This is a genomic window from Haemophilus sp. SZY H56 (assembly GCF_054332415.1).
On sequence record NZ_JBTGNX010000007.1, the window covers coordinates 1 to 115,343 of the forward strand.

Genomic DNA, 115,343 nt, shown 5'->3' on the forward strand with positions numbered 1-115,343 from the left:
ACCTATAGATCAACCATAGCTATCCACCACCGAAAAAATAAAAAAAGTGTATAGATAACTAAAAAACACTGGGCACGCTGGGCATTTGGGCACGCACCTTTAAAATCAATAACTTAAATGCGATTTTCGTGCCCAATGCACTGGGCACGGCTGGGCACAAATTGGGCACGGTGAAAGATTGATTATTTTTTGACTGGGCACGGAAGCCCTAAAATTGGGCACGGAAAGCCTATTTTTGGGCACGGAAAGGGGTAATTTGGGCACGCTATTTTTTATAAGTTATTGATATATTTATATTTTGTTGTTTTCGTGCCCAAAATGCCCAATATTTTTTAACTCATCTACACACGGAAAAAATTTTTTTGTTTTTTTTCGTTGGTGGAATAAAAAAAAGAGCAAATCAATTATGATCTGCTCTTTATTATTGATAGCCTACACCATTTCAAAATGGGCTTTTTATTCTATTTCTTCGCTTTCCTCGTCCTCGTTTAAGATTTCCAGCACATAACATCGGATAGTTTTCCCTCCGCTTATTGTTTTGGGTAAACGGTTGAGGTATTTACGACCTCTCTCTTTTCCCTGTATTAACATTCCTGCACCCAATAAGATTTCATTTGCCTGTTTTTCATTAAAGCCTTTGATAACATCTTGAATATACACTTGCGGAAATACCCAATATTTATCGCTATCTTGCTGTTCTTTGCTGTCGGCTAACTGGCGATAACCTGCCGTGTCGTTCGGTTCTTTCTGATTTGGATTGAAAGGAAAATCTAGAAATCTTGCCCCATTGCGTAAAAGCCAGCCATTCACCTGCTCAATGATTTGCTTTTCTTCTCGGGAATGTAGCCCATATTCATTTATCCATTCGTTAAATTCGTGCAGAAGTGCGGTTTTGTTTTCGCTCGTTTCCCAGCCCGTTAAATGCGTGGCCAACTGTAAAGCGGTTTCTAAAATGGCAAATCGCCCTGCCACTCGTTTTACTTGTGAGCTTGCGTCATTTGGTAGCATAGCTTGCCATTGTTCGCTTAAACGCTCATATTCAGCCGCTACCGCACTTTTATTTTCAAGTAACCATTCTATCCACGCTCTGCCCATTGTGCCGTAGTAACGCCTTGTCATTGCGTTCAAATGGTCGGCATGGGCTTTACCATTGCCAAAATGATAAAACGTGCTAGTAGGCGTGATGGGGATATTTAACAAGCGGACTAATTGCCCTGCGTTAGTTTTGATATTGTCTTGTTTTAAATAAAGCTCTAAATCTTGCTCACCCGTAGAAAATGCCAAAATCCGCCAGCGGTTTAGTTCTCTGTTTCCGCCGTCTTTTGCACCTTGTATTTTTCCCACACCATTAAATAACGCATAGGCGGTTTGCTCTACGTGCTTTTTGCTTGCCCCTTGTCCGATTTCATCAAGAGGAATAAAGCCATCATTACGCGCAGAAGCCTCGTTAATCAATCCTAGGCTTGTGCCGTTCCACGATAAACGGATTAAATCAGGCTCTCCATAAATTGAACTCGCAATATTGGCTATGGTGGTCTTTCCTGCACTGGATTTACCGAACAAATGCACACCAAAACTTTCCGCCCCAATTAAGCCAATCAACGGGGCAGATAAAGAACAAGCCACGCCTAGCATCATTGAATGATTGCCTCGTAGATATTGCCCTATTTCCCTCTGCCAGTCGCTTAACGTGCCTTTGGCTTGATAGCCTGCACTGGTGGCTGATTTGCTGTCGAAATAAATAGGGCGTTCAGGTTGCCCCAATACTTCGCCACTCGGCAGCACGTAGGCGTTAAAGTCTGATTGCCAACCCGTTTCATTCACGATTTGATAAATCGGCTTGTTCTGGGTATCTTGCAGAAAATCCGCTAAATGCGGTTTTAAGCGTTGGCTATTGGTAATTCTTAACCCGTTTTGTTTGAGTAATTGCCAGCCTGCACGCTCACCAATATCCGCCCATGGTAAAGCAATTAAAATCGGCTCGGGCTTGCCTTGTGCATGAAATGAAAGCATTGAAAAATAATCGCTCTCGGAAAGTCCAATCCCCACTACATCAACACAATCAGCCAACCATTCGCATTTATCCATCATTTCGCCCGTGTCCTTGTCTAACTTCGGCACAACCCTAAAAAGCCCCTCTACGCCGTTTTCTTTGCGTTTTTCGGTGTAGGGCTGGTGATTATCTCGGACAGGTTCACAAATTGGCTTAATTTCCCCATGATAGGTTTCACCATTGCGTAGCCGTTGAATATATCGGCTTACATCATCCAGTAATTCGCCCGCCTCATTGCAATAAATAACACTCTCTGCGCTGGTGGTCTGCACGATATTTAAATAAATTCGCTCAAGCGTTTCATTTGAGAGTGCTACGCCATTATTTGCCTGTATTAAGCGGATAGACTGGGTATTTTTAGGCGCAATGCGATAGCTTTCTATGCTGTCTAAAATCTCACTATCCACTACCACACAAGGAAATAATTTCCCTTGCTCGCCGAGTGTGTTTTCTAGCTCTATTTCTACCGCACTTTTACCCATTTCATTAAAATGCTTTGCAATGGCTTGTGCTTGCGTGCCTATGCAGATAGTCACAAGACTTTGACCTGTGGGGTCTTGCTGTTTAGCGTAAGGGGCATTGATTAATTTAGCCATTTCTTGCCCCCTTGCGCTGCATCAATCCCTAATCCAATTCCCGCACATTGCTTAAATAAAAATGCTTCCTTGAACTGAATCACTCTAATTTGTGCAGTAGGGTAGAGTGTTTTGAAAGGTGCAATCGCCTCCTCTAAACCTGCAGGTTCTCTTTTCCCCTCTGCGTGAATAAGGGGTGCGCGTGCATTGCCTAAGCTAATTTCTAGCGTGTAGTGATTTAAATTAATCTCCTTAATCTTCGTAAGTTTCCCCTGCAGGGTATAAGCGCGATGAAGAATTAAAATATCCCCTTTGCTTTCTCGCATTGCGATAACAATCGGCATAAAAGCATCCTCAAAAACGTGATGGCCAGCCGTTAAAATAAAGGCGGTTTTACTCATTGCTCACCCCCTGTAATCTCTCACTCTTAACTCGTTCAATATTGAGGCGGTTTATTTGTGTGATCACTTCTTCAAACTTATGAATCAAATAGCCGTTAGCTTGATTAAAGTCTTTTAGGGTAATTTGATTGTCTCGGCAAAATGTTATCCCTTGAGATTTAGCCAGCGCATTAAAGAGCTTGCCACCAGCTTTTAATCGGTCGATTAAGTCCACCATCTCATCACGCATTTTGAGCTTATGATGAAAATCATCGGGGTAAACCTCTAAACATTTACGGTTGCTATCATGAATCAGCTTAAATTGGCGTGTAAGCTGGGCAAATTTAAAGGCTAAGGGATTAGCCCATAGTTTCCCTTGATATTTGCTTTTAACCTCGCTACGTGCGTTTCCTTGCGTATTTTTAACCGATTCATTTTTGGTTTCGTTGTTGCTGGTGGCTTTATGGTTAGCTTTCCATTGCTCAAGCTGTGCCATTGCATTAGTTGGTTTCATTTTCTTCCCCTTTCAAAACTGTAATAACTTCTAACACTCGACCGCAAATATCGGCTTGTCCGATTTCGTGCTTACATCTAATTTTTTCCTGTAACGCCTCTCTAAGCGTGCCATATTCGCCCGCTATGAATTGGTCGCCATTGTCATAGGTAAAAACAAGGGTATAAGGGAATTTAGTGTTACTCATTATTTAAACCCCTTATATCCACCGTTAAGGTGATAGGTGGCTTCTGTTGATATATTGCGCAATGTGTTTAGAAAATATGCGTTGGCTTGAATTAATGCTCCGATATGTTTTACATTGTCATTGCTCATCGCTTGATTATCAAAATCCTGCTTAGAATCAGCAAAATGTCCTAAACGGCTTACCATATCGCCTAATTCCATTAGTCCGAACTCGATAGTTTCACAAAGCGTTTCGCTTTCTGTACGTAACTTTATAAGCTCCATTTCATCAATATCATCACGAGCAACTACGTCATTTAATGCCATTTGAATAGCGCCATAACTAAGCATGAGCCACCTCCATTGCAGCAGAGGTTGAAAGGGTAGGAAGTGCCGCTAAAGTGCGGTTGTTTTTGGGGTAGATTTTCATTGTTGGATTTCCGATAGATTTAGTTAATGTAAGAGTATCGCCCGTAAATGGGTGCGATACAGACTCAACTACCGCTATCGAACGGCTAGCCTTATTCGTGCGGATAAACTCCGCCTTATTTCGGCTTATCATCTGTACCGCAAATTCGATATAAGACAACGTGCCTAATTTTTTAGGAACGTGCAAGGAATGAATTTTAGGTAAAAAAATACCGCATTGATAAGGGTTGCGGTTGCCCTCGATAGTAGTAGTGCTTTCAATACTACCTGTATCTTCACATTTCGGCAAGCTGTGATTATTTACAGAAAGAGGAGAGCGTACCGCTAAAGTGCGGTTGTTTTGAGGATTGATTCTCGCCACCACCGCAATAAAACGATAATCAGCAGATAGGCTCAAGCGTGCCTGTTCTTCGGTGGTGGAATTAAGAGATATGACGCATAAGTTAAAATGCGATTGTGTGCGATTGACGCAAAGAAATTTGTAGATCATTTCTGCGGTGTCCTTTATTTGATTTTTAGGAACTACCGCTAGACTTTCCACGGTCGGGCGGTAGAGCGTAACAAGGTGGAAAACTGCCAATAAAGGAAGACAGCCAGTCAAAGACTGCTCATTACGCTCTACCATTGAGAGAATGATCGGATTTAGATTGAAAACAAAATCCGCATATTCTTGAGGTGTGCGAATGTTACGAACAAAAAAAGCACGGTTTTGTGGCGTGCTATCGTTCGCCTTTATTAAATTCAGCTTTCCACGGCTGGCAATCACTTTTTCTGATTGCGAGGAAATAATGCCATTTTGTGATAAGGTTGTAAAGAGGTTTCACAGAACAGGAAGAATAATTAGAATATCCTCAAGCCATAAACGATAGGGCATAGCACGTTACGGACGTTAAGCAGGTGCCAGTTGTGAACCAAGCACTATGTGAGTTTATGGCTTCTTTTTCTTTTAGAGTTTCATCATTTGATAATAAGCATCGCGTTTGCTTTGTCGTAAACTTTCTATTTCAGCTTTCGTTAAAGATCTAGTATGAATAGAGGCATTTTCCAAAAATTCTTTAGCATTAATATATTTTTCTCTTCTCGCTAAATCTTTTTCCGTGACTACTGGTAATCGCGATAAGTCCATATTATGAGACAAATCAGCAATCTTAACTAACCGTGCAATAGAATTTGCTTTTACTCTGTTCAGATATTCAGAATAAGATTCACCCTTACGTTTAGTTATTGCATCCACAGCTTTCGCCACTGATTCACCAAACAAAGAACTAATTTCATCCAGAGTTATTCCCGTATCTTCTACGCTATCGTGCAACCATCCTGTAATGATAACTTCATCAGAATTGCCTATAAGCGCATCTGTAACGGCTTTGAGGTGGTAGACATAAGGCTTTCCAGCTTTGTCTGTTTGCTCTGCGTGTAATTGAATAGCTAAACTTTTAGCCTGTTGAATTAATAGATTCATTTTAAATGCTCCAAGTTTTATGCTACTACCTAATCTTAGACAAGATAATTTAGATTTTTTGATGTTAACTGAGTTAACCAATGATGTTAACTGAGTTAACCAGTTTGTTTATTTTGTAATCAATGTTTTGGTCTATAGGTTAACTGAGTTTACCTGTCAGAGCATTTTTCTTCGTCTCATAGGTTAACTGAGTTAACACCTATATATATTATATGCCATAGGCTATGTTTTTTTATTGTGTTTTTTATCTGTAAAATTATTGAAAAAATGAACGATAAATACAGTTTGGTCTTCGACAAAAAAATTTTGGCTCACACAAATTCAATACCTCTTCCACTTATCGCTCGCTCTTTCAGTTGCTTTAATTGAAATACCTGCTTTGTTCACATCATTTAGCGGAAAGCACGTTAAGGCATAAAGCGAACATTGATTCTTGCCACCTTGTCGAGTGACCTCCAAAAAATCGGCTTCACTTAATTCATCAAGTGCTTTTTTCAATCCCGGCTTAGATAATCCAAAGGTTTCTTTAGCTTTATTCAGTGGAGCGGATAAGTCACCATTATTGATTTTGTTGTAAAGCCCTATCATCCTCATTAATACCCATCGTGCCGCAAGACTTAACTGTCCGACTTCTTTACTGTTGATCATATCATGGCGTAACATCGAGTAAGTGCTGCCATTTGTGAATCGCTTAAATTCATTTTTCTTTTTCGAACTTCTGCCTTTTCTTTCTGCGTAACTCTTCATATAATAAACTCGTTCAATTGATATTTAATCTTGCCTATGCCCATTCTTGTGAAAGCATAGGCATTTTTGTTTTATAGGGTTGATGCAAGGCTAAAAGCCACCAGCAATAAGGCGATAAAGATTAGAAATTGAATCATCTCGGTAAAGTCATTCATTGTGTTTCTCCTTTATTTCGCTCTTTCACGCTCTACCAGTTCGGATAATCTGCCTTTCCGCTCGTGATAGCTCATATCAAGATTGATTAAGGCTGTGTTCGTTGCTTGTAATGTTTTTAATAGTTTTAGTTGCGATACATCAAGCGTATCTCGAACATTGCCTACAATGCCGTGTTTAGCTTTCCATTTCCGCACATTTGAACCAATAACAAGGCTATCTAGCATTTCTTGATTTTGGCTGTAGTGATAGGCTTTAGGTTTCACGCCCGCCCGCACTAATTGAGCCTTGATTGCATCGGTCATTTCCTTGTTTCGGTCTATGCTCTCCAATCTCTCTATAGTTTTTGATAGGGTGTTTTTATATATGGCAGGTGATGAAGTTCTTAGCTGTTTTTCAGCCTCAATAAAATGCTGTCTTATTGCTCGCCCTATTTCGTTCTTTTCCATTAAACATAGGTGCTTTGCCATATCTAAAGAAACGATATAATCAATCAGCTTTTGCGGTCGTGCCATCGGTGAAAGCTGTTCATTATTTGCGCTCACCAATTCGGGGGAGCTCAAATTTTCTACAACCACAAAATCTTGATTTTCGATAAAGCCTGCTTGTTTGATTCTGGCTCTAATCCATGTGGAATAATCCCTCCCAACTTTTAAGAATCGGTGCACATCTCGGGCATTGATTCCGCTCGCGCCATTAAAACGGTTCTGCGGATTGGCTAATAGGTTGATAATTTCTGCTTTGCTTGTATCAAGCTCCGATAAATCTAGTTCAATTCTATTTTTCATTGTCTATCTCCTTACGCTGCTTTGCGCTGTTTGGTACATTGGCTGGCGTTTATTTTGTTCATTCTGATAATAGGACGGCTGGAAATTGAGCCGTCTAAAATCCTCTGAACAATCTAAGTTTTTAATCGCCTAACTCCTGTTTTCTTTTTCTCATCATCTCTAAGTGTTTTTTCGTGGTGTAAAAACTCGTTTCTAATTGCTCATTCTTCCGTAGCCCTGCTGTCATCTTCGTGAAGTTGTCTATTTCGCACTGAATCGCTACAAGGCGCTGTTCTAACACTTGAATGACCTCATCTATCGGGTATGGCTCGTTATCGCTGTATAGGCTCATAAACGTGAAGATTTGAGACGATTTTCTATAATGTTGAATGGCTTGTTTAAGCAGTAATTCATTGTTTTTTGCTATGGTGCATTTCATTAAATACTTACCCTTTTATTAGCGGATCTTTTGGTTCCTAATTAAAAAAATCATGGGGTTTTCATGGTGGATCTTTTTAACCGCTCCATCCCTTTAAACAACCCTTTCATTCCACGAGGAATAACAAAAGGGTGGGGCGGTATCTTTATCGGCTCATAGACTTCATCAGTAATTAAATCCGCCCGCCATGTTCTCCCCCTGTAATGCGGTAAGGTCTCCCCACGTTGTTGCATCTCTGCTTTTTCCTGCTCGATTTGTTCCCATACTCGGTAATGATTCAGTAGGTCACTGGCTCTTGCTCGTAGTGTGTGCGGTTTCATTCGATTAGCTCGCTCATCACCTAAAACCGCCAATAAAGCGTGCTTAGCGTTACCCATTCGGGCATAGGCTTTCGCAAATTGGCTTTGTATCTCTTTTCCGTAACTCATTTTTTAAACCTCTTATCTTTGGGTATGCCTAAATTTGGGCGCACCCTCGCGCGCGCGTACTGCTCCGAAAACTCTTGTTAATCCACCAGCGGTAAATAATTCGTATCAGCTCTATGTTCTTGATGAATAGCCAACACTTCGATTTGCCGTTTTAAGTCGTCAATATCTGATAGCACTACACTTAACCTATCTAAAACAAACTCTAAGCCGTCTTTGTGAGTGAATGGGATTTGTACTTTCTCCCCATCTTCGGTGGTGGCTGTTTTGGTAATTTTGCCATCTAATGTTGCATCTGCTATTTCGTAAGTTTCCTCAATAGCTCGGTAAATACTCCATAGCGTTGCATACTCGCGTTTTTCGGTGTTGGTCTGTTGATTTGTGTTAGTCATTTTTTTCAATCGCTCCTTGCTCGTTTAATTCAACATTCCGCCCATTTCGGTAAATGTCAGTTTTTCATCTTGGCAAAATTGTTGTTCAAGGTGCCGCATGGTTTCTTGTTTGGTATCAGTGGAAAGGATTTCAGCAAGTGGAATGAGTGCGCCATTTCCTTTTTTCATCGGGTTAAATGCAATGCCATTTTCAGAAAGTGCGGTAAGTTCTTGTTGCATTTTTTCATCAATCAGTAACGTGGCTTTTGTGCTTTGTTGAAGAAAAGCAATCATGATCAACGCCTCTTGCATCGTGTCAGCATCAATGCCTAAGGGTAGAAAATCGCCCACATCAAGCCATAAAACGGTATTTACCCCCCAATCTTCAGAAGTTACCGTTAAATGTGGAAATTGCGCCTTTGAATAAGTAATTGAAATCGGGGTATTAATTAAATCTTTGCGCCCTTGTTCTGTTGTGCAGTCTTTGCAATCGGTCATTTTTAATTTCTCCTTAGTCGTTATATTGATGATTTTGGCTTACTTCATTTTGGTGCAGTACATACACGCCCACACGGTGCGCTAATCCGCTTGAATCGGTTTCTTTGCGGTAAAAGGTATCAATATGAAAGCCTTTATCTCTGAGTTCCTTAATTCGTGCCGGTGGATAATAAATGCCCATTTGGCGTAGTTCGTTAGTGCTGTGCGGGCGCTCTCTCAGTCGTTCAATGGTGAATCGGCGTTGTTCGCCTGTGCTGGTGGTGGAAATAATCATTAACGCCCTCCTATGCTCTTGCTTCTGCCAGCTTGGCAATGTAAGAGTTAATTTCGCTTTCCAAGTAACCGACTGAATTAACCCCTAATTGAATTTTCTTTGGAAAGTCCGGGCGGTAACGTTTCGATTTAGGGTTTTGCCAATCGGCAAAGGTGGATTTGCTTACGCCTAGCATTTTCATTGTGTCAAGGCGGCGGATAATACGATCTGATTGATTCATTGTGTTTACTCCGTACTGGTTGGAATGGTTAAAGCCGTTTGGGGCTTTGTTGTGTCGGAGTGGATTGTAGAAAAGTGAAAATATTGAATCATCGCAACGAAAAAGATATTTTCGTTACGAAAAAATAGGATTGATTTTTAAGGATTTTTAGCAGATATGAAAAACGCCCTGAAATGGGCGTTAGTGGATTATGGTTTTAGTCTTTTGTTGGCGTTGGCAAAATATTCTTCGATTGTTCGTTGTTTTAAGCCTTTTGCAGAAATATTTTCATTTTGGCGGCGCTCTAAAATCTTGTCTATGATTTCACTTTGTGTCCATTTCTTTGCTCTAGTACCTATTATCTGTAAAACTTCGCCTAATAGATACATAGCATTATCTAAATCTAATTTGCTATTGGAATCTACGTCACTATCTAAACTAGCTAAAAATTGGTTTAAATGCTCTGTTTGAATAACAAAAAATGCGCCATCAATTTCTTTTATTCCAGAACAGGGATAATGAAATTTTTTGTATTTATTGACACGTTCAAGCCCATCCAGTTCTATATAAGGTATATCATCAACAACAGTTTGACGCTCTATTACAATTCCGTTATTTGTAAACACATAAAAACCCGCCAAATTATAAGTTGGGGTAAGTTTTAAGTTTCTTTCGAATTTAAATGCATTTTCAATATCAATTTTAGAATTTCCAATTAATTTAACTTCATAAATTCCAGCTTTGAGGAGGTATAATTCAGGATACACTTTTATAAATTCGTCCGAATTACATTTCTCATACTCATATATTTTGGCAACCTCTCCCTCAAGTCCGGTTATTTCCTTAAATTTTGAAGCTAATTCAACATCCGTTGTAACATGGCAAATTTTTCCATCCCAATCATGAGGAAAATTAACTGAAATTCTAAGTTGTTCATCCGATGCTAATTGGAAAATATCAGCTTTAGTTACATCTTCGCCTAACTCAATACTTAATCGATGGGCGGCTTCATCAATAGTGAGCCATTTTTTTAGTTTATAAAGTTTTTCCATCTGTTCAATCTTAATGTTTAATCTAAGGTGTTTGTAAGCAGTAAAACGCCGTCAAAAACGACCGCACTTTACCTCAGGTTTCATCAGTTTCTAAGCCACAATCTTCAAGTGAAATTGCGGCAAAGTGCCTTGTGAGGATTGTTCTACAAAATCCGCCCATGCTTGCAGTAGCTTAAATCGCTGTTCTAATTTTTCCCCTCTATCATAGGCGGTTTTTACTCGGTCTGAATTGAGGTGTGATAGTGCTACCTCAATCAAATCACTGTTAAAGCCTTGATCGTTTAAATAGGTGCTAGCGATAGCTCTCAATCCATGTGCAACTAATTTACCGTGATAACCCATGCGCTTTATTGCAGAATTTGCCGTTTGCGTATTAACGTGGGATTGTGGGTTCTTTACACTGGGGAATAGGTAAGTTTTTCCACCACTCAATTTTTTAATTTGTCCTAACAGGGCTAAGGCTTGCCGTGATAACGTGATTCTATGTTCAATGCCACGTTTCATTTGCTCCGCTGGAATCGTCCATATCCTGTTTTTCTCGTCAATATCCGCCCATTTCGCCGTAGCTGCTTCGTTCGGTCTTGTCATGGTGAGCAGTTGCCATAAAATCAAATAACGCGTCTGTAAGTGAATCTGAGCGTTTTGTAGCGTGAACATAAATTCGCTTAAATCCTCAGGCTTAAGGGTTTTAAAATGTTCAACCGTTGGGCTGTCAAATTCCTTTGCGATATTTGCCGTTGGATTAAAAGAGATTAAGTCTCGGTGTAGGGCGTAAGTCATGATCTCGTTATGCTTCTGAATCGTCCGTTTGAGCTTTTCTAAATGCCCTTCATCTTGATACTGCTTAAATGCCTTTAATGCCATTGGCGCGGTAATTTGGGAAATAGGTAAATGTCCGAAATGTGGCAATAAGCAACGATTGATCAGGCTTATAACGTCTTTTTGATAATTATCTGAAAAGTTCTTTTTGGTTTTGCGATACTCAAGCCACGCCCACGCCACCGCTTCATAGGTATTATTCAGCTCATTTTGTTTCGCTTGTTCTTGCTGTTGGCGATAGATTGCTGGATCGATATTCTGCGCAAGTAAAGATAAATACTCATCTCTAATTGCTCTTGCTTGCTGTAAAGAAATATCAGGGTATTTGCCAACGCCAATTAACGCCCTTTTCTTTGGTTGCGTGAAAGGCTTGTAATAGTTAAACCGCCATAACTTAGCCCCATTGGGCTTAACCAACAGATAAAGCCCTTTGCCATCGGATAGGGTAAATTCCTTTTTCTGCGGCTTGGCTTTGTCTATTTTCGTGCTGTTTAGCGGTGTGATTATGCGTGCCATATTGTTTCTTTCTGAGAGTTGAAAACTGTTCTAAATAACTTAGACGGCGATTCAGACTTTTAAAAATCGGGTATAGCTAAAACATCGTTAACACTTTTTTCTAACAGGTTTTGTGCGATTTTAGTTATATCGATTTTGTTATACGGCTGTCAGTATAACTAAACGTATAACTAAAATTCAAGGATTTTATAGGATTTTATAGGAATGCTTAGGATATAAAAAAGCCCTTGAGGTCAATATTTTCAAGGGCTTTTAGGATTTGATAAGTTTGCTTTGGATTGTTATTTGGTGGAGCTGGCGGGAGTTGAACCCGCGTCCGAAATTACTCTACCTTCAGTACTACACGTTTAGTCTCGTCTTTAATTTCACTTAAGCATGCGGACAGACACGCTAAACTTAAGCTAGTTTGATTCAATTTAGTGCTTCGATCCTCAAACAGCGGCTTCCACACGATCTCGTTTTGGTTTGACTCCGCTTTATCCCCGTCTTACGAGCGGAAGCTGGGGAGCGAAGGCTATGAGCAGGTTATTAAGCTGCTAAAGCGTATTGTTCGTCGTTTGCGACTATTTTTTTGCGGTTTATTTACGAGGCCTACCGCACCTCGACGTGCACCTTGGGCTTCGCTAATCCCGTCGAATCCAAAATCAGCCCCAAAATTCTTTTGTATTTTATCAAAAAATTCAAGAAAGGAAAAGATGCTATTTATTAATCAGGAAAGTCAAGGTAAAATTTTGCCACTTTTTTATAAGGAATCAAATCAATGAAAACATTAAAATCTCTGACCGCACTTTCATTAGGTGTATTATGTTTAGCATTTAACACGCAAGTTATTGCAAAAGAAGCGACACCAGCAACCCAACAAGTAGCAAAAGCGAGTGATAACATCGACAAATACCTTGCCATCAATATTGGTAACCGTGAAATGGTGGTTGATGAAAATGGTCAAGCATTAAGTGCATTCAAACATGAAATCACTAACATTGGGCAAAAGCCAATCCAAAATATTCAATGGGTAGGCGTGTATGTGAATAACCGTAAAGTTATTTACAGCCAAGATATGCAAATCAATTTACAAAGCCCATTACAACCAGGTAAATCTTTAAATATTAATTTGCAAATCCCGTTTGTTCAACTGGCTGAAGACGCACGCAAAGCCTTTATGAATCAACAAGAAAAAATTGACGTTTATACGATTGAACGTATTGTAAAATTCTCCGATAAAACTATCCTTTCTGATCGTTAATTCTTTTATCTAGCCCACGCAATGCGGGCTTTTAACAACTGTATACTTGAACAGCTATTTTCTTTTCGATATACTAAAAACACGCCTAATTTTGACCGCACTTCAACTATGAATTCCACCCGAAAAATCATTCACATTGATATGGATTGCTTTTATGCCTCTGTTGAAATCCGTGAAAATCCAACGCTACAGGGAAAACCTGTCGCGGTGGGGGGAAGTTCTCGACAACGTGGTGTACTCACTACCTGTAATTACGAAGCACGAAAATTTGGACTGCACAGTGCGATGCCGACAGCACAAGCTATCAAAAAATGCCCGAATCTAATTTTAGTGCCAGTTAATATGCCCCTTTATAAACAGGTATCCGCACATATTCATCATATCTTTCAACGCTACACTTCTATTATTGAGCCACTTTCCTTAGATGAAGCTTATTTAGATGTTACGGATTGTACACAATGTTCAGGATCCGCCACTTGGATCGCACAAGAAATTCGCCAAGCCATTTTTGATGAATTAAAGCTGACTGCCTCTGCTGGTGTGGCTCCCCTTAAATTTCTCGCCAAAATTGCTTCCGATATGAATAAACCGAATGGGCAATTTGTGATTAAACCTCATGAAGTTGAGCAGTTTGTAAAAACGTTGCCATTGAAGAAAATCCCTGGTGTGGGGAAAGTCACCTCTGAACGTTTATTGAAAATGGGGCTAGAAACTTGTGAAGATGTGCAAAAACTCGATCAATCTATTTTATTAAATATCTTCGGTAAAATGGGCAAACGAATTTGGGATTTTAGTCATGGCATTGATGATCGTGAAATCCAAGCGCATCGGGAAAGAAAATCTATCGGCGTAGAATGCACTTTATCCGAAAATATTCGTCATCTCGAACAAGGCATAGCATTGTTAGATAATCTCTATACCGAGCTTATTCGTCGCATTGAACGAAGCGCGCCGAATATTCCTTTAACCGCTTTTCGCAAAATTGGGGTGAAATTAAAATTTGAAGATTTTCAGGTGACGACCTTAGAAAAAACAGGATTGCCTTTATCACTAAAAAGCTTTCAACAATTACTGGAACAAATTTGGCAACGTAGTCAGGGAAAATCCATTCGTCTTGTAGGATTACACGTGACGTTACCAGAAGAAAGCCATTTAGAACAAATGAGCTTGTGGTAAAACACAAAAGAAAATGACCGCACTTTTATTCATTCCATCCCGAGTAGGATAATGAAAAAACAAAAGTGCGGCCATTTTTTTGATGAATTTGTTGAGTTGGTCGATAAGCCGAGTTCTGTCGTGGACAATCATTCCTCTAGGCGACAAATTACTCTGCCGCTCAAGCAACCTACCCGAACTCTGGACGGGCCACCCATTGAGTTCCTATTTGGTCTTGCTACGAGTGGAGTTTACCTTGCTGCACGTTGTTACCAACGGCACGGTGCGCTCTTACCACACCCTTTCACCCTTACCGTTTTCACGGCGGTCTGCTCTCTGTTGCACTGGTCGTCGGCTCACGCCGCCCGGACGTTATCCGGCACTCTGCCCTTTGTAGCTCGGACTTTCCTCTCGTTTACTTGTCCCACTAGGTCGTGCGAACACGGTTAAGGGCTTCAATAAACCAGCGATTGTCTAACCAACTCGCGGCGTAGTATAGGGGGAATTCAAAGAGCGGTCAAATTTTCATTCTTATTTTTAATAACTTCCGTTAGAATAGCCCCACAAAACACGGTTATTTTCAACCGCACTTTTATCATAAGGATTTCCTATGAATTATTTACAAATTGCACGAGAAACGCTTTCTGTTGAAAGCCAAGCACTCGCACAACTAAGCCTACGCTTGGATGATGCGTTTTCTCAAGTTGTCGATCTTATCCTTACTTGCGAAGGTCGTTTAGTCATCGGTGGTATTGGTAAATCGGGGCTAATTGGCAAAAAAATGGTGGCGACCTTTGCTTCTACAGGGACGCCAAGTTTCTTCCTTCACCCGACTGAAGCCTTTCATGGCGATTTAGGTATGCTAAAACCGATCGACATTGTGATGCTGATTTCTTATAGCGGTGAGACAGATGATGTAAATAAGCTCATTCCAAGTTTGAAAAACTTTGGTAATAAAATTATTGCTTTAACCAGCAATAAAAACTCTACGCTTGCTCGCCATGCGGATTATGTTTTAGATATCACGGTAGAGCGTGAAGTCTGCCCAAACAATCTCGCACCAACCACTTCTGCGTTAGTCACGTTAGCCTTAGGCGATGCTCTTGCGGTTTCATTGATTACTGCGCGTCATTTCCAACCAGCTGATTTTGCGAAATTCCATCCGGGTGGTAGCCTTGGTCGTCGTTTGTTATGCAAAGTAAAAGATCAAATGCAAACTCGCCTACCGATTACCACACCAGATACCAGCTTCACTGATTGCTTAACTATTATGAATGAAGGTCGTATGGGTGTGGCATTAGTCATGAAAAACCAACAACTTAAAGGTATTATTACCGATGGTGATGTGCGCCGAGCATTAACGGCTAACGGAGCTGACACGCTTAATAAAACCGCGAAAGAATTGATGACCTCGTCACCGAAAACTATTCATGAAAATGAATTCTTAGCAAAAGCAGAAGACTTAATGAAAGAGAAGAAAATTCACTCTCTTGTTGTGGTCAATGATGAAAATAATGTTGTGGGCTTAGTGGAGTTCTCAAGCTAATGATTAACGAAAAATTAAAGAAAATTAAATTGGTCATCACCGATGTTGATGGCGTATTAACTGACGGACTACTCCATTATGATGCAAATGGCGAAGCCATTAAAAGTTTCCATGTGCGCGATGGGCTTGGTGTCAAAATGTTGATGGATGCGGGTATTCAAGTAGCCGTATTATCGGGCAGAGATTCGGCGATTCTGCGTAAGCGAATTAGTGATCTCGGAATTAAGTTGTTCTTTTTAGGTAAGCTTGAAAAAGAAAGTGCTTGTTTAGATCTCATGAAACAAGCTGGTGTTACTGCTGAACAAACGGCCTATATTGGTGATGACAGTGTCGATCTCCCCGCTTTTGCAACCTGTGGCCTTTCTTTTGCTGTGGCAGACTCTGCACCTTATGTGCAAAATGCTGTAGATTATGTGCTTTCACTTGGCGGCGGAAAAGGTGCATTCCGTGAAATGTCTGATATGATTTTACATGCTCAGGGCAAAGATGAAGTCTATACTTCAGCCAAAGGTTTTTTAAAATCCGTCAAAAATATGGGCCAATAGCACTCCTCAAAACACCTAAAAAAATAACCGCACTTTGATTATTCAAAAGTGCGGTTATTTCTTTTTATGTTTTATTGATTTGCCGGTAAAGCACCTGAATTCCAAGTCGGTGCTTCAGCGGGTTTCTTCACTTGTAACATAAAGCGCTGATTTGCCGTTGCTTGTGGTTGAACGATCGTACCCGATGGAGTCGAGAACGAAATACCGCCTTTTAACAATTGTTGTACACTACCAGTATTAAACTCTGCGCCTTTCCAACCAAGGTTGAAATCATAACCCGATGAAACCCAGAACTCTGAATTTTTACGTACCAAATGTTGATACTTCGGTGTAATCGCAATATGTACCAACACACGATCGCCTAAAGAATTCAATTCAAACTTACGAACGGTTCCCACTTCAACACCGCGATAAAGCACTGGTGAGCCTTCCGTTAAATTCATCGCATCACTGGTTTCCAAAATAAATGGCACGCCATTGCTGTATTTATTTCGAGGTTGTGCAGTTTGTGCTAAATTAAACTGTGTTTTTGATGGACCTTTGCCTAACTCAATATCAATGTAAGGCTGTAAAAGGCTATCTAAGTTTTCAATTCCACCCGCTGAGATTTGTGGGGAAATCACTTTAAATACAGTACCCTCTTTTGCAATCATCCCCATATAACTTGGGTTAATTAATGCTTTCGCTGTGATACGGTTTGTCTTTTGATCAAGAGCAATCTGCTCGACCTCACCCACATTCATACCAAGATAACGTAAGCTCATTCCTTTACTTAAAGCCGTTGCATCATCTGTGAGTAACGTAATCACTTGCCCTGCTGATTTTGCTCGCAATTCACTTGGATAAAGCGTTTTATTTTTACCTGAACCTGTATTATCAAAGCTTATTGCACCTTTTAATGATCGCGCAACCGGTGATGCCTGGATACTAATACCTTTTGGCGTAATATCAATTTGTGCTGCACTTTCTACCCAGAATACACTTTTATCTGTCAGAAGATGTTGATAAGCCGGATAAATATACACATCAATATCAAAGTTATTGGCTTTCGGTCTTACGTTAATAATTTTACCTACTTCAAACTGACGATAAAGCACGATTGAACCTTTACTAATACTTGGTAAATTAGTCGAATGTAATACTATAGTTGGATTTACCAAATTACCCGTAATGCCCGTTTCTGCACTACTAATATCTTTATAAAGTGGATAGCTTGAATGTGGGGCACCACTTCCTTTTTTGGGTAATACTCTCACCCCACCTTGTAGCCATTTTGATGGCATTGCTGATTCAAAACGTAATCCGTCGATACCAAAACTGACATCAAAATTAGAGGCTGCCACAAATTGAGTATTTTCATGAATAAGATTGCGGTATTCCGCCGCAATTGCCGCTTCAAATTTCACACCATCAACATTTAAGTGCTGCTTCACAATTTGACCAATGGCAATATTGTTATAAAACACCGATTGCCCTTCAGCAATACCATAAGTTTCTGGTGCGGTTAAAGTTAAGACTAAAGTATTCGGTGCTTTGAGTAATAACTCATATTCTCGAATCACATCAAATTGCGTTTTGCTTTCTCCACTACCCGGAATAATTTCAAAATAATCTCCACGGAAGAATTTTTTCGGATTAGCCACATCACCCAAATCTAACTTACGATTTTTTAACACAATACGTGTATTTGTTTTTAACAGGCTAGCTTGACTTGGATCAATTAATAATGTGCCTTTTAAAATTTCTTCATTATTTTCAACCGCACTTAAAGATGAAAGAATACCTACCGGTTCATTACCATAATAAACCGAAGTCTGCTCTGCCTGTAAACCCGCTGTGACCGGAATTGTTATACTTACTTCAATCCCTCGTTTGGCTGCTTGTAAATTAGAGTAAAGTTTGTAATTACTGTCTGCAACGGCCTGTGTGCTATCTGCTGGCGAGTCAAATGATACCGCACCTTGCACCACAGAATTTAAACTTTCTATTGCCACATGCATCCCTGATGAATTAATGTTTGCGTTAATACCACTAATATTCCAAAAACGTGAATCTTTCTTCACAAAATGTGCAAAAGATTTATCAATTACCACATCAATTTCTACTTTATTCTCTTTATTGAAGCGGTAATCATAAATTTTCCCGACCGGCATTTTTTTGAAATACACGGAAGCGCCAATCGAAATTGAGCCTAAATCATCTGAAATTAAATGAATGAGCAAATCGCCAGGATTGACTTGTGCAATAGGGCCTTGCTCTTCAGCAATAAATTCATCTTCTGAATCGCCATCACCCGGTTGAAGCGTAATGTAATTTCCTGACACTAAAGAGTCTAAACCCGAAATCCCCGCAAGCGATACACTCGGTTGGACAAGCCAGAATTTGGTATTTTCCTTTAACACATCGGTGGCTTCAGAATAAACGTTAGCCTCAACTTTCACTTTTTGCATGTTGTCGGTAAAGTTAACCTTCTTCACAACACCGATTTGCAAACCCTGGTAACGTATAGGCGTTTTATCTGCAACGAGTCCTGCGCCATTGGAAAACGTGATCGTAATAGTCTTCCCTCGTTCTTGCACAATTTGGAAAAATAAAATGGCACCAATACATAATGCAATAAAAGGCAACAACCAAAACGGTGAGATGCGTTTATTCTTGCGTAATAACGCTTCTACATTGTTATATTGCTCATCAATAGATTGAGATTCTGGTTTATTGTTTTCTGTCATAAATTTTCCAAATTAATCGACTATCAAACTGAGAAGTTGAAATCATAGTTAAAAACACAGCTGCGCCAAAATAAAATGCGGCAGGGCCTACAGTAAAATTAATAATCTGTCCGCGTGTTACTAGAGACATCATCAAAGCTAACACAAAAAGATCTAACATTGACCAACGTCCTACAAAATGAACAATATGTAATAACCGCATTTGCCATTTGATCGAATGTCGCCATTTAAAATGTACACTCGCAAGCAAGTATACCATAATGAGAATTTTACTTATTGGAACAAAAACACTGGCGAAGAATACCACGAAGGCAACAAAATAGCTGCCCATACTAACAAAGGAAATAACACCAGACATTAAAGTATCTTCTGATAGACTACCTGTTAAATAAACACCTGATATAGGAAGTAAGTTTGCGGGAAAAAGCATAATAACCCCTGAGACTAATGTTGCCCAAACTCGCTGTAACTTAATACTATCGGGTATATCAATAACTGATTCACAACGAGGACAAATTGCACGATGACGGTGATCATATTCTTGATCTTCTTTTAAAAAAGTGTAATCACAAGCTGTACAAAGTACTAACGGCTTATCACTTTGAGTAACGGGTTTCTGCTCGGGATAAAAATCATGCCATAAGTCATCTAAATTAATTTTAATAAACAATAAAGTGGTTAAAAGTGCAGTAAAAACAAAAGCAATTAAATATACATCTACTTCTAACGTGGCATATTCGCGCACTTTAAACATGGTAACAGCGAGTGCAACTAAATACACGTCAAACATGACCCAAGGCTTAATATAACCCAAAAATAATAAGACATTACGAGGCTTAATTTTGAGTAATTTAGAAAGCTGCAACATAATGACTAAAATCGCAAAAGATACAGGCATTAAAACAGCACAGATAAAAATCATAAATGCAGTATAGGAATATCCCTCTACTGCCATTTTCCAAATCCCTTTCCAAACAGAAGCATCAATTTTAGTACCCAGTAAATCTAAGCTCAATAAAGGATAACCTAAAGCAAATGGCATTAAAATTAAGATAGAAAGGGCGATTAATGAACAACGTTTAAGAGACCAACGACTTCCCGATTGCAATTTATGATGGCAACGCGGACATTGCGCATACTCACCTTCTTGCGGACGACAAACAGACACCGTTGCATCACATCCGATACAACGCACGAGTTTATAAGTGGCATGAGAAAAATCAGGTGTTTTTGTCATTATGTTTTGAGAAATTATAAAAGTGGACTATTTTAGCCTGAATTAAGGGAATTTGTAAAGTTATACATTTGAGCTAGAAACGGAATTATTCTGTCCAGCCATTGTCAATTCTTATAAAAGTGCGGTAAACTGTGCAAGTTTTTATTTTTTATCCTAGGAAAACGCAGAAATGACAGATTCTCAAGTTGAAGCCCAAGTTGAAAATAGTGCTGAAGGCATTCAAAAATTAACTGATACAAAAGCGATCATTGCATATCTTGTGGAAAAATTCCCACTTTGCTTTATTGCAGAAGGTGAAGCTAAACCATTAAAAATTGGTCTTTTCCAAGATCTTGCTGAAGCATTAAAAGATGATGAACGTGTCAGCAAAACTCAATTACGTCAGGCTTTACGTCAATACACCTCTAACTGGCGCTATTTACACGGCTGTCGCGAAGGTGCTGAGCGTGTGGATTTATACGGCAATCCTGCAGGTGTCTTAGATGCAGAACATGTTTCTCATGCGGCTCAGCAATTAGCTGAGGCAAAGGCAAAATTTGCAGACAAGCGCAAAGCAGAATTAGCAGCAAAAAAAACACAACAAAAACGCCCTGCTCGTAAACCAAATACAAATCAAACAACTCGCAAACCGAAAGCACCACAAGTGAAACTAAGTGCGGTTGATTTCACGACACTTTCTACTGGCAGTAAAGTTAAAGTAAAAGTTGGTGAGCAAGCAAAAAATGCGACCGTATTAAATTTGGAAAAAGATGGCGCACGCGTAGAACTTGAAAATGGTTTAGTGATGACAGTCACCGCAGATCGTTTATTTGCCTAATAATTTATTTCTTATCGGGATAAGGTTAAATGAAATTACATACAACCAAAAGTCTTATTGCGACAGCAATTTTAGGTGCGTTATTTCTTCATTCGTCTGACACATTTGCTGTGCAGCCGAAATTAAAGCAAAATGATATTACGATTCCTTCCGCAACTGATGCAAATCAGTTGGCAACAAAGCGTGCAACAACACGTTTAACCCAATCACATTATCGCAAATTCCAGCTTGATGACGCCTTTTCCGACAAGATTTTTGATCGTTACATTAAAAGCTTAGATTACAGCCATAACACCTTTTTAAAATCAGATATTGATGATTTACGTGCTAAATATGGTTCTAAATTAGATAATCAACTTAATGAGGGTGATCTTTCAGCTGCATTTGCGATTTACGATCTGATGATGAAGCGTCGCTATGAGCGTTATGCTTATGCACTATCCTTATTAGATAAAGAACCTGATTTAAAAGGTAATGATCAAATTGAGATCGACCGTGAAAAAGCACCTTTTCCAGCAAGCGAAGAAGATGCAAACAAGCTTTGGGAACAACGAGTCAAAAATGATGTAATCAGTCTGAAGTTAAAAGATAAAAAATGGCCTGAAATTAAAGAAAAACTGACTAAACGTTACAATTTAGCCATCCGTCGATTAACTCAAACCAAGGCTGATGACATTGTTCAGATTTATATTAATGCCTTTGCTCGAGAAATCGATCCGCATACAAGCTATCTTGCGCCACGTACCGCAAAAAGCTTTAATGAAAGTATGAACCTTTCTTTAGAAGGAATTGGTGCAACATTACAATCTGAAGATGACGAAACCAGCATCAAGTCTTTAGTGCCAGGTGCGCCTGCTGAACGCAGTAAAAAATTACAAGCGGGCGATAAAATCATTGGTGTAGGTCAAGAAAAAGGTGAAATCGAAGATATTATCGGTTGGCGTTTAGAAGATATCGTTGACAAAATCAAAGGTAAAAAAGGGACAAAAGTTCGTCTTGAAATTGAACCTGCAAAGGGTGGAAAAAGCCGTATTATCACTTTAGTGCGCGATAAAGTCCGTATTGAAGATCAAGCAGCCAAACTCACTGTTTCTAAAGTTGAGGGTGAAACGGTTGGCGTCATTAAAATCCCAAGTTTCTATATTGGTCTAACTGATGATGTGAAAAAATTATTAGTGGATGCTGAGAAGAAAAAAATTGGCGCCCTAATTGTGGATCTTCGTGAAAATGGCGGCGGTGCGTTAACGGAAGCCGTCGCATTGAGTGGTTTATTCATTACTGATGGTCCGGTGGTTCAAGTTCGTGATGCTTATCAACGTATTCGTGTACACGAAGATGACGACAATGCTCAGCAATACAAAGGGCCATTGCTGGTAATGATTAATCGTTTCAGTGCATCTGCCTCTGAAATTTTTGCTGCCGCAATGCAAGATTACAACCGTGGTATCATTATTGGGCAAAATACCTTTGGTAAAGGTACAGTACAACAAAGTCGTTCATTAAACTTTGTTTATGATTTAGATCAAACACCACTTGGTGTGTTGCAATATACTATCCAAAAATTCTACCGAATTAATGGTGGTTCAACCCAATTAAAAGGTGTGGCAGCAGATATCAATTTCCCTGAAATTATCGATGCAAAAGAAATTGGTGAAGAAAAAGAAGATAACGCATTGCCTTGGGATAAAATTCCTGCAGCGACTTATTCTGAAACCAATAAAGCGCGTAAAGATGTTGAACCATTAAATGAAAAACATCTTGAGCGTATTGCAAAAGATCCTGAGTTTATTGCGTTAAATGAAGATCTTAAAATCCGTGATGAACGTCGTGAGCACAAATTCTTGTCATTGAATTTCCAAGAACGCAAAGCGGAAAATGACAAAGATGATGCAAGACGTTTAAAAGATCTCAATGATCGTTTTAAACGTGAAGGTAAAAAAGCATTAAAAGATATTGATGATTTACCGAAAGACTATGAAGCGCCAGATTTCTTCTTAAAAGAAGCGGAAAAAATGGCAGCTGATTTAGTAAAACTCAATGCTAATCAACAAAAAGTGGATGCTGAAATAAAACAAGAAGCGACAAAAGCAACAAAATAACGATTATTTTGACCGCACTTTAGCAGATAAAAAAACTGAAGTGCGGTTATTTTTATGAATATTTTTAAAGGTACAGTAATGTTAAAAGGAACAATGAAATTAAGCACATTAGTCTTATCATTATCAATGATGACGTCAGGTTGTGCGTTAGCAGACTGGGCAAAAACAGTTGGGCAACCTCAACAAGCCGAAAATAAAGGCGTTGATATGTCTAAATTAAGCCCTGAAGAGCGTGCAAAACTTGAAGCGGAAATCAAAGAAGACCAAGCTCGCCTAGCAGCTGAAAAGCAAACTATGCTAGAGATGTCATTAACCCATGAAATTGGCGAACAAAATCTGCAGTTCAAACCAATTTTGGCAAAATTATATGCCGATAATAAATATGACTTAATGTGGAAAGACAAGGCTGCAGAAAAACAATTCCTACGTGAATATGCCGCCATGGTAGCATCAGGCATTTCTAAACGTTCTGCGCAATCATTAATTAATTTACATAACGCTGAAAAAACGGGCGGGCTCACCTATGATGTATTACTAAGTGATGCTTTCCTTGATTACTTGTATTACAGCAAGAATGTAAATCAACAAGCACAACGTTGGTTATATACAACGAATGCTTACAAACCAGAATTACCAAATCAAGAAATTATTGACCAATGGCAAAGTGCGGTTAAAAACAATGCGGTTTCTGACTTTGTGAATGGATTATCCAATCATAATCGTTTATACCGTGAAACTGTACAATCGCTCCCGTCAATGATTTCATCTTCAGGTATTTCTGCAATGGGTAAAAAACTTGCTCTCAATGCGCAGCGTTTACGTGTTATTCCTGATTTTGAAAATGGTATTTTTGTCAATATTCCGAGTTATAAATTAAAATATTACCGTGATGGGAAAGCAATCTTAGAATCACGTGTTATCGTAGGAAAAAATGAACGCCGTACACCTGTTATGTATAGTCGCTTAAGCAATGTAGTGGTTAACCCGCCTTGGAATGCTCCTACACGCTTAATCAATGAGGATATTTTACCGAAACTAAAACGTGATCCTAGCTATGCAACAGCTCACAACTATTCTATTTTGGATAGCCGAGGCAATGCCATTGATCCTCACTCTATTAATTGGAGTCGTATTGGTGATAAATTTCCATATCGCATCCGTCAAGCTGCTGGTGACAGTGCATTAGGTAACTATAAATTCAATATGCCAAGTTCTGATGCAATTTATCTTCACGATACACCAAATCATAGTTTATTTAGTAAAAAAGATCGCGCATTAAGTTCTGGCTGTGTACCCGTAGAAAAATCCGACCAACTAGCCTCCCTTTTATTACAAGAAGCGGGCTGGTCAGATGATAAAAAACGCAATGTTTTAGCAAGTAAGAAAACGACTTCTGCGAATATTCGTACAAATGACCCTGTATTCTTATATTATGTCACCGCATGGGTAGAAAATGGTCAAATACAAGTTTTACCCGATATTTATAAATATGATGACGCGGCAAGTTTTAGCGGTATTGACTGGAATATCGTAAAAAAATACCTTTAGAAAACATACAAATTAGAACTTTTTCTGATAGAAATTGTCTAAAGTTAAACATTAATAAAAAAGAAACTAGCAAATGACTAAAATTGATAATAATCGTCGCAAATGGATTTCATTAGGCGGCATTGCTTTAGGCGCAAGCATGATGCCAACTTCGGTATTAGCCATGGTCTCTACACCCAAACCTCGCATTATCAGCTTTTATAATGTCAACACCAATGAACGATTAAGTGGTGAATTCTCTGCAACCACAGGGTTTAGTCGTTCACTACTTGCTAAACTTGATTATTTTATGAGAGATCGCCGTACAGACCAAGTGCGTCGTATGGATCCCAATCTCTTCATGAAGTTTTATCATCTACAAAGTGATTTGGGCTTACGTACTGCACAAATTGATGTAATTTGTGGTTATCGTAGTGCTAAAACGAATGCTGTACGCCATCGCCAAAGTCGTGGTGTAGCAAGTAATAGCTATCATATTAAAGGACAAGCGATTGATTTTAGAATACCCGCTATCCCTTTAGCTAAATTACGTCAGGCCGCTGAAAATCTCAAGAGTGGTGGCGTAGGATATTATCCCTATAGTAATTTTATTCATGTTGATACTGGACCAATAAGAGCATGGCGTGGTGCATAGAAAAATGTGATTAAAACCGCACTTCTGTGTGGTTTTTTGTTATCAACAATAAGGAAAAAAGATGAATATTGAAATTATTCCAGTTACAGCCTTTCAGCAAAATTGCTCACTTATTTGGGATGATGAAAAAAATGCAGCAATTATCGATCCTGGTGGTAATGCGGAAAAGCTTATTCAACGCATTGAAGAACTCGAATTAAACCTTAAAGCAGTCCTATTAACACATGGACATCTTGATCATGTGGGTGCCGCTGAAGCGATTCGTGATCATTTCAACATTGAAATTTGGGGTTCGCAAGAAGAAGATCGTTTTCTATTTGAAAGTCTACCACAGCAATCTCAACAATTTGGTTTACCTTATGTTTCCGCATTTACACCTGATCGCTGGTTTAATCAAGAAGGCGAAGAAATTCAAATTGGCACATTAACCTTTGAAATTTTTCGCCTTCCAGGCCATACACCAGGTCACATTGGCTTTATTGAGCATGAAAAAAATATCGCTTTTACTGGCGATGTCCTTTTTCAAAATAGCATTGGGCGTACAGACTTTCCTCGTGGGAATTTCGATACATTGATCTCATCAATTAAAAATAAATTATTTACATTAAACGACGACATGGTTATTGTTGCAGGGCATGGTCCTTACACAACTATTGGACAAGAGAAACAAAATAATCCGTTTTTGAAGTAAAGATCTGAATTTTGGCTAAAAAAAAGCTCCTAATTTCTTAGGAGCACCAAAAAGGAATTTATGAATAAAATCTCTAAAGTTTAGCTTTATCAAAGGAATCTCGATAAAACATTAACTATTATATTGTTACGCTATAACAAATGCAAGTTTTTTCTTTACATTAATTTACAAACCTTTATAATTTGTAGTATTACTTCAACCGATTTTCCCATTCCTTCTAGAGTAATTAATTCATGCTTACTATGGAAATTATAGCCACCAGTAAAAATATTTGGACAAGCTAATCCTTTTTCCGCTAAAAATGCCCCATCCGTTCCACCGCGTATTAGTTTGTGATTTGGTGTAATACCGCAAGCTTTCATTGCTGCATCCGCAAGTTTAATCGCCAGTGGAACATTTTTAACTGTGTCATACATATTTTTGTAACTGTCTTCAATGACACATTCCACGGGCTCTTTCAGGCTTTTCTCTCTATTAAATTTTTCCACTAATTGATAAATAAACGCCTTGCGTTGCTCAAAATGAGCTTGGTCAAAATCTCGAATGAGATAATGTAGCTCAACTTTCTCAATATCCCCTTTAAAATCATCTAAATGGAAAAAACCCTCTTTACCCGATGTTTTTTCAGGGACATCATCTTTTGGAAAACCTTGTTGAAATTCACAAGCTAACGTAAGCGCATTCACTAATTTGTTTTTAGCATAACCCGGATGAATGCTCCGACCTTTAAAGGTAATTTTTGCAGTCGCAGCATTAAAGTTCTCATACTCTAATTCACCCACTTCTCCACCATCAATGGTATATGCCCAATCACAAGGAAAATCGTCCAATGGAAAATAATGCATCCCTAAGCCAATTTCTTCGTCTGGTGTAAATGCAACCCTAATATTACAATGTGCTATATTTTCTCGTTGCAAGATAGAAAGTACAGTCATAATTTTTGCGATTCCAGCTTTATTATCTGCACCAAGTAGAGTCGTTCCATCTGTCACAATCAAGGTTTTACCAATAAGCTGATGTAAAAATGGATAATACACGGGACTAATAAATTCAATTCCTAAACCTAATGCAATATCTCCCCCCCGATAATTTTCAATCACTTCGGGTTGAACATTTTTACCGCTGCATTGTGGTGAGGTATCAAGGTGGGAAATAAATCCAATAGTTCGTGTTAACTCGGGATGATTTGAAGGTAAATAAGCTGTGACAACGGCATGCTTAGTCACATTGACATCTTGTAAACCAAGTTTAATTAATTCTTGCTGCAAATGTAAAGCCAACTTCATTTGCCCTACTGAACTTGGTGAATGCTTTGCAGACGATTTAGATTGCGTATCAAACGCAACATAAGTTAAAAATCGCTCCAGTAATTTATTATAATCTTGTTCTTCCATTTTGATATTCTCCTTTGTTTTACTGCTAGTCTAATCCCAAAAATCCTTGCTGTTCTTGATATATAACAAGAAAGTGAAGAGTTATAAAATTTTCTGAAAAAAGTGCGGTCAGTATTTCAATAAAATTTTTCCTAAAAACGTGATTAAATCCTTTTCATCATTAACAATTCGCTATATCATAGCTGTTCAATTTTATGTCGCCCCTGCATCATTTTTGCAGGTTCATTTCTACTCAGTACCGATTAAATTGGTGAAATTAGGGAGAAAACCAAAGCTAGTGGAAAATCTGGTTCAAAAGCCTATTATTGAGCTTCGTTCAATCAAAAAATCCTATGGTTCTAACACAATTATTAATGATTTTAATCTAACCATTAATAACGGTGAATTCGTCACAATTCTTGGCCCGTCAGGCTGTGGTAAAACTACAGTGCTACGTTTATTAGCAGGTTTAGAAGAATTAGATGAAGGTCATATTATTTTGGACGGTGAAAATATTACTAATGTTCCGGCAGAAAAACGCCACATTAACACCGTATTCCAAAGTTATGCATTATTCCCGCATATGACCATTTTTGATAACGTAGCTTTTGGTTTGCGTATGCAAAAAGTGGCAGAAAGCGAAATTAAATCTCGCGTTCTGGATGCATTGCGTATGGTGCAATTAGAAGAAATGGCAGATCGTAAGCCAACCCAACTTTCTGGTGGTCAGCAACAACGTATCGCGATTGCTCGTGCTGTTGTGAATAAACCAAAAGTGTTGCTACTTGATGAATCTTTATCTGCGCTGGATTATAAGTTACGTAAACAAATGCAAAATGAACTTAAACAATTACAGCGTCAACTTGGCATTACCTTTATTTTCGTTACTCATGATCAAGAAGAAGCAATCACCATGTCTGATCGTATCGTTTTATTACGTAAAGGTAAAATTGCACAAGATGGTTCACCTCGTGAAATCTATGAAGATCCAGCTAACCTATTCGTCGCTCGCTTCATTGGTGAAATCAACGTATTTGATGCTACTGTGATTGAACGTAAATCTGACGATGAATTACTTGCTAACGTAGAAGGTCGTGTATGTGATATTCACACCAGTATCTCTGCTGAAAAAGATCAAAAGCTACAAGTGTTGTTACGCCCAGAAGATATTGTGATTGAGGAGCTTGACGAAAATGAGCACTCAAATGCCATTATTGGTCGTATTGTAGATCGTACCTATAAAGGGATGACTCTTGAGTCTACAGTAGAATTTGATCACAACGGTAAACGCGTATTAGTGAGTGAATTCTTTAACGAAGATGACCCGCATATGGATCACAGCGTTGGTCAACGTGTAGGTATTACATGGCACGAAGGTTGGGAGGTTGTACTCAACGATGAAGATAATCAATAATAAATTCCAGAAAATTACTGTTGCAATTATCTTCAGTTGGTTAATCTTCTTTGTGCTAATTCCAAACTTATTGGTTTTAACCGTAAGTTTTTTAACCCGAGATGGTAGCGACTTTTATGCTTTGCCATTTACTTTAGATAACTACACGAACCTGTTTAATCCGCTTTATGCACAGGTTGTGTGGAATTCATTGTATATGTCTGGCATTGCGACAATTATTTGCTTACTCATTGGCTATCCATTTGCCTTTATGGTCAGCAAAATTAACCCTAAATATCGTCCATTTTTGTTATTCCTTGTGGTATTGCCATTCTGGACAAACTCACTCATTCGTATCTATGGGATGAAAGTATTCCTTGGTGTGAAAGGGGTGTTAAATACCATGTTAATGGATATGGGGATTTTGAATGAGCCTATTCGTATTTTAAATACCGAAGTAGCTGTAATCATTGGTTTAGTGTATCTTCTTTTACCATTTATGATTCTACCGCTCTACTCTGCTATTGAAAAATTAGATGGACGCTTATTAGAAGCGGCAAGAGATTTAGGGGCGAATGCAGTTCAACGTTTCTTCCGTGTTATTCTGCCATTAACCATGCCGGGTATTGTTGCAGGTTGTTTATTAGTATTACTACCAGCAATGGGGATGTTCTATGTAGCAGACTTGCTTGGTGGGGCGAAAGTATTATTAGTTGGTAACGTGATTAAGAGTGAATTCTTAATTTCCCGTAACTGGCCATTCGGTTCGGCGATCAGCATCGGTTTAACTATCTTAATGGCATTGCTGATTTTCGTTTACTATCGTGCAAATAAATTGTTGAATAAGAAAGTGGAGTTAGAATAATGAGTCGTTTACTGCGTAATATTTTTATGTTTGTGGTATACGCTTATTTGTATATCCCAATTATTATTTTGGTGACTAACTCCTTCAACGAAGACCGTTATGGTTTAAGTTGGAAAGGTTTTAGTTGGAACTGGTATGAGCGTTTATTTAATAATGATACCTTAATCCAAGCTGCATTCCACTCTGTCACGATTGCTTTCTTTGCCGCTACGTTAGCAACTATTGTGGGCGGTTTGACCGCGATTGCACTTTATCGCTATCGTTTCCGCGGAAAACAAGCCGTAAGCGGTATGTTATTTATCGTCATGATGTCACCAGATATCGTAATGGCGGTTTCTCTACTTGCCTTATTCATGGTTGTAGGAATTTCGTTAGGTTTCTGGTCATTATTATTGGCGCACGTAACGTTCTGTTTACCTTATGTTACCGTGACGATTTTCTCTCGCTTAAATGGCTTTGATGCAAGAATGCTTGAAGCAGCAAAAGATTTAGGTGCGAGTGAAGTCACGATTTTACGTAAAATTATTCTACCACTTGCCTTACCGGCTGTCGTATCTGGTTGGTTGTTAAGCTTTACTATTTCACTAGATGATGTTGTTGTATCCTCTTTCGTAAGTGGTGTAAGCTATGAAATCCTACCGTTGCGTATCTTCTCACTTGTAAAAACAGGTGTAACACCGGAAGTAAACGCATTAGCAACGATTATGATCGTGCTTTCATTAGGGTTAGTCATTTTAAGCCAATTAATTGCACGTAAAAATAATCATTAAACATTGATATAAAAAGGTTTCACAAATCTTTTAAGATCAAATAGAATACGCCTTGACGCACAATCAAGGCGTTTTTTTATACCTGCATTAATGCAGGTGGTTTTTTACCCCTCTTTTACGGAGAACAGAGAAAAATGAAAAAATTTGCAGGTTTGCTTACTGCTGGTTTAGTTGCCGCTACATTAACTGCTTGTAACGACAAAGAAGCCAAGTCTGATGCAACAAAAGCACAGGCTCCAGCAAATGATACTGTGTATTTATATACTTGGACTGAATATGTACCAGATGGTCTTTTGGATGACTTCACAAAAGAAACTGGTATCAAAGTTATTGTAGCAAGTCTTGAATCTAATGAAACGATGTATGCCAAAATGAAAACCCAAGGTGATGCGGGCGGTTATGATGTGATTGCACCATCTAACTACTTCGTATCTAAAATGGCACGAGAAGGCATGCTACAAGAATTAGATCACAGTAAATTACCTGTTATCAAAGAATTAGACCCTGATTGGCTCAACAAGCCTTATGATAAAGGCAATAAATACTCACTTCCTCAGTTGTTAGGTGCGCCAGGTATTGCATTTAATACCAATACCTATAAAGGTTCTGACTTCACTTCTTGGGGCGATTTCTGGAAACCTGAATATGCAAACAAAATCCAATTATTAGATGATGCGCGTGAAGTGTTCAATATTGCGTTATTAAAAATTGGTCAAGATCCAAACACCAAAGATCCTGCAATTATCAAGCAAGCTTATGAAGAGTTGTTAAAACTACGTCCAAACGTACTTTCTTTCAATTCTGATAACCCTGCAAACTCTTTTATCTCTGGTGAAGTGGAATTAGGTCAGTTATGGAATGGTTCTGTACGTATCGCAAAAAAAGAACAAGCGCCATTAAATATGGTGTTCCCAAAAGAAGGTCCTGTTCTTTGGGTTGATACTTTAGCGATTCCTAAAACCTCTAAAAACCCAGATGGTGCACACAAGTTAATTAACTACTTATTAGGTGCAAAAGCAGCGGAAAAATTGACTTTAGCAATTGGTTACCCAACAGCTAACCTTGAAGCGAAAAAAGTACTTCCAAAAGAAATTACAGAAGATCCATCTATTTATCCACCAGCAGAAATCCTTCAAAAAAGCTACTGGCAAGATGATGTAGGTGATGCAATTCAATACTATGAACAGTATTACCAAGAGTTAAAAGCAGCAAAATAATGCGTTTTTAAGTGATAACAAAAAGAACGGTCAGATCAATTTGACCGTTCTTTTTATATTTACTGTTTTTAAAGAAACTATTTATAGCGTTTTTTTAACGAGTTTTTATCTTGCTCTTGTAAACGCTCAAGTTTTTCTTTAATCTGAATTTCCATGCCTCGGTTAATTGGGAAATAATACTGCGTATCTTTCAGTTCCGTTGGGAAGTAATTTTCTCCAGCAGCATAAGCATTAGGTTCATCATGAGCATAACGATATTCAGCGCCATAACCTAATTCTTTCATTAAAGCCGTTGACGCATTACGTAAATGAGGCGGCACATCAAAATCAGGAAAATCTTTTGCATGTTGTTTGGCTGCATTAAATGCGTTGTAAACCGCATTACTCTTCGGCGCTACAGCCAAATAAATAATGGCTTGAGCAATAGCTCGCTCTCCTTCATAAGCGCCCACTCTCGTAAAACAATCCCAAGCCGCTAGCGCCACTTGCATTGCGCGAGGGTCCGCATTACCCACATCTTCTGAAGCAATCGCTAATAAACGTCGTGCAACATAAAGAGGATCGCCGCCTGCAGTGATAATTCGTGCATACCAATAAAGTGCTGCATCTGCTGCTGAGCCTCGAATAGATTTATGTAAAGCAGAAATCAAATCATAAAAACGATCGCCTTGTTTATCAAAACGCGCTTGTCGTTCTCCTAATACTTCTTGCAACAAAGTGCGGTCTAATTTTTTACCGTTTTCAGTTTCAGAAGCCATATCAACCATCAGTTCAAGACAATTTAAAGCCAGGCGAGCATCACCATTCACATATTCAGCTAAAACCTGTAGCAAATTCTCTTCTAAAACTAACCGCTCTTTACCTAATCCTCGCTCAGGATCAGAAATCGCTTGTTGTAGAACTTGTTCGATTTCAGCCACTGTCAATGACTTAAGGAGATACACTCTGGCACGAGAAAGCAATGCATTATTTAATTCAAAGGAAGGATTTTCCGTTGTCGCACCAATAAAAATAATCGTACCATCTTCGATATGGGGTAAAAATGCATCTTGTTGGCTTTTGTTAAAGCGATGCACTTCATCCACAAATAAAATCGTTTGTCGATCTGCAAGTCGATTTTGTTTCGCGCGCTCAATTGATTCTCGAATTTCTTTCACGCCACTTGTTACCGCTGAAATCCGTTCAACTTCTGCATTGATACGATGAGCAATAATTTCCGCCAGTGTTGTTTTACCTGTACCCGGCGGTCCCCACAAAATCATAGAATGAACATGCCCTGCTTGAATTGCTTTACGAAGCGGCTTTCCTTCCCCAATTAAATGCGTCTGTCCATAATATTGTTCCAAATTTGTTGGACGCATACGGGCTGCTAAAGGGCGAAAGTCATTTTCAGCAAAATCAAAATTAAGATTAGACATATTCTTTCCTTAATAAGCAAAAGGTGTGAAGATTATCATTCACACCTTATGGATTATTTTTTACCTTTACGTTGGTCATCCAATTCCACGCCTTTTGGTACGCTAAATTGGAATAAGCTATCAGCTAGTGTTTGATTCGTAATGTTACGCAACACATAAAGATTGGTTTGACCATCTTTTTCTGTGGTGCTGAAATTTTTTAACACACCATTTGTATCTACACGAATATCAAACTGTTTAATGTTGCTATTTTTTGCCTTTGGTTTTAGCACAAATGTATCTGCATTCTGCGTCACTGAATACTGATTCCAGTGGTTTTTATCGTTACTGGTTAAAAGGACGAAAGGGGTATTATTTACCGCATCCTTCACCCATTGAGCAGTAACTTGTTGCACGAATGGATCATAATACCAAAGGGTTTTACCATCTGCAATAATTTGTGTTTCTTGCGGTGATTTGGTATCCATACGGAAAAGATTTGGACGTTTAATTTGAAGTTTTCCACTTCCTTGTTGAACGTTTTTACCGCCAGCAGACGTCACAGTTTGTGAGAAATCAGCACTTAATACCGTTACTTGATTTAAGCGATTTTGTAGCTCATCTGCGGCATCAGCAAAGGCAAAGTTACTTGCGCTTAAAAGTGCAGTAAGTGCGGTCATTTTTAATAATGTTTTTTTCATTCTACTTTCCTTTTTGTAAAGTGAAACTTAAGAGAATTAATATTCGGAACGTCGAGCTAAAATTTCTCGTTTTCCATTTGTCATAGGACCTAAAATGCCTTGTTCTTCAAGCTGATCCATAATTCGAGCTGCTCGGTTAAACCCCACACTAAATTTACGTTGAACATAAGAGGTTGACGTATTGCCAGTACTTAATACAAACTCCACAACGTCATCAAATAACACATCAAGATCGCCACTGCTTGCCGTTGATTTCTCACCTGAGTCTTCATCATCCGCGCCGTCTAAAATTCCATCAATATAATTCGGTTTACCTCTTGCTCGCCAATCATCAGCTACTCTTGCAACCTCATCATCGCTCATAAAGGCGCCATGTACTCGAATAAGATCCGACGAACCTTGACCTGAATATAACATGTCACCACGCCCCAATAAGGCTTCAGCACCGCCTTGATCCAGAATCGTTCTAGAGTCAATTTTGCTTGCTACCGTAAAAGCAATACGACTCGGAATATTGGCTTTAATTAAACCAGTTATAACATCAACTGAAGGACGTTGCGTTGCTAAAATAAGGTGAATACCAATGGCTCGGGCTTTTTGTGCTAAGCGAGCAATTAATTCTTCAATTTGTTTACCCGCTACCATCATTAAGTCAGCAAACTCATCAACAATTAGGACTATATAACTTAATTTTTCTAATGGTGGCGGCATTTTATCCATTGTATCACCTGGCTTCCAAATTGGATTTGGAATAGGCATATTCAGTTTTTCATATTCTTCAATTTTTTCATTATAACCTTCAATATTACGCACACGTAAAGCTGATAGTAATTGGTAGCGACGTTCCATTTCATCTACACACCAACGTAGTGCATTCGCTGCTTTTTTCATATCAGTCACAACTGGAGTCAGTAAGTGAGGAATATCGTTATAAATAGAAAGCTCGACCACTTTTGGATCTATCATAATAAATTTCACTTCATCGGGTCTGACACGGAAAAGTAAACTTAAAATCATAGTATTCACTCCAACAGATTTCCCTGAACCTGTTGATCCCGCAACCAGCAAATGAGGCATTTTAGCCAAATCTACAATGACAGAATTTCCTCCAATATCTTTCCCCAAAGCCATTGAAAGTAATGATGTTGACGAGCGGAACTCATTACTATCAAGTACATCACGCAATGGTACCATTTGACGGTGCGCATTTGGCGTTTCAATACCAATATAAGGTTTGCCTGGAATCACTTCTGCCACACGGATCGCACGGAACATCAATGCACGAGCTAAATCGGTATCTATACTTGTTACTTTAGATGCTTTTACACCCGGTTGTAATTCAAGCTCATAACGAGTTACCACAGGGCCAACTAACACATCTTGTACCGTAGCTTTGACATTAAAATTCTTTAATTGTTGTTCTATGCGTGCGGATGTGTCTAAAATTTCTTTACGCGTAATATCTTGAGCCTGTGTAGGACGATGCTCAAGTAAATCTAAACTTGGTAAAGGTGTTGTCGGTTTCTCTCGTTTATTCGTTGGTTGTTGAAATGCTGGATGTATAAGCGTATCAGAATATGGCTTATAGGTTATTTCATCGGTATTCTCAGTATAAATTTCACGCGCTTTAACTGGTGAAGCTGTCGGCTCATTCAAGATCACTTTTAATGCATCTTCAGCATTTGAGGCTTTTGCTCGCACTTCCATTTCTTGCATACGAGCTTGCTCTTGCGCAGCAAACTGACGCGCTAATTCATCTTCTAAACCATCATTATCTGATTCTAAAGGTTCATCATAAGTTGGATAAAGTGCGGTCGTATTTTCAGGTGTTTTAAGTGACACTTTTGGTATGACATTTTCTTCAAAAATATCATCTGAATCATCCGCACTTTGATGATTCACTTGTGAGTTTTTCCATGTAGCTGAAAAATCTTCTTTTGTTGGTAATTCAACGGAAGAAGCGGTAGAAATAGATACATGAGGTAAATGGTCAGATCCAACCGTGAAACCTTTAAACTTATCTTCTAATTTTTCAATATCTGCAGGCTCTGAAGTACTCGGTGAGTATAACCCACTGATATTAATGAGTTGCTCAGGCTTAACAAAGGTATTTTCAGAACCCTCCTCTTTTTCATCTTCTGTAGATTCAGTTTCCAATTGAGAATCAGAGAAAGCCAGTTGTTGAGGTGCCTCAATCACAATTTGTTCAAGATCATCCACAGAAGTATGTTCTGCATGCTCCTCTTCTGCCGGCTGATTTTTCATGGTTAGCCAATGATAGAATTTCACAATTAAACGAATTAATGATGCACCGGAACAGAAAATAAAGCCTACAACTGCACAGATAAAGCCCACTAAAATACAACCAAACTTACCGAGTGTAGGATATAAATTCACCACTAAACTGCCACCAAATACGCCACCAGCTAGATAGTAGTTCGTATTTGAAAGCAGCAATGTTGCCATCATGGTTAAGCCAACGATGAGAGCAATAAAGCCAAAGAAACGTAATGTAATACGGGTTACAGAGAGAGAATGCACCGCTTTGATTTTCAGTAAATAAATCGGTACGATAAAAATGACAAACGGAATGAGATGACCTACATAGCCGAGAAAAACAAAAAACGTATCAATCATCCAAGCACCCAAAGCACCTGTCTTATTAATAGTTTCAGTCTGAAAACTTGCTGTAGACCAAGAGTTATCTAATGGCGTATAGCTTGACCATGCTACGATTAAATATAAACCTAAAAGTGCGGTCAATCCGAGTAATAATTCTGCTAAATATTGTTTCGGTGTAAATCGTTTTGTAATTCGTTTAATCATTTTTATTTTAGTACGAGATAATTAGTTTGTTTCACTTCTTCCATGACAACATAAGTTCGGGTGTCATTCACACCAGGTAAGCGCAATAATGTGGTACCCAATAATTTTCGATATGCCGCCATATCTGCTACACGTGTTTTGAGTAAATAATCGAAATCACCTGATACCAAATGACATTCGAGAATTTCATCAAGCGCTTGAATCGCCGCATTAAACTCTTCGAAAACATCCGGTTTACCACGCACGAGCGTAATTTCAACGATCACCAATAAAGGGGCATCCAATAATTCAGGATTTAATAGTGCCCGATAGCCCATAATCACACCTTGTTTTTCTAAGCGTTTTACCCTTTCTAGACAAGGTGTTGGGGATAACCCCACTTTCTTTGATAAATCGATATTAGAGATTTTACCGTTGCGTTGTAATTCATTTAAGATTTTGATATCAATGCTATCTAACGCTTTATTTAATTTCTTTTCCATAACCTTTCCTTATGTACGGCGTATATTCTATCTAATTTATCAAAAACTTTCAGTAATCAGACAGCAATAGGACAACGTTTTTTTAGAAATTATCCAAAATGGCAAGTGCATCAGCGAGTTTTTTCACCGTAAAAACTTCCATATTCTCAACCGCACTTTTCGGCTTATTGGCAAAAGGGACGATCGCGCGTTTAAAACCATGTTTTGCCGCTTCACTAATGCGTTCTTGACCGCTGGTTACCGGACGAATTTCACCGGCTAACCCTACTTCACCAAAGACAACTAAATCTTGTGGCAATGGACGATTACGAAAACTCGAAATTAATGCAAGCAATAACGCAAGATCTGCTCCAGTTTCTCCGACTTTTACCCCACCAACGACATTCACAAAAACATCTTGATCCGACATTTGTAGTCCACCATGACGATGTAATACCGCAAGCAATAAAGCTAAACGATTTTGCTCTAACCCCACCGCCACACGGCGCGGATTTGCAAGCATGGAATGATCCACTAACGCTTGAATTTCCACCAAAAGCGGACGCGTTCCTTCCCAAAGTACCATGACCGAGCTACCTGGTGTTTGTTCATCTCCACGGCTTAAGAAAATTGCCGATGGATTTTTCACTTCGCGTAGGCCTTGTTCGGTCATACCAAATACCCCTAGCTCATTCACTGCACCAAAACGGTTTTTATGACTACGTAACGTACGGAAACGGGAATCAGCCTCCCCTTCCAGCAATAATGAACAGTCAATGGCATGCTCCAATACTTTTGGCCCCGCAAGGGTACCGTCTTTGGTGACGTGGCCAACCATAATGATAGCGACCTGTCGGGTTTTCGCATAACGAGTAAGAAAAGAGGCACATTCACGCACTTGTGCCACACTTCCTGGAGAGGATTGAATATCTGAAAGATGCATAACCTGAATCGAATCCACCACAATAATTTGCGGTTTTAATTGATCCGCCAAATTACAAATTTGCTCAACTGAGGTTTCAGATAACATATTTAATTTATCTGTCGGTAGATTCAAGCGATTAGCTCGCATTGCCACTTGTTGAAGCGACTCTTCCCCTGTTACATAAAGTGCGGTCATATTTTTTGCTAATCCACACATCACTTGAAGTAGCAAGGTACTTTTCCCCGCACCAGGATGCCCACCAATTAAAATGGCACTCCCCGGCACGATCCCACCACCTAACACGCGATCTAATTCTTTAAATCCACTGGTGAAACGCGGTGTCTCTTGCAAGCTAATTTCAGAAAGCGTTTGGATTTTTGCGCGAGTTTCTCCTGCATAACCACTAAAACGATCATTTTTTGTGGAATTTGAGGCTGAAATTAACCGCACTTCGCTAATGGTATTCCAGGCTTTACAGGCAGAACACTGCCCTTGCCAGCGCGAAAATTCTGCGCCACAATCATTACATACGTAAGCGGTTTTAGGAGCTTTTGCCATTTTTATTATCCTTTCGAGAACCCGTTTTACGCCATCAACATCATTAAGCCAAGCATTCTTTCAAAATACGCACGGCGCTTTAATAAGGCTTTTAACTTCTCAATAGTTTGAACATTATCTTTTGTTTCGCTATGAAAGGTAATCAAACCTTTTATTTCATTAAGGAAAAATTGATTACTTGCTAATAATTCAGCGGATCGATTTTCTTCCAGTTTTTCAAACAAGGCTTTGTTATCATCATAATAATGATAAAGATTGAAAAATGCGCCGACACGTTCAACGGTTTTCATAAAATCGAAAGCAAACACATCCGTTGGGAATGAAAGCGTTTCCTCAATCAATTGCTGCTCCATTTTCATGACCGCACTTAATTGTTCGCGAGAATCAACCGCACTTCCCTCACGTTCTTCTTTTAAGAAATCCCGCCATTTATTTAACCAATCAATCAGAAGTGGTTTACTGCCTAGTTGATAGCCTCGTTTCGCTTTACTTGCTGAACTAAAATACACATCCTGTTCAAAAGGTAAAAGTGAGACAAAATAGAAAAGATCTGAAACAAGCCCTTCTTTTAATTCAAATTCAATTTCGCAGATAGGCTGTGTTTTCTCCCCTGATAGAATCTTCCCCTGATCAAAAGCCACTTCAATTTTTGATGCACCAAATGCAATCAACCAAAAAGTGCGGTTAAAATCTGTTGAGAAAATTGGTTGTAATGTAGCGGAAGGCAAGCTTTCAAATGGATACAATGAGGTTAATTGTGCCGATGTAGGTACGGAATTATCAGGTATAGATAAATTGTATTCTGGACGACTATGCAATCCGCCAACCACTTTTCCGTCAGTTTTTAAGGTTAGTGTGAAATCATTATTTTCTCGACGAACACGCAATCCCATTTTTTGTTTTGCCAAAAAATGATCGGGATAATCGAAATAAGTATTTCCTAGAAAGATCGTATTTTGCTCTAAAATATTGAATTGATTGAGGTGTGTTTTTAGGATGTCGAAGGCGTCAGGGGCGACAGCAAGTTTTAATTCAACTTCATTACTCATTTTATTTTTCCTTATCAATTTTAACTGTTTAAATATACAGATAATTTTATACAAATCAAGATCTTTTTCGTGTATTTCCTTATAAAATCAGGTAATATGCAACGGAAATTTTAACCCTTGTTATGGAGTACCTCCCCTATGGCAATGAATAATATTCTCGGATTATTTGCCCATTCTCCTTTGAAGCCTCTGCAAAAACACTCAAAAAAAGTAACAGAATGCTGTGACTTACTGGTTCCATTTTTCAAATATACGTTTTTAAAACAGTGGAATGATGCAGAACAAACACGTTTGGATATTTCTCAATGTGAACGTGAGGCTGATAGCTTAAAACGCGAAATTCGTTTGAAATTGCCTCGTGGTTTATTTTTACCTATTGATCGTACTGATTTGCTCGAATTAGTTACACAACAAGATAAATTAGCTAATTATGCCAAAGATATTGCTGGTCGTATGGTTGGTCGACAATTTGGTATTCCTGAGAAAATGCAGGAGGAATTTTTACATTATGTTCAGCGTAGCTTAGATTCTATTCATCAAGCACACTTGGTGATTGAGGAAATGGATAAATTACTTGAAACTGGTTTCAAAGGACGTGAGTTAACATTAGTTAACAATATGATTCAAGAGCTTGATAGCATTGAAGATGATACAGATCAAATGCAAATTAAGCTACGTAATATGCTCTATACGATTGAAAGTCATTATAATCCTATTGATGTGATGTTCCTATATAAAATCATCGAATGGGTAGGTGTATTAGCTGATCAAGCTCAACGTGTTGGCTCTCGTATTGAATTAATGCTTGCTCGTTCCTAATTTTGACGACATTAACTACAACATAGGAAATCACTATGGAAATTATTAATGCATACGGTTCGTGGTTAGTCTTAATTACCGCGGCATTCGGTTTTTTTATGGCATTTGGTATTGGGGCCAACGACGTATCAAACTCAATGGGTACCTCGGTTGGTTCTGGTACCATTACAGCCAAACAAGCAATTATTATTGCCCTTATTTTTGAATCTGCCGGGGCTTATTTAGCCGGTGGTGAAGTAACAGAAACCATCAAAAGTGGTGTGATCGACCCCACTCAATTTGTCGAAATGCCAGACGTATTGGCATTAGGAATGCTTTCTGCTCTCTTTGCATCAGGCGCTTGGTTATTTATTGCTACTAAAATGGGTTGGCCTGTTTCAGGTACTCACACCATCATTGGGGCTTTAATTGGTTTTGCTTGTATTACGATTGGTCCAAGTTCTGTTGACTGGTCTACTATCGGTGGGATCGTTGGAAGCTGGTTTATCACCCCCGTGATCGCAGGACTTTTAGCTTATACCATCTTTGCAAGTATCCAGAAACTCATTTTCGATACAGAAGAACCGCTGAAAAACGCACAAAAATACGGGCCTTACTACATGGCGATTACCGTATTCGTACTTTGTATTGTGACCATGGCAAAAGGTTTAAAACACGTTGGATTAAACCTATCAACAAATGAAACGCTCGGTATTTCATTTCTAATCAGCATCATTGGTATGATTTTCTGCCACTTCTACTTCCGTAGTAAAAGATTCACTGAAAAAGCGACAAAAGGCACATTCGGTTCAGTAGAAAAGATTTTTAGTATCTTAATGCTTTTAACCGCTTGTGCTATGGCATTCGCACATGGTTCTAATGATGTAGCCAATGCAATTGGTCCGCTTTCTTCGGTGGTATCAATCGTAGAAAATGGTGGGCAAATCCTCAGCGGTGGGAAATTAACTTGGTGGATTTTACCCTTAGGTGCATTAGGTATCGCAGTAGGTCTTATTGCGATGGGACAAAAAGTGATGGCGACAGTAGGCTCAGGTATTACCGATTTAACTCCGAGCCGTGGTTTTGCCGCACAATTTGCAACAGCGATGACCGTTGTAGTGGCATCTGGTACGGGTTTACCAATCTCCACGACACAAACCCTAGTAGGGGCAATCTTAGGTATCGGTTTCGCTCGTGGTATTGCGGCGCTTAACTTAACAGTTATCCGTAACATCATTAGTTCATGGGTTGTCACATTACCTGCTGGTGCATTCTTTGCAATTATGATTTTCTACGTTCTTCGAGCAATTTTTCACTAATATAATTATTAAAAGTGCGGTGATTTTTCATTACATTTTTTAATCGCACTTAGCTTATTTACAATTTTGGGAAGTATTATGTCAAAAATCAATAAAGTTTTATTTTCTTGCGTTGTATTGATTTCAACTATTGGAACAGTACAAGCAGAGACAAAATATGTGACAGAAAATCTGAATACATATTTACGTCGTGGTGCTGGCGATCAATTTAAGATCGCAGGCGCCATTCAATCTGGTGAAGCTGTGACAGCATTGGAACAACAGGGAAAATATACCCTGATTCGTGATAATAAAAATCGCGAGGCATGGATTTTAACCTCGGAACTGAGTTCTACCCCAAGTAGCCGTGAAGAAAATCCAAAATTAAAAGCTCAAATTCAAGAACTGACTTTAAAATTAAATCGTGTTGATTCTGATTGGCAGCAGCGCACAAGTGAAATTCAACGTCGCAATAAGCAATCTGAGCAACAAAGTGGGGAGTTACTTGAACTAAATGCACAACTTAAACGTGAATTAGACATGATAAAAAATAAAAATCGTGATTTAGAAGCAATGCTTGATGCCAATAAACGTGAAATTGCGATCCAATGGTTTATTTATGGTGGCTCGGTATTAGGCGTAGGTTTATTAATCGGTTTAATATTACCTTACCTTTTACCAAGACGTAAACGTCGTAATAGCTGGTAATGATTCATCGCAGAGGTAGGCATTCGCCTACCTTTTCTTTATATTTTAATGGGAGAGTAAAATGGACATTTATCTTGTCGGCGGTGCAGTACGTGATCAACTTTTAAGTTTGCCTGTGAAAGATCGTGACTGGGTTGTCGTGGGAGCTACACCAGAAATGTTGCTGGCTCAAGGTTATCAACAAGTTGGCAAAGACTTTCCTGTTTTTCTCAATCCTGAAAGCCATGAAGAATACGCACTTGCCCGTACAGAACGAAAATCAGGCAAAGGTTATACGGGGTTTATTTGTGATTTTTCAAATGATATTACACTTGAACAAGATTTAATTCGTCGAGATCTCACCATTAATGCCATTGCAAAAGATAAGGAAGGCAAGCTGTACGATCCTTATCATGGCGTAGAGGATATTCATCAACGTATTTTACGTCATATTTCGCCTGCTTTTGCTGAAGATCCACTTCGTGTATTACGTGTCGCTCGCTTTGCGGCTCGATTCCATCATTTAGGTTTCTCTATTGCCGAAGAAACCCTTAAATTAATGGCTGAACTTACTGAACAAGGTGAACTTGCACACTTAACGGCTGAGCGTGTTTGGATGGAAACGGAAAAAGCATTAAACGAACCGCATCCTGAAATTTATTTTGAAACACTGCATCAAGTCGGCGCACTCAAAGTGCTCTTCCCTGAGATTGCCGCCTTAGATGGCGTACCAAACCCAGCTAAATATCATCCTGAAATTGATAGCTTTGTTCATACCATGCTCGTATTACAGCAAGCCGTTAAACTGACAGAAAATACCAATTTGAATAAAAGTGCGGTCCGTTTTGCAGCAATTTGTCACGATCTTGGTAAAGTCCTTACACCCAAAGAAAATTGGCCTAGTCATCATGGACATGAAAAAGCGGGGATTAAACCGACTCGTTCATTATGTAAACGTCTTAGAGTCTCTGGCTATCTTCAAGAATTAGCTGAATTAACTTGTGAATATCACACGCATGCACACAAAGCATTAGAACTTCGTCCAGAAACGGTAGTGAAACTCTTTAACACTTTTGATGTTTGGCGCAAACCTCAGCGATTTGAGGAATTTTTATTGGTATGTTTATCTGATACTCGCGGACGAACGGGCTTTGAAAATAAAGAATATCCGCAAATTGATTACCTCAAAACACTTTATCAAGCTGCTCTAGCTGTTGATGTGCAACAAGTGATTTCCGATGGTTTTGAAAAGCAAGGTATTCGAGATGAATTAACACGTCGAAGAATTGCCGCAGTGAAAGCCGAGAAAACTCACTTAAATGCTTAATCCAGCTTTACTAAAAGTAAACTACCCCTTACAATATGCGCAATTTTTTAGTAAATATTTTGTTATGAAATTATTAAAATCTCTTCTTGCACCTGTATTTGCAAGTGTGATCTTATCCGCTTGTACCCTTGATGCAGAACGCCCAACAGATGTTCAACATATCGATAAGAACGATATTACGTGGCAACAGCACCTCAAAAAAATCAAACAAATTCAATCTTATAGCACAAAAGGACAAATTGGTTACATCAGTCCACAAGAGCGTTTTTCTAGTCGCTTTGAATGGCAATATCAAAACCCTAAAGCCTATAAGTTAAAACTTTATTCTCTGATTAGCAAAACGACGCTAACTATGGAAATGCATCCTAATGGCATGACGATTTCAGATAATAAAGGCAATCAACAATCTGATAAAAATGCCAAATTATTGTTACGCGAAATCATCGGAATGGATGTGCCATTAGAGCACTTATCTTATTGGTTAAAAGGTCAGCCAGCAGATAACGCAGATTACCAAGTTGGAACGAATCATCTTTTATCCGAATTTAGCTACCCACTTGATGGCTCAATGTGGACAGCCGATTACTTAAGTTATCATGCCGATAATTCGATGCCTGAAAATATTCTGTTAAAGAATAAAAGTACATCACAAACCCTAAAAATTCGTGTGGATGAATGGGCGTTCTAATGAAAACACATCACTTTTCGACCGCACTTTCAACTTCGCTTGGAAAGCCTAACCGCTTTCCAAGCCCCGCAAAACTCAATTTATTTCTCTATATAAACGGTAAACTGCCAAACGGCTACCACGAATTACAAACCCTTTTCCAATTTCTTGATTTCGGCGATTGGCTCACTATTGATATTTGCCAAGATAAACAAATTCGGATCACTCCTGAAATCCCTGGCTTACCTCTAGAGCAAAACTTAATCTATCGTGCAGCCACGCTCCTACAAGAAAAAACCAGCTGTACACTCGGTGCAACAATTCATTTAGATAAAATTCTGCCAATGGGCGGGGGGATTGGTGGCGGCTCATCCAATGCCGCAACGACACTGCTTGCTTTAAACTATTTATGGCAAACCCATTTATCCATTGATGAACTTGCCGAACTTGGGCTAAAACTTGGGGCTGATGTGCCTATCTTTGTTCATGGCCAAGCCGCTTTTGCTGAAGGTGTGGGTGAAAAAATTCAATACTGTGAACCGCAAGAAAAATATTATGTAGTACTGAAACCTGAAACCTCGATTTCTACTGCAGTGGTCTTTAGCGATCCCGATTTGCCACGCAATACAGAAAAAAGATCCCTTGCCGAACTGTTGAATCAACCGTTTGCAAACGATTGCGAAAAAGTCGTGCGAACTCAATATCCTGAAGTTGAAAAAGCACTACTATGGTTGCTACAATATGCACCAGCCAGATTAACAGGAACTGGGGCTTGTGTTTTTGCTGAATTTGATGATGAAAAATCAGCACAAGCTGTTTTCCAACAAAAACCGAAGGAATTTTTCGGTTTTGTTGCTAAAGGATTAAACGTTTCACCATTACATACCATGTTGAAACAACTCTCGACCAACTAATTTATCTACACTCAACCTGAGGTTATATAAAATGCCAGACATTAAACTCTTTGCTGGAAATGCTACGCCTGAGCTAGCAAAAAAGATTTCTGAACGTCTTTACATTTCATTAGGCGATGCCACCGTTGGACGCTTTAGCGACGGTGAAATCCAAGTGCAAATTAATGAAAATGTGCGTGGTGCAGACGTATTTATTATTCAATCCACCTGTGCACCAACGAATGACAACCTGATGGAATTGATTGTAATGGTTGATGCTTTACGTCGTGCATCAGCTGGTCGTATTACTGCCGTTGTTCCTTATTTCGGTTATGCTCGTCAAGATCGTCGTGTGCGTTCTGCTCGTGTTCCAATCACTGCAAAAGTGGTAGCAGATTTACTTTCAACAGTAGGAATTGACCGAGTATTAACTTGTGACTTACACGCAGAGCAAATCCAAGGCTTCTTTGATGTACCAGTTGATAACGTATTCGGTTCACCTGTTTTACTTGATGATATCTTGAAGAAAACCGATCTTGTCAATCCTATCGTTGTTTCGCCAGATATCGGCGGTGTGGTACGTGCACGTGCGGTAGCGAAATTATTAAATGATACCGAAATGGCAATTATCGACAAACGTCGTCCACGTGCAAACGTATCGCAAGTGATGCACATTATCGGGGATGTCGCAGATCGTGATTGTATCCTTGTCGATGATATGATTGATACAGGTGGTACATTATGTAAAGCCGCTGAAGCATTAAAAGAACGTGGTGCAAAACGTGTATTTGCTTACGCAACTCACGCCGTATTCTCTGGTGCAGCCGCACAACATTTAGCGAGCGATGCGATTGATGAAATTGTCGTGACAGATACTGTTCCACTTTCACCTGAAATGCAAGCGCTTGGTAAAGTTCGCGTACTGACTCTTTCTACCATGCTTGCTGAAGCAATTCGTCGTATCAGCAATGAAGAATCTATTTCAGCAATGTTTGAATAATTCTTTCGCTTAGTATTCATTTTAAAAGTGCGGTCGGAAAATCTTGTGTTTTTCGACCGCACTTTTTTATACTTTCGTTAAAAATAGACATAAAAAAAGTGCCCCATTGGGGCACTACTCGGAAAGCAAAATAGATGTCGGCTATTTAAAAATAGCACTTGTTTTTAGTGATTAAAGAATACGACAAAGTCCTTTACATTGCAAATAGCAATATTCAAATTTGTGAGCTAAATCACGATTTTTCTTCACTTTTTTATGTTTAATCGTTTTCGTATAAAAAAAGAGGAGCTGACTACTCCTCTTCTCCAGAAATAGAATTAAATTAGCCGTTAATAAATTTTTCGCCTAATTCAATATCCGCACGCAATGTTGATAACATTGCTTCTAAAGCTTCTTGTTCAAATTTGCTTAAGGTACCGATTGGTAAAATTTCTTCTACACCTTCTTTACCTAAACGTACAGGTTGAGCAAAGAAACGTGCATATTTACCGTCACCTTCAACATAAGTACATTCAACCACAGTTTCGCCGCTTAAGCCTTTCACTAATGAACGCGCAAAACGTGCTGCCGCTTGAGCCATAGAAAGTGTTGCAGAACCGCCACCTGCTTTTGCTTCAACCACTTCAGTACCTGCGTTTTGGATACGTTTAGTTAATGGTGCAATTTCCTCTTCTTTCCACTCAGCATACTGAACTTGTGAAAGTAATGGAAGAATCGTCACACCTGAGTGTCCACCAATTACCGGTACGCTTGTACGAGAAACATTTAAGCCTTTTAATTCAGATACAAATGTTTCAGAACGTAACACGTCTAAAGTGGTGACACCGAATAATTTACGTTTGTCGTAAACACCCGCTTTTTTCAATACTTCTGCAGCAATCGCAACCGTCGTGTTCACAGGATTGGTGATAATACCTACACAAGCTTTTGGACAAGTTTTTGCAACATGTTCAATTAAGTTACGCACGATACCTGCATTGATATTGAAAAGATCTGAACGATCCATGCCCGGTTTACGAGCTACCCCTGCAGAAATTAAAACGACATCCGCACCTTTAAGTGCAGGTGTTGGATCTTCTCCTGCAAAACCTTCTACTTTAACCGCTGTTGGGATATGGCTCACATCTTTAGCCACACCTGGTGTCACTGGTGCAATATCATACAGTGCTAATTCACTTTCAGCGGGTAATTGTAATTTAAGTAATAAGGCTAATGCTTGACCAATGCCGCCTGCTGCGCCTAATACTGCAACTTTCATAAAATACTCCTCATGTATTAATCAATCCTAACTAGGTAGGATTTTAAGGTTTTCATTAATAAATTACAAACAGAGAAATTCAATTATGAGATCTAGTTCAAACTTTTCAAATGACAGGTTTATTTTAATTGCCTAAAATGAATTTTTATGCAATTCTTATGCAGATTCCCCTATATGAGAATATCTATGTCAGATCAATTAACTAAAGCATTTAAAGAACTGCTCAATCAAGAACGATTTGCTTCTCAAAGTGAAATTGTTGAAGCCTTAAAAAACCAAGGATTTCAAAGCATTAACCAGTCTAAAGTTTCACGCATGCTAAGTAAATTTGGTGCAGTTCGTGCAAGAAATACGAAAATGGAAATGGTGTATTGCTTACCAAGTGAATTAAGCGTTCCCGCCACTAGCAGCCCATTAAAAAATCTGGTTTTAGATGTTGATCACAATGATTTCGTTATCGTCATTAAAACCTCTCCCGGTGCGGCACAGTTAATTGCCCGCTTATTGGATTCCATTGGTAAACCTGAAGGCATTTTGGGTACGATTGCGGGAGATGACACCATTTTTGTAACACCAACAAAAGACATAACAATCAAATCACTTCTAGAGCAAATTCAAATGCTTTTTGAAAGTAATCTATCATGAATATCTTAGTGACCGGCGGAACGGGATTCGTTGGAAAACCCTTAGTTGAAGCGCTACTTTCACGTGGCGATACCGTGACAGTATTAACTCGCTCTATTGAAAAAGCCCAATCTATTTTTCTTGAAAAAACACCTCAATTTTTGACCGCACTTTTAACACTCAAAGACTTGAATACCTTTGATGCGGTTATTAATCTTGCCGGTGAGCCAATCTTCGATAAAAAATGGACAGTTCAACAAAAAGAAAAACTGCGTCATAGCCGAATTAATTTAACACAACAGCTTGTCCAACTTATTAATCAAAGTGATAATCCACCCACCTTGATTTCGGGTTCTGCAACGGGAATTTATGGAAACTGCGGTGACGAGCAGATCACTGAAAATACAAATCCAAATACTCAATTTACCGCTCAACTTTGTATTGATTGGGAAAATGCGGCAAAGCAAGCCAACACAAGAGTCTGTTTAGTGAGAACCGGGTTAGTGCTTTCTCCAAAAGGTGGGGCTTTTGCAAAAATTCTACCGCTCTATCGCTTCGGATTAGGCGGAAAATTAGGGAATGGTGAGCAATATTGGAGTTGGATCGCGTTAGAGGATATGGTAGAAGGCCTTCTCTTTTTACTTAATCATAATAATTGTGAAGGTGCATTTAATTTTACTGCACCACATCCAGTTAAAAACAAGACCTTTAACCAATTATTAGGTCAAGCATTACATCGTCCTTGTTTTGCTCACGTGCCTCAATTTTTACTCACTTCTCTTCTCGGTGAACGTACTTGCATTCTATTAGACAGTCAGAATGCCTATCCAAAACATTTGTTAGATTGTGGATTTACATTCAAATATTCAGAATTAAGTGATTATTTCCATAATATACTTTAAAAACAAAAGGCTGACATTTTATCAGCCTTTTTACTTTGCAAACCCATTATGCTAAATATTCTAAAAATTCCCCTACGGTGTGGAAAGATCCAAATACCAGCACAATGTCATTTTTATCTGCATTTTTCACCGCACTTTGCACACCTTCAATGACAGAGTCTTCAGAAACACTTTTTGCTGATGGGTAAACTGATGTTAATTTTGCATTCAAGTCATCACCCGATTGACCACGGTAACCACCTAATGTGACACAATGCCATTGGTCAATAATGAAAGTAAGTTGGATAAACACCGACTCGGCATCTTTATCTTTTAACATACCACAAACGGCAATAATGCGACCTGAAATTTGTGTTTTAAGTGTGGTCAATTTTTCGGCTAAATATTTTGCCGCATGAGGGTTATGCCCAACATCAATGATCACTTTTGGCAACTGTGAATAGGATACATTCAAGCGATCTGCTAGCTTTTCTAACTGATTACCTTTCAATTGTTGGAAACGCCCCACCAATTCCACTTCAATTAATGAACGTTTGATAGTCTCAACAGAAATATCAAAAGGCAGCAGTTCAACAGCTGCCAAAGCTGTTGCGGCATTAGCTAATGGAATTTGGCAAAACGGCAGATTTTCTAACCGCACTTTATTACTCTGCCACATCCAAGTTTGTTCATTAGCTTTAAACGACCAAGTAACATCTCGGCGTGAAACATGACAATGTAATTTCTCAGCTTGTTCTAACATAGGCTGCGGAACATTAGGTTCGCCAATCACAACCGGTTTATTCGTACGGAAAATACCCGCTTTTTCAAAGCCAATTTCTTCGCGAGTTGAACCTAGAAAATCTGTATGATCAATATCAATACTGGTGATAACCGCCAGATCATTATCCACAATATTGGTTGCATCTAAGCGTCCACCAAGCCCCACTTCTAAAATGACGACATCAAGCTTCGCTTGTTTGAATAAATGCAACGCTGATAAAGTGCTAAATTCAAAATAAGTGAGGGACTGCGTTTTATGCTTTTCGATGAAATCAAAAGAAGCAGTATGCATTTTATCCGGCAAGTCTTGATTTTGAATACGAACACGTTCGTTATAACGCAATAAATGAGGTGAGGAATACACACCCACACGCAAGCCGTGATTTAACAGAATAGTTTCAAGCAAACGACAAGTCGTGCCTTTGCCATTTGTCCCCCCTACCGTGATCACATAAGGTGCGGGATTCAAGAGATCCAATTCTTCTGCCACGGATTTTATGCGCTCTAGCCCTAAATCAATAGCTTTAAAGTGACTGTTTTCCAAATAAGAAAGCCACTCAGCGAGTGGCGAAGTGGCTTTTAAATTCATTATATTACTCATGTTCAACAACTTCTACTTCAACAAAAGGTGAAGGTTGATTGGTGAGTTTGCTTAAAAGGTTTCCAAGGGTTGAACGCATTTCTGAACGTTTCACGATCATATCAATTGCCCCTTTCTCGAGTAAGAATTCACTGCGTTGGAAGCCTTCTGGTAATTTTTCACGTACGGTTTGTTCAATAACTCGTGGGCCTGCAAAACCGATTAATGCTTTTGGTTCAGCAATGTTTACATCACCTAACATCGCAAAACTTGCAGATACACCACCTAATGTCGGATCCGTTAATACTGAAATAAACGGCACACCTTTTTCACGTATTTTAGCTAATACCGCACTGGTTTTTGCCATTTGCATTAATGAGAAAAGTGCTTCTTGCATACGTGCACCACCACTTGCAGAGAAACAAACAAACGGACAATTTAATTCCATTGCTTTTTCTGCCGCTTTCACAAATTTTGAACCCACAACAGAGCCCATTGAACCGCCCATAAAACTGAAGTTAGATGCAGCGACAACTACAGGCATATTGTAAAGTGTACCCGTCATTGTGATTAACGCATCTTTTTCACCGGTTTCTTTTTGTGCAGCAGTAATACGATCTTTATATTTTTTTAAATCTTTAAATTTAAGAATATCTTTTGGTTCTAAATCAGCCGATAATTCTTGGCTTGAACCTTCATCTAATAAGGCTAAAAGGCGCTCACGAGCATCAATGCGCATATGATGGCCGCATTTTGGGCAAACATGTAAATTACGTTTTACTTCTTCGCCGTAAAGGACTTGTTCGCAAGAGGTACATTTTGTCCAAACCCCTTCTGGCACGTTTGCTTTACGTGATGTAGCGGAAGAGGTTCCTTTGCTAAAAATTTTATCAATCCAGCTCATTTTTTACCTTTTTTATTAACTAGAAAAGTTTGCGTATTTAATCATAATTTAGCGAAATTTGCTAGTCAGATGAGATTATCTTCTAAAAACAACGGCCCTAAATTTTTCTGTGGAATCGCAAATTTTTCAGGGTAAATGACATTCACTAAATATAAGCCTTCGGGTTTCGCTGTTGGAGCGGCTAATTTACGATCTTTTTGCTCTAACAACCATTTCATCCACTCAACAGGTTGATTACCGGCACCGACTTCAATCAAGCTTCCCACAATGTTGCGTACCATATGATGCACAAAAGCATTGGCTTGAATATCCACAATAATGTACTGCCCTTTTCGCATCACATTTAAATGATGCACATTTCGCCAAGGGGTATTTGATTGACACTGTGCCGCACGGAAAGAGGAAAAATCATTTTCGCCCAATAAAAACTGCCCCGCCTGGTGCATTTTCTCTTCGTCCAAATCTAAATGGCAATGGGTAATTCCTTCCGGCAAAATGGCTGAACGCAATTTATTACAATATAAAATATAACGATAACGACGCGCGGTTGCCGAAAAACGGGCATGAAATTCATCATCCACTACTTTTGCCCAACTCACTGAAATATCATCAGGCAAATTCGCATTAGTACCAAATGCCCAGGCTTTTTCAGGGCGAACCGCTTTGGTTTCAAAATGAACGACTTGTCCTGTGCCGTGCACACCAGAGTCTGTTCTGCCCGCACAAAATACTTCAATTTTTTCATTTGCCACAAAAGATAACGCTTTTTCTAATTCTTCTTGTACGCTACGCACTTTCTCTTGTCGCTGCCAGCCACAATACTGTTTTCCGTTATATTCAATGCCTAAGGCTATCTTCATTGGAAAATACTCCTAAAACGATTTCAAATTTGACCGCACTTTGCCCAAAAAGAAAAAACACCAATAACTCATCATTATTGGTGTTCTTATCACAAGCTAAAAATTAAGCACGTTTGAAGTCAATGTGAACCAATTTTGGTTTGAATGGGTGACGTTGCATTGCTTGAACTTTCACTGCAACTTCTTTACCTTCAACCACTAAAGTGATTACATCGCTATAGAAAGAATCGTGAACTTGTGCATTGTTTAATTCATCGTGATTTAAGATGATTGAAACAGGTGCTTCACTGCCACCATAAATGATTGCAGGGATTTGACCGTTGTGACGCAGGCGGCGGCTCGCACCCTTACCTTGCGCTTGACGAACTTCAGCGTTAAATTTAAATGCCATTTTAATGTTCTCTTGATTAAAAGTTTAAAATAAAAAATTGCAGGCGACCCAGCAATTTTCCTAAATTTGCTCAAAGACAAACTTTGAGAGCGACGGATTATAAAATATTCAGCCCCACAATGCAAATTTACTCAGCAATTTTTTTCTAGGCTTTTCAAGGCAAAGCGATTAAAATAAGCCCCAATTTTTAATTAATTTTAACTAACTGATTGTAAGTGGGTTTCAAATGGAATTTCTTATCAGCTTTTTTACCGATTACGGTTATTGGGCGGTGCTATTTGTTCTTATTATTTGTGGTTTTGGTGTACCTATTCCAGAAGATATCACGCTTGTATCCGGTGGCGTAATTGCTGGTCTTTATCCTGAAAGTGTAAACTCCCATTTAATGTTATTAGTCAGCATGATCGGCGTACTTGCTGGTGACTCTTGTATGTATTGGCTTGGTCGCATTTACGGCACCCGAATTCTTCGTTTCCGTCCAATGCGTAAAGTAATCACTCTACAACGCTTAAAAATGGTACGTGAAAAATTTGCCCAATACGGCAACCGCGTACTATTTGTGGCTCGTTTCCTTCCAGGATTACGCGCACCGATTTACATGGTCTCAGGCATTACCCGCCGCGTAAGCTACACTCGCTTTGTGTTAATTGATTTCTGTGCCGCGATTATTTCCGTACCAATTTGGGTTTACCTTGGCGAATTCGGTGCAAGAAACTTAGATTGGTTACACGAACAAATCCAAAAAGGTCAGATTGTAATTTATATCCTTGTTGGCGCATTAGCGGTTTTCTTATTCTGGAAATGGAAAAAAGCGAAGAAACAGGCTAAATAATTTCTTATAAAGTGCGGTCAAAAATTTATAAATTTTCGTCAATTAAAAAACGCTTAATAATTTTATTAAGCGTTTTTTTGTTTTTGTTAATCTACTCTCACATCTTTATTTTCTAAATAAGCAGAAAAAAGATGTCCCTTGAAACTTACATTTCAAGGGACAGAGCTTTGCGAGAAATCTTTTCTCTTATTGTAACAACGTTTTTCATTTCGCAGTGCCATTACAACGAGGTGAATTCTATCTATTTATTTTTTTATCGTCAATATATTTTTTATACAAAAATCTGTTAAAATTTAAACAAAAAAACTAATGAAAAGGAACCAACCTTATGGAAAATAAAAACTTACATTATATCCTTGGTCTCGACCTTGGTATCGCCTCTGTTGGCTGGGCTGTAGTTGAAATTGACGAAAAAGAGAATCCTCTGCGTTTAATTGATGTTGGTGTTCGTACTTTCGAACGAGCAGAAGTACCCAAAACAGGTGAAAGTCTCGCGCTTTCTCGCCGTTTAGCCCGCGCTGCTCGTCGATTAACTCAACGTCGCGTTGCTCGCCTGAAAAAAGCAAAACGACTTCTAAAATCAGAAAATATCCTATTATCCACTGATGAACGTCTTCCTCATCAAATTTGGCAGCTACGTGTCGAAGGTCTAGATCGAAAACTAGAACGCCAAGAATGGGCTGCTGTGTTATTGCATTTAATTAAGCATCGTGGTTATTTATCTCAGCGTAAAAATGAAAGTAAAAGCGAAAATAAAGAGCTAGGTGCGTTATTAAGCGGTGTAGCCAGTAACCATGAATTATTGCAACAAGCTACATATCGTACGCCTGCAGAACTTGCTGTAAAAAAATTTGAGATCGAAGAAGGTCATATCCGTAACCAGCAAGACGCCTATACTCACACGTTTAGCCGACTAGACTTACTCGCCGAAATGGAACTTCTCTTCTCTCGTCAACAACTCTTTGGTAATCCATTCGCTTCAGAAAAATTATTAGAAAATTTAACCGCACTTTTAATGTGGCAAAAGCCCGCCTTATCTGGTGAAGCCATTTTAAAAATGCTCGGTAAATGTACTTTTGAAGATGAATATAAGGCGGCTAAAAATACCTATACTGCAGAACGTTTTGTTTGGATAACAAAATTAAATAATTTACGTATTCAAGAAAATGGCTTAGAGCGTGCTTTAAGTGATAATGAACGTTTAATGTTAATCGAGCAACCTTATGAAAAAGCTAAATTAACTTATGCACAAGTACGTTCAATATTAAATTTATCTGATGATGCAATCTTTAAAGGCGTCCGTTATTCCGGTGAAGATAAAAAAGCCATTGAAACCAAAACAACTCTGATGGAAATGAAAGCCTACCATAAAATTCATGATGTATTAAAGAGTAATAACCTAAAAGCTGAATGGGCGGAATTAAAGACAAATCCAACATTGTTAGATGAAATTGGCACGGCATTTTCATTATATAAAACTGATGAAGGTATCAGCGCTTACTTAGCAGGAAAACTTTCTCAGCCTGTATTAAATGCCTTATTATTGGAAAACCTTAGTTTTGATAAATTTATCCAATTATCTCTTAAAGCTTTATATAAACTTCTACCATTAATGCAACAAGGGCTACGCTATGACGAGGCTTGTCGTGAAATTTATGGCGATCATTATGGTAAAAAAACAGAAGAGACCCATCACTTCTTACCACAGATTCCAGCTGATGAAATTCGTAATCCTGTAGTTTTAAGAACGCTCTCGCAGGCTCGTAAAGTAATTAATGGCATAGTGAGATTATATGGTTCGCCCGCTCGTATTCATATTGAAACAGGACGAGAAGTTGGCAAATCTTACAAAGATCGTCGAGAACTAGAAAAACGTCAAGAAGAAAATCGCAAACAGCGTGAAAACGCAATCAATGAGTTTAAAGAGTATTTTCCTCATTTTGCTGGTGAACCTAAAGCTAAAGACATTTTAAAAATGCGACTTTATAAACAACAAAATGCAAAATGTTTATATTCCGGTAAACCTATCGAATTACACCGTTTATTAGAAAAAGGCTATGTAGAAGTCGATCATGCCTTGCCATTTTCCCGCACTTGGGATGATAGCTTCAACAATAAAGTATTGGTGCTTGCTAATGAAAATCAAAACAAAGGCAATTTAACCCCTTTTGAATGGCTTGATGGTAAACATAACAGCGAACGCTGGAGAGCTTTCAAAGCATTAGTTGAAACAACTGTATTCCCTTATGCGAAAAAACAACGCATCCTAAGCCAAAAGCTTGATGAAAAGGGCTTTATTGAACGTAACTTAAATGATACGCGCTACGTTGCTCGTTTCTTATGTAACTTTATTGCAGATAATATGCACTTAACAGGTGAAGGAAAACGTAAAGTCTTTGCTTCCAACGGGCAAATTACTGCTTTACTTCGTAGCCGTTGGGGATTAGCAAAATCACGTGAAGACAATGATCGCCATCACGCTTTAGATGCCGTTGTGGTCGCTTGCTCAACCGTCGCTATGCAGCAAAAAATCACACGTTTTGTTCGTTTTGAAGCAGGTGATGTATTCACTGGAGAACGAATAGATCGTGAAACAGGTGAAATTATTCCATTACACTTCCCTACACCATGGCAATTTTTCAAACAAGAAGTTGAAATCCGAATTTTTAGTGATAATCCTAAACTGGAGCTAGAAAATAGATTACCGGATCGTCCACAAGCAAATCATGAATTTGTCCAACCTCTTTTTGTATCTCGAATGCCAACACGCAAAATGACTGGTCAAGGACACATGGAAACCGTGAAATCCGCGAAACGTCTCAATGAAGGGATAAGCGTGATTAAAATGCCACTCACTAAATTAAAATTAAAAGATTTAGAATCAATGGTAAATCATGAGCGTGAAAAAGAGCTTTATGACGCATTAAAAGCTAGCTTAGAGGCTTTCAATGATGATCCTGCTAAAGCGTTTGCTGAACCTTTTATGAAAAAAGGCGGGGCTATTGTTAAATCAGTACGAGTAGAACAAATACAAAAATCTGGAGTATTAGTCCGTGAGGGTAATGGTGTCGCAGATAATGCCTCTATGGTGAGAGTGGATGTCTTCACTAAAGATGGAAAATATTTCCTTGTACCAATTTATACCTGGCAAGTAGCGAAAGGTATTTTGCCTAATAAAGCTGTTATTCAGGGAAAAGATGAAGAAGATTGGGAAAATATGGATGACAATGCAACTTTCCAATTTTCATTACACCAAAATGACTTAGTAAAATTAGTCACTAAAAAGAAAACTATTTTGGGTTACTTTAATGGACTTAATCGTTCCACAGGTAATATTGATATTAAAGAGCATGATTTAGATAAATCTAAGATCAAAGATGGTATTCATCAAAGTGTCGGCATAAAACTTGCTACTTCCTTTGAAAAATATCAAGTAGATGAACTTGGCAAAAATATTCATTTATGTAAACCAAGTAAACGTCAAGCTGTTCGTTAATTTTCTCCAATCCCCATCGCATTGCCTATGGGGATTTTTTATAAGGAAACATTATGACATGGAGAAGTCTTCTTATTAGCAAAGGAGGAAAACTCTCTTTGCATCAGCAACAAATGCTAATTCAGCAAGAAGGGAAAGAATTTACCGTTCCTTTAGAAGATATTGCTATTGTTGTTGTGGAAAGCCGAGAAACAGTGATTACCTTTCCGTTACTCTCTGCATTCGGTTTATATGGGATCACTTTATTGAGTTGTGATGAACAATTTTTACCTTGTGGTCAATGGCTCCCTTTTAATCAATATTATCGACAATTAAAAACCCTTAAATTACAACTTGAAACCAGTTTGCCACTGAAAAAACAACTTTGGCAACGAATTGTGCAACAAAAAATTCGTAATCAAGCAAAAGTCTTATCACTCTGTCAGTTTCAAGAAAAATCAGAACGCTTACTCCAGCTCGCTAATTTAGTGAAATCAGGTGATAAAGATAATCTTGAGGCACAAAGTGCGGTTATTTATTTCTCTGGATTATTCGGCACTCATTTCAGACGAAAAGAAGAAGACAATGCGATTAATATACATCTGAACTATGCTTATTCAGTTATGCGTTCAGCTGTGGCAAGAAGCCTTGTTCTTTATGGTTGGCTACCTCAATTAGGTTTATTTCATCATAGTGAACTTAATGCCTTTAATTTGGCTGATGATTTTATTGAACCTTTTCGCCCTATTGTTGATTTGCTTGTATCGAACTTGCTCGAAAAAGGCTTACTCTCCAAAAACCTTAGTCCTATATCAAAACAACAATTAATAAAAATCTTACATCATCAACTACGCTTTAAGCGGGAAAAAGTGAGTGTTTTAACTGCCATAGATAAAAGTGTTGCCTCTTTACAAATTGCACTTATTCAAAAAAATGCAGCATTATTGCAGTTACCAGAAATTGATACACTACAGGAATATCAATATGAGTGAGGAAGTATTTATGCGTATGATCGTTCTATTCGATTTACCGGTCACCACTAAAGCAAAAATGCGGACGGCAAACCAATTCCGCCAATTTTTACTTAAAGATGGTTATCAAATGTTGCAACTTTCTATTTACACTCGAATTATTAAAGGGCGAGATGCTTTAGAAAAACATCATAAAAGACTCGTCGCACACTTACCTGAAGAGGGTTCAATTCGATGTTTATCTATTACAGAAAAACAATTTGCGAGCATGGAAATTTTAGTGGGAGAGAAAAAACCGCAAGAAAAAAAGTCAATTCAAATCAATTACTGCTTTTTTAACCGTTTTTTTAGACAAAAAAAAGCCCCTAAACCTTACGGTATGGGGCTTTTTGCTGTCCCTATTATAGCACTGCGAAATAAAAAAGGGAGCTACAACGTTAGAACATTACACATCACTTTTAAAAAAATTATAGCACTGCGAAATAAAAAAGGGAGCTACAACTTTTAAATGCTTTGAGTGGGTGTCTTTTATATTATAGCACTGCGAAATAAAAAAGGGAGCTACAACGTACTTGCAGTAGGCTCACGGCTACGCCGTATTATAGCACTGCGAAATAAAAAAGGGAGCTACAACTTAAACTATTTAAAACAAAAAGACTATTCAATTATAGCACTGCGAAATAAAAAAGGGAGCTACAACCCAAAAAACTGCCTATTTTGCCAATGAAGCATTATAGCACTGCGAAATAAAAAAGGGAGCTACAACTTAAAGAGCGTTTACTTTACACAGGCATTGAATTATAGCACTGCGAAATAAAAAAGGGAGCTACAACTGCATTTCCGCATAAAAACAAGTACGGTACATTATAGCACTGCGAAATAAAAAAGGGAGCTACAACCGGTAACTTGTGAAAGCCGTAGGCGGTAACATTATAGCACTGCGAAATAAAAAAGGGAGCTACAACCCATTTACGCAAAATTTCTATCGTTTTTCGATTATAGCACTGCGAAATAAAAAAGGGAGCTACAACAAGCGTGACGATACATACGACGCAGAAATGATTATAGCACTGCGAAATAAAAAAGGGAGCTACAACAGCGGTTGTGATTTTGTAGTTGATGAGCTAATTATAGCACTGCGAAATAAAAAAGGGAGCTACAACTGGGGCTGATTTCAGGCTAGATTGTCAAACATTATAGCACTGCGAAATAAAAAAGGGAGCTACAACACAAATACTGACTGGGGATTACCTTATTTAATTATAGCACTGCGAAATGAAAAAAGGGTGTTATTACAATACAGTATAAATTTATTATTTAATAATAATGTATTTAACTTTATTCTCTTCTTGCATTTTTTTCTGATGCTCTCTCTCCCATTTTTTATATAAAAAATAGATTAATATCCTAAATAAGACAAGAAATACGAGGTAAGTAAATACAATACCTAAAAGTACATTCCATATTACACCATGAATAACGCCAATCAGCACTAAAATAATTGAAAGCGGAAATAGAAAAAACACATTAAACACGACAATAAACTCTCTGCCTAAAAAGCGAATAAGAGCAATTTCATCTTTAAACATATTTCCTCCTTATAGTAATCTTAATTAACTATATCCCTCTTGCTTTTAAATAATTCTCCACTGTATCTACAATCGCTTGTGTTTGAGGATCAATTTCAATATTTACTAAATCGCCAATTTGGCGTTTGCCGATCAGAGTTCTATGCAAAGTTTCAGGAATTAAATTCACGCAGAATTCATCACCTTTCACTTCACCGATAGTAAGGCTGATGCCGTCAATCGCGATAAATCCTTTGGTGAGGATATATTTCATCACGTCTTTAGTAGGTAATTTAAACCAAATCTGACGATTGTTTTCGCTTTCGATAATCTGTGAAACGCTTGCAGTACAATAAACATGGCCAGATAAAATATGCCCACCAATTTCTGCACCCATTTGCATTGCGCGTTCAATATTGACAAAATCCCCTGCTTTTAAGCTGCCGAGATTGGTGATGCGCAAGGTTTCTTGCATTAGGTCAAAGCTCACAAGATCATCATGAATTTCAGTCACTGTTAAGCATACGCCGTTATTCGCCACTGATGCACCGATTTCTAAGCCTTTTCGCATTTCAGCTGGTAATTTTACGATCTGTGTTCTAAAATTATCGCTATCTTTAATTGTATGAATTTGGGCGATGCCCTGTACAATACCTGTAAACATTATTATTCCTTCATTAAAAACTTTTCCAATATTATAGCAAAATTTATGAATTCTCGTCTTTTTTCTCAATACCGTATTGATATTCAAAAACTTATCCGCATTGCGACACCTATCGGGCTTGCCCAGTTAGCTCAAACTGGCATGGGCACCGTGGATGTGATTATGGCGGGGCGTGTGAGCTCGGCTGATGTAGGCGGCGTCGGTATTGGCGCCTCCATTTGGCTACCTTTAGTACTTTTCGGACAAGGCTTATTACTCGCCTTGCCACCAACAATTTCCTATTTAAATGGTTCAGGGCAGCGCCATCGCATTGCTCACCAAGTAAGACAAGGCCTTTGGATTTCATTTTTAGTGATGATTCCCCTTGCTTTCATCATCTATCATAATGATTTCATATTACAGTTTATGAATATGGATACCCACATGGCAGATGTGACGATGAATTATTTGCGTGCGATGGTGTGGGGCTTACCTGCCTATTTATTGCTGATTAATTTCCGCTGTTTGAATGATGGCATTGCTAAGACCAAACCGTCCATGGTGATTACCTTCATGGGGTTAATGCTGAATATTCCACTGAATTATATATTTATTTACGGCAAATTTGGTGCGCCAGCATTGGGCGGTGTTGGTTGTGGTGTGGCAACGGCTATTGTCAACTGGGCGATGGCGATCTTAATGATTACTTATTCGGCCAAAAACTATAACGAACGTAGTTTAAAAGTCTTTGAAAAGATTATTGAAAAGCCTGACATCAAAACACTGAAAAAATTGACCGCACTTGGTTTACCTATTGCCATTGCGCTGTGCAGTGAAGTGTCACTGTTTGCCTTGAGTAGTTTATTACTTTCCCCATTAGGTGCGGATGTAGTCGCTAGCCACCAAATTGCCTTAAACACCAGTGCCGTAGCCTTTATGTTCCCCATGTCTATTGCGATGGCTGCAACCATTTTAGTGGCGCAAGAACTCGGTAATCACGCACCACAAAAAGCCAAAATCATGGCTCACGCTGCTATTATTCTTGGTTTGATCGCGGCAAGTGTATTGGCGTTGGTAATTTGGGTATTTAGTGCAGAAATCGCCGCATTAATTGTAGGCGATAATGCCACCGTTATTGCCCTTTCAGGCAGCTTATTAGCAATGGCGGCGATTTATCAATTTTCAGATTCGGTGCAAGTGGTAGTGAGCGGTATTTTACGTGGCTATAAAGATACCAAAATTATCCTTTATATCACGTTACTTGCCTATTGGGGCGTGGGTATCCCTGTTGGTTATATTCTTTCCCGCACGGATTGGATTGTTCCAAGCATCGGTGCAAAAGGCTTCTGGGTTGCGTTTATCATTGCATTAACCATTGCCGCCACTTTACTCTTTATACGTATGCGAAAAATCCAATCACAACCTGATGAAGCCATTATTCAACAGTTAGAAAGATTGAAGTAGTTAAAGTAAAAAGTGCGATCAAAAATTGACCGCACTTTTATCTTTTACATCACGACTACATCAAACTGTTCTTGATTGTAGTACTGTTCCGTTTTAACTTGAACCTGTTTGCTGATGAACATTTCAACCTCTGGCAATAAACCGTGCGATTCTTCTTTGATTAAATAATCCGCTACGGCTGGAGAGGCATAAACCACAAATTGTTCACTCGAGAATAAGTGGTTAACGCGAATAATCTCACGCATAATTTCATAGCATACCGTTTCAACGGTTTTTACACGTCCACGACCTTGACAAGTTGGGCATTCATCACACAATACGTGTTCTAAACTTTCGCGAGTACGTTTACGGGTCATTTCCACTAAGCCAAGTTGAGTAAAACCATTCACATTCGTTTTTACGCGATCTTTCGATAGGGCCTCTTCCAAGGATTCAATCACGCGATTGCGATGCTCATCGGTTTGCATATCAATAAAATCAATAATGATAATACCGCCTAAATTACGCAGTTGTAGCTGCTGCGCAATGGCTTTAGTGGCTTCAATATTGGTGTTAAAAATCGTTTCATCTAAATTTCGATGACCAACGAAAGCGCCCGTATTGATATCAATGGTCGTCATGGCTTCGGTTTGCTCAATAATGAGATAGCCGCCCGATTTTAAATTCACGCGTTTCTCTAAGGCATTTTGAATACCACGTTCTACGCCATAAATATCAAAAATCGGTTGACTGCCCGTATAAAGCATTAATTTATCACTTAATTCAGGCATAAATTCATCGGTAAATTCTTTCACTTCGTTAAAACAAAGTTTGGAATCAATATGAATTTTCTCTAAATTAGCGCCGATAAAATCACGCAGAATACGTTGTGGTAATGCGGGCTCACCATAAATTTTAGAACGGGTTGGATATTTGCCTTTACGCTCAAGCACTTTACGCCATAAACGTTTTAAAAATTCTGCATCTTGACGCAATTCCTCTTCCGTTGCACCTTCGGTGGCGGTACGAATAATAAAACCACCTAACTCATCACAAAAAGGCTCAACTAACGCTTTTAATCTTGCGCGCTCTTCTTCGCTTTCAATACGTTGCGATACCCCAACATGGCTATTTTCTGGCATAAAGACAAGATAACGAGAAGGCAATGTAATATCGGTGGTTAATCTTGCACCTTTGGTACCCAAAGGATCTTTTACCACTTGTACTACGATATCCTGACCCTCGCGTACGAGTTCAGAAATGCTTTTTGCTCGGAATTGCTTTTGTTCATTCACATCCACACACTCGGTATGTGAAACAATATCGGAAGCATGTAAAAATGCGGCTTTTTCTAAACCGATATCCACAAACGCAGATTGCATCCCCGGTAAAACACGAGTTACTCTCCCTTTATAAATATTCCCCACGATGCCACGTTTGGCTTGACGTTCAATATGAACTTCTTTTAAAACGCCCGTTTCCACCAACGCAACGCGGGTTTCATTGGGCGTAACATTCATTAATAATTCAACAGAATTCATTTTTTCGACCTTAGTTTTAATGGTATAAGTCTATCGAAAAGGGAAATAGAATAATAGCCCCAAATAAGGTAAAATATGACCTTTCTCAAATTTTCATAACTTATTTTGGGGTATTTAATGTTTGGTTTAGACCCAACACTTATTACTTTTAGTATTTATATTTTCGGCATGATTTTAATCGGTGTCCTTGCCTATTATTATACAAACAACTTATCCGATTATATTTTAGGTGGCCGTAAACTCGGGAGTTTTGTAACCGCCATGTCTGCTGGCGCATCTGATATGTCAGGCTGGCTATTAATGGGCTTGCCAGGTGCGGTATATGTATCTGGTTTAGTAGAAGGTTGGATCGCCATTGGTTTAATCCTTGGAGCTTATTTTAACTGGTTGCTCGTGGCGGGTCGCTTACGAATTTATACCGAATTTAACAACAATGCGCTCACATTACCAGAATATTTCCACCACCGCTTTGGCACAAAGCATCATCTCTTAAAAATTGTGTCTGCATCAATCATCTTAGCATTCTTCACGATTTATTGTGCCTCGGGTGTGGTTGCGGGTGCTAAATTATTCCAAAACCTATTCTCAGTCGACTACTCCACCGCCATTTGGTACGGCGCATTAGCGACTATTCTCTATACCTTTATTGGTGGTTTTTTAGCGGTAAGTTGGACTGATACGATTCAAGCGACATTAATGATTTTTGCCTTAATTTTAACGCCACTCTTCATCTTTTTAAGTTTGGGCGATGCATCACAATTTACGGAAGCACTCCATCAAGCTGAAATTGCGGCAAGTAAAGACTTTACCGATTTATTTAGTTCTACCACGCCATTAGGTTTATTAAGTTTAGCGGCTTGGGGCTTAGGTTATTTTGGTCAACCGCATATCCTTGCGCGTTTTATGGCGGCTTATTCGGTGAAATCATTAATCAAAGCACGCCGTATTAGTATGACGTGGATGGTGATTTGCTTAGCAGGTGCTATCGGTATCGGTTTCTTCGGTATCCCTTATTTCTTTGCGAATCCTGATGTTGCGGGCGTAGTAAATAATGAACCAGAACAAGTGTTTATTGAACTGGCTAAATTGCTCTTTAATCCATGGATTGCCGGTATTCTGCTTTCTGCGATTCTAGCAGCAGTAATGAGTACACTTTCCGCACAATTATTAATTTCTTCTAGCTCTATTACTGAAGATTTTTATAAAGGATTTATTCGTCCAAAAGCCGCTGAAAAAGAATTAGTTTGGTTAGGTCGTGCAATGGTTTTAGTTATTGCCGCTATCGCCATTTGGATTGCGCAAGATGAAAACAGCAAAGTACTAAAACTCGTTGAATTTGCATGGGCAGGCTTTGGTTCTGCATTTGGTCCTGTTGTACTTTTCTCCTTATTCTGGAAACGAATGACTTCTTCTGCAGCTTTAATTGGAATGATTGTGGGGGCTACCGTCGTATTTGCTTGGAGATCCGTCATTCCTAAAACCAGTGAGTGGTTTAACGTCTATGAAATGATCCCAGGTTTTACGCTTGCTAGCCTGGCAATTATTGTGGTTTCTCTCCTTTCTGCCGAACCAGAAAATGAAGTTAAAGAAACCTTTGAGAAAGCCGAAAAAGCCTATAAGGAAGCAAAATAATGATTGATTTTCGTCCTTTTTATCAGCAAATTGCCACCACCAATTTATCTGCTTGGCTAGAAACGTTGCCTTTGCAGTTAAAAGAATGGGAAAAACAAACCCATGGTGATTATGCCAAATGGTCAAAAATTGTGGACTTTCTTCCTGATTTGCAGGCAGATACCATCGATTTAAAAAATGCCGTGAAATCTGACCGCACTTCCCCACTTTTAGAGGGTGAAAAACAACGCATTATCCACCATTTAAAGCAATTTATGCCATGGAGAAAAGGACCTTATCATTTATTTGATATTCATGTAGATTGCGAATGGCGTTCTGATTTCAAATGGGATCGTGTCTTGCCTCATCTTGCTCCATTAAAAGATCGTACCATTTTAGATGTGGGTTGCGGTAGCGGCTATCATATGTGGCGAATGGTTGGCGAAGGTGCAAAAATGGTGGTGGGTATTGATCCAACCGAACTTTTCCTTTGCCAATTTGAAGCCGTTCGAAAATTATTAAATAACGATCGTCGAGCTAACTTAATCCCATTAGGTATTGAAGAAATGCAACCACTTGCGGCATTTGATACGGTATTCTCAATGGGTGTACTTTATCATCGTAAATCACCACTTGATCACCTCACACAGCTAAAAAATCAATTAGTAAAAGGTGGCGAGCTCGTCTTAGAAACCTTAGTAGTTGATGGCGATGTCAATACGGTATTAGTGCCTTCAGATCGCTATGCAAAAATGAAGAACGTATATTTTATTCCTTCTGTTGCTGCTCTCATTAATTGGTTGGAAAAAGTCGGCTTTACTAATGTGCGTTGTGTGGATGTCGCCACCACTACATTAGAAGAACAGCGTAAAACGGATTGGTTAGAAAATGAAAGTTTGATTGATTTCTTAGATCCAAATAATCACAGTAAAACCATCGAAGGCTATCAAGCTCCAACTCGCGCAGTGATTTTAGCCAATAAATAATTGCTTAAATAAAAGAGCGGTCAAAAAATTCAATGTTTTTTTGACCGCTCTTTACTTTTCTATTTTAATGCAATATGCACCGTAATCTCTTCGCGATCGTGATACAAATGTTTTGCTTGAATATCAAATTCCAATTCTTTTTCTGCTAACATCACAGCAAGATTTTCTAAGCACAACATCACTTCTTGATAACGTTTTTTCATTGGCAATTTCAAGTTGAAAATGGTTTCTCGGCACCAGCCGTTAATCAACCATTTCCCTATTAAATTCGCAATTCGACTTGGTTGCTCCACCATATCACACACAAGCCAATCAATATGCTTGCGTTTTGGTGGTTGGAATTTAAATCCGTCTTCTGGGCAATGTTCTATTCTACCGGTATCATGCAAACTGGCCGCCATTTTGCCGTGATCAACTGCATACACAAATAAACCACGTTTCACTAATTGATAAGTCCAGCCACCAGGGCAAGCTCCGAGATCAACGCCAACCATATTTTCATTTAAGCGTCTACTTTCTTCATGTCGAGGAATAAAGGTTAAAATCGCCTCTTCCAATTTTAAAGTTGAACGGCTTGGCGCATCCGCTGGGAATTTCAAACGTGGTATCCCCATAAAATGGGTAGAGTTATTGTCAAGATAAGAATACCCTACATAGCAGCAATTCGGCTGAGTGAAAAAACAATGTAAAATCTGACCGCGCTTTGCATTCGGCTTACCTTGTAACCAACCTTGTTTTTTCAACGCTTGGCGTAACGGCACGGTAAATTTTCGGCAAAATGTCGAAAGCGCTTTGGCTTCATTCGTATCAGCTGTTTCGACAAATAGCTCTACCGCTTGCTTAAGATTAATGCCTTCTGCAATATGTTTATATTGAGCCATAATTGGCGAGATACGATCTTGAGGATCGAGATTTTCTAAGAAATCTGAAACAACGATCATTTGACGCGCAAAAATCAAACGATTAAAAGGGATTTCTCGCGCTAAACGATCCGCATCACCCGGTTGATAACATTCAAAAATGACATAGCCGCTGTTTTCTACTACGCGAGCAAAACCAAATACACCACGCTCAGAGGCTCGGTCGGTAATTTCTGCGGCGACTTCTTTTTCAAAGCCAATTCGACAATATAAGGCTAATTTATTCATGTTTTCCTAATTTAATTGAATCTTTAATCCATGTTCTAAAGGCTTGAATTTGTTCATCATCTAAACGATCTAAATGATTGACCACATAGAATGATTTTGGATCCCGTAATTCGGTTGGTAACACAATTTGCAAATGACCGCTTTCAATTTCTTGCTGAGCCAAAATACGATTCGCTAACGCAATACCCTGCCCATGAACGGCCGCTTGCAATGCCATAAAAGTATGGCTAAATAACGGACCTTGCTGAATATTCAAATCATCTAATTTGAGATAATCCACCACCGCTTGCCAGTTATCTCGGGTATGCGTATGAATCAGCGTATGCTTTTTCAAATCATTAGCACAACTTACTGGTATTTTCTCAAGCAATGAAGGCGCAGCTAAAATTACTAAGTTCTCTTCGACCAAACGATCAACCTGTAAATTTTCCCAATCACCTTTACCATAATAAATAGCAATATCTATTTCTTTATCCAATAAACCTTCATCTTGATCAACGCCTTTTAAGCGTACTTCTATTTCAGGATATTGCTTATTAAAATCATTTAAATGTGGTACAAGCCACTGAATACCAAAGGTCTGTGGAACACTAATGGTTAAATGGGGCTCGGCCTTAAGTGTTAATAATCGTTCCGTCGCTTCATTTAATTTTCTTAAAATTTTATTAATATCGATAAAATACGCTTTCCCAAATTCTGTCAATTCGAGCGAACGATTTTTACGAATAAAAAGCTCAACACCTAAAAAATCTTCTAATAATTTTATTTGATGGCTTACAGCTGCTTGTGTTACACACAACTCATCAGCTGCTTTTGTAAAGCTTAAATGCCGTGCGGCTGATTCGAAAGACTTCAATGAATTAAGGGGAGGCAAACGTTTATACATAATTCTTCCCAAGGATAAAATTTTAGTTTATAATCAAAAAATATATATCGGATTAGTTTTTTTTATGCATTAAATAAAAAAACATCATTTGTCCTTTCACAACCTTCTACCTACAATACACCCATACTTAATGATTGGTAATTCCTTACAAGTTAATGAGTTTCAGGCTTAAGTATGATGTTGTGTTTGCATATAGTTCGGTTCTCCGAACTGGAGTAACAATTAAGTTACTCATTTACTTCCTGTATATATTAAACCATTCTGGTTAAGCGCTGCTCGTTTCGAGCGGCGTTTTTTTATTCCTGGCATTTTAGCATAAGCAAAATTTTATTTCCTGACTAACTTCACAAATTTGAAAACCCAATAAAAATTTTGAGAAATCACAATATTTTTGTGTTTAAAGGTTTTCATAGTTATCGTAATGGTGTAGATTAACCGCATTTCCATTCATAAAATTATTTATACAAATTAAGGAAGCAAAATGAAAGACTTAGACTGGAACAATCTTGGATTTAGTTATATCAAAACGGATTACCGTTTCATTGCTCATTGGAAAGATGGTAAATGGGATGAAGGTGAACTGACCACTGATAATATGCTACATATCCATGAAGGCTCAACGGCAATTCACTACGGTCAACAATGCTTTGAAGGCTTAAAAGCCTATCGTTGTAAAGATGGTTCAATCAACTTATTCCGTCCTGATCAAAATGCAAAACGCATGCAACATACCTCTGATCGCTTATTAATGCCACAAGTGCCAACAGAATTATTTATCCGTGCTTGTAAAGAAGTGGTGAAAGCAAACCAAGAATGGTTAGGTCCTTACGGATCTGGCGCAACATTATATTTACGTCCATTCCTCTTTGGTACAGGCGCGAATATTGGTGTAAAAACTGCACCTGAATTTATTTTTTCCGTATTCTGCTGTCCTGTTGGCGCATACTTCAAAGGCGGGCTAGCCCCTTCAAACTTCATCACTACCGATTACGACCGAGCAGCACCGATGGGAACTGGTGGTGTAAAAGTGGGTGGTAACTACGCAGCAAGTTTGCTTCCACATGAACTAGCCGCAAAAGAAGGTACGCCTGAACGTAAATTCGCTGATGCGATCTATCTTGATCCGAAAACACATACTAAAATTGAAGAAGTAGGGGCAGCAAACTTCTTTGGTATCACCAAAGATAATAAATTTATCACACCAGCGTCCGACTCTATTTTACCAAGTATAACTAAATACTCATTACTTCACATTGCAAAAGAGCGTTTAGGTATGGAAGCCATTGAAGGTGATGTGTATATCGATCAACTTGATCAATTTGCCGAAGCGGGGGCTTGTGGTACTGCCGCAGTGATTACGCCAGTAGGCGGTATTCAACACAAAGGTAAATTCCACGTGTTCTATTCAGAAACTGAAGTAGGTCCTGTTACACGTAAGCTTTACAACGAGTTAACCGGTATCCAATTCGGTGATGTCGAAGCGCCTGAAGGCTGGATTGTGAAAGTAGAATAATTTATATCTATCAATAAAAAGAGCGATCAGATCAGATTGATCGCTCTTTCATTTATGACGATTTTCTTTACTTAACCAAACTCATCGCTAAGTTCTTCGCCCCTTTGAAATCCACTTTACCACTTCCGAGCATCGGAATTTCATCCACTAAGAAGACTTGGCTTGGGAGCATAATCGGCGGTACATTTAATCCTTTAATACGTTCATTAATCTCGTCTAAAGAAAGTGCAGATTTGATTAAAAGTACAATGCTCTCGCCTTTTTTATCATCGCTCAAGGCAACGGCAACAAATTGATTTTCTTCATCAAATACTTGTGAAAGTTTCTCTTCCACGCTACCTAGACTGATCATTTCACCGCCGACTTTAGCAAATCGAGAATAACGATCCACAATGGTAATAAAGCCGTTATGATCAATATGGCCTTTATCGCCAGTTTTGTAATAACGTACACCGTCAATTTCAACAATCACTTCTGCTGTTTTTTCTGGTGCATTCAAATAACCTTTCATTACTTGCCCACCACCAATCAAGATCAAACCGTCTTCGCCGACTGGTAATTCTTGCAAGCTTTCTGGATCCACAATTTTAATAATGGTGCCCGGTAATGGCATGCCGACTGTACCAGCTTGATTGAAGGTAATACTAATGCTATACCTATCACCCAAACACTTTGTAATACTTCATTCGGATCATCTGATGCCACATAATGCGCTTCAAAGAAGAAAGAAAAAGCAAAAGAACTAAATAGAATGGCCACAATAGTAAGCGCTTGAATCACACCGTTTGCCATACCGATATTTTCAGTGCCCACAATTGATTTAATAATGCTATATTTGGCAGGAGAATAGACCGCACTTTGCGCTGCCAAAATCAATGTCAGTACAAAGGAAATCGCAAACATTCCCGTCATATAACTCAATAAAATCCCCGCACTAATCACCACAGCCGCTAAACTGCTATAACGGATCACATTGGTACGGGAAAATTTATCGTTGATAAATGCCGAAGGGGAAAATAAGAAAATAAATGGCAATAAAATCATCGCATTAATTAATGCCGTTAAAACCACCAAACTCTCACCTGAAAAACTTTTCAGTAACACATTTTGAATGGTAATTTTATGCGCCAAATCCACACTGGCATTAATAAAGGCAATGGCTAAATACGGTACAAAGCCAGCATATTTTAAGAGCTTCATTTCGCACTCTCCGCTTGATAAAGATTAAAGGTTTTCATATTCAAGAGATAAGGTTTTAACACCAACAATAAATCAAATAAATGTTTTAATTTTTCATCTTTTTGTTCGCTATTGGCTAATGCAGCTAAAGTCACATTCACCTCTTTTTCCGCTAACATTTTTGCTGCAGCTAAATAAGCTTTCACTACCTCCATTTCGGCTTCATCACAACGAGCTAAGATCGCCAAAATATCACGTTCTTTTGCTGTAAAAATGCCTTCACGAGGATTCAATAATCCTTCTGCTACCATGTCTTCGATTTGTTTAGCAGAAAGATGAAATTCTTCACATAATTGCTCAATAGTGAACACTTCATTTTCAGCGCCCATGATGATATCCAATAATCCAATAAGGCTTTCATAAGGATTATTCCAATCAAAATCAGGATGAGCAAAAAGTGCTTTAATTTGTGAAATCGTTGCATTGAAATTGCCTTGTAGATATTTAATAAAACTGAGCAACTCTACACAATATTCATCATAGAGATGAAAATTCGGTTTATCTTTTACCGGTTCTGGCAACAAACCTTCTTTCACATAGTACAGCACCGTGGATTTTGGTGTCTGACTAAGCTTAACCAAATCATTCATTTTTAACATAAGGATTTCCCTCTAGGTTGATTTGTTGTGTATTGTATCGGATAAAAATAAAAAGTAAACAGTGTCACTCTACACTTTTATTAAATTTAATAAAAAAAGTTGTTCACCACATCATGAACAACTTTCTTAATCAGCTTTAGTTTTCAACTTTTCGCCATAGATCCTTACTGTAAATGACGCCTACTGGATTTTTCTTCGCCCCCATAATAGTTGGAGAAAGATAAACTGGCGTAGTGTATTGGAAAAGCGGTAAAGCAAGGTTTTCCTGTTGAATCTTCTCACTTAATTTTAAGTAAATTTCTGACCGCTCTTTTTCATTTAAACTTTTCAATGCTTGCTCAAAAAGTTGGTCATATTCCGCATTGGCATAGCCATTTTTATTATCAGGACTTTTAGAATAGAACAAACTCAAGAATGCCATCGGATGATTAAAATCCGCACACCAACCAGAACGAATGACTTGGAAATCACCTTTTTGACGTTTAGCCTGTAATGTTTGCCAACTGACTGGTTGTGCATCCACACGCAACATATCTGATTGCGTTAATTGCCCGACTAAACGTTGCGCGATATTTACATGCAATGGCGTCTCATCATAAAGCACATTTAAGTGTAGCGGATGTCTTTCATTAATTTTATTTTGGGCTAATAACTGCTCTGCAACAACGGGCTCCCATCTTGAATCTTGTCCATTTAACATGGCTTTCGGTAAAAAATACGAACTCGGAATTGCCACAGGAATCTCATTATTCACGATATTGGTGACAGAGACCAACGAAGCAATCGCCTTACGCACATCGGCCTTAGCAACTTTAGGATCGTTGAGATTAAATTCATAAAAATAACTGCAAAGCTGTGGAAAATGTTGAAGGTCCGCGTGCACTTCTGGTACATCAACCACCACATCAAAGTCAGATAATTTAGTGGCGATAAAAGGCAAATATTCTACCCGCTCAAAAGCGACATTATTTTTCTGCCAATAATAGAGGTTTTTAATCAAATGTATACCTTGTTGGTTTTCACTTTGCAACATATAGGCGCCATTTGTTACTGCAACTACATTTGGATTTTTATATTGAGGCACAAGACTAATATGTGCCACCATTTCCGGTAAATAAGGCGTGGCTTTATCCAGTTCAATACGTAAAGTGCGGTCATTTTCCGCATAAATTCCTAAACTCTTAAAAGGTTTATTTTTCTCTAAAACGCCTTTCGCATTTTTTAAATTGAGATAAGCTAAATAGGATCTTAAAGGACTATTTGATTGAGACAGTGCTTGCCAAGAAAGCATGATATCTTGGGCGACTAAAGGATCACCATTTGACCAACGAAGCCCTTCACGCAAGGTAAAAATCCAGGTTTTATTATCTTTCGTTTGCCAACGTTCTGCGATACCCGGCACGATTTTTCCCTCTGGATCATAAGCCGTTAAGCCTTCATACAAATCACGCAATAAGCTCTCTTGTTCTGGATAACGAACAAACCAAGGCTCAAAAGAAGGGGGATGAGTAAACGCCCGAGTCAGTAATGTACGATTCGATTTTGAAGTATTCTCTTGTTTGATAGACTGGCTTTGTGTTGGTTGCTCATCCGTTTCTGTGTTTATCGATTTCTGGCTGTTTAATTTATCACAGCCACTCAATCCAAAAACGACACCGAAAATAACCGCACTTTTAAGCCAAGTCAGGAAAGAATTATCCATTTTCAACGTCTTCTGTTTTAATCCAAAAGAAAAAGAACCAATATTTTACCGCAATTAAAATGGCAATGATCGTTCGACCCACAACGCTTGGGGTAAAATAAAAGCCAATTAAAAGCATTGTGGTTGAAAACGTTAGAATAGAAATTTTTGCTTTTTTCGTCAATGCACGACGTTCATTAAAGGATTTTAGGTGTTTTTGATAAAGCTTAGTGCCTAAAAACCATTGTTCTAAACGAGAAGAACCTTTCGCAAAAGAATAAAGTGTAAGCAGTAAAAAAGGTGTGGTTGGAAGAATAGGTAAAAAAATACCAATAACACCTAATATTAAAGAAATGCAACCAAGAACAATATACATGACTTTGGTTAAAGAAGTCTTTGAGAAAAACTTAAGTGAAACAACACCTATAACGATCGCAAGAGCAATGATGCCAGAAAAAATGATAATAGAAAAAAAGGAAGTGCCGTCCATCATAAACCCTAAATAAAAGTGATACGCAATTATCACTGATTTTTTAGATTTTTCAACCTTGATATTATAGAATTTGTCGCAATTTACTAAAGAAACTATTAGCAAAAGGAATATTTATGTCTAATCCATTACTTCATATTGAAGGCTTACCTCCGTTTTCTCAAATCAAACCGGAGCATATTCAACCGGCAATCCAAAAACTCATCGAAGAAAATCGTCAAGCCATTGAACAAGTTCTAAAACAACCGCACTTTACTTGGGAAAACTTTATTGAACCGCTTTCTGAAGCAGGCGAGCACTTAAGTCGTGCTTGGTCACCGATCTCCCATTTAAATTCAGTTAAAAACAGCCCTGAATTACGTGATGCGTACCAAGCCTGCTTACCACTACTCTCTGAATACAGCACTTGGGTAGGCCAACACAAAGGCTTATACAACGCTTATTTAGCCTTAAAGAATAGCCCTGAATTTGCGACTTACTCCGTCGCACAAAAGAAAACCATTGAAAATGCACTACGTGATTTTGAGCTTTCAGGTATCGGTTTATCCGAAGAAAAACAAAAGCGTTATGGTGAGATTGTTGCTCGCTTATCTGAATTAAGTTCACAATTTAGTAATAATGTACTCGATGCCACCATGGGCTGGGAAAAAGTCATTGAAGATGAAAGTGAATTAGCGGGTCTTCCTGAATCCGCATTACTTGCGGCAAAACAATCTGCCGAAAGTAAAGGCTTGAAAGGCTATCGCTTTACGTTAGAAATCCCAAGTTATTTGCCAATCATGACCTATTGTGAAAATGCAGCATTACGCGAAGAAATGTATCGTGCTTATGCGACTCGCGCTTCTGATCAAGGTCCAAATGCCGGTAAATGGGATAATACGGCGATCATTGAAGAAATCATGACGTTACGTGTGGAACTAGCTAAATTATTAGGATTCAATACCTATACTGAACGCTCACTTGCCACCAAAATGGCAGAAAACCCACAACAAGTGTTAGATTTCTTAAATAACCTTGCAGCTCATTCAAAAGCACAAGGTGAGAAAGAATTAGCTGAACTCAAAGCTTATTGTGAAAAAGAATTTGGCGTCACTGAACTCGCCCCTTGGGATATCAGTTTCTATTCTGAAAAACAAAAACAACATTTATATGCGATCAATGATGAAGAACTTCGTCCTTATTTCCCTGAAGATCGCGTTATTTCGGGCTTATTTGAATTAATTAAACGTATTTTTAATATTCGTGCAGTTGAACGTTTTGGCGTAGATACTTGGCACAAAGATGTACGTTTCTTTGATTTAATTGATGAAACCGATGAAGTACGCGGCAGTTTCTATCTCGATCTTTATGCACGCGAAAATAAACGTGGCGGCGCATGGATGGATGATTGTATTGGTAGAAAACGCAATGCCGATGGTTCAATTCAAAAACCGGTTGCCTATTTAACGTGTAACTTCAATGCGCCTATTGGGGATAAACCTGCGCTATTCACCCATGATGAAGTCACGACTCTATTCCACGAGTTTGGTCATGGTATTCACCATATGCTCACCAAAGTTGATGTGCCGGATGTTGCGGGTATCAATGGTGTACCTTGGGATGCGGTAGAGCTTCCAAGTCAATTTATGGAAAACTGGTGTTGGGAAAAAGAAGCGCTTGATTTTATTTCGGGTCACTTTGAAACGCACGAGCCATTGCCAGAAGAAAAATTAAATCAACTTCTCAAAGCGAAAAACTACCAAGCAGCGATGTTTGTGTTACGTCAGCTTGAATTTGGCTTGTTTGATTTTACTCTTCATCATACTTTTGAAGTGGGTAAAGCTAATCAAGTGCTTAATACCTTAAAAGCTGTGAAAGATAAAGTTGCCGTGATTAAAGGTGTTGAATGGGCAAGAGCGCCACATAGCTTTAGCCATATTTTTGCGGGCGGTTATGCGGCCGGTTATTACAGCTATTTATGGGCTGAAGTGCTATCTGCTGATGCCTTCTCTCGTTTTGAAGAAGAAGGGATTTTCAATCCAGTTACGGGTAAATCCTTCTTAGATGAAATTCTCACTCGCGGCGGCTCTGAAGAACCAATGGTATTATTCAAACGTTTCCGTGGACGTGAACCTCAATTAGATGCATTACTTCGCCATAAAGGCATTGCAAACTAATGAACTAAAAAAGAGCGGTCAAATTTTTGGCCGTTTTTTATTTTTCTAATATGTAGAAAATAAAAAAGCCCTCGGTAATCCGAAGGCTTTTATTTTTACTATCGTAATAAAAATTAGCGACGTAAACCTAAACGAGCGATAGTGCTTTGGTATAAAGCAAGATCAGTACGTTTTAAGTAGTCTAAAAGTTTACGACGACGAGAAACCATACGTAATAAACCACGACGACCATGGTGGTCTTTTTTGTGCTCAGCGAAGTGAGCTTGTAAGTGGTTGATTTGTGCAGTTAATAATGCGATTTGAACTTCAGAAGAACCAGTATCTTTCGCATCGCGACCAAATTCAGCAACGATTGCTGCTTTTTTTTCAGTACTTAGAGACATTTTTTACTCCTAAAAGGTAGTGTTATTAATACATCATTCGCCGATCTCTAACTCAGCGATGACAAGGAACCTGAATTTTAACGATTGAAGCCAATAAAAGCAAGGAATTATTACGCTGTTCCCCCTAAATGTTTAATCATTTTTAAATCCATTCTTACGAATAATCTCTTGCGCATGCTTGCTCAATAAAAATTGATAAAATCGTTGCGTCAATTCGGTATCATTCAGCATAGCAAGGACATACTCTGCGCGAATATCATATTTAGATGGTAATGTATGACAAAGCATCCCCGCATTTTCTAATCTTGTCTGGTAATGCGCATAGCCCAACATCATATCCGCATAATCGTTTTTCAAGAGATAATGTGAAGCCATTTCACCTGGTGGTATAACAACTTGATTTTCTGTTCCTCCAACCAATTTCAATGCCTTCGATTTTAACCTTTTACCTTGTTCTGGATAATCTTTTTCAATGAGGTCAAAAAGCTGCCAAGTATAATCGCCACAAGGATCACAAATAGGCGTTGAGGTTGCCAAGCGATATTTCGAATCCAAAAGTAAATCTAGAGTATCTCGCTGAAATTTTGGCTTATTTTTTGTTGTCAGCATAAGTTGATTATAAGTGAGCACCTGCTGCTGAAAAACTCGACTCCCTAGTGCCGATACATTTTCTGAATTCGCACTAATAAAAACATCAGCTAACTCCCCTTCCATTATGCGTGTTTTCAATAAACCAGCGGGACCAAATATGCATTCAATTTCTACTTCATTACATTGCTTAAATGCACCAGTAATTTCCAATAAGGCATATCGAAAGCTTCCTGCGCTATAAATAGTGAGTTTATTCATATCTCTTTCCTTCTAACAACACCTCATAAACTGGCACAAAATGGCTAAACTGTTGCTGTTGATATTGCGATTGTTCAACAATCATGGGTAAATGAAAGAGTGCAGTCAGATTTTCAGAAGTTAATATTTCATCCGTTTGCCCAAAGCGAATAAAATCTCGATTGATCAAAAGTGTTTTATCCGCAATAGCTTGTGCATGGTTAGGTTGATGCGTGGTGAAAATAATTCCAAAGCCGCGCTTTTTCGTTAATTGTCTTAAAAGTGATAACACCGCATCCTGATTGGCTAAATCAAGTGCTGAAGTTGGTTCATCCAACAGCATTAAACGACATTCGGATGCAATGGCACGCGCAATCAAGATCAACTGGCGCTGCCCTCCTGAAAGTGAAGCAAAATCTTGCCCTGCTAAATGCTGTAACTGTAAATCGGCTAACGCTTGTAATGCTACTTCAATATCTTTGGGTTTGGGCTTACTAAAGATGGCAATATGGTTTGAACGCCCCATTAGCACAATATCCAATACCGAATAGGCAAAAGGTGCACTGAAAAATTGCGGGACAAAACCAATTGAGTTATTCAGCTGAATATTACCTTGTAAGGGGCGATGAATGCCAAGTAACAGATCTAACAAGGTACTTTTGCCACAACCATTTTGTCCTAAAATAGCAAGAATCTCTCCTGCCTGTAAAGCAAAATTGAGATGTTGAAAAAGCAGGTTATTTTTTTCATAAGCAAATGCAAGCTCACTTACTTTAATCAAATCAGTCACGCATCGCTCCATTTCGTTTTAAACGATAAACTAATATACCAAACAGAGGTGCGCCAATAAGTGCGGTTAAAATGCTGATAGGAATTTCATTATCGGTCAAAGCGCGAGCAGCATTGTCCACCCACAACATATAAATTGCCCCCACTAGCATTGTACAAGGCAGTAAACGTTGGTGATTGGCACCGACCAACATGCGACTAATATGGGGAATGATCAACCCAACCCAACCGATACTGCCACTAATCGCCACTTGGCAAGCGACTAACGTTCCGCTAAGACCAATAACCAACCAGCGTAATCGTCCAACTTTCACACCTAATGCTTTAGCCTCTTTATCCTCTAAGGAGAGCAAATTTAAGCGCCAACTAAGTTTCAGCAATAAAGTCGAACAACACACAAAAGGGACTAAGAAAAATAGCCATTTTTCTGTATTGGCTGTAGCGAAACTGCCCATCAACCAAAACACGATACTCGGTAATTTTTCTTCAGTGTCGGAAACGTACTGCAATAAGCTCACCAATGCAGAAAACAGCCCACTTAAAATCATCCCGATTAAAATTAACATCAGTAAACTTCTTCGACCAAACTTTACGCTAAACAAAAAAACGAGAACTAATGTACTTAAACCGAAAAAAATCGTACTGGCAAATAAGCCATACAGACTCAAACTAAAAAAAATGGCCAACGTGCCGCCAAATGCTGAACCTGAGGTAACACCAATAATATGCGGATCCACCAACGGATTACGAAAAATGCCCTGTAATGCGGCGCCGCTTAAGGCTAATCCGGCCCCCACACAAAGGGCAGATAAAATACGCGGTAAACGAACTTGGAAAATAACTTGCTGATGGATTGGATCAATAGGAAGTGCGGTCAATTTTGCCGCTAAAATTTGCAAAATCTGCTCTAAGGATAAAGCATAACGCCCGATTCCTAAAGAAATCAGGGCGCTAGCGACCAAGACAATGAGCAACAAGCCCATCAATTTAGAATGTTTATTTACCATTGTTATACGGTTGACGATAGAATTTTAAATAGTAGTCATTCACCATTTTATCTAAATCGATATCTTGAAATTTTTGCGGATATAGCGATTTTGCTAACCAAACTTCGCCTAATGCTAAGGCTTCTGGCATCGGATAACCCCAAGCTTTCGCATATTCTGGCATTAAAAATACTTGGTTATTTTTCACTGCATCAATATTAGCCCAAGCTGCATCTTCTTTAATTTGTGACACCACTTTAGGATAACGATCTTGTACCAAAATCACTGCTGGATTCCACTCAAGCACATTTTCCATAGATACCTGTTTAAAGCCTTTCACTGTCGCTGCCGCAACGTTGTAAGCACCTGCATGTTCCAACATTAAACCAGTATATTTACCCGAACCATAGGTATTTAAATCTGGGTTGGCCATATAGGTACGCACTCGTTTATCTGCAGGAATTGCCCCTAAACGATCGGCTAACATTTTACGATTCGCAAATGCCGCTTTAACTAATTCTTTGCCTTGTTGTTCTTTTTCAAATACTTGGGCAATCAACTCAATACCTTGAGTTAAGCCTTCGTTATAAGCTTTATCTTCATCGGCCAAGGTTGGATTAAGTTTATCTTTATCGCTACCAGTTCGTAGAGAAATGGCAATCACCGGAATACCTGTATCAGCAATTTGTTTAATCATTTCCGGTGGCGCATAGTTGGTAACAAACACCACATCCGGTTTTAATTCCAACAAACTTTCAATATTCACCGAATTTAAATCGCCTGGCATGGCCATTTTTTCTAATTCCGGTGCTAAACGTACATAATTTTGCCCCAGTTGTTTTTTCCAATTTGATAACACGCCAACAATCTGTTTAGTGGCATCTAATTGCACGGCAATATTAAGGGTTTGATGCTGTAATACTACAGCACGCTGAATATGATCAGGAATAGTCACTTGACGATCTAGTTGATCAGTTACAACGCGATCAGCCAAAGCCGATGTAGAGAAAATACCGAACAAAGCTGCAGCAAATAAGCGATTAAATTTCATAAATTATCCTTAAAATGAAAACGGATCTGAATTATACAACAAAATATATAGCGATATATACAAAACAATAGATGTTCTAAGCAAAACGACTATGCTTTACTGATCACCACCTTAATATCCTCTGGTGCAGCATAATAAGGCGCAGAGGTAATAAACAAATTAATACCTAGCTTGGCATAATCCGCCACATTATTTTTATTCACACCACCCGCTACAGAAAGCGTAATATTTTTGCCTTGCGCATTGATGAGATCCTGGGCTGTTTTAACATCTTCAACCGACCATTTATCTAGCTGAATAATATCGGGAGAGGCTGTAATCATTTGTTCGAATTGAGCAAAATTGTCTGCTTCAAGAGTAATCTTATTTTCTGGTGCTTCACGCTTTAAGGTTTCCACGATATGCACCCAGTTATTCGGCTCAGACAATAAATTACGATGGTTAGTGAAAACCAATACAGTTTCACTCACGCCTTGACGATGGATATGTCCACCGGCAGCCAGCACCGCATTGGTCGCCAGTTTTCGGGTATTTGGAATACTTTTACGGGTACAAGCTACCACCGCATTCGGGTTAATGGCTTTGGCATTACTAATCATCTCCGCCGTGTATTGTGCCATGCCACAAGACCATTCCAATACAAGCTGCACTACTTTCCATGCCTGCTGTAATTTGTCCGCAGAATCGACCGCACTTAGCAACACTGCACCTGCTTCAACGGATTCCCCTTCATTCACATAAATCTGTGGAGTAATGTCTAATTTTTTCAGTAATCGTTCTGCTACCGAAATCCCTGCCACTACACCGGTATTTTTACGTTTGAATTCAATTTTTGCTGGGACTTTTTCCACCCCTAATGCGCGCGTGGTTAAATCTCCGCGACAAATATCTTCTAATAAAAGATCATCGAGTTCTTTGTCTGAGAAATAAATCATAGTTTATCCTTAAATGTTGAGATGTTTTTGCAATTCCTGAACTGAAGTGCGGTAAATTTTGGCGAGGTTTTCAAGCGTCATTAATTCACTTTTCTCACCTTGTTGGAAACCAAATTCTTGATCGAGCATAGCAATATTCTCGGCTAAATAGACCGATTGTTGAGGGTTATGCGTGGTAATCAATAAGGCTATATTTTGATGCTGTAATTGCTTAATTTTTTCTAGCACCCGAATTTGATTACCGAAATCAAGACTGGCTGTCGGTTCGTCCATAATCAACAATTTCGCCTGTTGAGCGATAGCTCGTGCAATGAGTACTAGTTGCTTTTCTCCACCGCTGAGTTCGTGATAATAACGTTTGGCAAGATGTGTGATTTGTAATTCGTCTAAGGCAGAAAGGGCAAGATCTCTATCTTCAGCTTTCGGCGTTTGATACCATTTCAAATAAGCAGAACGCCCCATCAATACCATATCTTGCACAAGAAAAGGAAAAAGTTGAGCATGTGCTTGTGGTACATAAGCGATTTCACGTGCTAATTCAGCGGCAGAATATGTAGCAAGCGGTCTATTTTGAAAAAAAATTTGCCCATTTAGTGCAGGTTGCAAGCCTAACAAGGTTTTTAAGAAAGTACTTTTCCCTGCCCCATTGGCGCCAAGTAAACAGCAAATTTGCTGAGGTTTTAAAGCAAAATTGATTTTGTCTAACAACGGTTTATTGCCATAGCCAATGGTGAGCTGTTGGGTTTCAATTAAATTCATTTTCGCCCTCTCAACAATAAATAGAGGAAAAACGGTGCGCCACAAGCGGAGGTTAAAATCCCTATTGGGAGTTCAATGCTCGCAACTGTGCGAGCAAGTGTATCCGTGAGAAGTAAAAAGCTCGCGCCGAGCAACAACGATGTTGGAAGTAATAAAATGAAATTAGCCCCCACTAATAATCGAGCAATATGAGGCACGAGCAAGCCAACCCAGCCAATAATGCCTGTAATTGAGACTGCACTTGCTGTACAAAGCGTAGTGAAAATAATCAAAATATAGCGCGTGCGTTGAATAGGAATGCCAAGGCTTTTGGCTTCATCTTCTTCTAAGGCAAGTAGATTTAATCGCCAACGTAATAAGAAAAGCGGCAAAATACCGAAGATTAAAATTGGGGCAAGTTGACTTAATTCTTTCACACCAACCGCGGTAAAACTGCCTAAGAGCCAAAAAGTAATGGAAGGTAGCTGAGTAAAAGGATCAGCTAAAATTTTTAACAGTGAAATACCTGCGCCAAGTAATGAACCGATAGCAATCCCTGAAAGTACTAAAACTAAAATTGGATCTTGATTACGGCTTCGTGATGCGACCATAGAAACACACAGCACCGCCAAGATACCGCCAGTAAAGGCAAAAAGCTGCACATAAAACATCGGTAAATTGTAGAAAATTGCCAGTGATGCACCTAGTCCTGCACCGCTTGAAACACCTAAGATATCGGGAGAAACCAACGGATTTTTAAACATCCCCTGATAAGTCGCACCAGCTGCAGCCAGCGCAGCTCCCACTAAACACGCCACTAAAATACGTGGTGTGCGAATATGCCAAAGCACGGTTTCAACGGAAGATGGTGTTTGACATTCGGTTTCAAAGACACATCGAATAGCCTGTGCAAGTTGAAATGTCGAAATCGGAAATTTCCCCACATTCAACGAGAGCAAAATGGTGCCGACTAACAAAATCACCAACGAAGTGAAAAATACTTTCGGGTTACGCTGAACAATATACGGCATAGCTATTTCACATCATGTAGCAATTGAGCCGCTTTTTCTGCGGTTAATTCAATCTGATAGAACAAGTGATAAAACGTTTGTACTTCTTTTGCAAATTCAGCAATAGGTTTACCGCTGACTAAATGAGAGACCCAACGTACTCCAAGCAAGCGGTTTACACTAGGTGGCGAATCTAACCAACCAAATGGATTATTCGGAATTAAAAAAACTTGTCCATTTTTGACCGCACTTAATTGTTGCCATTGCGGATTATCTTTTAAGGTTTGCAAAAACTCAGGATATTGGCTAAAAATCACATCAGGATTCCATAATAAAAGCTGCTCCATCGAAACCTGTGTGAGCCCTTTATGATCGCCTTCCACCACGTTTTTTAAACCGACTATTTCAATGGCTTCCGTATGAATGGAGCCTTTTTGTCCTGTTTGTAAGCCATCTGCACTACGAGCTAAATAGAAGGTTTTGGTAAATTTAGAGGCGTTTTCGACCGCTTGTTTAAGCGTTTCTTCCGCATACTTAGCCTGAGGTTTAGTTAAGTTCTCTACCCCTAATACTTTGCCTAAATAACGTAAGGTAGTCGGTGTTTCGCTGAGTTTGCCATCTAACAATAAATAAGGCACGCCCGTTTGCTCAAAGGTGCGCTTTGCTTGATCGATATAGTTTGGCGTAACATTACCCACATCAATAATTAAATTCGGTTGTAATGCCACAATTTTCTCTGGCGAGAGCGTGCTGCCTTTTCCAGCTATTTTCCCTAAGGTTGGTAAAGTTTGTTGCACTGCAGGAAACAGTTTTCCGCGTTTTTCCATATTAAATCCTGCCAATCCAAGCAATTTATTCGGTGCACTTGAAAGCAATAATACATCGGCTGGATTGCCCGCACTTAATACTTTTTCAATTTTAGCAGGCTGAGGCAATTCCCCTGCCAAATAAGATACTTCCTCGGTTGCTAATGCTGCGGTTCCTACACAGACTGAAAGTACAATGGTTATCCATTTTTTCATGTTTTCTCCCTCTTTTAGCCATTCAACTGATACAACTTAATTTTAACGCTATATATTTTTTAACATAACAGATAAATTTTGTTAGAATAACATCGTTATATTTTCAATTATATAATATTTATTATTCATAGCTAAAGGTGAAAAAATGAAATGGGATGTGATTTATAAGTTTTGCTTGCTTTGCATACTCATTGCAGGATTAGCAGGGATATTGTTCAGCGGCTTAGGGATTTACTTCCAGTGGCCCATTCAAGGCATCTTTCAGTTGCATTTAGGTTCTGCTTTACTGTTTATTTTGGGTGTGGCTTTACACGTCTTCAATCGTAAAAATAAAGCGGTCAAAATTGTTCAACAATTTAACGATTTAGTGACACATAGTCGCTATCCCACCTATTGCAATTTAGACCGTTTGATCATGACGTTTGAGCACTTTTCAATTCTACAAATTGCGGAGCAACTTCAACTTACCCCTTCGATTTTACTCACTGAATTAGCTAACGGAAAAATAAACTTCAGCGATTCTAACCGCACTTTACGAGAAAATTTCCCCCATAATGATGAGAAAATTTTCGCCGCGATCACTATTGCATTGAAGTTACGTTTCAACCCCAACCTAAAAGGATGTTCCAATGGAAAAGAAACTACTTTGCATCGCCATTAGTTTGGCTTGCTTGCCTGCTTATGCCGAGAATGTATTTACTCTTGGTCAAATTGAAGTCATCGGTGAAAAAGCGAGTGATCTCAGCACCGCGCGTATTGATCAAGCTGAATTACAAAAAAACAACCAAGATCGTGTGTCTGATGTAGCAAAAAGCACACCAGGTGTGTTTGTCGAACATGGGGGCGCACGCAACGAATACAACTTATTAGTACGTGGTTTTAATGCTCGCCGCGTACCCGTATTTATTGATGGTATTCCTGTTTATGTCCCTTATGATGGCGAAATGGACTTAGGTCGTTTTACCACCTTTGATTTATCTCGTATTGATATTTCTAAAGGCGCAAGCTCTGTGCTTTATGGCGCAAATACCATGGGTGGAGCAGTGAATTTAATTTCCCAAAAACCAACTAAACCTTTCGAAGGTTCTATTGGCTATGGTTTTTCACATGGTAAGAGTGGTGGTACAACAACCAATAAAACTGATTTTAATCTAGGGACTAAACAAGAATTATTTTATGCGCAAATAAGTGGTTCTTTTGTTGAAAAACAAGGCTTACAACTTTCTCATTATTATCAACAAATCAATCCCAAAGGGGATGATGGTGGCCGAGCAGAAAATTCTAAACAACGTGATAAAAAACTAAGTTTGAAAGTCGCTTATACACCAAATGAGCATGATGAATACGCGCTTGCGTTCTCCACACAAAAAGGCACCAAAGAATCACCTTTCTATTCTGGATCTGATAGTTTTGAACGCTATTGGCGCTGGCCGATGTGGGATAAAGACAGTATCTATTTCCTTTCCCATACTGAATTTGGCGCCCACAATATCACGCTAAATACGAAAGCATTTTACGATACCTTTAAAAATGACCTACGTGCTTTTGATGACGCTACATTCAGTACTCAAAAGAAAAAATCGAGCTTTAATAGCTATTACCGTGATTACTCCTACGGTGCAGGCTTCGATTTAGGTGGCGATTTAACCTCAAAAGATCGCTTAAAATTCTCTACCCTCATTAAATATGACGTTCATCGCGAACATAATGATGATGAACCTACCGCAGTAGATAAAGATCGTACCTACAGCTTTGGTTTAGAAAATACTCATCGTTTTAATGAGAAAACCTCTCTGATTACAGGTATCAGCTACGACAAACGCGATTCAAACCGTGCAGAGAAATTTGAAAAACAATGTGCATCAACTCATCAAAAAAATGCGATTTGTCCGTTTGATATCGGTAATAAACATGCCTTTAATTACCAAATCAAACTAGCCCATCATTTCACTGAACATGATGAATTTGCGCTGAGTTTTGCGAAGAAAACACGCTTTGCCACAATGAAAGAACGTTATTCTCGCCGATTTGGACGTACTGAACCGAATCCGTTTTTAAGCCCAGAAACTGCCTACCACTACGAAGCAAGCTATATGCATACCTTTGGCGATTGGTTAAGAGTGGATAGCGCACTGTTCTACTCTGAAGTAAAAGATGCGATTGAAGAAGTCGCAATTAGCAAAAAGCTCAATCAGTACCAAAATGTGGGCAAAGAAGCGTTTAAAGGCGTTGAACTGGCCGTTAATCTTTTTGCAACGGATAATTTAACGTTAGGGGCAAACTACACCTATACCCATGCAAAAAATAAAACCCAAGATATCATTGTGAAAAATGTGCCAAAACATAAATTCTTTGCATTTGTTGATTGGAAAATGCTACCAAATCTTTCACTTTATGTGAGACAAGAAGCGGAACATGGCCGTTATTATTTAGATGGTGGTGAAACCGTGAAACTCTCTGGTTTTGGAAATAGCAATGCGAAATTGATCTATGAACCTGTTTCAGGGTTAAGTTTAGAAGCGGGTGTATCGAACCTCTTTGATAAAAACTACTACTATCAAGCTGGCTACCCAGAAGAAGGACGCATTTATTTCGGCAATATCCGATATAAATTCTAAAATAAAAAACGGGCAACTTGTAAAACAGGTTGCCCGTCGTTTTTATAAAGCCATTAATCTTTCAGCGCTTTGATTTTCTCAATCACGTTTGTAGTTGAACAGCCATTTTCGAAATTCAATACACGAACATCACCGCCGTTCGCCCACACTTCTTTACTGCCTGCAATCTCTTCTGGTTTGTAATCGCCGCCTTTTACCAATAAATCCGGTAAAATCTCACCGATTAAACGTTGTGGTGTATCTTCATCAAAAGAGACTACCCAATCCACTGAAGCTAAACCAGCCAATACTGCCATACGAGCATTCAGATTGTTAATTGGACGACTTTCACCTTTTAAGCGTTTGACTGAATCATCCGTATTCACGGCAACAATTAAGCGATCGCCAAGTTTGCGAGCATTTTCTAAATAAGACACATGACCTGGATGAAGAATATCAAAACAACCGTTTGTCATCACAATTTTCTCACCGCGCGCTTTAGCATGAGATACTGCAGTTTTTAATTGGCTTTCTGACATAATACCGAAGCCTGTTTCAGAACGTCCATGGATTGCATTCTCTAATTCCACAGTAGAAACCGTTGATGTACCCAATTTACCAACCACAATACCTGCCGCCACATTGGCTAAGTAGCAAGATTCTTCAAAAGAAAGACCGTCTGCAAGTGCGGTTGCTAAGACACTGATTACGGTATCGCCCGCCCCCGTTACATCAAACACTTCTTTTGCAACGGTTGGTAAATGGAACGGTTCTTGATTTGGACGAAGTAATGTCATGCCTTTTTCAGAGCGCGTCACTAAAAGTGCGGTCAATTCGATGTCTGAAATTAATTTTAAACCTTTCTCAATGATCTCTTCTTCAGAATCACACTTACCTACCACCGCTTCAAACTCTGACATATTTGGTGTCAGTAAAGTCGCACCACGATAACGCTCAAAATCTGTACCTTTTGGATCGATTAACACGGGTACGTTTGCTTTACGTGCAATTTGGATCATCTTTTGCACATCTTTTAATGTACCTTTACCGTAATCAGAAAGCACTAGCGCACCAAAGTTTTTCACTTCCGTTTCTAATTTCGCAAGCAACTCATTACATTCCACGTTTTGGAAATCTTCTTCAAAGTCCAAGCGTAGTAATTGTTGATGACGAGACAAAATACGTAATTTCGTAATGGTTGGGTGAGTATCCAATGCCACAAAATTACAATCAATTTTTTGATGTTGTAATAAATTGGTTAAGGCTGCACCTGTTTCATCTTGACCAATTAATCCCAAAATTTGCACAGGTACATTAAGAGAAGCAATATTCATTGCCACGTTTGCTGCACCACCTGCACGCTCTTCATTATCTTGTACACGAACCACAGGAACTGGTGCTTCCGGTGAAATACGATTAGTCGCACCAAACCAGTAACGGTCAAGCATCACATCGCCTAACACTAATACTTTCGCTTGATTAAAATTGGCAGAATATTGAGCCATTTTGAAATCTCTCTGTTGGAATAATAAAAATTTGGTGCAATTTTACCACAACTCAAATTTGCGATAAACTACACGTCGAACTAACCAGAAAAGAATTATGAAAAACGAAAAACTCCCTCAATTTCAACCGCACTTTCTTGCCCCTAAATACTGGGGCTTTTGGCTTGGTGTGGCGATTTGGCGAAGCCTTTTGTTACTTCCCTATCCAATTTTACGTCACATCGGCAATGGCTTAGGCTGGCTTTTCTCAAAATTAAAAGTAGGAAAACGCCGTGCTGCAATTGCTCGCCGAAATCTTGAGCTCTGCTTCCCAGAAATGCCCGAACAAGAGCGTGAAGCCATTTTGCAAGAAAACTTGCGTGCCGTTGGGATGGCGATTATTGAAACCGGTATGGCGTGGTTTTGGTCTGATGCGCGCATTAAAAAATGGTCAAAAATTGAAGGCTTAAATTATTTAAAAGAAAATGCCCAAGACGGCATTATCTTTGTGGGTGTTCATTTCCTCACTCTTGAGTTAGGCGCACGTATTGTGGGCTTACATCATCCTGGCGTAGGCGTTTACCGTCCAAATGACAATCCTGTATTGGATTGGCTACAAATCAAAGGTCGCTTACGTTCAAATAAAGATATGCTAAACCGAAAAGATCTGCGTGGTATGCTCAAAGCCTTACGCAAAGGTGAAACCATTTGGTATGCCCCTGATCATGACTACGGCAGAAAAAATGCGGTATTTGTGCCTTTCTTTGCCGTACAAGAAGCGGCAACCACGACGGGCAGTTACTATCTACTTAAATCCGCACCAAATTGCAAAGTCGTGCCTTTTGCCCCATTACGTAATAAAGATGGTTCAGGCTATACGGTCAGCATTTCGCCACCAGTGGATTTTTCTGATCTTTCAGATGAAACGGCGATCGCTGCACGAATGAATAAAGTCGTGGAAAAAGAAATCTTAAAAGGTGTGGAACAATACATGTGGCTACATCGCCGATTTAAAACACGCCCAACGGAAGATGAACCGAGTTTGTATTCATAAGTGCGGTTGATTTTTCATTTGTTTTTGAATGCTAAAACGACATATCGAAAAATAAGGAAAATTTTCCTTATTTTTTTCTTGATCTTTATATAATTAAATATATAATGAACCTCGTTTTAGATAGTAAACTTGTGTTATGACAAACACACTACTGGCTAGTGCATTCCCCCCACTCCTTTTGCACTAGCCATTTTTTTTGAAATCTCTTACCATATCTCACCCTTTTCTTTTTTCTTAGAAATCATGAACAACCTAGAACTTGAACGTTTACTAAACGAAAAACTTAGCACAGACAGAATTAACGATTATGCGCCTAACGGTTTGCAAGTAGAAGGCAAAGCGGAGATCAAAAAGATCATCACGGGCGTCACCGCAAGCCAAGCTTTGATTGATTATGCCGTTGCACAACAAGCTGATGCAGTACTTGTCCACCATGGCTATTTTTGGAAAAGTGAAAATCCTTGTATTCGCGGCATGAAAGGCAAACGTATCAAAACCTTGCTTGTGAATGACATCAATTTATATGGCTACCATTTACCCTTAGATGTTCACCCTGAATTAGGCAACAACGCAAAACTTGCTCAGTTATTAGGGATTAGCGATCTTCAACCTTTAGAAAATAGCTCAACCAGTATTCCTGTTTGGGGAACGTTAAAAGATCCCATTACCGCTGAAGAATTTGCGCAACGTATTGAGCAAGCACTTCACCGTAAACCATTAATTTGCACCGAAAATGGACCGCACTTAATCCGTAAAATTGGCATTTGTACTGGTGGTGGACAAGGCTATATTGATTTAGCCGCAGCACAAGGTTGTGATGCTTTTATTACCGGTGAGGTTTCGGAGCAAACCATTCACTCTGCTCGTGAGCAAGGTATTCATTTCTTTGCGGCGGGTCACCATGCTACTGAACGCTATGGCATTAAAGCATTAGGTGAATGGCTAGCGGCTGAATATGGCTTGGATGTAGAATTTAAAGATATTGATAATCCGGCCTAACTGGTACAAAGTGTGATTAATTGCCGAAAGCACACAAAACAAGTATAATCTCGTCGATTTTTTTAACTCAAACATAGGAAAAAATATGGGTTTCTTAACTGGTAAACGTATTTTAGTGGCAGGTCTTGCAAGCAACCGTTCTATTGCTTACGGGATCGCAAAAGCAATGAAAGAACAAGGCGCTGAACTTGCTTTCACTTATTTAAACGATAAATTACAACCACGCGTAGAAGAATTTGCAAAAGAATTTGGTTCTGACATCGTATTACCTTTAGACGTAGCGACCGATGAAAGCATCCAAAACTGCTTTGCTGAATTAAGCAAACGTTGGGAAAAATTTGATGGTTTTGTACACGCTATTGCATTCGCACCAGGCGATCAATTAGATGGTGATTACGTAAACGCCGCAACTCGTGAAGGCTACCGTATCGCTCACGACATCAGTGCATTCAGTTTTGTTGCAATGGCACAAGCGGCTCGTCCTTACTTAAATCCAAATGCAGCGTTGTTAACGCTTTCTTACTTAGGGGCAGAACGTGCAATTCCTAACTACAACGTGATGTGTTTAGCAAAAGCATCTCTTGAAGCGGCAACTCGCGTAATGGCAGCGGATTTAGGTAAAGAAGGTATTCGTGTGAATGCGATCTCTGCTGGTCCAATCCGCACTTTAGCGGCATCAGGCATTAAAAACTTCAAGAAAATGCTTTCTACCTTTGAGAAAACCGCAGCATTACGCCGCACTGTCACTATCGAAGATGTGGGCAACTCAGCCGCATTCTTATGTTCTGATTTAGCATCGGGTATTACCGGTGAAATCGTTCACGTTGATGCAGGTTTCAGCATCACTGCAATGGGCGAATTAGGCGAAGAATAATTTTTCGTACAGTCTATTTTTAGGCAGGCTTTTCAGTCTGCCTTTTCTCTCTTTTTAAATATAACTATGTTCCAAGATAATCCATTACTCGCACAACTTAAGCAACAAATCCACGATAGCAAAGAACACGTTGAAGGCGTGGTAAAAAGTACTGATAAAGCTTATGGTTTTTTAGAGTGCGATAAAAAAAGCTACTTTATTGCCCCACCCGCAATGAAAAAAGTGATGCACGGTGACAAAATCAAAGCCACCATTGAAAAACAAGGCGATAAAGAGCAAGCTGAACCTGAAGAATTAATTGAGCCAATGCTCACGCGCTTTATTGCCAAAGTGCGGTTCAATAAAGACAAGAAATTGCAAGTTTTGGTTGATCACCCAAGTATCAACCAACCCATTGGTGCACAACAAGCTAAATCCGTCAAAGAAGAATTACAAGAAGGCGACTGGGTCGTAGCAAATTTAAAAACGCACCCATTACGTGATGATCGCTTTTTCTATGCCACTATCAATCAATTTATCTGCCGTGCTGATGATGAATTAGCCCCTTGGTGGGTGACATTGGCACGTCATGAGCAATCTCGTCATCCTGTGCAAGGTGCCGAAAGCTATGAGATGTTAGATCAACAAACTCGCGAAGATCTGACCGCACTTCATTTTGTCACTATTGACTCTGAAAGCACGCAGGATATGGACGATGCGCTTTACATTGAACCTATCGAACAAAATGGTACGCAAACCGGCTGGCGATTAGTCGTTGCGATTGCTGATCCAACAGCTTACATTGCATTAGATTCACAAATTGAAAAAGATGCGAAACAGCGTTGTTTCACCAATTATTTGCCAGGCTTCAATATCCCAATGTTGCCGCGTGAATTGTCTGATGACTTATGCTCATTAATGGCAAATGAAACTCGCCCTGCATTAGTGTGTTATATCGAAACGGATCTTGCCGGCAACATCACGGCTAAACCGCATTTTGTGTCAGCTTATGTACAATCTAAAGCAAAATTAGTCTATAACAAGATCTCAGATTATTTAGAACAAGTACCTGATGCATGGCAACCGGAAACACCAGAAATTGCACAGCAAATTGATTGGTTACATCAATTTACTAAAGCACGTATTCAATGGCGTAAAACGCATTCTCTTTTATTTAAAGAGAAACCGGATTACTCCTTTATTCTCGCTGAAAATGGCAAAGTGAAAGAAATTAAAGCAGAATATCGCCGCATTGCAAATCAAATCGTGGAAGAATCCATGATTATTGCTAATATCTGTGCGGCTCAATTCTTAGCTGAACAAGCACAAACCGGTATTTTTAATACGCACTCTGGGTTTGATAAGAAATTCTTAGAAAATGCGCATAATTTCTTAATGGCAAATTTAGCTAATGAAGAAAATCAAGCCGAGCTTACTGAGCGTTATTCGGTAGAAAATTTGGCAACCTTAAAAGGTTATTGCCAAATGCGTCATGATATTGAACCCATTGAAGGTGACTATTTAGAATTCCGTTTACGTCGTTATTTAACCTTTGCGGAGTTTAAATCGGAACTCGCTCCACATTTTGGGCTTGGATTAGAAGGTTATGCGACCTGGACATCGCCTATCCGTAAATATTCCGATATGGTGAACCATCGTTTAATTAAAGCCGTACTCACACAGCAAGCTTGTGAAAAACCACAAGATGAAGTCCTTGCTCGCTTACAAGAAGCCCGTCGCCAAAATCGCTTGGTTGAGCGTGATATCGCAGACTGGTTATATTGTCGCTATCTTGCTGACAAAGTCGCTGAAAATACTGGATTTGATGCAGAAGTGCAAGATGTAATGCGTGGCGGTTTACGTGTTCAATTATTGGAAAATGGTGCATCAATGTTCGTACCGGCCTCTACACTGCACCCGAATAAAGCTGAAATGCAAGTGAACACTGATGAATTGGCCTTGTATATTCAAGGGGAACGCCGTTACAAAATCGGGGATTTGGTGAAAGTAAAACTCACCGAAGTGCGAGAGGAAACTCGTAGCATTGTAGGAAATATTATGATGTAGGCATATAAAATTTGCACCTCAATTATTGGCTATTTAGTCCAACTTTTGGGGTGCAAATCATTTTTTAACCGTACTTTTTATTTAAATTACTTTAACCAAAATTGTCCTTTAAAAATTTTTCCTAGTGTCATCAGTACTAAACCACTCATCATCAGGTTAGCAAAGATAAATGCACCATTTGCCAAGCCGCTCAGTACATTATGATGAACGAAAAAAACAGCCCCATTCGCTAAAGAAGCTAATCCGAATGAAAAAGCCCAGAAGCCAATATTCAGCCCTTTTTCACTAATCCAAGGGAACAGACGAATTAAAAAGAACATTTGTAAAAAACCGTATCCCCATAAGAGCTTAACGAAAAGATCGATCTCTCCCCCATTAAGCGATAAATACGCCGAGGATCCCACGAATGCTGGGGCGAGAATGATCCCCATGGTTGGACGAAATTGAGGTTCAATTTGCAACACGCGTAAACGTTGGAATAACACCGGTTCATAAATAATCCAAGCAATCATCCCCGCACCTAAGAACAAATAACCTAAATCTTGATAGCCTAGTAAGGCTAATGATGAGGCACTTGTAAAGTTAGTCGCCACAGAGGGCAAATAAAACGGTGGCAATGTCGATTTTTCCTCAAATGTGCCATCTTTCCATAACGCACTAATACGCACTGAAGCAAACAATAATTGCCCAATTGTCCCAATCCAAATTAATCCCTCACCAATGAGAGGAAGCCAACGATACAGAATATCCCCGCTTAACATCGTTGTAATCGGTATTAAGGCAAGAAAAGAAAAACGTATCGGACAGCAATATTCATCGCGTACTTCGTGAGAGAAATAAATCATTTTATAAATATAAAGCAAGACGAAAAGTGCCCATACTGAAACAGACGTTACGCCAATAATATCACTCACATTCCGAGAAAAAGAGAGCGTATCGCCCATATGTAGCCAAGCTAAAGACAAGGCACCTAAACCTAATGGAATCGCAAAATACCCTGTTGGTAATGGAAATGGTCGTTTATCAGTCATTATTATTCTCCTAAAAATTAATACCTTATAAGTTATAAGATTACCTCTAAACGCATGAATATTGATGTGGATTTATCTCAAAGACTAGAATAAAAATCTCATTTCTCTAAATGAAAGAAAGGGCTAATAAAAATTAGCCCTAAATTGAATTAATATATTTTTGATTATTTGCCGATCACTTCTAATCCGCCCATGTAAGGACGTAATACTTCTGGTACTGTAATTGAGCCGTCTGCATTTTGATAGTTCTCAAGCACGGCCACTAATGTACGGCCTACCGCCAAACCAGAGCCATTCAATGTATGCACTAAGCGAGTTTTCTTATCCCCTTTCGCTTTGCAACGTGCTTGCATACGACGCGCTTGGAAATCCCACATGTTAGAGCAAGAAGAAATCTCACGGTAAGTATCTTGTGCAGGCACCCACACTTCTAAGTCGTAAGTTTTGCAAGAACCAAAGCCCATATCACCAGTACAAAGTAATACTTTACGATAGGGTAAATTTAAAAGTTGTAAGACTTTTTCTGCATGACCCGTTAATTCTTCAAGCGCTTCCATCGATTTATCAGGATCAACGATTTGTACCATTTCCACTTTATCGAATTGGTGCATACGAATTAAACCACGGGTATCACGACCATAAGATCCTGCTTCAGAACGGAAACATGGGGTATGTGCGGTCATTTTGATTGGCAAATCTGCTTCATCAACAATCACATCACGAACAAGGTTAGTCACTGGCACTTCCGCTGTTGGAATTAATGCGTAAGGTTGTTCGCCTTCTAGCGCTAAAGTATGGAATAAATCTTCACCAAATTTTGGTAATTGACCTGTCCCATAAAGGGTCGCATGGTTAACTAAATAAGGCACGTAAGTTTCTAAATAACCATGTTGTTCGGTATGAAGATCTAGCATAAATTGCGCTAATGCACGGTGCATTTTAGCAATTTGACCTTTCATTACCGCAAAACGCGCACCTGCTAATTTAGCCCCTGCTGCAAAATCTAAGCCATTGGCATCTTCACCTAGTGACACGTGATCTTTGATCTCAAAATCAAATGTACGCGGTGTACCCCAACGTAAAATTTCTTTATTTTCAGTATCATCTTTACCTAATGGCACTTCATCTGCCGGGATGTTTGGAATGCTTAACGCGATTTGATTGATTTCTGCTAACACCGCATCAAGTTGAGTTTTTGCTTCGTTAAGCTGTTCACCCATGTTATCCACTTCAGCCAATAATGGCGCGATGTCTTCACCACGTGCTTTTGCCGCACCAATAGCTTTAGAACGCGCGTTACGTTCTGCTTGTAATGTTTCAGTTTTTACTTGTAAATCTTTGCGTTGTTCTTCTAATGCGGTAAGTTTTTCCGTATCAAGAATAAAGTTACGTTTTACTTTTAATTTTTCTGCTACTTCAGCCAGATTATTACGGAGTAAATTTGGATCGATCATTGGAATTCCCTATTTTTCATTATGAAACAGATACCTTTATTCTAGCGTGCTTTGAGCAAATAAACCAGTTAAAACCCTGATTTTTCTTTTATTAATCTCGCCAAAAACATCTAATTTTATGGCCGCACTTTGCCATAATTTAATTTTGTGATCTCTGTCAAATTCTGAGAATGAGACACTAGAAACAGCAAAAAAAAGTTCTATAATAAAAATGAACGTTAACCAAGAGGAGTAACCTATGTTTCCTGAATTTCGCGATTTAATCACTAATCTTAAAAACAAAGATGCTTATTTTGATCGCTTGTTTGAAAAACACAATGTGTTAGACCAAGAGATCAAAAATAAGATTGATAACATAGAACTCGCTACTCATACGGAAATTGAGAACTTGAAAAAAGAAAAATTACGGATTAAAGACGAGCTCTATCAATACTTGAAAAAGAAAGCAGCTGAGTAATTGGTTTAATGTGAAAGCAAAGTGCGGTGAAATTTACCGCACTTTTTTGTTTTAAGCGGTTTTGCTTTTTTGAGAGCCAAGATAAATCGCGACTAATGTCAGCACTGCACCCGCCCATTGCCAATGATTAATGGGCTTATCCAAACCAAAATAATCAATCACGAGCGCCACCACCGGTTCAGAAAGAAGTAATAAACCGAATAGTACGCAGCCCACGACTCACATCGGGGCGGCGTAAGATTTTATTTTATCCATTAAATAAACATCGCCCAGACAGCCAAACTCGCCGCCATAAAGAACACAATGAGTAGGCTGTTATAGCTGAGTTTCCATTTGTTTACACTGTGTAAGAGCAATACACCCGCTATCACTAAGTGAAGCAGAAAATAAATGCCGTATGCGAAAACGTTCGAAAAAACGACCGCACTTGTGCCTTGATAAACAATAAAAATCAGTACTGCCAACGCATTAAGGGCAAGCAATAAAATCATCAATAATGGTAGTAATGCAATGAAACCTTGCAAACGATTACGAGAAACGGACAAGCACAAATTTGCCAACAAGACGCCCATTAAAGCTTGTGCCAGTGGGTTATATTGCATGAAATTCGGTGTTGGATTGCCGAAGAAAATCATCAAATAGGCAATGACACCCAATCCACTCACCAAAGATGCCATTAAGAGAAAACCACGGCGAGCGACTTCATCTTTAGGTTGTTTCCACACTGCATATACAGCAGATAACCCGCATAAGCTGACAATATCAGTCATCACGTAATGATGTGGTGAGGCCAAGCTCATCCCAAGCCAAACGAACCAATAAAGCGCAAAACAGACATTTGCTTTGATTAAACGTCCACGCTGTCCTGGGCAAATTTCCCCTTTAATAAAGGCAACTAAACAAAGCAATTGGGCAATCAACACGCCAAAGGCTAAATGAGGAATCAATTTTTCAGCAAGTTGCAAAGATTCTATAAAAAAATCGACCATTAATAGCAACCCAATTGGCAATATCGCAAGAAATGCGGCCAAGGGTTTAGATTGTTCTTCTGACATAAAATTCTCGATTAGAAAAAGAAGGTGTCATTATGCCAAAATTTACGGCTTTTTTTAATGGCTTTCGTGCATTTTGCCTCATTCCCTTTTAAAATAAGCAAAATAATAACCGCACTTTAGGAACCACAAAAAAATGCTATTAGGCGTACTTTATATTATTGGAATTACCGCCGAAGGAATTACCGGCGCATTAGCCGCTGGACGAGAAAAAATGGATATTTTCGGGGTAATTATTATCGCCTGTGTCACGGCGATTGGCGGTGGAACAGTACGTGATGTATTATTAGGACACTACCCTGTTGGCTGGGTTAAACACCCTGAATATTTCATCATGGTAGCTGGTGCGGCAGTATTAACCGTTTTTATTGCGCCGTTCATCAAACATTTTATGCGCTACTTTCGTACGATTTTCTTGGTATTAGATGCTTTAGGATTAATCGTGTATTCCATTATCGGTGCGCAGATTGCTATTGATATGGGCTATGGTTTTACCATTACATCGATTGCAGCAACGGTGACGGGGGCATTTGGTGGTGTGTTGCGTGATTTACTTTGTAACCGCATTCCCCTTGTATTCCAAAAAGAACTTTACGCCAGTGTATCATTCTTCTCTGCTGTGATGTATATGGCATTACAACATATTCAATTAGATCATACATTTACGATTTTACTGACTTTATTCAGCGGTTTTGCACTGCGTTTACTTGCTGTTCGATTTGGTTGGGGACTACCTGTTTTCGATTTCCAAGAGCAAGAAGATGAAACAAATGATAAATTACCGAAGAAAACAAAATAATTAAAAGGAATAATTATGTTAGTACAAATGGGCAAACAGGCCAAAGATGCAGCCTTTATTTTAGCGCAGTTAAACACCACTGAAAAAAATCATGCACTCAGTATCATTGCGGAACAATTAGAACAGCAAACAGATCGTATTCTAGCCGCAAACCAAAAAGATATTGAAATCGCGAAACAAAATGGTTTATCTGAAGCCTTAATTGACCGCCTCCTATTAACCGAAGATCGCCTAAAAGGCATTGCGAATGATGTGCGCCATGTGATTTCGCTCGCGGATCCTGTGGGGAAAATCATTGATGGCGGCACCTTAGATAGCGGATTAAAGATCGAACGAGTCCGTACTCCGCTTGGCGTGATTGGTACCATTTACGAAGCGCGTCCAAATGTCACCATTGATGTGGCGAGCCTTTGCTTAAAAACGGGCAATGCCGTGATTTTACGTGGAGGAAAAGAAACACAACATTCCAACCAAATTTTAGTGGAAGTGGTACAAAATGCCCTTGAACAAGCGGGATTACCACGCCATGCAGTCCAAGCCATTACCGATCCGAATCGTGAACTTGTGATGCAACTGCTTAAATTGGATCGCTATGTGGATATGATTATTCCTCGTGGCGGTGCGGGCTTACATGAGCTTTGCAAACAACATTCCACCATTCCGGTAATTGTCGGTGGTGTAGGCGTTTGCCATCTTTTTGTAGAAGAAAGCGCTGACCAAGAAAAAGCCCTTGCGGTGATTGCTAACGCAAAATGCCAACGTCCAAGCACATGTAATACGTTGGAAACGCTTTTAGTTCAACGTTCAATTGCAAAAAGCTTCCTGCCAAAACTCGCGAAATATTTAGCCGAGAAAAAAGTGAAATTCCATGCTAAATCGACCGCACTTTCGACTCTTCAAGCTGCAAATGTTGATGTGCAAGAAGTGACTGAACAAGCGCTACGCCAAGAATGGGGCTCATTGGATCTCAATGTTGTAGTCGTTGAAGATATGGATGCGGCGATTGCTCACATTCGTGAATATGGCACACAACATTCAGAAAGTATCTTGACGGAAAATCAACGACTAGCCGCACAATTTATCAATCAAGTGGATGCAGCAGCCGTGTATGTTAATGCAAGTACTCGATTTACCGATGGCGGACAATTTGGTTTAGGTGCAGAAGTGGCGGTAAGTACTCAAAAACTTCATGCTCGAGGCCCAATGGGATTAGAAGCCTTAACCAGTTATAAATGGGTTTGTGTCGGCGATTACACTTCTCGCAAATAGTCTGTTTCATCTATAAAAAAACCGCACCTTGAAAGCATCAAAGTGCGGTTATTTTTTATCTCGTTTTTAGTGTTTACCGAATAATTTCATCGCGGGTAATACAATCGCACAAGCAATCGCGCCTACAATCACACCCACGACTAACGTCGCCACATTACCTAATAGGCCATCTGCCAATTGATAATCAGCGAGCAAATGATGAATGAAATCCACATTATGTACGAAAATACCACCACCGACTAAGAACATCGCAAGCGTACCGATAAAACTAAGTGAACGCATAAATTTAGGCATAATCACTAAAATTGCGTTCCCAATTGACTTCGCTACGCCACCTTTTTTGATAAGGTATAAACCGAAATCATCTGCTCTAACAATCAATGCGACCAAGCCATAAACAAAAATAGTAATCCCAATACCCACTACCGAAAGGGAAATAATGCGAGTCAGCAAGCTCGCTTCGGTTAATTCGCCCAATGCAATAATGATAATTTCAGCGGAAAGAATAAAATCAGTACGAATTGCCCCCTTAATTTTAGCGGCTTCATTAAAGGTTGTTTTTTCTTCATGCTCTTCATGAGCAATAAATTTATGTAGAATTTTCTCTACACCTTCAAAACATAAATACGCCCCACCAATCATCAGAAGTGGCACGATCAACCAAGGTAAAAACGCAGAAAGCAGTAAAGCAATTGGAATTAAAATGATTTTATTGACTAACGATCCTTTGGTGACTGCCCAAACAATGGGTAATTCACGATCGGAAGATGCTCCCGTTACCTGATTAGCATTTAACGCTAAGTCATCGCCTACCACACCAACAGTTTTCTTGGCTGCCATTTTGGTCATCAAGGCGACATCATCAAGAATCGATGCAATGTCATCAATAAGGGTAAAAAGAGAGCTAAACGCCATATTCTTTCCTTTATAAAGTTAAAATTTAGAGAAATGAGTTTTAGACTGGTCGAATGCTTTCGACATCCAACTTCGCATCAAACTCTTTTTGTAATAAAAGCAGTTTTTTATCTTGCTGTAAATCCGTACGTGCCTGTTCACGCAACTCTTGATAAACTTTTTTACGGTAATCCATTGGGGTTAAAACATCGGAATCTTCAACAAAAATCGACAATTTGACTGGTTTTTCATATAAACGTTCAAGATGTTCTACTAAATTTTTAATATTTCGATCTTGTTTTAAATGCGCTTTTTCAGAATGAAGCCCGAGTTGAATTTCATCTTCTGTTTGCGACTTGATGAAACAATTTAATGCTAACTCTTTTGAAAAGCCAATCACACCAGAACGTTCGACAATATCCGTCCAAGGATCTTGTTTTTGCGTAATTTGTATAATTTTCTCACGCAATTCTGGTGTCACATCTTTCAACATTGCCTGTTTAATATCAGAAGGACGCATACCACTATCTACTTTGGCTAAATCTGGATTGCTCCACTCCCAACGATAAGTTTCCGCATCGAGAATTTCTTGCTCTTCCGCGTCCATTTCAGCATTATCATCAATGGTATTTTCCACCGTTTCAATACCTTGCTTTAACTCGTCAGCTTGTTGAGTCATTGGATTTGGTACCATGGCTTTCGTTTGCGTAGCTTTCGGTGGTGTCATCTCTCGCACAGGAAGTGCGGTCATTTTGGGTGGATTTTTTTGCTCATCTAACTCTTGAAGATGATGCAAGGTTTCTTCCACTGCGGCTTGCTGTTCATCATGATGATGTTGGCGCTCTGATTGCTCAATTTTCGTTAATTGATTCAATGCCTCTAGCGCAGCAAGGCTAGCTAAATTTAATGAAGATGTAGTTTGAGTGGAAACAGGTTGAGAAGACGAGGAATGCACAATCGCCGATTGAGCTATTGGCTTTTGCGCTTGTGCTGAATAATTTGCCTTGATGTTTTGCGACAGCACCGGCATATCCACATAACCAGAAACAGGCTGATTTTCAACCGCACTTTTCTGTGTATTTTGTTCAGGGGATAGCCCGCCTTGTTTAGGCGTTTGTGCTGCCGTAAGGAACTTTGGGTGGAATGCCAATGCCCTCAACAATGTCATTTCTGCGCCAATTCGACGATTTGGTGCGGAGGCCAATTCTTTTCGACCTGATACAATGACTTGATAGAAAAATTGTACGTCTTCCGGTGAAATATGTTTAGCCAGAAAACCTAAGTGATCGTTTTCATCCGTAGCATTTTTAGCGAGCAACTGCATTAAGGCAATTTGATGCAATTTCTCAGCTGTTTCTGCCAATAACTCATCCCAATCGCCCGCTTTTTCTACCACCGCTTGGACGGTTTTCATTAAACGCTCACCGTTACCTTGGTGTAAGGCGTAAATGATTTCAATCGGCTGATCTTCATCTAACAGCCCAAGCATGGTATTCACTACATCAGTGGACACTTTACCGTTGCCCATGGCTATCGCTTGATCCGTTAAACTTAAGCTATCACGAATACTCCCCTGCGCCGCTTTGGCTAATTTATCCAATGCAGGTGCATCAAAAGGAATATTTTCGGCAGTAAGCACGCAATTAAGATGCGCTGAAATTTGCGGTTCATCTAATGCTTTAAGATGAAATTGCATACAACGGGATAAAATCGTAATCGGTAATTTTTGAGGATCCGTTGTAGCGAGTAGGAATTTCACATATTCAGGCGGCTCTTCCAAGGTTTTTAACAACGCATTGAAAGAATGGCGAGAAAGCATATGCACTTCATCGATAAGATAGACTTTATAACGCCCTACTACAGGCTTATATTGCACATTGTCTAACAGCTCACGCGTGTCTTCTACTTTGGTACGAGAAGCCGCATCGATTTCAATTAAATCAATAAAGTTGCCTGCTTCGATCGCTTTACAGTTTTCACATTCACCGCAAGGATCAGCAGTAATACCATTTACGCAGTTCAAGCCTTTCGCAAATAAACGAGCAATGGAGGTTTTACCCACGCCACGGGTGCCGGAAAATAAATAAGCATGATGTAAACGGTTTTCTTTTAAACCGTTTTCCAAAGCAGTGAGTACATGGCTTTGCCCCACTACTTCAGAAAAGTTTTTTGGTCGCCATTTTCTGGCTAAAACTTGGTAGCTCATCGCATCTCTTTAAAAATTAATGGCCTTCAAAATTGACTAAGGTGTAGCAATCAATGCCTAAATCACGTAAGCGTTTTTCGCCCCCTAATTCTGGCAAATTAATCACAAAGGCAGCATGTTTCACATCTCCACCTAAACGTTGAACTAATTTCACGGTGGCTTCAACTGTACCGCCCGTTGCTAACAAGTCATCAATGATTAACACATTATCACCTTGTGAAATGGCATCAGTGTGCAATTCAAGGGTGTCTTGACCGTATTCTAACTGATAAGACTGTGCAATCACTTCACGAGGTAATTTGCCCGGTTTACGAACGGGGATAAATGGCAAGCCTAATGCTAATGCAACTGGCGCACCAAAAATAAATCCACGAGACTCAGTACCAATTACTTTTGTGAGTCCTTGATCTTTATACTTTTCAACGATCAAATCGATTGTGGCTTTAAAAGCTGTAGGCGCTTCAAGTAAGCTCGTGATATCACGGAAAATAATGCCTTCTTTTGGATGATTTGGGATAGATTTGATAGAAGATTTGATTAATTCAAGTTGTTTGTTCATAAATAATTGCTCAAAAAAGAGTAAGAAAAAATCCTGTTTTTAGGCTCGCATTCTAGCATATAAAAATGCAAAAGTGCGGTGAATTTTGACCGCACTTTTGTAAATAAAATGAATTAATCTGGGTAAATATCTTCCCCGTCTTTTCGAGTACGAAGAAGCTGTAAAATCCAGACATATTGTTCGGGTGTTGGCGTGACGAAATACTCTATTTCTTCGTTCATCGCACGGGCCGATTGCTCAGGATCGTCGCTTAATTGCATTGGTGGGCGAATTTCCATTTCATACTTGCCACGCTTGGCGTTATAGCGTGGGAACATTGGAATAACCACCGCTTTCGCTAATTTTGCCATTTTGTTTAACCCAGGAAGTGTGGCTTTATAAGTGGAAAAGAAATCCACAAAGACACTTTGCTCGGCACCAAAATCTTCATCTGGAAGATAATACCCCATTTGGCCTTGTTTGATATGTGCTAAAAACGGCTTAATACCATTTTGGCGAGCATGCATTTTCCCGCCAAAACGCTGACGCGCTAAAGTCCACAACCAGTCCACCAACGGATTTCGGTGCGGGTTATACATTGACGTCATCGGCATGCCGTGTGTATGCAAAATAATGCCTGAAGCATCTATCGCCCAGCCATGTGGTACCATTAAAATGATGTTATGCCCTTCAGCTTTGGCTTGCTTGATATGTTCAAGGCCAATGAATTCACTGCGTTTTTGTAAATGTTTTTTAGAACGAATGGCAATTTCACCAATACCAAGCATGACTTGTGCGACCGTCACAAACATCTCTTCAATCACTTTTTCACGCTGCTCAGCCGTCCAATCCGGGAAACAGAGTTTCAAATTAATCTCGGCACGAATACGTGGTTTACCAATTTTTTTGGTCAGCGCACGAGCCAGTTTCTCGGCCATTTTATCGCGTAAACGAAATGGTACAAAAGCGAGTAACAAAAGCACAAAAATACCAAGCCAAATGCCCCAATTTTTCGGGTGCAAATATGACCATGAAAAATGTGGTTCATAACCTGTTCGTGCTGTAATACGTAATTTTTTCTGAGAGTCTGTCATAATCAATCATTAAAAATGAAACCAACCTTGATCATACGCCATTTTTATCGTCATGATAAATGACATAATCACCACCATCGGTCTGATCAGTTGTTTGCCTTTTGCCATCACCATTTTAGCACCTAAATTTGCACCTATCAGACTTCCTACCATCATCACTAAACCGACAGTCCAAATGACATGCCCCCCAATAAAGAAGAAAATTAATGAAGCAAAATTTGAGGTTAAATTCATCACTTTCGCATGGGCGGTGGCTTTGGTTAGGTTAAATCCAAGCAATGTCACACAAGCTAGGTTCATCAATGAACCCGTCCCAGGCCCGAAAAAGCCGTCATAAAAACCCAGAAGAGAGCCAAAACATAACGCAAAAACAGCATAAGAAATTCGTTGTTTACGATCACTTTCGCCCAATTTAGGCGTAAATAAAAAGTATAAGCCGATCGCTAAAATGAGAAATGGAAGCCCTTTTTTAATTAATGACGCATCTAAACTTTGAATGAGCAAGGTGCCAACCACCGAACCGATAAAAATCACCAATAAGATGAAAGAAAACTCTGATAAATTGACCGCTCTTTTACGCAAAAAGTAAATACTTGCAGACAACGCACCACCGAATGCTTGTAATTTATTCGTGCCTAATGCCATTGCAGGTGGCATACCTGTCATTAATAAGGCAGGGATTGTAATTAAGCCTCCGCCACCCGCTATAGCATCAATAAATGCGGCAATAAAGGCAGCAGCAAAAAGCATGGCTAATATATCAATCCCCAACTCCATTATTTAACTCCTACTCTAACCATTCGCTACTATTTGGCGAACTCAACACTTGCTGACATAAAAACGGTTCTGGTGGTGTTACTTTTGGTTTAGAAGAGCCTGAACCTGGTTTTGCGGGTTCAAACCAAGAATAAAGTTCATCGCCACAACCATCGCCTGCTGGTACAGGTGCTTGATCTTCACAATAAGCGGCATCTTTCGGACAAGCAATGCGCACGTGGAAATGTGAATCATGTCCAAACCATGGACGAATTTTATGTAACCAGGTACGATCATTTCCTGCAGTTTGACAAAGTTTTAATTTAATCGCGGGGTTCACAAAAATACGCGTGACTTTGGGATCTTGTGCCGCCAGTTTAATTAATGTGGCGTGATTGTTATTCCACACATTTTCATCAACACGTTGTGTTTGACGGTTCACCACGAGCAAACCTTTTCCATCCGAATTTAACGCTTCGCTGTCTGTCATAGTGCCCATACGCAACCAAATATCCGCATCTAATCCCATTTGATGGCTTGCATGCCCCGTTAAAAAGCGACCACCGCCTGGCATAGCAATATCCCCAACTAACATCGTTGGTAAGCCTGCTGACTTCGCCTTTTGTCCAAGACGCTGTAAGTAAGCAATCATATCCGGATGACCATAATAGCGGTTTTTATTCATACGAATGACTTGGTATCCCTCACCTTTATAAGGCAATGGCTCCGCTCCAATAATACAACCATTTGAATAGCTGCCGATTGGATTCGCTTTACCGTCTGTTGCTGGAATTGGACGTTTAATTCGTTGCCAGTCTTGTGGCGAGGCCGTTGTTTGTAGCGAGAAAAAAACACTCCCTAAAACAACCGCACTTGAAAGTAATTTTGCTAAAGATTTATTCATAAGATTTCCTAAACGAATGACCTTATCTTCAATAAAAGAAAAAATAAGCTTAATTTAAAAGAGTTATCTGCATTGCGCCTTAAAACGCAATAAATGGTCGAGTAACACAATCGCAACTATTGCCTCTGCAATAGGGACTGCTCGGATACCTACACAAGGATCATGACGGCCTTTTGTTACCACTTCAACAGGCTCACCTTCTAAATTAATCGAGCGTCCAGGAATAGTAATACTGGATGTTGGTTTTAGAGCAATGGTCGCAATAATTGGCTGACCTGAGCTAATGCCACCTAAAATCCCCCCTGCATGGTTGCTTTCAAAACCATTTGGTGTCATTTCATCACGATGTTCACTTCCACGCTGTTCAACCACGGCAAAACCATCGCCAATTTCTACACCTTTAACGGCATTAATCCCCATTAAAGCATGGGCTAAATCTGCATCAAGTCGATCAAAAACAGGCTCACCTAAGCCAACAGGGACATTTTCTGCAATCACCGTTAGTTTAGCGCCAATCGAATCCCCTTCTTTTTTCAATTCACGGATTAATTCATCGAATTTTTCGACCGCACTTTCATCTGGACAAAAAAATGGATTACTGTTGACTTTATCCCAATCAATTTTGCCGACAGTTTGTGGCGCAATCTTTACTTCGCCAATTTGGCTTAAAAAACCACGCACTTCAATACCAAACTGTTCACGTAAATATTTCTTCGCAATCGCACCCGCGGCAACACGCATGGCGGTTTCACGCGCAGAAGAACGACCACCACCGCGATAATCACGAATACCGTATTTTTGTTGATAGGTAAAATCCGCATGTCCAGGACGGAAACGATCTTTGATATCGCCATAATCTTGTGAACGTTGATCACCATTTTTAATGATCATTCCAATGCTGGTACCCGTTGTTTTACCCTCAAATACCCCAGATAAAATCTGCACTTCATCGTCTTCACGACGCGGTGTGGTATAGCGTGATGTACCCGGTTTACGACGATCTAAATCAGGTTGAATATCGGCTTCCGATAATTCAAGATTCGGAGGCACACCATCAACGATGCAGCCTAATGCAATACCATGTGACTCCCCAAAGGTTGTCACACGAAAAAGTTGTCCGATAGTATTCCCTGCCATATTGTCTCTCTTTAATTAATGATTTTGGGCTAATTTTGCCACATCAATAAATGGAATTTCTTCGCCAGTATCTTTATTTTTAATAAAGATATCTAATTGATTGAATGCAATATCAATATTATTTTCTGCAAATAACTCATTTACACGACGATTGAGCGCATCCAACGTATCATTTCGCTCAGATATTTGCCCTACATAAACACGTAATTCGTGATCTAAAGTACTTGCACCAAAGGTTAAGAATAATGCTCTTGGTTCAGGATCTTTTAAGACGCTTGGTTGCTCATGTGCTGCTTGCAATAATAAGCGTTTCACTAAGTCTAAATCTGAACCATATGCCACACCAACAGACACCACTAAACGAGTTACTGTATTAGACAATGCCCAGTTGATCACTTGACCTGTTACAAAAGATTTATTTGGCACAATCACTTCTTTTCGATCAGGATCAATCATGGTAATCGCACGAATGCGGATTTTCGCCACCGTACCTGTCACGCCATTAATTGTCACGGTATCGCCCACACGAATTGGACGTTCAAATAATAAAATGATACCCGAAACAAAGTTTGCAAAGATTTCTTGCATACCAAAACCGAGACCAACGGAAAGGGCGGCAAATAACCATTGTAATTTCGACCAAGACATCCCGAGCGTTGAGAATGCCCATGCCCCACCAACCGCAACAAAGATGTAGGTTAATAAGGTGGTGATTGTATAAGACGTACCTTGTGAAAGTTTCACTCGGGAGAAGATTAATACTTCTAAAATACCCTGAATGTTACGCACTAAAATATACGTAATTACAATAATCAGCAATGCAACAATCAAGTTAAAGAGTGAAATCGTTTCTGTCACCACGCCCGCTTCAGTTGTTGAAGTTTGTTGCCATAAAGTAATATCACGCAAATAGCTTACAACGGTCACTAAATCTGACCATACATAATAGAAGATGGCAAAAAGTGCGGTCCAAATAAAGAGATCGGCAAAGCGTAGTAACTGGCTACGTACTTCATTTAAGGCCAATCCCTCTTCTTGTTCGGTAATGACTACCACATCATCAGAAGCTGAAGCATCACTTGAATCTTGCTGTTTTTGTTGACGTTTTTCTTGTAAACGACGATATGCTAAACGTCTTGATGCTACTGTGACGCCCCGATAAATTGTATGACGCACCAAAGACCACACTACCCACGCTATGTAGGTATTAATAATATGCGTAATTAAATTTAAGGCCGTGTAATAATAGCCTAAAGCGATTAGCGCAATTAAAATAACAGGGACCAATTGCAATAAAACGCGCATAATTTTTAAAAGCGTTCTATCACGCTGATCCGTTGTGCTTGAATTCAAGGATTTTTCTGTACGAACAAAACGTGGTGCAATAATTACAATGCAGAAAAGCAACGCAACAATGGTATTTATTTCACCCAATACGTCATTGGCTAAGCCTGTATCCATTACATTACTGAAAATTGATGTATTCAGTAATAACACAACAGAAACAATAATACGTTTCGTCACATCCTGTAAGTTAACCGCGCTCTCTTTCGAAAAACCAAAATGACGCACTAAAATGCCATTCGGACGAAGAATAGCTAAAACAAAACTAAAGAACCACCAATAGCCCGCCATACTGAGCGACCACTCCCAAAACTCTTGTGGGTTTTTCACCAAGAAAAAGCCCAACAATTGGCAAGCCGCTAAGAACCAAAGGGTGCCTGATAAAGATAAAAGTGCGGTATAAAATAACGCAAGAGGCGTATGCCATTGGCTATCCGAACGAAGCGTATTAATTTCGCCATTAATCACGCTCAAACGTTGTTTAATCGATTCTTTAAATTTAAAAATCAACCCACCAATCACAAACAAAATAAAGACATAAGTAAGTAAATACGGCAAATTATCAAAATTTGTCGGGAAGCCGATTTTCTTTCCAATGCCATCAAATTGTGCCTTAAGTGACATTGGCAGTTTTTTGATCCAATCTAAATTAATTGGATTATTACTTTTTACCCAGAAACTTTGTTGATCGAGTTTAGACTGAATTTGATCACTGATTTGAGTAATCTGTTGTTGGGTTAGCTCTAAGGAAATCGCCAAATTCAACTGATTATTCAATGACTTAATCAAATCAGAGGCCACTTTTCGACGTTCTGTCAATAAACTGGCTAATTGTGCTTTTTCCGCTGGGGTAAAAGACTTATTTTCATCTTGCTCTATTTTACTGATATAGGCATCAATATCATAAAGCTCGTTACGTTTCTGAGTAATATCAAAGATCTTCACGCGCAAATCTGCGATTTGTTTTGAAAGCCCTTGAATATTTAAATTGGTTGGTAATTTTTGTTTTTGTTGTTGAATAATACGTGAAAGCACTAACGTTCCTTGCAAAGCACTAATTTGCTCATCAATGGTACGTTGAGTTTGAGTTAAATTATCCAATACATTGCGCATACGCAACTCATCTTGCGTTAATGTATTCGTCTTCTCTGTTTGCTCAAGTAAATATTGACTCAACTGCGCATTCAGATCCAATTCTTTCTGAATAAATGGATTTTTTACAGTGCCTTGACTTTGCTGTTGTACCTGTTCAACTTGGCTTTGTGTTTGCGCCAAATTCTTTTGATTAATCACTTCTTGAATGGCTGCAATTTGTTGCTGTTGTGCTTGTGCACGGGCACTTAATAGATCATAACGACTTTGATAAAGAATGGTAAACTGATCGCTATTTTTTAACAAAATTTGATTGTATGTATTTTTTAATTCAATCAATTGTAATTCAAGCTGAATTTTCTGTTTTAAAAGCATATCAGTGGTTGGTTCATTCAACTGCTGATTCAATTCCTGAGTACGTTTAACATTATCCGTCAATGCAGTTTGTGCTCGTTCAGATACCGAGCTTTGCGCTGCAAGTTGCGTATTGACCGCACTTAATGAGGCTTGGGTATCTTGATGTTGGGTTGTTATTTTCTCAACCTGTGCTTGCAAACTCACTAAACTTTGCGAGGCATAATCAGTATTATTTGATGTACTCTGCTGTTTTTTCAGATTTTGAAGTTCAGTGTTATTTTTCTGAATTTCAGACTCAGCATTGATTAGCGTTTCTTGTAAATCCTTATTATTTTTTTGCTGGGTTTGAATTTGTTGTAAAAAATCAAGTGAAGCTTGAATCGTCGTCACCTTATTTGTTTTTTCATCACCATCAGATAATTTTTCAGTTTCAGCTAATTCACTTTTTAGTGTTTTTTCAGTCGGTTCTGCACCATAATCCTCAGCCCAACTAGGTTGAGAACTCATAATAGCAAAAACAAATGAAAAAACTAAAACAGTCAAAAAATGAGAGATATTTTTCATGAAATCAACTTTCCTATTGTTGTGATAGCCAATCGGCGAGTACTTTGCGAGAAATCTTTATTGCCCCTTGGATTAAATTCTCCGGGAGTTCATAATAAGCAACAGGTTGCTTGAATCGTTCCAATCGCCCTTGTAAAAAAACGTTGAGAGATTCGACCGCACTTTCATTAAAGGATGTATGAAATTCAACAATCGCGACAGGACGATGGCCAAATTCTTCATCATATTTAGGCAAAACAAAGACTTGCTTCACTAAATCTGATTGTGCAATCACTTTTTCAATTTCTTCCGGCTGAATATTTTCACCGCCAGAAATAAACATATTATCTAATCGGCCTTGAATGACTAATTCGTTATCGAGCCATTGACCTTTATCTTTGGTTTGGAACCAACCTTCAGCATTAGTAAGCGGTTCAACACACCCATTGCGCCAATATCCCATGGCAAGCCCGGCACCTTTTAGCCAAACTTCTTCATTCACTAACTTGAACGCTCGACCAAGCAAAGGCTGTCCCACACCGATTTTTCCATCCGATTGTTTAGCGAATGCGGTAGAAGCCATTTCGGTCATACCATAACCTGAATAACTGCGAATCCCTAATTCACTTAACGCTTGGGTTAATTTTACAGGGATTTGTGTCCCACCTAATAACACGGCTTGCGTTTGGATAGGTTGAGGATGTTCCGTCAAATAATCAAACCAACGCTGTAATTGCGTTGGCACGAGAGAAACATGAGAAACCTCACCAATAGATTGATAAAAATCTTCTTTCGGTAAAACTAAGGTTGCACCTACGTAAAGCCAGCGCCACACAATGCCTTGTCCGGAAACATGATAAAGCGGTAAAGAAAGTAGCCATGATCGATCTTTGCCAAAATTCATTAAGGCACAAACGCCTTCCGCATTAGCTAAATGAGCAGACACATTATGCACCACCGCTTTAGGCAAACCAGTCGAGCCCGATGTGAGTGTCATCGTTGCCGCTTTTGTAAAGTCAGCGTTATGTTCAGGGAATGCTTCAGCAGCTAAATAATGAATATCTTCGGTCTGATAACAAAAATCTACACCATATGCTCGACACAATTCCTCTCTTTTTTCTTGAGGAAATGCAGGATTGATACCTAAAATTTTTGCACCAAGCTGAATCACCGCTAAATAAAGAAATAAAATCTGTTCTGAATTTTTACCACAAAAAGCAACAACACTTTTTGCCGTCACCTCTTGTTGCAAAAGGAATGCTTCTACCTGGTTAATTTTTTCATACAGTTCACCCCAAGTAATATGAATACCTTGCGAGTTTCGCAACGCTACCCTATGAGTGTGAAGTGGACTTTGGGCAAATATTTGCCAAGGAAATTTTCGCATCGAACTAATTATTGATAAAACAAGGACGAACCTCATCAATTAAACATTCTGGCAAATGCATAGATTGCATTGCGCTCTCTAACATCAACATCTTACGAGCACTATTGGTATTCGTAATCACCCAGTATGGTGTATCCGGAATTTGCTTCGGTTTTGTATGATTACCCGCAACTAGTAAGGTTGCTTCATCTCGAGCAAAATAGACTCGAGTACGACCTTGTAAACTTTCTGTTGCCAAAGCAAAACTTTCTGGATTTGTACGATAAAGAATGCGTAATATACTTAAAAAACGTACAACTGCTTTTGTTTCAGCTTTAAAGTCAGGTGAGTTTAGTAACGTGCGAACTTTATCCACTATATGGCTTATAGCTTCATCTGATTGCTTTTTCACTGCTCTCTGCGACTCTATCGACTTAACCTTTTGTTGAGATATTTCCATTTTTTTTTCGACAAAAACAGACGCTGAATGTTCTTTATTTTTTGAAATTTGAGAAGATTCCTCTGAGTCAAAGACATCATTCTGACTTATCGCATGATGAGGTAAATTCAACAAACGGCGAAGAATATCTGAAGCACTTTCTCCGATTGACTGAGTTTTTCCAGCAATATATTGATATAACTCTTCATCGACTTCAATTATCTTCATTTTTTTCTCTCCGTTTGCTAAAATTTCTCTCCATTATAACGATTTCCAAGCAAATTCTCACGTAAAATATATGTTATCCTACCAATTATTAAACTATCAATTTCATCAAACAAAACAACAAATTAATTCACCTACTTTAGTTTTTATTCATGGCTTATTTGGGGATATGAATAATCTTGGGGTTATCGCCCGTGCATTTAGCGATAAGTATAACATTTTACGTGTGGATTTACGTAATCACGGACAAAGTTTTCATTCAGAAACAATGAATTACGACGTCATGGCTAATGATGTATGGCTACTTATCAATTATCTTCAATTAGATAAGGTGATTTTAATTGGCCATTCAATGGGCGGAAAAACGGCCATGAAAATGACCGCACTTCAACCACTGCGCGTAGAAAAATTAGTTGTCATCGATATTGCTCCTGTGGCGAATAGCAGCACTGGACATGATGATGTATTTCGCGGGTTATTTGCTGTAAAAAAAGCTCAGCCAAAAACTCGTCAACAAGCCAAACCTATTTTAGAAACTGAAATTGCCACTCCTAATGTGGTGCAATTTATGTTGAAATCTTTTGATGCGACTTCACCTGAATATTTTCGTTTCAATTTGACCGCTCTTTTTGAACATTATGCGGAACTGATGGATTGGCAAGAGATTTTTGTTAATACGCCAACGCTCTTCATCAAAGGTGGGCTTTCATCTTATATTAAACCTGAATATACGGAAACCATTCTAAAACAATTCCCGAATGCGACTTCTTTCACCATTAATGGTTCTGGACACTGGGTTCATGCGGAGAAACCTGATTTTGTGATACGTGCGATTGATAGGTTTCTAAATAAGAATTAATCGTTTTAAATGAGAATTCATTTATGGTATAGTTCGCACAAATCGTAGGGCTTTAGTCTCTCACTTTTTCTATTCACTCAATTTTATTTAAAGGAAAGAACAATGGCAGTTGTCGGTTTATTTTACGGTAGTGACACAGGTAATACAGAAAACATTGCAAAAATGATTCAAAAACAATTAGGCAATGAATTAGTCGATATTCGTGACATTGCAAAAAGCACAAAAGAAGATATCGAAAGTTATGATTTTTTACTTTTCGGTATTCCGACTTGGTATTACGGTGAAGCGCAAGCTGACTGGGATGATTTTTTCCCTACTTTAGAAGAAATTGATTTTACTGACAAATTAGTGGGTATTTTTGGCTGTGGCGATCAGGAAGATTATGCTGATTATTTCTGTGATGCAATCGGTACAGTACGTGATATCGTTGAACCACGTGGCGCAATTATCGTGGGCAATTGGTCAACGGATGGTTACACCTTTGAAGCATCGAAAGCATTACTGGACGATGGAAACTTCATTGGCTTATGTATTGATGAAGATCGTCAACCGGAACTTACTGCAGAACGCGTAGAGAAATGGACAAAACAAATCTACAATGAAATGTGTTTAGCAGAATTAGCTTAACCATCTCTATTTAGCATATTTAAGGGAACATTATGTCTGAAGAAAACATCAAATTACTCAAAAAAGCCGGATTAAAAATTACTGAACCTCGGCTGACTATTCTTACGTTAATGCAAGAGCATAAAAACGAGCATTTCTCAGCAGAAGATGTATATAAGATCTTATTGGAACAAGGCAGTGATATTGGCCTTGCAACTGTATATCGTGTGCTTAACCAATTTAATGAAGCGCATATCTTAATTCGTCATAATTTTGAAGGTAACAAGTCTGTTTTTGAACTTGCACCAACAGAACACCACGATCACATTATCTGTGAAGATTGCGGTAAAGTATTTGAGTTTACTGATAATATTATCGAACAGCGTCAAAAAGAAATCAGTCAGCAACATGGTATCAAATTAAAAGCACACAGTTTATATCTCTACGGTAAATGTAGCGATATCAACAAATGTGAAGAGAAAAAATAATGCTTGCTAAAAAACAAAAACCTTAGGCTAAACCTAAGGTTTTTTATTATCTCAACTAAAAATGCGGTCAAAATCGACCGCACTTCTTTCTATTTAAAAGAGAAAATTATTTTTTACCTAATTGTGGCAAAACAGAATCTTTCCCTGCAGTTAATAAACCCACTTGAGAGTAGATACTTAATTTGCCACGTGTATCTGCTACGTCTAAGTTACGCATGGTTAATTGACCAATACGATCGATTGGATCAAATGGTGCATTTTCCACTTTTTCCATACTCAAACGTTCTGCCGCATAAGTTAAGTTTGGTGATTCAGTATTTAAGATTGAATAATCATTACCACGACGAAGTTCTAATGTCACTTCTCCTGTAATCGCACGAGCCACCCAACGTTGTGCCGTTTCACGTAACATTAACGCTTGTGGATCAAACCAACGACCTTGGTATAATAAACGGCCTAAACGTAAACCGTTGATACGATATTGTTCAATAGTATCTTCATTGTGAATACCGGTGACTAAACGCTCATAAGCAATGTGGAATAATGCCATTCCCGGTGCTTCATAAATACCACGTGATTTTGCTTCGATAATACGGTTTTCAATTTGATCTGACATGCCTAAACCATGACGACCACCAATGCGATTTGCTTCTAAGAAAAGATCCACCACGTTATCAAATGTTTTACCATTTAAGGCAACTGGCACACCTTCTTCAAAACGAACAGTCACTACTTCTGGTTTCACTTCAACATTTTCATCCCAGAATGCCACGCCCATGATTGGCTTCACAATTTTAATGCCGCAATTTAATTCTTCTAAGTCTTTCGCTTCATGAGTTGCACCTAACATATTAGAGTCAGTTGAATAGGCTTTTTCTACTGACATTTTGTAGTCAAAACCATTTTCAATCAAGAATTGTGACATTTCAAAACGACCACCTAACTCATCAATGAATTGTTGATCTAACCATGGTTTGTAAATTTTTAAATTTGGGTTGGTTAATAAACCATAACGATAAAAACGCTCAATATCATTACCTTTAAAAGTTGAACCATCACCCCAAATATTGACATCATCTTCTTTCATTGCTGCAACAAGCATCGTACCCGTTACCGCACGACCAAGTGGTGTGGTATTGAAATAGGTTGCTCCACCAGTCGAAATATGGAATGCACCACATTGAATAGCCGCAAGTCCTTCATGGGCTAACTGCGCACGACAATCTACTAAACGCGCATTTTCCGCACCATATTCCATCGCTTTTTTGGGAATTGCATTGTAATCATCTTCATCTGGTTGACCTAAGTTTGCTGTATAAGCATAAGGTATTGCACCTTTTTGACGCATCCAAAGTAATGCCGCACTGGTATCGAGCCCGCCTGAAAAAGCAATACCAACTTTTTGGCCTTTAGGTAAATGTTGCAGAATTGTATTTGACATATTTTATTTCCTTCATTGTGGTTATGGTGAGTGAGTCTTTAAAAAGTGCAGTCAAAAATCACTGCGCTTTTCTAACATCTCATCGGGATTTGGATAACGATAAACGAAGCCTAAATCTCGACAAATCTTATCTGCTATAATGATTCGTTTCGGATCCGAATCACTACATTCAAATTGTGGTATGGATAAATCATAAAATGCCGCTGCTTTTGTGTAATATTCTGCTCGTGTAGGATGAATTGGCGCGCAAAGATGGTAAGTTCGCAATCCATTTGGATTCATAAGTAAGGTAGTAATAGCTTGAATGCAATCTTCAAGATGCACCAAATTAACAGGCGAATTACCCTGTTTTAAATTACATTTTCCTGCTAAGAATTTAACCGGATGGCGTTGTTTCCCAATTAATCCTGCAAGTCGAAGAATATCGCAATGAGATATTTCCGATTGGAACAAGCACTGCTCGGCTTGTATCAGTGTTTTACCCATTTCTGTTTCAGCTGAAAGTTGAGAATCTTCATCAAATTGCCCCGAAATATCAGGAAAAACAGACGTTGAACTGGTAAAAATCAAGTGCTGTACACCTTGTTTCTTTGCTTGATTAGTTAAAAAAGTAAGATGTTCACAATACTGTTGAGAAGAAAAACGGCTAGGTGGTAAGGTGATAATGAGTGCATTCACATCAAAAAGAGATTGAATATTATCAGGCAAACTCTTTATTTTTTCTGAAAAAGAAAAAGGATAGGCTTCAATGCCTAACTGATGCAATCGTTGAGCATCCGCGAAAGATTGTTTTGAGCCTTTTACACGCCAACCGAGTTTTTTTAAGTGTTGCGTCAGCGGCAAACC

At 39.0% G+C, this 115,343-nt stretch carries 106 protein-coding genes, 2 other RNA genes, 4 pseudogenes and 1 CRISPR repeat array (1 of these 113 running past the window's edge); of the genes and pseudogenes, 43 read left to right on the forward strand and 69 right to left on the reverse strand.

Going from position 1 to position 115,343, the window contains the following annotated elements:
• Positions 1–456 precede the first annotated feature (456 nt).
• From ACXVWP_RS06520 to ssrA, 18 genes are all read right to left on the reverse strand, one after another.
• The gene (locus ACXVWP_RS06520; RefSeq protein ID WP_289901798.1) at positions 457–2,649 is read right to left on the reverse strand and encodes a DUF927 domain-containing protein; all 2,193 of its coding nucleotides are present in this window, start codon (positions 2,647–2,649) and stop codon (positions 457–459) included.
• A complete protein-coding gene (locus ACXVWP_RS06525) occupies positions 2,637–3,029 on the reverse strand; it encodes a hypothetical protein (RefSeq protein WP_458473310.1) in 393 nt (130 codons plus the stop codon). Before ACXVWP_RS06525 ends, ACXVWP_RS06520 begins: the two co-directional genes overlap by 13 nt.
• Positions 3,022–3,522 carry a hypothetical protein gene (locus ACXVWP_RS06530; RefSeq protein ID WP_289901800.1) on the reverse strand — a complete coding sequence of 167 codons (501 nt, stop codon included), beginning with the start codon at positions 3,520–3,522 and terminating at the stop codon, positions 3,022–3,024. The genes ACXVWP_RS06525 and ACXVWP_RS06530 overlap by 8 nt, the downstream gene beginning before the upstream one ends.
• Positions 3,509–3,709 (reverse strand): hypothetical protein, encoded by a 201-nt coding sequence (locus tag ACXVWP_RS06535; RefSeq protein WP_297567605.1) that lies wholly within the window; start codon positions 3,707–3,709, stop codon positions 3,509–3,511. Before ACXVWP_RS06535 ends, ACXVWP_RS06530 begins: the two co-directional genes overlap by 14 nt.
• On the reverse strand, positions 3,709–4,038 hold the full coding sequence (locus ACXVWP_RS06540) for a hypothetical protein (RefSeq protein ID WP_297567608.1): 330 nt from the start codon (positions 4,036–4,038) through the stop codon (positions 3,709–3,711). The genes ACXVWP_RS06535 and ACXVWP_RS06540 overlap by 1 nt, the downstream gene beginning before the upstream one ends.
• Positions 4,031–4,882: a host cell division inhibitor Icd-like protein gene (locus tag ACXVWP_RS06545; RefSeq protein WP_458473312.1), complete on the reverse strand. Its 852-nt coding sequence runs from the start codon at positions 4,880–4,882 to the stop codon at positions 4,031–4,033. Before ACXVWP_RS06545 ends, ACXVWP_RS06540 begins: the two co-directional genes overlap by 8 nt.
• Before the next feature lie 180 nt (positions 4,883–5,062).
• Positions 5,063–5,578 (reverse strand): HD domain-containing protein, encoded by a 516-nt coding sequence (locus ACXVWP_RS06550; protein WP_458472644.1) that lies wholly within the window; start codon positions 5,576–5,578, stop codon positions 5,063–5,065.
• A gap of 321 nt (positions 5,579–5,899) precedes the next feature.
• Positions 5,900–6,325 (reverse strand): ArsR family transcriptional regulator, encoded by a 426-nt coding sequence (locus tag ACXVWP_RS06555; protein WP_118861001.1) that lies wholly within the window; start codon positions 6,323–6,325, stop codon positions 5,900–5,902.
• 167 nt (positions 6,326–6,492) lie between these two features.
• A complete protein-coding gene (locus ACXVWP_RS06560; protein ID WP_369866690.1) occupies positions 6,493–7,266 on the reverse strand; it encodes an antA/AntB antirepressor family protein in 774 nt (257 codons plus the stop codon).
• 121 nt (positions 7,267–7,387) lie between these two features.
• A complete protein-coding gene (locus tag ACXVWP_RS06565) occupies positions 7,388–7,597 on the reverse strand; it encodes a hypothetical protein (RefSeq protein WP_458473314.1) in 210 nt (69 codons plus the stop codon).
• A 137-nt stretch (positions 7,598–7,734) separates the two neighbouring features.
• A complete protein-coding gene (locus ACXVWP_RS06570; protein ID WP_458473315.1) occupies positions 7,735–8,112 on the reverse strand; it encodes a terminase in 378 nt (125 codons plus the stop codon).
• Positions 8,113–8,189: 77 nt separating this feature from the next.
• Positions 8,190–8,501, reverse strand: a complete 312-nt coding sequence (locus ACXVWP_RS06575; RefSeq protein ID WP_297567628.1) for a hypothetical protein — start codon at positions 8,499–8,501, stop codon at positions 8,190–8,192.
• Positions 8,502–8,525: 24 nt separating this feature from the next.
• Positions 8,526–8,978, reverse strand: coding sequence for a hypothetical protein (locus tag ACXVWP_RS06580; protein WP_297567630.1), 453 nt, complete (start codon positions 8,976–8,978; stop codon positions 8,526–8,528).
• Positions 8,979–8,991: 13 nt separating this feature from the next.
• Positions 8,992–9,252 (reverse strand): helix-turn-helix domain-containing protein, encoded by a 261-nt coding sequence (locus tag ACXVWP_RS06585; protein ID WP_289901807.1) that lies wholly within the window; start codon positions 9,250–9,252, stop codon positions 8,992–8,994.
• A gap of 10 nt (positions 9,253–9,262) precedes the next feature.
• A complete protein-coding gene (locus ACXVWP_RS06590) occupies positions 9,263–9,472 on the reverse strand; it encodes a helix-turn-helix transcriptional regulator (RefSeq protein WP_005594653.1) in 210 nt (69 codons plus the stop codon).
• Positions 9,473–9,660: 188 nt separating this feature from the next.
• The gene (locus ACXVWP_RS06595; RefSeq protein ID WP_289901808.1) at positions 9,661–10,503 is read right to left on the reverse strand and encodes a hypothetical protein; all 843 of its coding nucleotides are present in this window, start codon (positions 10,501–10,503) and stop codon (positions 9,661–9,663) included.
• A 90-nt stretch (positions 10,504–10,593) separates the two neighbouring features.
• Complete coding sequence (locus tag ACXVWP_RS06600; RefSeq protein WP_289901809.1) at positions 10,594–11,838, reverse strand: tyrosine-type recombinase/integrase; 1,245 nt, start codon at positions 11,836–11,838, stop codon at positions 10,594–10,596.
• Positions 11,839–12,124: 286 nt separating this feature from the next.
• Positions 12,125–12,490: a transfer-messenger RNA gene (gene ssrA, locus ACXVWP_RS06605) on the reverse strand.
• Positions 12,491–12,598: 108 nt separating this feature from the next.
• On the opposite strand from ssrA, the gene ACXVWP_RS06610 reads away from it, so the two are divergent.
• Both ACXVWP_RS06610 and dinB read left to right on the forward strand, forming a co-directional pair.
• Positions 12,599–13,081 carry a hypothetical protein gene (locus tag ACXVWP_RS06610; RefSeq protein ID WP_289901851.1) on the forward strand — a complete coding sequence of 161 codons (483 nt, stop codon included), beginning with the start codon at positions 12,599–12,601 and terminating at the stop codon, positions 13,079–13,081.
• Between the two features lie 108 nt (positions 13,082–13,189).
• A complete protein-coding gene (gene dinB / locus ACXVWP_RS06615) occupies positions 13,190–14,257 on the forward strand; it encodes a DNA polymerase IV (protein ID WP_297567645.1) in 1,068 nt (355 codons plus the stop codon).
• Between the two features lie 88 nt (positions 14,258–14,345).
• Here the strand turns inward: dinB and rnpB are convergent.
• Positions 14,346–14,722: RNase P RNA component class A (rnpB, locus tag ACXVWP_RS06620), an RNA gene on the reverse strand.
• Between the two features lie 124 nt (positions 14,723–14,846).
• Here rnpB and ACXVWP_RS06625 point away from each other — a divergent pair.
• Both ACXVWP_RS06625 and ACXVWP_RS06630 read left to right on the forward strand, forming a co-directional pair.
• Positions 14,847–15,782, forward strand: coding sequence for a KpsF/GutQ family sugar isomerase (locus ACXVWP_RS06625; protein ID WP_297567649.1), 936 nt, complete (start codon positions 14,847–14,849; stop codon positions 15,780–15,782).
• The gene (locus tag ACXVWP_RS06630) at positions 15,782–16,327 is read left to right on the forward strand and encodes a KdsC family phosphatase (protein ID WP_165819669.1); all 546 of its coding nucleotides are present in this window, start codon (positions 15,782–15,784) and stop codon (positions 16,325–16,327) included. The genes ACXVWP_RS06625 and ACXVWP_RS06630 overlap by 1 nt, the downstream gene beginning before the upstream one ends.
• Before the next feature lie 71 nt (positions 16,328–16,398).
• Here the strand turns inward: ACXVWP_RS06630 and ACXVWP_RS06635 are convergent, their stop codons facing one another.
• A complete protein-coding gene (locus tag ACXVWP_RS06635) occupies positions 16,399–19,056 on the reverse strand; it encodes a PqiB family protein (RefSeq protein WP_289901854.1) in 2,658 nt (885 codons plus the stop codon).
• Positions 19,040–20,293, reverse strand: a complete 1,254-nt coding sequence (locus tag ACXVWP_RS06640; RefSeq protein ID WP_289901855.1) for a paraquat-inducible protein A — start codon at positions 20,291–20,293, stop codon at positions 19,040–19,042. The genes ACXVWP_RS06635 and ACXVWP_RS06640 overlap by 17 nt, the downstream gene beginning before the upstream one ends.
• A gap of 169 nt (positions 20,294–20,462) precedes the next feature.
• Between ACXVWP_RS06640 and proQ the strand changes: the two genes are divergently transcribed.
• From proQ to ACXVWP_RS06665, 5 genes are all read left to right on the forward strand, one after another.
• Positions 20,463–21,110 carry an RNA chaperone ProQ gene (gene proQ / locus ACXVWP_RS06645; RefSeq protein WP_289901856.1) on the forward strand — a complete coding sequence of 216 codons (648 nt, stop codon included), beginning with the start codon at positions 20,463–20,465 and terminating at the stop codon, positions 21,108–21,110.
• Between the two features lie 29 nt (positions 21,111–21,139).
• The gene (gene prc / locus ACXVWP_RS06650) at positions 21,140–23,209 is read left to right on the forward strand and encodes a carboxy terminal-processing peptidase (protein WP_297567651.1); all 2,070 of its coding nucleotides are present in this window, start codon (positions 21,140–21,142) and stop codon (positions 23,207–23,209) included.
• A gap of 78 nt (positions 23,210–23,287) precedes the next feature.
• Positions 23,288–24,757: a L,D-transpeptidase family protein gene (locus ACXVWP_RS06655; RefSeq protein WP_458473326.1), complete on the forward strand. Its 1,470-nt coding sequence runs from the start codon at positions 23,288–23,290 to the stop codon at positions 24,755–24,757.
• A 73-nt stretch (positions 24,758–24,830) separates the two neighbouring features.
• Positions 24,831–25,391, forward strand: a complete 561-nt coding sequence (locus ACXVWP_RS06660; RefSeq protein WP_289901858.1) for a YcbK family protein — start codon at positions 24,831–24,833, stop codon at positions 25,389–25,391.
• 61 nt (positions 25,392–25,452) lie between these two features.
• Positions 25,453–26,082: an MBL fold metallo-hydrolase gene (locus tag ACXVWP_RS06665; RefSeq protein WP_289901859.1), complete on the forward strand. Its 630-nt coding sequence runs from the start codon at positions 25,453–25,455 to the stop codon at positions 26,080–26,082.
• 155 nt (positions 26,083–26,237) lie between these two features.
• Here the strand turns inward: ACXVWP_RS06665 and pepT are convergent, their stop codons facing one another.
• Entirely contained in the window at positions 26,238–27,476 is a 1,239-nt protein-coding gene (gene pepT / locus ACXVWP_RS06670; RefSeq protein WP_458473318.1) for a peptidase T, read from the reverse strand.
• 277 nt (positions 27,477–27,753) lie between these two features.
• Between pepT and potA the strand changes: the two genes are divergently transcribed.
• The 4 genes from potA (at position 27,754) to ACXVWP_RS06690 (ending at position 31,700) form a co-directional block, all read left to right on the forward strand.
• Positions 27,754–28,869 (forward strand): spermidine/putrescine ABC transporter ATP-binding protein PotA, encoded by a 1,116-nt coding sequence (potA, locus tag ACXVWP_RS06675; RefSeq protein WP_289901861.1) that lies wholly within the window; start codon positions 27,754–27,756, stop codon positions 28,867–28,869.
• Positions 28,853–29,713: a spermidine/putrescine ABC transporter permease PotB gene (gene potB / locus ACXVWP_RS06680; RefSeq protein ID WP_289901862.1), complete on the forward strand. Its 861-nt coding sequence runs from the start codon at positions 28,853–28,855 to the stop codon at positions 29,711–29,713. The genes potA and potB overlap by 17 nt, the downstream gene beginning before the upstream one ends.
• Positions 29,713–30,483 carry a spermidine/putrescine ABC transporter permease PotC gene (potC, locus tag ACXVWP_RS06685; protein ID WP_049356535.1) on the forward strand — a complete coding sequence of 257 codons (771 nt, stop codon included), beginning with the start codon at positions 29,713–29,715 and terminating at the stop codon, positions 30,481–30,483. The genes potB and potC overlap by 1 nt, the downstream gene beginning before the upstream one ends.
• Positions 30,484–30,617: 134 nt before the next feature.
• A complete protein-coding gene (locus ACXVWP_RS06690) occupies positions 30,618–31,700 on the forward strand; it encodes an extracellular solute-binding protein (protein WP_005698550.1) in 1,083 nt (360 codons plus the stop codon).
• 77 nt (positions 31,701–31,777) lie between these two features.
• On the opposite strand, the gene ACXVWP_RS06695 is transcribed toward ACXVWP_RS06690, so the two are convergent.
• The 6 genes from ACXVWP_RS06695 to ACXVWP_RS06720 form a co-directional block, all read right to left on the reverse strand.
• Positions 31,778–33,118 carry a replication-associated recombination protein A gene (locus tag ACXVWP_RS06695; protein ID WP_289901863.1) on the reverse strand — a complete coding sequence of 447 codons (1,341 nt, stop codon included), beginning with the start codon at positions 33,116–33,118 and terminating at the stop codon, positions 31,778–31,780.
• Between the two features lie 53 nt (positions 33,119–33,171).
• Positions 33,172–33,798 (reverse strand): outer membrane lipoprotein chaperone LolA, encoded by a 627-nt coding sequence (gene lolA / locus ACXVWP_RS06700; protein WP_289901864.1) that lies wholly within the window; start codon positions 33,796–33,798, stop codon positions 33,172–33,174.
• Positions 33,799–33,834: 36 nt separating this feature from the next.
• The gene (locus ACXVWP_RS06705) at positions 33,835–36,624 is read right to left on the reverse strand and encodes a DNA translocase FtsK (protein WP_289901865.1); all 2,790 of its coding nucleotides are present in this window, start codon (positions 36,622–36,624) and stop codon (positions 33,835–33,837) included.
• Between the two features lie 2 nt (positions 36,625–36,626).
• On the reverse strand, positions 36,627–37,106 hold the full coding sequence (lrp, locus tag ACXVWP_RS06710; protein ID WP_005695827.1) for a leucine-responsive transcriptional regulator Lrp: 480 nt from the start codon (positions 37,104–37,106) through the stop codon (positions 36,627–36,629).
• Positions 37,107–37,188: 82 nt separating this feature from the next.
• Positions 37,189–38,568, reverse strand: a complete 1,380-nt coding sequence (gene radA / locus ACXVWP_RS06715) for a DNA repair protein RadA (RefSeq protein ID WP_049380993.1) — start codon at positions 38,566–38,568, stop codon at positions 37,189–37,191.
• Positions 38,569–38,594: 26 nt separating this feature from the next.
• Entirely contained in the window at positions 38,595–39,617 is a 1,023-nt protein-coding gene (locus ACXVWP_RS06720; RefSeq protein WP_128787162.1) for a CYTH domain-containing protein, read from the reverse strand.
• Between the two features lie 138 nt (positions 39,618–39,755).
• On the opposite strand from ACXVWP_RS06720, the gene ACXVWP_RS06725 reads away from it, so the two are divergent.
• The 7 genes from ACXVWP_RS06725 to ACXVWP_RS06755 all read left to right on the forward strand — a co-directional run bounded on the left by ACXVWP_RS06725 (position 39,756) and on the right by ACXVWP_RS06755 (position 46,287).
• On the forward strand, positions 39,756–40,436 hold the full coding sequence (locus ACXVWP_RS06725; RefSeq protein WP_128787161.1) for a TIGR00153 family protein: 681 nt from the start codon (positions 39,756–39,758) through the stop codon (positions 40,434–40,436).
• A gap of 35 nt (positions 40,437–40,471) precedes the next feature.
• A complete protein-coding gene (locus ACXVWP_RS06730; RefSeq protein WP_128787160.1) occupies positions 40,472–41,734 on the forward strand; it encodes an inorganic phosphate transporter in 1,263 nt (420 codons plus the stop codon).
• Between the two features lie 78 nt (positions 41,735–41,812).
• On the forward strand, positions 41,813–42,421 hold the full coding sequence (locus tag ACXVWP_RS06735) for a TIGR04211 family SH3 domain-containing protein (protein WP_049356518.1): 609 nt from the start codon (positions 41,813–41,815) through the stop codon (positions 42,419–42,421).
• 61 nt (positions 42,422–42,482) lie between these two features.
• Positions 42,483–43,727, forward strand: a complete 1,245-nt coding sequence (locus tag ACXVWP_RS06740) for a multifunctional CCA addition/repair protein (RefSeq protein ID WP_049356516.1) — start codon at positions 42,483–42,485, stop codon at positions 43,725–43,727.
• 64 nt (positions 43,728–43,791) lie between these two features.
• Complete coding sequence (gene lolB, locus ACXVWP_RS06745; RefSeq protein ID WP_005698818.1) at positions 43,792–44,415, forward strand: lipoprotein insertase outer membrane protein LolB; 624 nt, start codon at positions 43,792–43,794, stop codon at positions 44,413–44,415.
• The gene (gene ispE / locus ACXVWP_RS06750) at positions 44,415–45,308 is read left to right on the forward strand and encodes a 4-(cytidine 5'-diphospho)-2-C-methyl-D-erythritol kinase (RefSeq protein ID WP_049356514.1); all 894 of its coding nucleotides are present in this window, start codon (positions 44,415–44,417) and stop codon (positions 45,306–45,308) included. The genes lolB and ispE overlap by 1 nt, the downstream gene beginning before the upstream one ends.
• 31 nt (positions 45,309–45,339) lie before the next feature.
• Positions 45,340–46,287 (forward strand): ribose-phosphate pyrophosphokinase, encoded by a 948-nt coding sequence (locus tag ACXVWP_RS06755; RefSeq protein WP_128787159.1) that lies wholly within the window; start codon positions 45,340–45,342, stop codon positions 46,285–46,287.
• 322 nt (positions 46,288–46,609) lie between these two features.
• Here the strand turns inward: ACXVWP_RS06755 and mdh are convergent, their stop codons facing one another.
• Positions 46,610–47,545, reverse strand: coding sequence for a malate dehydrogenase (gene mdh / locus ACXVWP_RS06760; protein ID WP_128787158.1), 936 nt, complete (start codon positions 47,543–47,545; stop codon positions 46,610–46,612).
• A 186-nt stretch (positions 47,546–47,731) separates the two neighbouring features.
• Here mdh and argR point away from each other — a divergent pair, with 186 nt between their 5' ends.
• Positions 47,732–48,190, forward strand: a complete 459-nt coding sequence (gene argR / locus ACXVWP_RS06765) for a transcriptional regulator ArgR (protein WP_369866721.1) — start codon at positions 47,732–47,734, stop codon at positions 48,188–48,190.
• Positions 48,187–49,071 (forward strand): TIGR01777 family oxidoreductase, encoded by an 885-nt coding sequence (locus ACXVWP_RS06770; protein WP_289901866.1) that lies wholly within the window; start codon positions 48,187–48,189, stop codon positions 49,069–49,071. Before argR ends, ACXVWP_RS06770 begins: the two co-directional genes overlap by 4 nt.
• Before the next feature lie 46 nt (positions 49,072–49,117).
• On the opposite strand, the gene folC is transcribed toward ACXVWP_RS06770, so the two are convergent.
• The 4 genes from folC to rplY form a co-directional block, all read right to left on the reverse strand.
• Positions 49,118–50,422 (reverse strand): bifunctional tetrahydrofolate synthase/dihydrofolate synthase, encoded by a 1,305-nt coding sequence (gene folC / locus ACXVWP_RS06775; protein WP_128787998.1) that lies wholly within the window; start codon positions 50,420–50,422, stop codon positions 49,118–49,120.
• 4 nt (positions 50,423–50,426) lie between these two features.
• Complete coding sequence (gene accD / locus ACXVWP_RS06780; protein WP_297567664.1) at positions 50,427–51,317, reverse strand: acetyl-CoA carboxylase, carboxyltransferase subunit beta; 891 nt, start codon at positions 51,315–51,317, stop codon at positions 50,427–50,429.
• Positions 51,318–51,382: 65 nt separating this feature from the next.
• On the reverse strand, positions 51,383–52,177 hold the full coding sequence (gene truA, locus ACXVWP_RS06785) for a tRNA pseudouridine(38-40) synthase TruA (RefSeq protein WP_289901867.1): 795 nt from the start codon (positions 52,175–52,177) through the stop codon (positions 51,383–51,385).
• Positions 52,178–52,280: 103 nt separating this feature from the next.
• Entirely contained in the window at positions 52,281–52,568 is a 288-nt protein-coding gene (gene rplY / locus ACXVWP_RS06790) for a 50S ribosomal protein L25 (RefSeq protein WP_014065570.1), read from the reverse strand.
• Positions 52,569–52,794: 226 nt separating this feature from the next.
• On the opposite strand from rplY, the gene ACXVWP_RS06795 reads away from it, so the two are divergent.
• The 4 genes and pseudogenes from ACXVWP_RS06795 to cas2 all read left to right on the forward strand — a co-directional run bounded on the left by ACXVWP_RS06795 (position 52,795) and on the right by cas2 (position 58,185).
• On the forward strand, positions 52,795–53,400 hold the full coding sequence (locus ACXVWP_RS06795) for a DedA family protein (RefSeq protein ID WP_128787149.1): 606 nt from the start codon (positions 52,795–52,797) through the stop codon (positions 53,398–53,400).
• Positions 53,401–53,728: 328 nt separating this feature from the next.
• Positions 53,729–56,896, forward strand: coding sequence for a type II CRISPR RNA-guided endonuclease Cas9 (gene cas9, locus ACXVWP_RS06800; RefSeq protein WP_297567666.1), 3,168 nt, complete (start codon positions 53,729–53,731; stop codon positions 56,894–56,896).
• 53 nt (positions 56,897–56,949) lie between these two features.
• Positions 56,950–57,867: a type II CRISPR-associated endonuclease Cas1 gene (gene cas1 / locus ACXVWP_RS06805; RefSeq protein WP_297567667.1), complete on the forward strand. Its 918-nt coding sequence runs from the start codon at positions 56,950–56,952 to the stop codon at positions 57,865–57,867.
• Positions 57,860–58,185 (forward strand): annotated as a pseudogene (gene cas2, locus ACXVWP_RS06810) (CRISPR-associated endonuclease Cas2). The gene cas1 and the pseudogene cas2 overlap by 8 nt, the downstream one beginning before the upstream one ends.
• Before the next feature lie 61 nt (positions 58,186–58,246).
• A CRISPR array of direct repeats spans positions 58,247–59,075; the repeat unit is 36 nt; unit sequence ATTATAGCACTGCGAAATAAAAAAGGGAGCTACAAC.
• Between the two features lie 84 nt (positions 59,076–59,159).
• Here cas2 and ACXVWP_RS06815 read toward each other — a convergent pair.
• Positions 59,160–59,435 (reverse strand): hypothetical protein, encoded by a 276-nt coding sequence (locus ACXVWP_RS06815; protein ID WP_128787148.1) that lies wholly within the window; start codon positions 59,433–59,435, stop codon positions 59,160–59,162.
• A 28-nt stretch (positions 59,436–59,463) separates the two neighbouring features.
• On the reverse strand, positions 59,464–60,078 hold the full coding sequence (locus ACXVWP_RS06820) for a riboflavin synthase subunit alpha (RefSeq protein ID WP_289901930.1): 615 nt from the start codon (positions 60,076–60,078) through the stop codon (positions 59,464–59,466).
• Between the two features lie 45 nt (positions 60,079–60,123).
• Here ACXVWP_RS06820 and ACXVWP_RS06825 point away from each other — a divergent pair, with 45 nt between their 5' ends.
• The gene (locus tag ACXVWP_RS06825) at positions 60,124–61,521 is read left to right on the forward strand and encodes an MATE family efflux transporter (protein ID WP_289901931.1); all 1,398 of its coding nucleotides are present in this window, start codon (positions 60,124–60,126) and stop codon (positions 61,519–61,521) included.
• 44 nt (positions 61,522–61,565) lie between these two features.
• On the opposite strand, the gene rng is transcribed toward ACXVWP_RS06825, so the two are convergent.
• Positions 61,566–63,041, reverse strand: coding sequence for a ribonuclease G (gene rng, locus ACXVWP_RS06830; RefSeq protein WP_297567685.1), 1,476 nt, complete (start codon positions 63,039–63,041; stop codon positions 61,566–61,568).
• Positions 63,042–63,158: 117 nt separating this feature from the next.
• On the opposite strand from rng, the gene putP reads away from it, so the two are divergent.
• Both putP and cmoB read left to right on the forward strand, forming a co-directional pair.
• The gene (gene putP, locus ACXVWP_RS06835; protein WP_297567687.1) at positions 63,159–64,673 is read left to right on the forward strand and encodes a sodium/proline symporter PutP; all 1,515 of its coding nucleotides are present in this window, start codon (positions 63,159–63,161) and stop codon (positions 64,671–64,673) included.
• Entirely contained in the window at positions 64,673–65,638 is a 966-nt protein-coding gene (cmoB, locus tag ACXVWP_RS06840; RefSeq protein ID WP_297567689.1) for a tRNA 5-methoxyuridine(34)/uridine 5-oxyacetic acid(34) synthase CmoB, read from the forward strand. Before putP ends, cmoB begins: the two co-directional genes overlap by 1 nt.
• 59 nt (positions 65,639–65,697) lie before the next feature.
• Here cmoB and rlmM read toward each other — a convergent pair whose 3' ends face one another.
• The gene (gene rlmM / locus ACXVWP_RS06845) at positions 65,698–66,786 is read right to left on the reverse strand and encodes a 23S rRNA (cytidine(2498)-2'-O)-methyltransferase RlmM (protein WP_297567695.1); all 1,089 of its coding nucleotides are present in this window, start codon (positions 66,784–66,786) and stop codon (positions 65,698–65,700) included.
• Positions 66,779–67,672: a transcriptional regulator GcvA gene (locus ACXVWP_RS06850; RefSeq protein WP_297567697.1), complete on the reverse strand. Its 894-nt coding sequence runs from the start codon at positions 67,670–67,672 to the stop codon at positions 66,779–66,781. Before ACXVWP_RS06850 ends, rlmM begins: the two co-directional genes overlap by 8 nt.
• A 481-nt stretch (positions 67,673–68,153) precedes the next feature.
• On the opposite strand from ACXVWP_RS06850, the gene ACXVWP_RS06855 reads away from it, so the two are divergent.
• Positions 68,154–69,185 (forward strand): branched-chain amino acid aminotransferase, encoded by a 1,032-nt coding sequence (locus tag ACXVWP_RS06855; RefSeq protein ID WP_297567699.1) that lies wholly within the window; start codon positions 68,154–68,156, stop codon positions 69,183–69,185.
• Positions 69,186–69,252: 67 nt separating this feature from the next.
• Here the strand turns inward: ACXVWP_RS06855 and ACXVWP_RS06860 are convergent.
• The 5 genes and pseudogenes from ACXVWP_RS06860 to ACXVWP_RS06880 all read right to left on the reverse strand — a co-directional run.
• Positions 69,253–69,828, reverse strand: a pseudogene (locus tag ACXVWP_RS06860) (AMP-binding protein); the annotation flags it as partial.
• Positions 69,825–70,385: pseudogene (locus tag ACXVWP_RS06865) on the reverse strand (acyl-[ACP]--phospholipid O-acyltransferase); the annotation flags it as partial. The pseudogenes ACXVWP_RS06860 and ACXVWP_RS06865, both read right to left, overlap by 4 nt.
• Positions 70,382–71,023: a MerR family transcriptional regulator gene (locus ACXVWP_RS06870; RefSeq protein ID WP_128787138.1), complete on the reverse strand. Its 642-nt coding sequence runs from the start codon at positions 71,021–71,023 to the stop codon at positions 70,382–70,384. The pseudogene ACXVWP_RS06865 and the gene ACXVWP_RS06870, both read right to left, overlap by 4 nt.
• Positions 71,024–71,159: 136 nt before the next feature.
• Positions 71,160–72,725: a peptide ABC transporter substrate-binding protein gene (locus ACXVWP_RS06875; RefSeq protein WP_297567705.1), complete on the reverse strand. Its 1,566-nt coding sequence runs from the start codon at positions 72,723–72,725 to the stop codon at positions 71,160–71,162.
• Positions 72,718–73,080 (reverse strand): YbaN family protein, encoded by a 363-nt coding sequence (locus tag ACXVWP_RS06880; protein WP_049357633.1) that lies wholly within the window; start codon positions 73,078–73,080, stop codon positions 72,718–72,720. Before ACXVWP_RS06880 ends, ACXVWP_RS06875 begins: the two co-directional genes overlap by 8 nt.
• A gap of 230 nt (positions 73,081–73,310) precedes the next feature.
• Between ACXVWP_RS06880 and prlC the strand changes: the two genes are divergently transcribed.
• The gene (gene prlC, locus ACXVWP_RS06885; protein WP_289901941.1) at positions 73,311–75,350 is read left to right on the forward strand and encodes an oligopeptidase A; all 2,040 of its coding nucleotides are present in this window, start codon (positions 73,311–73,313) and stop codon (positions 75,348–75,350) included.
• 113 nt (positions 75,351–75,463) lie between these two features.
• On the opposite strand, the gene rpsO is transcribed toward prlC, so the two are convergent.
• The 9 genes from rpsO to ACXVWP_RS06930 form a co-directional block, all read right to left on the reverse strand.
• A complete protein-coding gene (gene rpsO, locus ACXVWP_RS06890) occupies positions 75,464–75,733 on the reverse strand; it encodes a 30S ribosomal protein S15 (protein ID WP_005628925.1) in 270 nt (89 codons plus the stop codon).
• A gap of 132 nt (positions 75,734–75,865) precedes the next feature.
• On the reverse strand, positions 75,866–76,582 hold the full coding sequence (locus tag ACXVWP_RS06895; protein ID WP_289901942.1) for a substrate-binding domain-containing protein: 717 nt from the start codon (positions 76,580–76,582) through the stop codon (positions 75,866–75,868).
• Positions 76,575–77,351 carry an ABC transporter ATP-binding protein gene (locus ACXVWP_RS06900; RefSeq protein WP_289901943.1) on the reverse strand — a complete coding sequence of 259 codons (777 nt, stop codon included), beginning with the start codon at positions 77,349–77,351 and terminating at the stop codon, positions 76,575–76,577. The genes ACXVWP_RS06895 and ACXVWP_RS06900 overlap by 8 nt, the downstream gene beginning before the upstream one ends.
• Complete coding sequence (locus ACXVWP_RS06905) at positions 77,344–78,357, reverse strand: FecCD family ABC transporter permease (protein ID WP_289901944.1); 1,014 nt, start codon at positions 78,355–78,357, stop codon at positions 77,344–77,346. Before ACXVWP_RS06905 ends, ACXVWP_RS06900 begins: the two co-directional genes overlap by 8 nt.
• Positions 78,347–79,387, reverse strand: coding sequence for an ABC transporter substrate-binding protein (locus ACXVWP_RS06910; protein ID WP_289901945.1), 1,041 nt, complete (start codon positions 79,385–79,387; stop codon positions 78,347–78,349). The genes ACXVWP_RS06905 and ACXVWP_RS06910 overlap by 11 nt, the downstream gene beginning before the upstream one ends.
• 89 nt (positions 79,388–79,476) lie before the next feature.
• Complete coding sequence (modD, locus tag ACXVWP_RS06915) at positions 79,477–80,322, reverse strand: ModD protein (RefSeq protein ID WP_289901946.1); 846 nt, start codon at positions 80,320–80,322, stop codon at positions 79,477–79,479.
• 9 nt (positions 80,323–80,331) lie between these two features.
• Positions 80,332–81,081, reverse strand: coding sequence for an ABC transporter ATP-binding protein (locus ACXVWP_RS06920; RefSeq protein ID WP_289901947.1), 750 nt, complete (start codon positions 81,079–81,081; stop codon positions 80,332–80,334).
• Positions 81,078–82,091 (reverse strand): FecCD family ABC transporter permease, encoded by a 1,014-nt coding sequence (locus ACXVWP_RS06925; RefSeq protein ID WP_289901948.1) that lies wholly within the window; start codon positions 82,089–82,091, stop codon positions 81,078–81,080. The genes ACXVWP_RS06920 and ACXVWP_RS06925 overlap by 4 nt, the downstream gene beginning before the upstream one ends.
• Before the next feature lie 2 nt (positions 82,092–82,093).
• Positions 82,094–83,092 carry an iron ABC transporter substrate-binding protein gene (locus ACXVWP_RS06930; RefSeq protein WP_289901949.1) on the reverse strand — a complete coding sequence of 333 codons (999 nt, stop codon included), beginning with the start codon at positions 83,090–83,092 and terminating at the stop codon, positions 82,094–82,096.
• A 145-nt stretch (positions 83,093–83,237) separates the two neighbouring features.
• On the opposite strand from ACXVWP_RS06930, the gene ACXVWP_RS06935 reads away from it, so the two are divergent.
• Positions 83,238–83,753 (forward strand): hypothetical protein, encoded by a 516-nt coding sequence (locus tag ACXVWP_RS06935; protein WP_289901950.1) that lies wholly within the window; start codon positions 83,238–83,240, stop codon positions 83,751–83,753.
• A complete protein-coding gene (locus ACXVWP_RS06940; protein ID WP_297567710.1) occupies positions 83,722–85,710 on the forward strand; it encodes a TonB-dependent receptor plug domain-containing protein in 1,989 nt (662 codons plus the stop codon). The genes ACXVWP_RS06935 and ACXVWP_RS06940 overlap by 32 nt, the downstream gene beginning before the upstream one ends.
• A 53-nt stretch (positions 85,711–85,763) precedes the next feature.
• Here the strand turns inward: ACXVWP_RS06940 and hldE are convergent, their stop codons facing one another.
• Complete coding sequence (gene hldE, locus ACXVWP_RS06945; RefSeq protein WP_289901952.1) at positions 85,764–87,194, reverse strand: bifunctional D-glycero-beta-D-manno-heptose-7-phosphate kinase/D-glycero-beta-D-manno-heptose 1-phosphate adenylyltransferase HldE; 1,431 nt, start codon at positions 87,192–87,194, stop codon at positions 85,764–85,766.
• Between the two features lie 97 nt (positions 87,195–87,291).
• Between hldE and ACXVWP_RS06950 the strand changes: the two genes are divergently transcribed.
• The 4 genes from ACXVWP_RS06950 to rnb all read left to right on the forward strand — a co-directional run bounded on the left by ACXVWP_RS06950 (position 87,292) and on the right by rnb (position 92,146).
• Positions 87,292–88,227, forward strand: a complete 936-nt coding sequence (locus ACXVWP_RS06950) for a Kdo(2)-lipid IV(A) acyltransferase (RefSeq protein ID WP_197555783.1) — start codon at positions 87,292–87,294, stop codon at positions 88,225–88,227.
• Positions 88,228–88,470: 243 nt separating this feature from the next.
• Positions 88,471–89,226 (forward strand): Nif3-like dinuclear metal center hexameric protein, encoded by a 756-nt coding sequence (locus ACXVWP_RS06955; RefSeq protein ID WP_289901954.1) that lies wholly within the window; start codon positions 88,471–88,473, stop codon positions 89,224–89,226.
• A gap of 85 nt (positions 89,227–89,311) precedes the next feature.
• Positions 89,312–90,100, forward strand: a complete 789-nt coding sequence (locus ACXVWP_RS06960; RefSeq protein WP_297567712.1) for an SDR family oxidoreductase — start codon at positions 89,312–89,314, stop codon at positions 90,098–90,100.
• 66 nt (positions 90,101–90,166) lie between these two features.
• Positions 90,167–92,146 (forward strand): exoribonuclease II, encoded by a 1,980-nt coding sequence (rnb, locus tag ACXVWP_RS06965; RefSeq protein ID WP_297567714.1) that lies wholly within the window; start codon positions 90,167–90,169, stop codon positions 92,144–92,146.
• Between the two features lie 86 nt (positions 92,147–92,232).
• Here rnb and tehA read toward each other — a convergent pair whose 3' ends face one another.
• Positions 92,233–93,177 carry a dicarboxylate transporter/tellurite-resistance protein TehA gene (gene tehA / locus ACXVWP_RS06970; RefSeq protein ID WP_308602619.1) on the reverse strand — a complete coding sequence of 315 codons (945 nt, stop codon included), beginning with the start codon at positions 93,175–93,177 and terminating at the stop codon, positions 92,233–92,235.
• 164 nt (positions 93,178–93,341) lie between these two features.
• Positions 93,342–94,631 carry a serine--tRNA ligase gene (gene serS, locus ACXVWP_RS06975; protein ID WP_289901956.1) on the reverse strand — a complete coding sequence of 430 codons (1,290 nt, stop codon included), beginning with the start codon at positions 94,629–94,631 and terminating at the stop codon, positions 93,342–93,344.
• A gap of 238 nt (positions 94,632–94,869) precedes the next feature.
• Between serS and ACXVWP_RS06980 the strand changes: the two genes are divergently transcribed.
• Entirely contained in the window at positions 94,870–95,088 is a 219-nt protein-coding gene (locus ACXVWP_RS06980; RefSeq protein ID WP_005695756.1) for a YdcH family protein, read from the forward strand.
• 51 nt (positions 95,089–95,139) lie between these two features.
• On the opposite strand, the pseudogene ACXVWP_RS06985 reads toward ACXVWP_RS06980, so the two are convergent.
• Together ACXVWP_RS06985 and ACXVWP_RS06990 are read right to left on the reverse strand one after the other, a co-directional pair.
• Positions 95,140–95,292: pseudogene (locus ACXVWP_RS06985) on the reverse strand (DMT family transporter); the annotation flags it as partial.
• A 50-nt stretch (positions 95,293–95,342) separates the two neighbouring features.
• Complete coding sequence (locus ACXVWP_RS06990; protein WP_289901957.1) at positions 95,343–96,143, reverse strand: hypothetical protein; 801 nt, start codon at positions 96,141–96,143, stop codon at positions 95,343–95,345.
• A gap of 133 nt (positions 96,144–96,276) precedes the next feature.
• Between ACXVWP_RS06990 and ACXVWP_RS06995 the strand changes: the two genes are divergently transcribed.
• Both ACXVWP_RS06995 and proA read left to right on the forward strand, forming a co-directional pair.
• On the forward strand, positions 96,277–96,939 hold the full coding sequence (locus ACXVWP_RS06995; protein ID WP_049357598.1) for a trimeric intracellular cation channel family protein: 663 nt from the start codon (positions 96,277–96,279) through the stop codon (positions 96,937–96,939).
• Between the two features lie 15 nt (positions 96,940–96,954).
• Complete coding sequence (gene proA / locus ACXVWP_RS07000; protein WP_289901958.1) at positions 96,955–98,208, forward strand: glutamate-5-semialdehyde dehydrogenase; 1,254 nt, start codon at positions 96,955–96,957, stop codon at positions 98,206–98,208.
• A gap of 66 nt (positions 98,209–98,274) precedes the next feature.
• Here the strand turns inward: proA and ACXVWP_RS07005 are convergent, their stop codons facing one another.
• From ACXVWP_RS07005 to seqA, 10 genes are all read right to left on the reverse strand, one after another.
• Positions 98,275–99,123 carry a DUF808 domain-containing protein gene (locus ACXVWP_RS07005; protein ID WP_126471729.1) on the reverse strand — a complete coding sequence of 283 codons (849 nt, stop codon included), beginning with the start codon at positions 99,121–99,123 and terminating at the stop codon, positions 98,275–98,277.
• 40 nt (positions 99,124–99,163) lie between these two features.
• Entirely contained in the window at positions 99,164–101,308 is a 2,145-nt protein-coding gene (dnaX, locus tag ACXVWP_RS07010) for a DNA polymerase III subunit gamma/tau (protein WP_297567722.1), read from the reverse strand.
• A gap of 16 nt (positions 101,309–101,324) precedes the next feature.
• A complete protein-coding gene (gene apt / locus ACXVWP_RS07015) occupies positions 101,325–101,867 on the reverse strand; it encodes an adenine phosphoribosyltransferase (protein ID WP_289901961.1) in 543 nt (180 codons plus the stop codon).
• Between the two features lie 113 nt (positions 101,868–101,980).
• Positions 101,981–102,940, reverse strand: coding sequence for a lauroyl-Kdo(2)-lipid IV(A) myristoyltransferase (gene lpxM, locus ACXVWP_RS07020; protein ID WP_289901962.1), 960 nt, complete (start codon positions 102,938–102,940; stop codon positions 101,981–101,983).
• Positions 102,941–102,949: 9 nt separating this feature from the next.
• Positions 102,950–103,717: a TSUP family transporter gene (locus ACXVWP_RS07025; RefSeq protein ID WP_289901963.1), complete on the reverse strand. Its 768-nt coding sequence runs from the start codon at positions 103,715–103,717 to the stop codon at positions 102,950–102,952.
• 10 nt (positions 103,718–103,727) lie between these two features.
• Positions 103,728–104,600 carry a penicillin-insensitive murein endopeptidase gene (gene mepA / locus ACXVWP_RS07030; RefSeq protein WP_458473324.1) on the reverse strand — a complete coding sequence of 291 codons (873 nt, stop codon included), beginning with the start codon at positions 104,598–104,600 and terminating at the stop codon, positions 103,728–103,730.
• 63 nt (positions 104,601–104,663) lie between these two features.
• Positions 104,664–105,737, reverse strand: a complete 1,074-nt coding sequence (aroC, locus tag ACXVWP_RS07035; protein ID WP_289901964.1) for a chorismate synthase — start codon at positions 105,735–105,737, stop codon at positions 104,664–104,666.
• A gap of 15 nt (positions 105,738–105,752) precedes the next feature.
• Positions 105,753–109,094 carry a mechanosensitive channel MscK gene (gene mscK, locus ACXVWP_RS07040; protein ID WP_289901965.1) on the reverse strand — a complete coding sequence of 1,114 codons (3,342 nt, stop codon included), beginning with the start codon at positions 109,092–109,094 and terminating at the stop codon, positions 105,753–105,755.
• A 13-nt stretch (positions 109,095–109,107) separates the two neighbouring features.
• Positions 109,108–110,460 (reverse strand): o-succinylbenzoate--CoA ligase, encoded by a 1,353-nt coding sequence (menE, locus tag ACXVWP_RS07045; RefSeq protein ID WP_289901966.1) that lies wholly within the window; start codon positions 110,458–110,460, stop codon positions 109,108–109,110.
• Positions 110,461–110,464: 4 nt separating this feature from the next.
• A complete protein-coding gene (gene seqA, locus ACXVWP_RS07050) occupies positions 110,465–111,106 on the reverse strand; it encodes a replication initiation negative regulator SeqA (protein WP_289901967.1) in 642 nt (213 codons plus the stop codon).
• 70 nt (positions 111,107–111,176) lie between these two features.
• Here seqA and ACXVWP_RS07055 point away from each other — a divergent pair, with 70 nt between their 5' ends.
• The 3 genes from ACXVWP_RS07055 (at position 111,177) to fur (ending at position 113,056) form a co-directional block, all read left to right on the forward strand.
• The gene (locus tag ACXVWP_RS07055; protein WP_289901968.1) at positions 111,177–111,962 is read left to right on the forward strand and encodes an alpha/beta fold hydrolase; all 786 of its coding nucleotides are present in this window, start codon (positions 111,177–111,179) and stop codon (positions 111,960–111,962) included.
• Between the two features lie 102 nt (positions 111,963–112,064).
• Positions 112,065–112,589 (forward strand): flavodoxin FldA, encoded by a 525-nt coding sequence (gene fldA / locus ACXVWP_RS07060; RefSeq protein WP_289901969.1) that lies wholly within the window; start codon positions 112,065–112,067, stop codon positions 112,587–112,589.
• Between the two features lie 32 nt (positions 112,590–112,621).
• Positions 112,622–113,056: a ferric iron uptake transcriptional regulator gene (gene fur / locus ACXVWP_RS07065; protein WP_126471749.1), complete on the forward strand. Its 435-nt coding sequence runs from the start codon at positions 112,622–112,624 to the stop codon at positions 113,054–113,056.
• Positions 113,057–113,162: 106 nt separating this feature from the next.
• On the opposite strand, the gene argG is transcribed toward fur, so the two are convergent.
• Positions 113,163–114,497 (reverse strand): argininosuccinate synthase, encoded by a 1,335-nt coding sequence (gene argG, locus ACXVWP_RS07070; RefSeq protein ID WP_289901970.1) that lies wholly within the window; start codon positions 114,495–114,497, stop codon positions 113,163–113,165.
• A gap of 51 nt (positions 114,498–114,548) precedes the next feature.
• Positions 114,549–115,343, reverse strand: partial view of a Rossmann-fold NAD(P)-binding domain-containing protein gene (locus tag ACXVWP_RS07075; RefSeq protein ID WP_289901971.1) — the 3' portion only. It continues 36 nt past the right edge of the window; the window shows 795 of its 831 coding nt (coding positions 37–831); the start codon falls outside the window, past its right edge — the gene reads right to left on this strand; it ends in the stop codon at positions 114,549–114,551.

Bases quoted from the DNA above. Each gene is read 5' to 3' on its own strand.
- ACXVWP_RS06520 (WP_289901798.1), bottom strand. From the start codon at position 2,649: ATGGCTAAATTAATCAATGCCCCTTACGCTAAACAGCAAGACCCCACA.
- ACXVWP_RS06525 (WP_458473310.1), bottom strand. From the start codon at position 3,029: ATGAGTAAAACCGCCTTTATTTTAACGGCTGGCCATCACGTTTTTGAG.
- ACXVWP_RS06530 (WP_289901800.1), bottom strand. From the start codon at position 3,522: ATGAAACCAACTAATGCAATGGCACAGCTTGAGCAATGGAAAGCTAAC.
- ACXVWP_RS06535 (WP_297567605.1), bottom strand. From the start codon at position 3,709: ATGAGTAACACTAAATTCCCTTATACCCTTGTTTTTACCTATGACAAT.
- ACXVWP_RS06540 (WP_297567608.1), bottom strand. From the start codon at position 4,038: ATGCTTAGTTATGGCGCTATTCAAATGGCATTAAATGACGTAGTTGCT.
- ACXVWP_RS06550 (WP_458472644.1), bottom strand. From the start codon at position 5,578: ATGAATCTATTAATTCAACAGGCTAAAAGTTTAGCTATTCAATTACAC.
- ACXVWP_RS06555 (WP_118861001.1), bottom strand. From the start codon at position 6,325: ATGAAGAGTTACGCAGAAAGAAAAGGCAGAAGTTCGAAAAAGAAAAAT.
- ACXVWP_RS06560 (WP_369866690.1), bottom strand. From the start codon at position 7,266: ATGAAAAATAGAATTGAACTAGATTTATCGGAGCTTGATACAAGCAAA.
- ACXVWP_RS06565 (WP_458473314.1), bottom strand. From the start codon at position 7,597: ATGAGCCTATACAGCGATAACGAGCCATACCCGATAGATGAGGTCATT.
- ACXVWP_RS06570 (WP_458473315.1), bottom strand. From the start codon at position 8,112: ATGAGTTACGGAAAAGAGATACAAAGCCAATTTGCGAAAGCCTATGCC.
- ACXVWP_RS06575 (WP_297567628.1), bottom strand. From the start codon at position 8,501: ATGACTAACACAAATCAACAGACCAACACCGAAAAACGCGAGTATGCA.
- ACXVWP_RS06580 (WP_297567630.1), bottom strand. From the start codon at position 8,978: ATGACCGATTGCAAAGACTGCACAACAGAACAAGGGCGCAAAGATTTA.
- ACXVWP_RS06585 (WP_289901807.1), bottom strand. From the start codon at position 9,252: ATGATTATTTCCACCACCAGCACAGGCGAACAACGCCGATTCACCATT.
- ACXVWP_RS06590 (WP_005594653.1), bottom strand. From the start codon at position 9,472: ATGAATCAATCAGATCGTATTATCCGCCGCCTTGACACAATGAAAATG.
- ACXVWP_RS06595 (WP_289901808.1), bottom strand. From the start codon at position 10,503: ATGGAAAAACTTTATAAACTAAAAAAATGGCTCACTATTGATGAAGCC.
- ACXVWP_RS06600 (WP_289901809.1), bottom strand. From the start codon at position 11,838: ATGGCACGCATAATCACACCGCTAAACAGCACGAAAATAGACAAAGCC.
- ACXVWP_RS06610 (WP_289901851.1), top strand. From the start codon at position 12,599: ATGAAAACATTAAAATCTCTGACCGCACTTTCATTAGGTGTATTATGT.
- dinB (WP_297567645.1), top strand. From the start codon at position 13,190: ATGAATTCCACCCGAAAAATCATTCACATTGATATGGATTGCTTTTAT.
- ACXVWP_RS06625 (WP_297567649.1), top strand. From the start codon at position 14,847: ATGAATTATTTACAAATTGCACGAGAAACGCTTTCTGTTGAAAGCCAA.
- ACXVWP_RS06630 (WP_165819669.1), top strand. From the start codon at position 15,782: ATGATTAACGAAAAATTAAAGAAAATTAAATTGGTCATCACCGATGTT.
- ACXVWP_RS06635 (WP_289901854.1), bottom strand. From the start codon at position 19,056: ATGACAGAAAACAATAAACCAGAATCTCAATCTATTGATGAGCAATAT.
- ACXVWP_RS06640 (WP_289901855.1), bottom strand. From the start codon at position 20,293: ATGACAAAAACACCTGATTTTTCTCATGCCACTTATAAACTCGTGCGT.
- proQ (WP_289901856.1), top strand. From the start codon at position 20,463: ATGACAGATTCTCAAGTTGAAGCCCAAGTTGAAAATAGTGCTGAAGGC.
- prc (WP_297567651.1), top strand. From the start codon at position 21,140: ATGAAATTACATACAACCAAAAGTCTTATTGCGACAGCAATTTTAGGT.
- ACXVWP_RS06655 (WP_458473326.1), top strand. From the start codon at position 23,288: ATGTTAAAAGGAACAATGAAATTAAGCACATTAGTCTTATCATTATCA.
- ACXVWP_RS06660 (WP_289901858.1), top strand. From the start codon at position 24,831: ATGACTAAAATTGATAATAATCGTCGCAAATGGATTTCATTAGGCGGC.
- ACXVWP_RS06665 (WP_289901859.1), top strand. From the start codon at position 25,453: ATGAATATTGAAATTATTCCAGTTACAGCCTTTCAGCAAAATTGCTCA.
- pepT (WP_458473318.1), bottom strand. From the start codon at position 27,476: ATGGAAGAACAAGATTATAATAAATTACTGGAGCGATTTTTAACTTAT.
- potB (WP_289901862.1), top strand. From the start codon at position 28,853: ATGAAGATAATCAATAATAAATTCCAGAAAATTACTGTTGCAATTATC.
- potC (WP_049356535.1), top strand. From the start codon at position 29,713: ATGAGTCGTTTACTGCGTAATATTTTTATGTTTGTGGTATACGCTTAT.
- ACXVWP_RS06690 (WP_005698550.1), top strand. From the start codon at position 30,618: ATGAAAAAATTTGCAGGTTTGCTTACTGCTGGTTTAGTTGCCGCTACA.
- ACXVWP_RS06695 (WP_289901863.1), bottom strand. From the start codon at position 33,118: ATGTCTAATCTTAATTTTGATTTTGCTGAAAATGACTTTCGCCCTTTA.
- lolA (WP_289901864.1), bottom strand. From the start codon at position 33,798: ATGAAAAAAACATTATTAAAAATGACCGCACTTACTGCACTTTTAAGC.
- ACXVWP_RS06705 (WP_289901865.1), bottom strand. From the start codon at position 36,624: ATGATTAAACGAATTACAAAACGATTTACACCGAAACAATATTTAGCA.
- lrp (WP_005695827.1), bottom strand. From the start codon at position 37,106: ATGGAAAAGAAATTAAATAAAGCGTTAGATAGCATTGATATCAAAATC.
- radA (WP_049380993.1), bottom strand. From the start codon at position 38,568: ATGGCAAAAGCTCCTAAAACCGCTTACGTATGTAATGATTGTGGCGCA.
- ACXVWP_RS06720 (WP_128787162.1), bottom strand. From the start codon at position 39,617: ATGAGTAATGAAGTTGAATTAAAACTTGCTGTCGCCCCTGACGCCTTC.
- ACXVWP_RS06725 (WP_128787161.1), top strand. From the start codon at position 39,756: ATGGCAATGAATAATATTCTCGGATTATTTGCCCATTCTCCTTTGAAG.
- ACXVWP_RS06730 (WP_128787160.1), top strand. From the start codon at position 40,472: ATGGAAATTATTAATGCATACGGTTCGTGGTTAGTCTTAATTACCGCG.
- ACXVWP_RS06735 (WP_049356518.1), top strand. From the start codon at position 41,813: ATGTCAAAAATCAATAAAGTTTTATTTTCTTGCGTTGTATTGATTTCA.
- ACXVWP_RS06740 (WP_049356516.1), top strand. From the start codon at position 42,483: ATGGACATTTATCTTGTCGGCGGTGCAGTACGTGATCAACTTTTAAGT.
- lolB (WP_005698818.1), top strand. From the start codon at position 43,792: ATGAAATTATTAAAATCTCTTCTTGCACCTGTATTTGCAAGTGTGATC.
- ispE (WP_049356514.1), top strand. From the start codon at position 44,415: ATGAAAACACATCACTTTTCGACCGCACTTTCAACTTCGCTTGGAAAG.
- ACXVWP_RS06755 (WP_128787159.1), top strand. From the start codon at position 45,340: ATGCCAGACATTAAACTCTTTGCTGGAAATGCTACGCCTGAGCTAGCA.
- mdh (WP_128787158.1), bottom strand. From the start codon at position 47,545: ATGAAAGTTGCAGTATTAGGCGCAGCAGGCGGCATTGGTCAAGCATTA.
- argR (WP_369866721.1), top strand. From the start codon at position 47,732: ATGTCAGATCAATTAACTAAAGCATTTAAAGAACTGCTCAATCAAGAA.
- ACXVWP_RS06770 (WP_289901866.1), top strand. From the start codon at position 48,187: ATGAATATCTTAGTGACCGGCGGAACGGGATTCGTTGGAAAACCCTTA.
- folC (WP_128787998.1), bottom strand. From the start codon at position 50,422: ATGAATTTAAAAGCCACTTCGCCACTCGCTGAGTGGCTTTCTTATTTG.
- accD (WP_297567664.1), bottom strand. From the start codon at position 51,317: ATGAGCTGGATTGATAAAATTTTTAGCAAAGGAACCTCTTCCGCTACA.
- truA (WP_289901867.1), bottom strand. From the start codon at position 52,177: ATGAAGATAGCCTTAGGCATTGAATATAACGGAAAACAGTATTGTGGC.
- rplY (WP_014065570.1), bottom strand. From the start codon at position 52,568: ATGGCATTTAAATTTAACGCTGAAGTTCGTCAAGCGCAAGGTAAGGGT.
- ACXVWP_RS06795 (WP_128787149.1), top strand. From the start codon at position 52,795: ATGGAATTTCTTATCAGCTTTTTTACCGATTACGGTTATTGGGCGGTG.
- cas9 (WP_297567666.1), top strand. From the start codon at position 53,729: ATGGAAAATAAAAACTTACATTATATCCTTGGTCTCGACCTTGGTATC.
- cas1 (WP_297567667.1), top strand. From the start codon at position 56,950: ATGACATGGAGAAGTCTTCTTATTAGCAAAGGAGGAAAACTCTCTTTG.
- ACXVWP_RS06815 (WP_128787148.1), bottom strand. From the start codon at position 59,435: ATGTTTAAAGATGAAATTGCTCTTATTCGCTTTTTAGGCAGAGAGTTT.
- ACXVWP_RS06820 (WP_289901930.1), bottom strand. From the start codon at position 60,078: ATGTTTACAGGTATTGTACAGGGCATCGCCCAAATTCATACAATTAAA.
- ACXVWP_RS06825 (WP_289901931.1), top strand. From the start codon at position 60,124: ATGAATTCTCGTCTTTTTTCTCAATACCGTATTGATATTCAAAAACTT.
- rng (WP_297567685.1), bottom strand. From the start codon at position 63,041: ATGAATTCTGTTGAATTATTAATGAATGTTACGCCCAATGAAACCCGC.
- putP (WP_297567687.1), top strand. From the start codon at position 63,159: ATGTTTGGTTTAGACCCAACACTTATTACTTTTAGTATTTATATTTTC.
- cmoB (WP_297567689.1), top strand. From the start codon at position 64,673: ATGATTGATTTTCGTCCTTTTTATCAGCAAATTGCCACCACCAATTTA.
- rlmM (WP_297567695.1), bottom strand. From the start codon at position 66,786: ATGAATAAATTAGCCTTATATTGTCGAATTGGCTTTGAAAAAGAAGTC.
- ACXVWP_RS06850 (WP_297567697.1), bottom strand. From the start codon at position 67,672: ATGTATAAACGTTTGCCTCCCCTTAATTCATTGAAGTCTTTCGAATCA.
- ACXVWP_RS06855 (WP_297567699.1), top strand. From the start codon at position 68,154: ATGAAAGACTTAGACTGGAACAATCTTGGATTTAGTTATATCAAAACG.
- ACXVWP_RS06870 (WP_128787138.1), bottom strand. From the start codon at position 71,023: ATGTTAAAAATGAATGATTTGGTTAAGCTTAGTCAGACACCAAAATCC.
- ACXVWP_RS06875 (WP_297567705.1), bottom strand. From the start codon at position 72,725: ATGGATAATTCTTTCCTGACTTGGCTTAAAAGTGCGGTTATTTTCGGT.
- ACXVWP_RS06880 (WP_049357633.1), bottom strand. From the start codon at position 73,080: ATGTATATTGTTCTTGGTTGCATTTCTTTAATATTAGGTGTTATTGGT.
- prlC (WP_289901941.1), top strand. From the start codon at position 73,311: ATGTCTAATCCATTACTTCATATTGAAGGCTTACCTCCGTTTTCTCAA.
- rpsO (WP_005628925.1), bottom strand. From the start codon at position 75,733: ATGTCTCTAAGTACTGAAAAAAAAGCAGCAATCGTTGCTGAATTTGGT.
- ACXVWP_RS06895 (WP_289901942.1), bottom strand. From the start codon at position 76,582: ATGAATAAACTCACTATTTATAGCGCAGGAAGCTTTCGATATGCCTTA.
- ACXVWP_RS06905 (WP_289901944.1), bottom strand. From the start codon at position 78,357: ATGGTAAATAAACATTCTAAATTGATGGGCTTGTTGCTCATTGTCTTG.
- ACXVWP_RS06910 (WP_289901945.1), bottom strand. From the start codon at position 79,387: ATGAAATTTAATCGCTTATTTGCTGCAGCTTTGTTCGGTATTTTCTCT.
- modD (WP_289901946.1), bottom strand. From the start codon at position 80,322: ATGATTTATTTCTCAGACAAAGAACTCGATGATCTTTTATTAGAAGAT.
- ACXVWP_RS06920 (WP_289901947.1), bottom strand. From the start codon at position 81,081: ATGAATTTAATTGAAACCCAACAGCTCACCATTGGCTATGGCAATAAA.
- ACXVWP_RS06925 (WP_289901948.1), bottom strand. From the start codon at position 82,091: ATGCCGTATATTGTTCAGCGTAACCCGAAAGTATTTTTCACTTCGTTG.
- ACXVWP_RS06930 (WP_289901949.1), bottom strand. From the start codon at position 83,092: ATGAAAAAATGGATAACCATTGTACTTTCAGTCTGTGTAGGAACCGCA.
- ACXVWP_RS06935 (WP_289901950.1), top strand. From the start codon at position 83,238: ATGAAATGGGATGTGATTTATAAGTTTTGCTTGCTTTGCATACTCATT.
- ACXVWP_RS06940 (WP_297567710.1), top strand. From the start codon at position 83,722: ATGGAAAAGAAACTACTTTGCATCGCCATTAGTTTGGCTTGCTTGCCT.
- hldE (WP_289901952.1), bottom strand. From the start codon at position 87,194: ATGGCTCAATATTCTGCCAATTTTAATCAAGCGAAAGTATTAGTGTTA.
- ACXVWP_RS06950 (WP_197555783.1), top strand. From the start codon at position 87,292: ATGAAAAACGAAAAACTCCCTCAATTTCAACCGCACTTTCTTGCCCCT.
- ACXVWP_RS06955 (WP_289901954.1), top strand. From the start codon at position 88,471: ATGAACAACCTAGAACTTGAACGTTTACTAAACGAAAAACTTAGCACA.
- ACXVWP_RS06960 (WP_297567712.1), top strand. From the start codon at position 89,312: ATGGGTTTCTTAACTGGTAAACGTATTTTAGTGGCAGGTCTTGCAAGC.
- rnb (WP_297567714.1), top strand. From the start codon at position 90,167: ATGTTCCAAGATAATCCATTACTCGCACAACTTAAGCAACAAATCCAC.
- tehA (WP_308602619.1), bottom strand. From the start codon at position 93,177: ATGACTGATAAACGACCATTTCCATTACCAACAGGGTATTTTGCGATT.
- serS (WP_289901956.1), bottom strand. From the start codon at position 94,631: ATGATCGATCCAAATTTACTCCGTAATAATCTGGCTGAAGTAGCAGAA.
- ACXVWP_RS06980 (WP_005695756.1), top strand. From the start codon at position 94,870: ATGTTTCCTGAATTTCGCGATTTAATCACTAATCTTAAAAACAAAGAT.
- ACXVWP_RS06990 (WP_289901957.1), bottom strand. From the start codon at position 96,143: ATGTCAGAAGAACAATCTAAACCCTTGGCCGCATTTCTTGCGATATTG.
- ACXVWP_RS06995 (WP_049357598.1), top strand. From the start codon at position 96,277: ATGCTATTAGGCGTACTTTATATTATTGGAATTACCGCCGAAGGAATT.
- proA (WP_289901958.1), top strand. From the start codon at position 96,955: ATGTTAGTACAAATGGGCAAACAGGCCAAAGATGCAGCCTTTATTTTA.
- ACXVWP_RS07005 (WP_126471729.1), bottom strand. From the start codon at position 99,123: ATGGCGTTTAGCTCTCTTTTTACCCTTATTGATGACATTGCATCGATT.
- dnaX (WP_297567722.1), bottom strand. From the start codon at position 101,308: ATGAGCTACCAAGTTTTAGCCAGAAAATGGCGACCAAAAAACTTTTCT.
- apt (WP_289901961.1), bottom strand. From the start codon at position 101,867: ATGAACAAACAACTTGAATTAATCAAATCTTCTATCAAATCTATCCCA.
- lpxM (WP_289901962.1), bottom strand. From the start codon at position 102,940: ATGACAGACTCTCAGAAAAAATTACGTATTACAGCACGAACAGGTTAT.
- ACXVWP_RS07025 (WP_289901963.1), bottom strand. From the start codon at position 103,717: ATGGAGTTGGGGATTGATATATTAGCCATGCTTTTTGCTGCTGCCTTT.
- mepA (WP_458473324.1), bottom strand. From the start codon at position 104,600: ATGAATAAATCTTTAGCAAAATTACTTTCAAGTGCGGTTGTTTTAGGG.
- aroC (WP_289901964.1), bottom strand. From the start codon at position 105,737: ATGGCAGGGAATACTATCGGACAACTTTTTCGTGTGACAACCTTTGGG.
- mscK (WP_289901965.1), bottom strand. From the start codon at position 109,094: ATGAAAAATATCTCTCATTTTTTGACTGTTTTAGTTTTTTCATTTGTT.
- menE (WP_289901966.1), bottom strand. From the start codon at position 110,460: ATGCGAAAATTTCCTTGGCAAATATTTGCCCAAAGTCCACTTCACACT.
- seqA (WP_289901967.1), bottom strand. From the start codon at position 111,106: ATGAAGATAATTGAAGTCGATGAAGAGTTATATCAATATATTGCTGGA.
- ACXVWP_RS07055 (WP_289901968.1), top strand. From the start codon at position 111,177: ATGTTATCCTACCAATTATTAAACTATCAATTTCATCAAACAAAACAA.
- fldA (WP_289901969.1), top strand. From the start codon at position 112,065: ATGGCAGTTGTCGGTTTATTTTACGGTAGTGACACAGGTAATACAGAA.
- fur (WP_126471749.1), top strand. From the start codon at position 112,622: ATGTCTGAAGAAAACATCAAATTACTCAAAAAAGCCGGATTAAAAATT.
- argG (WP_289901970.1), bottom strand. From the start codon at position 114,497: ATGTCAAATACAATTCTGCAACATTTACCTAAAGGCCAAAAAGTTGGT.